Raw genomic sequence first — 115,343 nt, 5'->3', positions numbered from 1 at the left:
TTCATTTGCCTCTGTCACCTTATCCATATCTTGTTCCTCAAGAGCGGAAAGCATTAATGTAAAGCTATTATATTGAATATTGGCAGCATCAATATATAATTCATGGAGATCCCTTATTCGTGTATTCTTTGGCATGATGGATTCCAACTCTACAACAAATTCGCGGTAACTAGGTACAATCTCGTCAAAAAGCGTATTGTAGAGCTCCTCATCACTTGTATAGTTTGAGCCGGTAACACTTTCGTATAGTCCGATGATTCGATCTTCTTCTGGTGCCAACAATATAATTTCATCTACATAGAGCGTAAAATCCTGTGCTAAGTTTGCAGCTGGATCAGAGTCCGCTGTTGAAGTATCAGCTTTCGTGTCCGGTTTTATATCAGATGTAGAGGATTTCTCCTTAACGACCGACTCCTCAGTCGCTGTCTCTTCTTTTTTGGAATCTGTGTCACTACAACCGACTAAAAAGACAAAAGCAACAAGTGAAAGAGATAGTAATCGACTTTTCATGTTTCTCCTATCCTCCAACGAAACGTTTCAAACATGTTGGATTGTTTTTTAAAAATCGCATTCTTTATAGGATATTCAAAAACAAAATAAGTGTGACTCATATCCAAATGGATGGAAAGTGCCCAAATGCCTGAAACTCAGCATAAGCTTTTCAAAGATATAATCCTGCCAGGAAAATACCCAAGACTTCTTCATATATCTCGTCAAACTGACTTAAAGGAAGGGGGTTTTGACCTCGGCCCATCTCTACCGTAAATCCAGGTCTGCGCCAATCTTGAATAAACCAGTCCTTATAGCCCGCATAACTTTCAAGGGATTTGACAGGTAGGTACCCACTCACCCTGGCAAATTCATTCACGATTGTTTCCGATTCGGGCGGCTCCATATTTTCAAAGCCCCAGTAGATAACCTCTCCCTGTGTGTGGAAGGCGATAACACGGGCATAATCTCTTCTTCTGGTTAATTCGGCCAGAGCGATTGCTTCGGGTTGAGTTAGTGGGGCCTCTCCACCATAATCCCTCGGGCCAGGTGTTTTTGGGTTGCGTTCTCGTTCAGCCGCCCAATTTGCAGGAAATTGATCGTTTAAATCGACACCATTGATATTCGCTTTCCAGTTGGAGAAATCCGTATTTCCATTGTTCCATTCTACAACTTGATCCCGCCAAGAAGCATTTTCAGGAGCACCATTAATCACTAGATCAACTCCATCTGGATTGACCATAGGAACAACTGACAACATGGCTTGAAGATAGTAAGGGAAAGGAGATAAACCTCGTATAGAACTTTGATTAGTGAGTGCTAAGAGATAATCGTTCAGAAATGTCATCACAATGGGTGTGGTAATCCATTCATTTGCATGAAAGGCCGCATTATAGTGAACTCTTTTTGATCCATTGCCAATTAGCAGCTCAGGTATATTTTTACCTAATACCGTGTTGCCAATGTTTATCATCCGCATAAATGGATATACGGCAATCAGTGCCCATAAATCGTTCATCATCGTATTATAATCATAATTTTGTTTCCCATTGACTAAACGTGAAGTCACTCTGCGCGGAATCTGGATGACTTGCCCGATTTGTAGGAAACTCGGGTTCAGGTTAGGATTAACCAAGAAAAGGCTTTCTAAAGGTAGGTTGTTTCTTTGAGCAATTAACCATAAAGAATCGCCATTCCGTATTTGATAATTCGTAGTGAGATAGCCGGGTACTCTTAATCTTTGGCCTACAGACAAAAATTGGGCATTTGTATTTCGATTGGAATCTATTATTAATCGAAGCGGGATAGAAAACAATTGACTTAAGGACCAAAAAGAGGTCCCAGGCAATACATAAACGTCCAAATTACTCCTCCTTATTGATTCTCCACATTTTTCAGATAGTCAATTATATGAATAAAAGGGGTGATTATGTTGGTAGGTTTAGTTGATGAAGATGAAAGTTTGTTATTTGCTCTAATATTATTAGTAAAAAGTTAGATTTGAAGAATTTATAATTCTAGCTTTTTTCCTATTACAACAGTGTGGATATAATACTATAATGAGAGGAAGAAATAGGAAATGACAATCAGGTTTCTTTTATACATAGTAGAAAAGTGGTGTAAATTATGTGGTTTGTTGTACTAGGGATAGTCATAATGCTGTTAGCAACATGTATAAAACAATACTATCGGTTGGCTCAAATGAGACGGCAAATGGACTACTTAAACCCACTTATTGAGACAGTGGAAAATGTGAAAGATATTATCTACTATTGTGAAATACCGCAATTAAAATATAATTATTTAAGTCCTGCGGTTAATCAATTTGGACCCAATATTTACGAGCGACATATGAAAGATCCGTACAAAATCTATGAACTGGTCCACCCGGAGGATTATGAGAAACTGGAACATAAAGCAACAGGAAAGATGGATTTTAGCAAACCGCTAACCATACGGCTTCTCAATGACAAGGGGAATTATGTTTGGTTTGAGGAGTATGCTACCCCAGTCTATAAAGAAGGTCAGTTAGTGGCACTTCAAGGTATTCTCAGAAACATTGATGATAAAATGAAATTACAGAAGCAATTAGAATATGAAGTATCTCATGATGGCTTAACAAATGTCTATAATCGCACCTTCTTTCAAACGAAAATGGGGATTTTTAATAAGGTTGAAGATGTCCCAATAGGTGTTATTATTTGTGATTTAGACCAGCTGAAATATATAAATGATACCTATGGGCATCAAACGGGAGATCGTTTGATTATTGAAGCTGCCAATATTTTGACAAATTGCGCGAACGAAGAGACCATAATAGCCCGATTGGGTGGAGATGAATTCGCGATATTGTTACCTAAATCAACGGAAGAAGATGTTGTGGCATACATAAACAAAGTTATTCAAAGCTTAAATTACCACAATAGCTTTAATGAATCTCTTCAAATTCATATTTCCATGGGATATTCCTATATTCATTCCTCAATTCAAAATATGGATTGTTTATATAGTGAAGCTGATCACCAAATGTATACAGCGAAGAATGCGAAAAAAGTATTGGCGAGGTTAAGAAAATAAACTCTGCTCTAAATTGAATAGCTTAGAGCAGAGTTCTTTTTGTGCGCATTCCCAAATCTGTCCTTGCAAGGTTTCATATAATCTCAAAATTGGCATTTAATAGTGCCCAATTTTGGGGATAAGGATAGCCTAATGCCCAATAACTGATGCCTCTTAAATTGTACTGTTTGAACAAGTTGAATTTTGCTTGTGCGCTGCGGGCATCCTCAAACCATACCTCATGCCCTTGACCCTGTTCATCAACATAACGGAAATAAGGCGACTGTGCAACTTCATCGAATTGAATGGCCGCATTATATTTTGATGCACGACGAACAGCCTCTTGAGGACTAAAAGTATCTGCCGTTGCCCCATCAATGTGTGGGATCTTCCAATCTCTCGCATAAACTTGAAAGCCTAAATAAATTTTATTTGCGGGCATCACAGAGAGTGCATATTCTACTACCCGCCGCATTTGATTGATTGGTGAAATTGCTTGGGGGGATGCACCTCTCCATCCCCATTCGTAGGTCATAAGCACAACAAAATCAGCAATTCTGCCGTGAGCTTCATAATCGTGTGCAGTATATAATAGTCCTTCCTGTTCGCTACTTGTCTTGGGGGCTACTGCGGTAGAAACAAAAAATCCCTGGGGATGGAGTCGATTCACTGCGAGTTGAAGAAATTGGTTGTAATTGTCCCGGTCCCTAGGTTGGACATATTCAAAATCAATATTTAATCCTTTGTAGCCTTTTTCCTTCATAAGTTGAAGAACGTTGGTAAGTAATGTTTCTCTAATATCGGGGCTAGATAAAACAGCGTGTGCAAGGTTCGTTCCTGTTGAAGTAACAGATAGGTTCGTGATTGCCAACATGGAGGAAACATTTTTGGCTTGGGCAGCAGCAAGCATTAATTCATCAGCAAATGGTTTAAGGGAACCATCTTCTCTGATGAGATAGGCAAAGGGGGTTAGAAATGTTAGGAACTGTCCAATTTCGTTGACAGCCCCTTTAGCTTCATCATCTCTTTGGTAGGTATAAGCATTTACTTCTATTTTTGGTTTCCTTCTAGGTATGGCCAACGAAGAGCCTGCGAAGATAAGGTTTGGATTGGAGAGCTGATTTTCCGAGAGTATGGACTGAACCGTGGTTCCATAAAGAGATGCGATTTGCCATAAATTCTGCCCTGGTTGAACAACGTGCACAGTCGGTGGAATATAGAGTGTCGTACCAGGGAATATGAGGTTTGAGTGCGTAATTCTATTTAAATTCATAAGGGTATTGATGGGAATACCATAATTCCCTGCTATCGACCAAAGGTTTTCGCCAGCCTGTATCGTATGCATACTTCCCATGGATGGGATAATAAGGGCTTGCCCGGGTAATAAATGATCAGGGTCAGGTAATTGATTCAATTGTTGGATTACATTCATGTTCACATGATATCGGCTTGCAATTTGCCAAAGTGCCTCACCATGGTTGACGACATGTATTAGCAATACAGAAGCCCCCTTTTAATATGTTTGCTAAAGCACTCTATGAATTGCAGGGTTAGAAAATAATAAAAAGTTAAATAAAAACATGAACTCGAGTAAACGTCCGAATTCATGCTTGTTCATTTTATTGTTGTTTTCTCATAATAAAACTCAAATGTCTGCCGCTATTTTTGTCTTGTCGATATGAGAACCCTTCTTCGCTTTTGAAAGTACACATTTGTTCAATCAAGATATTTTCTGGTGGAATCCCCGCCGACTCGCATTGTTTCTTAACTGTAAGTTGATTATCGATGTGATATTTATTTGTCTCTTCATTAAAGTACATAAATTCACTTGCATACCCAAGTGAATCAAATTTTTCGTAAACATCTGCATCTACTTCGAATTTCTCTTGGCTAAGAGCAGGCCCCAGAATAACTTTAATATCTTTGGGGTCACTTTGGTTGTCATTTATAATTTGCTGGAATACCTTTAAGGTGATTTCCTTGACCGTACCTTGCCATCCTGAATGAATGACGCCACAAAGACCGTTTGCATCATTATAGAATATTACAGGTACACAATCCGCAGTAAACGTACAAAGTAATGTATCAGGTTCGAAGGTGTAAAGTGCATCTGTGTTAGCAATTGCATCAACAGTGCTTTGAGCTCCCCGCCCTTTATCGGCAAATGTCACCTGATGAACATTTGCACTATGTGTTTGGTTTGCGCAGACAAAATCTTGAATTCCACAATTTAATGTGGAGGCAAGTTTTAGACGGTTTTCAATGATGTGAAGTGGATCTTCACATACATGTAATGCCATATTATTCTGTTCAGGATTTCCATTGTCTTTCAATGTTGTTCCTGCGATAAACCGATCACTATCCAAATAAATTTTTAAGCTCATTCCATCACCCCTTATAATCATATTATACATATATCTTGTAAATCAAAAAAACAGAATACTATATTAAGAAAATGTTTCATGTGAAACGAAGGATTGCAAAACCTCATTATTTTCTTGGCTGGTCTAATCATTTCAATTAAGCCGAATATGAATTCAACGCAAAAAGGAAGGTGCTCATAGCAAGCACCTTCCGCATTTCTGTGTCCAGCTGCAGGTGCTAGCTCCTGGCGCAACTTCGAAATCGCCTGCAAGGACAAAGAGCGTCCTTTGGTCGATTTCTCCAGTTGCTGTCGGAGCTGGGCGAGCACCTTTCGCATTTCGTTTAGTCTTCTTCGATATCTTTACGATTTTTCTTTAACATTTTAGAAAGTAGTTCGTAAACGATCGGAACAATTACTAAAGTTAAAAGTGTTGAACTTAATAAACCGCCTATTACAGTAATTGCTAGATCAGCGGACATTAGACCGCCGCCGCCTCCAATGCCGAGAGCCATTGGCATCATTGCACCGATTGTTGCAATAGCTGTCATCAAGATTGGGCGCAAACGAGTGGCACCAGCTTCCAGAATCGCTTCACGCATTGACATACCATCGCGTTCCATGTGGATAATACGGTCAACTAATACAATGGCGTTTGTTACAACGATACCAATCAACATTAAAAGACCCATCATAACTTGGACGGATATTGTATGATTTGTTACGAATAAACCGATGAACGCCCCGATTACTGTAAACGGTAATGAGAATAGAATAGCAAATGGCGCTAATCCTTCACCGAATGTAACAACAAGGATGAAGTAAACGATTAGGATTGCTGCAATCATCGCAACGCCTAATTGAGTGAATGTCTCAGCCATATCTGCCGCAACACCCGCAACACCGCTAGTTACACCCTTTGGTAAATCAAGATCTTGAATTTTTTCATCTGCTTCTCCAGTTGCTGCAGAAATATCATCACCAATGATTGTTCCTGAAACTGTAGCATAATATTCGCCAGCAGAACGAGATAGAGTATTCAAGGTAGTGCCTTTTTCTACTTCAACTAATTCAGACAATGGCATCGTCGTGCCAACGGCTGTAGGAATTTGAGTGTTCAACAAATCATCCAAAGTTTCCGGTGCTGCTTTTGCTTCACGCTGGATGATCACTTCGATTTCATTTCCATCATTTTGAACAGTTGTTAATACTTCATCAGATCCCGTACTTGAAAGAGCTCCTACTATTTGGGCGGTTGTTAGGCCATATTGAAGGACGTGTTCTTGGGATACTGTGAAGACATTCTCAACATATGGATCTTCTGCATCCGATGTAATATCTTCCAGGCCTTCAACATCACCTAGAGCTCCTTCTACTTGGTCTACAGCTGTCATTAAATCATCTAAATCTTCACTGTATAGTGTGTAGCTTACTTCATTTGATGACATTGACATCGAAGTGAAGTTTTGTGATTTCCATTCGCCGGATTGACCGATGTTAAATACATATTCTTCAATTTCTTCTCTTACTTCTGGGAAGTTCTTCATATCTGGGTCAAAGATTAGGTACATTAACGCACCGCCTCCGCCACCCATCATCATTGCTGATGGATCAGTGTTAGATGAATCTGTGATCGATAATTGAAGGACATCGATATCTTTGCGTTTCATTAACTCTTGTTCTACTTCTTCAATATTTGCTTCAGTATCTTCTGCTAATTCGCCGGCTTTAGGCGTGTAAGTTAAATACATAACTTTCTCTTCTGCAGAACCCATGAAACTGAATCCGATCAATGGAGTCAGTGCGAGTGAACCAACTAGGATGACAATTGCAATAATTGAAGTAATCCATTTATGATTAAGTGATTTTTCTAGAACACCTTTATACCATAATGCAAGTTTACCCACTTCTTTATGGGCTTTCCCGGATTTCTCGCCATAAAGCTTTTTACGGAACAAGAAGTGAGAAAGTGCTGGTACGATTGTGATCGCAACAAGCAAGGATGCACCTAATGCAAAGGCCATAGTTAAAGCAAACGGCATGAATAGCTCGCCAACCATTCCGCCAACAAATAGAAGTGGTGCAAATACTGCAACCGTTACTAATGTGGAAGAAAGGATGGGTTTAAACATTTCAATTGTGGCTTCACGAATTAACGCACGGCCGCGAAGTTTTTCTTCTTTTAAGTGCATACGTCGGTAAATGTTTTCAACCACTACGATGGAATCATCGATAACACGGCCAATCGCAACTGTGATCGCACCTAAGGTCATGATGTTTAAAGTAATATCTAGCCAGTTCAATAACAATAGAGCCATAAAAATGGAAACCGGAATAGAAATTATCGAAATAATAGTAGATTTAAAGTCTCGTAAGAATAACAAGATAATTAATACAGCAATTAAACCACCAAATACTGCTTTTTCTACCATGGAGAAAACAGAATCTTCGATTGGTTTGCCTTGGTCTAGCGATATATCAACAACTAAGCCATTAATATTTGCTTCTTCTTCATCGATCAAGTCCTTCACTGCATTTACGACAGTTACAGTGTTGGCCTCTTGCCCTTTGACAATCTGGATGGCAATTGCATCCTTTCCGTTGGTACGTGAAACGGATTGAACTTTACCGACCGTTTCGATCGTCGCAAGATCACCAAGTTTAACAAACGGTGATGGGTTTTCAGCTGTTGGTGTTACAGGGATAAGCACTTCTTTCAACTGATCTACTGTTTGAATATCCCCATCAACAGAGATTGCTTCTTCCCCTTCAACAAACTCGTAAAGACCCAGTGATAAGGCCATATCACTAGCTTGAACCATTTGCTTCACTGTATCTTCTGTAAGTCCAAGTGAAGCCATTTTTTCATCATTAAATGTAAACTCTACTTCTTCAATGTGTTGCCCTGTAATCGTAGCAGAAGCAACACCGTCGATTTTTTCAATTTTAGGAAGTAAAATATCCTCAACTGTTGACGTTAGATCAACAATATCTTCTTTCGTACTACTAACTGATAGTGCAACAACCGGCATCATATTCATGCTGATTGCCATAATTGTAGGTGTTTCTACTTCTTCGGGTAAAGTTACGCCATCAAGCGCGGATTCTAGTTGACGCTTTTTCTCATCCATATCAACGCCATAATCATACTCCACCTGAATTTGAGAGACGTTTGATGATGAACTCGAGTAAACCGCTTTAACATCTTCTAACCCCTCAACTGCTTTTTCCATCGGTATGGATAATTCGTCCATAACCTGTTCTGGAGTGGCACCTGGATAAACGCCCATAACAATAAGATAAGGAATTGAAATGTCGGGGATGGATTCCATTTTCATTCTTGAAGCAGAATAAATCCCTGATACAGTAATGATTATTGTTAGTAACCATACAGCTAGTTTATTCTTCAGTACAAAATTTACTAGACCTTTCACTTTTACACCTGCCCTTAAAAATTTGACTCTTATTTTACATTTATTTATACTAATGACTAATTGGTCAGTTGTCAAATGAAAGAGTAGGGGTGTTTTAAATGGTTAAGAGGCAACTCATTATGGAAAAGTCATTAGAATTGTTTGCTGAGAATGGGTTTGAATCGACATCGGTGCAACAAATAACAGAGCGGTGTGGGATATCAAAAGGAGCCTTTTATTTATATTTCAAATCGAAAGAAGAACTTATTCATAGTTTGATTGACCAGTTTATGACTGGTATTCTCAAGGAACTTGAACAGGTGGTCAGTGATGACCAACCAAAAGATGAGCTGTTGTATAACTTTATCTATACTTCGTTGGGCGAACTGCAACAACAATCGAATTATGCTAAATTCTTTTTGACAGAACAAGTACTGACCTTTAATAAAGATCTCTTTCAAAGAATGCAGAATTACATGAATATGTTCAATAGCATTATCTTTTCCATAGTGAAAAGACAGTTTGATCAAGCCAATCCTAATATGTATCTCGACATAGTCTTTACCATTAACGGTTTAATCAAAAGTTACTCGGAATTATTGCTGATTGGCAACTATAAAGTTGATTTAAATCTGTTATGCAGATCGATTGTTGAAAAAGTGACGCTCATTGCTGAACAGGCAACGATTCAATTTGTTACGCCGGATTATTTGTCGCATATCAACCAAACTCCGACATATTCGAAAGAACAATTGAGTGAATTAATAACTACTATACAACAGGAGATCCAAGATGATGAACTTGTTGGAGAATCTTTACAATTATTAAAAGAACATTTACATGAGCCAAAGTTAAGTAGCGTTCTTATAGAAGGCTTGCTAAAAAATATTAAAGAAAACGAACAATGCAAGTGGTGTGCTTATCTTTATAAAAAATATTTGCACAAAGAAAAATAAAAAAAGTGAGTCCATTTTAAAAATGGCACTCACTTTTTTTAACGATTTAAATGACTATGTTTTCGTCCGTAGCTTAAGTAGAAAATTATTCCGACACAAATCCAAATACCACAAGCAATCCACGTTTGAATTGATAATTGTGTAATCAAAAATAAACAAGCGAAAAACGACATAATTGGCAGCACCGGGAATAACGGCACTTTAAATCCGCCAGAGGGGATTTCTTTGTGTCTTCTAAGGAAAATCACGCCGATGGAAACAATCATGAAGGCAAGTAATGTCCCCATATTAACCAATTCGGCAAGCTTACTTAGGGGAATCACACCGGCACAAATGGCTACAATGATTCCGAAAATCCAGGTATTTATAACTGGAGTTTGGTTTTTAGCATTAACTTTGAATAAAACCTTTGGAAGTAGTCCATCGCGCGCGATAGCAAAAATAAGTCGGGAACCTCCATATAACATGACAAGAATGACAGTCATCATCCCTGTCACTGCTCCTAATGAAATGACTCCTGCGATCCAATCTTGGCCTACTAGCTGGATGACATAGCTCACTGGATTACCAACATTCAAATCGGTATAAGGAGCAATGCCAGTCATAACAAGTGAAATTGTGATATAAAGTAACGAACAGAAAAGTAGTGAGCCGATAATGCCAATTGGCAGGTTTCTCTTGGGATTTTTCACTTCCTCAGCTGCGGAAGAGACCGCATCAAATCCAAGAAAAGCAAAGAATACCAAAGCGGCGCCAGCCAATACGCCATCAAAACCAAATGGCATGAATGGCTGCCAATTATCAGGCTTCACATAAAATACACCCACGACGATAAAGAGAAGAATGACTCCAACTTTAACAAAAACCATAATCTTATTAATTTTTGCGGACTCCTGCATGCCGCGTGAGAGTAAATATGATATAGCCAACACGATCAAGACAGCAGGTAAGTTAATATAGGTCCCGTTTGCAGGATTGAATGGTCCAGACAAACTTTGAGGAATCGTAATATTAAGTCCCTCTAATAATGAGATTAAATAAGATGACCAACCAGTCGCAACTGAAGCGGCAGCCAAACCATATTCCAATACGAGTGCCCAACCAACAAGCCATGCAATGAATTCGCCGAATACGATATAGCCGTATGTATATGCACTACCGGTAACGGGGATGGCAGTGGAGAACTCAGAATAACACATACCTGCTAGAGCACAGACAATTGCAGCGATGATGAAAGAAAAGACAATCGCGGGCCCGGAATGTGTTGCAGCAACTGTTCCCGGCAGAATGAAAATCCCGGTGCCAACAATCGCCCCTACGCCGAGCATGATTAAATCAAATGCCCCTAACGTTTGTTTAAGTTGAACGCTCCCTTTCCCTTTTAGTAAATCGCCAACTTGTTTTTTTCTAAATAAATTCGACAAAATTAACACCTATTCTTTTTGAATTATGAGAGAAATATTACTATGATTCCGTAGTTCGGTCAAATCTTTATTAAATATTTTGACGAAATCGCTCGAAATTATATATATATTATAACAATTTATTTGGGAATAACTTTTGAATTTCTGCAAACAATATAGAAAATATAAAAGGGCTTATTAGAAACTAGGGTGATAAATGTGAATCATGAGAATGAATTAACGCTCGTTGAACATTTGGAGGAATTAAGGAAAAGAGTAATTATTGTAGCTGTAACTTTAGTTGTGTCGCTCCTAATTGGATTTTGGTTTGCACCAAAAACATTGAATCTTATTAAGGATCAACCCTCAGCCCAAGGGGTTGACTGGAATCTATTCGGTTATACAGATGGGTTGATGATTTATGTGAAATGTGCACTAATTTTGGCAATTTTGATTACATTGCCCATCGCTCTTTGGCAGATCTGGTTATTTGTGAAACCGGGACTTAATGAGAGGGAAGCAAAAGGGACCATATTTTACATTCCTATATCATTTTTCTTGTTTTTATTAGGCATAAGCTTCAGCTATTTTATTCTATTCCCTTTAATGCTTAATTTTTTATCGAATGTGAATATCTCAATTGGTGCTGTCGAAACCTACGGAATTCAGCAATATTTCTCATTGCTTTTTAACTTGACGATTCCTGTGGGGCTTGTTTTTGAGCTGCCGGTAGTTATTCTATTTTTAACAAGCATCGGGGTTGTCACACCAGATCGATTACGTAAGATGCGTAAAGTTGCCTATTTTATTTTGATTGTTGTAGGGGTGTCAATTTCTCCACCTGATTTTATTTCTGATTTTGTCATCATTGTGCCGCTATTATTGCTATTTGAAATCAGTATCAGCGTATCCAGCTGGGGTGAAAAAAGGAGAAGAGAACAGCTTGCCCCCGATAGTAGTGGAGGGGAAGTAGTTTAGCATCTTTTCTTTATTGAGAGAATTAAAGGAGGCTATTTTTCATGGCAAGTATTGGTGTACCTGGGTTGATCATTATTCTAGTGTTGGCATTGATTATTTTTGGACCTTCAAAACTCCCGCAACTCGGCCGAGCGGTGGGGGATACGTTAAGAGAATTTAAAACCTCGACCAAAGGTGTAATGGATGATGCAACAGATGAGCTGAAAATCGAAGAAGGAACCGACGTAGAGAAAGTTAAAAAAGTGTAGATTTTTAATTAGGAAGAGAAGTCATTGCTCATGATTTCTCTTTTTTTATATCAATCAACCTCGAATTATTATCTTTGTATAATTTAAAGTTTTGTAAAGAAATCTTCTGTGAGCTGTATGCTTATCCCTCCTTTGATAAGATGTTAGGAAAAAGGGAAAAAGGAATATTAATAAATGAGTTTAAAATCTTTGATTGAAATCCTGAAAGTATCAACCCGCTTAGGCCTTACATCTTTTGGTGGACCAACAGCACATTTAGGCTACTTTCATGAAGAATATATTCTCCGGAAAAAGTGGCTGGACGAGAAAACCTATGCCGACCTGGTTGCTTTATGTCAGTTCTTACCTGGCCCTGCCAGTAGTCAAGTAGGAATAGGTATTGGTGTAATGAGAGGCGGTATTCTAGGTGGCATTATCTCGTTCCTGGGTTTTACCATGCCTTCTGTTATCGCATTGATCATATTCGCATTGCTAGTTCAAGGTTTGGACGTTGCCGATGCCGGTTGGATTCATGGACTAAAAATTGTGGCTGTTGCGGTAGTAGCACACGCCATTTTAGGAATGGCAAAGAATTTAACGCCGGATTTATCTCGAAAAGCGCTTGCTATCTTGGCAATAGCCGTCGTCCTTTTATGGAAAACCACTTTTGCTCAAGTAGGGATCATCTTATTGGCGGGTGTAGTGGGATACTTCCTTTTTAAGCAAAACAATGAGGAAGAAACTTCTGGTCTTTCCTTTCCCATTACGAAGAAGGTTGGTGTCTTCTGCATCACGCTATTTTTTGGACTATTAATTGTTCTTCCGGTGCTAAGGGAAATTACATCTTCTCGTTTAGTAGCGATGTTCGATAGTTTTTATCGTGCAGGATCTCTCGTATTTGGGGGCGGACATGTCGTGTTGCCGTTACTCGAGCGCGAGTTTGTAACGACAGGGTTGATTAGTGAAGAGTCCTTTTTGGCAGGATACGGAGCAACACAAGCAGTACCGGGTCCAATGTTTACCTTTGCTGCGTATATTGGAACCATTATGGATGGATGGCTAGGAGGTCTTCTAGCAACAGTTGCCATTTTTTTACCTGCATTTTTACTTGTATTTGGAACGTTGCCATTTTGGAACGCTTTACGTAAAAATGGAAAAATGAAAGGGGCCTTCATGGGAATGAATGCAGCTGTGGTAGGAATTTTGATTTCAGCTCTTTATGATCCCATTTTTACTTCCGCCGTTGTAAAACCGGTTGACTTTGTATTTGCCGTTGTTCTATTTAGTATGCTAGCGTACTGGAGGGTTGCCCCTTGGATTGTTGTCATTTTAGGTGTGGTCGGAGGAGTAATTTTATCGCTTTTATAAAAGATTCGTTTCAAAGGAAAGTCTTCCTTAGAAACGAATCTTTTTTTGCCCTAATGTTTCATACCAGCAATCCCCTTATATACTTCAACAACAGTTTCAATTATATCGTCCGGGAAATCGTATTCGAGTGTATGAATTCCAGGATGATTTTCTCCACTGCCAACATAGAAATAAGAGCCCTTTACTTGTTTTAAATACTCTCCAAAATCTTCGGAGGCTCGATAAGGCGTAGGGAGTTCCTGCCATGCCAAACCTTTTTCGCGGCAAACCTCTCTCACGACATCTGAACATTCTTTTGTGTTAACTGTCTCCGGGAATATATCGTTGTACTTGAAGCTTACGTGGATGCCGTATTGTTTACCGAGCTGCATGCTTAAGTTTTCAAGATTTTTTTGCAATTGATCTAGTTCCGCTTCTCTTTCTGCCCGAATAGTCATTTTCAAAGCACCCTTATGGGCAGCGATGCCATAGTTTTCAGAGCCAACATCGATTTGGATTACTGTGCAAAGGACGAGGCCATCATTCGTCTCTGGGGAAGTGAATGAAGGTATGGCGTCAATAACTTTTGCTATTGCATATGAAGGGTTGACACCTTTTTCCGGCTCACTTGCATGGGAAGGGTAGCCGACCATTTCAATGGACATACCACGAGATGCAAAGTGGGCAGTACCATCAATGACACTGACTGTTTTCATCGGAATACCGGGCATATTATGGAATCCGTATATTTCGTCGATCTTTTCCTTATAAAGAATCTCTTTTGCCTCAATTGCGCCCTGTGCAGTTTCTTCCGCGTGTTGGAAGAGGAAGAAGATATTATGATCCGCCCCCTTTTGGTCCACCTCCAGAGCAAAACCTGCTAATGAGGAGGAATGGCCATCATGCCCACATTTATGTGCAATGCCGGAAATAGTTGATCCCCAAGGAAGGCTGATTGTCTCCGGGATAGGAAGCGCATCAAAATCCGCGCGAAAAGCAATACCTTTTTTCCCTGCTCCAGCTCGGTAAGCTGCGTAAAAATATTTTTTTCCTTCATCTATTATTTCAAGATTGTTTGTATGTTCTTTCAGGAAGTTAATCAGCCGTTGTCTCGTCCAAACTTCTTCATAGGATAGTTCTGGATGTGTATGTAATTCGTGTCTTAAGGCGATTGCCAATTGTAGATTTTTCTTTTCCATTTAAATTCTCTCCTTTTTGGAAGGTTGAGGCGCTAAGAATGATTAGAGCAGTCAAAATTTCCGATTATTGGGCTTGAATTGCATTTGTGGAAAATTTAGAAAATTTAATCACCTAACATCTATTATAGTTCCATAGCAGTATAGTTTACATTAGTAAAAATAAAAAATAAGGGAGAAACGTGTAGCCAGGTCCCACTGGCTACGCGTTTTAAATTATCATCGCCCTTGATACGTATGGACCAAATCGTTGTTTTGCCCTCTAGCAAAGACATCTGTACGATTAGGGCCCCAAGAGACAGCTGCAGGAGCACTTGTCAAGTTGCCCCCTATGGACTCCCAACTGTCCCATCTCGATCCATTCCAGGAACGCTTATATAAACGGTTTCCAGTTCCTCTTACAAAGACATCAAGATGATTCGCACGACGTGATGAAACGGTTGGAGCACTTGTCAGTGTACCACCCAGGCTTTCCCAGCCGCTCCAATTGTTATTGCTCCACCATTTGTGTATTAAATCATTGTTTTGCCCTCTGGCAAAGACATCTATGCGATTAGGCCCCCACGAAATGGATGCAGGTTCGGAGTTTAGGTTTCCGCCAAGGTCTTCCCACTCTTCCCAGCTCGCCCCGTTCCATGTTTTTTTATAAAGTCGGTTGCCAGACCCTCTTACAAAGACATCCAATTGGTTAGCTCGCCGGGAAGAAACACCAGGTCCACTTGTTAATGTACCGCCAAGGTTTTCCCAATCATTCCAACGACTGCCGTCCCACCATTTATGATAAAGTGCATTATCCGTTCCCCAAACGAATACATCTATGCGATTAGGCCCCCATGAAACGGCAGCTGGAGGAGCAGTCAAAACACCGCCGAGGTTTTCCCAGTTGCTCCAGCGACTACCGTCCCACCAAATATGGTAAAGTGCATTATCCGTTCCTCTAGCAAAGACATCTAAGCGGTTAGGACTCCACGATGAAACAGTGGGCGCGCCAATGATTGTGCCGCCGAGACTTTCCCAGTCAGCCCACCTTTGACCAGGTCCCGGGCTTGGAGTTGGTCCGGGTCCTGGTTGATTGTCACTAAGAATATTTAAGGTAATCTCAATTACTCTTGTTAAGATGCGATCAATGGTGCTTAATGGGATATTTAACGAACGGACAAAGAGGTTAAACCAAGGTGTTTCCCTCTGGAATTGTGTATAGATTTGGCTAGCAGACTGATTAATATTTGCTTGATTCCTTGTAAAATTCACGACATGGAAAAAGAATGTTTCGATCAATTGTCGATTTACACCCGCTTGTTCAAGCTGAGTGTACAGATTGCCATGCTGACTGCGAATCGTTTGCATAATCGTCTGAACACTTGGCCTTTGTTGTTGATTTCGCTGTACGTATTGATAAGGGACTGGATTATAAGGGATGTTTGGATTCATTGGGACATATTGCACGTAATAATATGGATTTCCATTATACATGGTTTTTTAAATCCTCCGTTTTTCCAATAGTGTATGCACTAAAAGAAAAATTTGGGAACAGGGGATTTTTGGTTTATAGCGATTGTCCTGACGGGTAAACTTAGAATGCATTGGGAGAAGGCGGAATTACTAAAATACCGCATTTAGTCATTTTCTCTAAAAAACCGGGAACGTTTGGGTCTTTCCAGAGGCGTAATATTAATAATGAAATAACAAATGATTAAAATTAAAATAACGAGCGAAAAGAGTAATGTATCGAGGGGATGCTCATGGTCTACAATTATCAATCGCACCATGGCGGTAATACCGATATACAGAAAGTAACGTAGGGGGAAATGATAATCGTCTTTAAAATATTTTGCAATCATCGTTATAAATTCAAAATATAGGAAAAAGAGAAGTATATTGGCGAGAATAAGCGTATAATCGGTACTATTCCCTAATAATAGTATCTTGAAAAATTCCAATATTTCTTTAAGCAGGAGAAATGATAGAATGAGAGCCAACATAATTAGGCAACTATTCAAGAACCACTGTAGAACTATGGGGAATAACTTAATGGATACCTTCCATTCCTCTTTTCTCATCGTAACAGTCCTCCTTTAAGTTTTTCACTAATGAATTTCATGATATGTAGGATGAGTCTTCAAGATGAGAGGGAAAAGGCATTTGTAGAAAATATTGTTAGAAGGTACAATTAATTGGGAATTTGAGAGATAGTTAGAGTAAGGATAAAAGAAGGGTCAGAGTAGGAAACTTATGGAGAAAATTGTAACAAAGTTGTACGCACAAAGATATTACATGATTATCTATCTATTGATCGTCATTATGATTTCGGGATTATTCTACAAGAATGCATTGTATGGGGAAGGTTCGGTTGGTTATTACCTCCATCTTGTATTTGTAGTTTTATTTTCCGCTTGTTTATTAATCTATCCAAAACATCGGTCAGGTATTCTTCGGTGGTTGATTGTGTTGATGGCGATTTTACTTTTCTATACATTATTTTTGGTATACCCCGAAACAGGGTCAACTATATTATTGATTTACTTTATACCCGCCATACCCATTATATTTTTTGATAAAAAGCTGTTTTATACTTCTATTATTTTGAACCCCGTACTGGTAATTGGTTCAATCCTTTATATTATTAGTAGCGGACAAAAGAGTCTTTACCCCAATGTGACGAGTGATACAGTGGGGAATATTATAACTTTTATCGGAAGTCAGGTATTCTTATATTTTATTTTTTACTTTACATCCGAACGGATAGCGAGAATGAAGCTATATTATGAACAAGTAAAACATGCTGAAAGATTGAAAACAACAGGAGAGCTGGCGGCGGCAGTGGCACATGAAATCCGTAACCCTTTAACGGTTGTAAAGGGTTATCTACAGCTTTACGAACAAGAGCATTCAATAAATAATTCTATGAAGCAGAGCTTGCCACTATTAATAGAAGAACTAGATAGTGCGGAACAGGTAATTTCCGAGTTGTTATCTCTCTCCCAGCCAGCCAAAAATCTCAAAACAGAAAGAGTGGATATACAAAAAGCGATTAACAGTGTGGCAGAATTACTTCAATCTTATGGTCTACTAAATAAAAATAGAATTGAGGTAGCAATTGAAGCAGGTAGTTATATTAATATAAATAAGATGGAGCTACATCAACTTTTAGTGAATATAGTGAAAAATGCAATAGAAGCCTCGAGTCCTGGAGGGAAGATAATCATAACAGCACAAAAAGAAAAGGATAATTTTGTTGAAATAAGGGTGCAGGATAGTGGAATCGGGATGTCGAAAGAGGAACTGGAATTAATAGGCAAACCCTTTTATTCCCTTAAAAATAAGGGAACTGGTTTGGGTGTCATGATCTGTAATAATATAGTAGAAAAGTATAACGGATCTATTCAGTATATGAGCTCCAAAGGAAAAGGGACCACCGTCGCCATCCGCTTCCCATCCATTACTTCATCCGCGGTGCGTAGCCGGGAGAAAGAATAACGACATATAGGAGGGAAAAAGTTGTCAAGTATTGTAGATAAGCTTAAGTTACAAAAATATAAAAAAGTTGCCCTGCTTCATATTCCGGATGGTACAGCCTATTTTGAAGAACTATCTGCATATGATACAAATTTAGGTGATAAGAAAATTTATGATTTAATTTTTGCGTTTGTATTGGATATGGACTCTTTGCAATCAATCGTACATGAAATTGTAGAGGGCAATTACTTGGAAGAGAAGGGCTATATTTATCTAGCATATCCAAAAAAGGGGAATAAGGTATATCCCACGTATATTCATCGTGATGAATTGCTTGCAGGTTTAGGTGCGCAAGAGGACGGTTATATCGGCGGCAGTACAATAAAATTTGCTCGCATGGTTGCCCTGGATGATGTTTTTACTGTAGTAGGGTTAAAGGAAGAGGCTAAACCGAAAAATACGAAATCTGCAAAAGCCAGTCAATGTGTGGATGACTATTTGGACATGATTCCCCAAATTGAAAAAGATCTGCACGATGTTCCAGACATTCTGGCTTTTTATCAATCGTTAACTTCTGGATATCGAAAGGATTGGGCACGTTATGTTTATAGTGCCAAACAAGAAGCAACGAGAGAAAAACGTCGGGGTGAAATGAAAACAATCCTGGACCAAGGTTACAAAAGCCGCAATTTATACCTCCAAAAAAATAAGACTTCAAACTGACTAATGAACTACTCAAAGTCAGTTTTTTCTTTGCAAAAAGTCGTGTGCAATGAATGCTTTTTATTATTAAAAGGCTTAAAAGAGCGTATTTTTACAAAAAATCTAAATTTACTAAAAAATCACACTAGACTAAATATAAAGAATGTTTTACAATCATAAAGTCAATTAGTTAAAGATAGATATATTTATAGATTCTAATTTCAGAATATTTAGATTAGCTATTGAATTTAGTTATTCTGAATATTATAATTACTAAAACTTAAGATTCTATGCAACAAAACTCGGGGGGAAAGAACAATGACAGAGAAAAAAACATTAAAGAGATTCGCGTCGGTATTCTTGGCATCATCATTAATCGTAGGAGCTCTAGCAGGTTGCAGTTCCAGTGAAGGGACAAAAACTGAAGGCGGAAGTTCTTCATCTAGTGAAAGTAGCGATGTGATCAAAATTGGTGCAAACCTTGAACTTTCAGGTGCTGTTGCATCCTATGGTTCATCGATCGCAAATGGTGCGGAATTGGCAATTGAAGAAATAAACGCTGCTGGCGGAATCGATGGAAAACAAATTGAATTAGTTAAAGTTGACAATAAATCAGAGAACGCTGAAGCTACAAATGCTGCTATTAAGCTAGCAACCCAAGACAAGGTTACGGCAATGATCGCCCCAGCAACTTCTGGGAACGCAATCGCTACAGCCCAAATTGCAAATCAATATAAAATCCCAACTGTCACTGCATCGGGAACGGCTCCAAATGTTACAGAAAATGAAGATGGCTCAATCAATGATTATGTGTTCCGTACATGCTTCATCGATCCATTCCAAGGGATTGTAGCAGCAAACTTTGCATCAAACGAACTTAGTGCAAAAAATGTAGCTATCTATGCAGATAATGCTTCAGATTACGCAAAAGGATTAGCGGCTTCGTTTAAAGAACAAATTGAAGCAAATGGTGGAACAGTGGTAGCGGAAGAAGCTTATGTAGCAGACGATACAGACTTTAAATCGACACTAACTCGCATTAAATCGGCAAATCCAAATTTCATCTTCATTCCAGGATACTATGAAGAAGTAGGGTTAATTGTTAAACAAGCACGTGAGTTGGGCATTGATGCACCTCTAATGGGGGCTGATGGTTGGGACTCGCCAACGCTGGTAGAACTGGCAGGTGCAGAGGCTCTAAATAACACGTTCATTACAAATCACTATTCATCCCAAGATCCTGAAGAAACAATTCAAGGATTCGTTGAAGCATTCAATGAAAAGTTCAGTGAGTCGCCAAATGCTTTCCATGCGTTAGGGTATGACACAGTTTACTACATCAAGGATGCAATTGAGCGTGCAGGTTCGACAGATGGAGAAGCAATTCAAAAAGCTTTGGCTGAAACAGAAAATTTAAGTTTAATTACAGGTACATTCTCAGTTGATGAAAAACACAACCCAGTTAAATCCGCAACAGTTCTAGAGTACGTAGACGGTAATCAGAAGTTCAACTCTAAAGTTAATCCGTAAGTTTTACGTTTAAACGAATTGAACAAATGAGGGGGGGCGAGTCTAGCCTCCCTTTTTACAATTATAAATCTAGTTTATCCAACTAGAGAATTGAAGAAAAAAGGAGTGTGAACTCATGGAATGGATCCAACAATTAGTAAATGGTATATCGCTTGGAAGCATTTATGCATTGATTGCACTGGGATATACGATGGTGTATGGAATCATCAAGCTGATCAACTTTGCACATGGTGACGTTTTTATGCTAGGGGCATTTATTGGCTTTTATGCAATTTCACGATGGGAAATTGGTTTTTTCCCCGCCTTGATCATTTCCATGGTGCTTTGTGCCATTATCGGGGTAATAATTGAACGCGTTGCTTATAAAAGGTTAAGGAGTGCCACACGTATTGCAGCTTTAATTACAGCGATTGGTGTTTCGCTATTGATTGAGTATACGGTAATATTCTTCCGTGGGGCTTCGCCTGAAGCATATCCTGAAGTTTTGCCAAAAAGTTCAATTAATATTTTGGGCGTAAATATAAGCTCGATATCAATACTAATTTTGGCCGTAACGATTGTTCTCATGATCTTGCTGCAATTTATTGTTCATAAAACGAAAATCGGAAAGGCGATGCGTGCGGTTTCTTTAGATGCGGACGCAGCAAGATTGATGGGAATCAACGTGGATAATACAATTTCCGCAACATTTGCAATCGGTTCCGCATTGGCGGGAGCAGCCGGTGTCATTTTCGGTGTTTATTATACAAGGATAGAACCATTGATGGGGGTTTTACCTGGCTTAAAGGCATTCATCGCGGCGGTATTTGGTGGTATTGGAAGTATACCGGGAGCAATGGTCGGAGGATTGTCTTTAGGATTAGTTGAAACCGTTGTAAGCGCACTTGGTTTCTCCTTGTGGAGAGATGCCGCGGCATTCGTAATTTTAATTCTAATCTTAATCTTGAAACCATCGGGTATATTCGGTAAAAATACTCGAGAGAAAGTGTAGGTGAGGTGGTAAATGAAAAAGTCTAAAGCCTTTTGGGTATTTTCTGTTTTAGCGCTAGTAATCTATGCAGTCGTTCAAGGGTTAATATCAGGTGGAATACTAGATTTATATTATCAAAACATTTTAGTGCAAATGTGTATCAACATCATGCTGGCCGTGAGTTTACATATCATTATTGGTATAACAGGGCAATTTTCAATCGGACATGCTGGCTTTATGGCGGTGGGGGCTTATTTTAGTGCCATTGCCACTATGAAATTGGGATTGCCGCTTCCTGTCGGCCTATTATTAGGAGCGGTTGTTGCCGCATTGGCTGGTTTACTGGTAGGAATTCCAACATTGCGATTAAAAGGGGACTATCTAGCAATCGCAACTCTGGGTTTTGCTGAAATTATTCGGATTATTTTCTTAAATGTGGACTATGTCGGCGGAGCTGCTGGTATGGTGGTCATGAATATGACGACATGGACTTATGCTTTTGCAGGGGTAGTTATTACAATCATCGTTATTTCCAACTTTACAAAATCTAGACATGGCCGCGGGGCGATCTCCATCCGTGAAGATGAAATTGCAGCAGATGCAATGGGTATAAATACGACTTATTACAAAGTTGTGGCCTTTACAATCGGTTCATTATTCGCAGGTCTTGCAGGTGCTATTTATGCACATAACTTTTTCATTATTCAACCGACTACATTCAACTTCTTAAAATCCTTTGATATTTTAATCTATGTTGTTTTAGGTGGTTTAGGAAGTCTTTCAGGTTCGGTTATTGCAGCAATCTTTTTAACTGTCGTATCTGCCTATTTAGCAAATTTCCCGGAGACACGCATGATTATTTACTCCCTTGTACTGATACTTGTCATGCTTTATCGTCCAACGGGATTGATGGGGACAAAAGAAATTACTTCATTATTTAAATTTGGCAAAAAGGGAGGTACTAAAATATGACAAGTAACCTTCTTATCAAAGCAGAAAATGTCGGCATCCAATTTGGAGGTTTAAAGGCCGTCCAAAATGTAAACCTGTACTTAAACCAAGGGGAACTGGTCGGTTTAATTGGCCCGAATGGTGCTGGTAAAACAACGACGTTTAATATGATAACGGGTGTTTACCAGCCCACTTTTGGGACTATTGCTTTTGATGGCAAAAACTTAAAAGGACTAAAACCGTATCAGGTGACAAAGCTTGGAATGAGCCGTACATTCCAGAACATTCGCTTATTCAAGGATCTGTCGGTTCTCGATAATGTAAAAGTGGCCAACCATAACATAGCAAAGCATTCAATTATTTCGTCAATTCTCCGTTTGCCAAGCCATTTCAGCGGGGAAGCCAAAATGGAGCAGGAATCGATCGAGTTTTTGAAGATTTTTGGTTTGGACGTATATAAAGATGAACTAGCAAAAAATCTGCCATATGGAATGCAGAGACGTTTGGAAATTGCCCGTGCGTTAGCTGCCAAACCGAAGTTATTATTACTTGACGAACCAGCTGCCGGAATGAATCCTCAAGAAACGCATGATTTGATGGAGTTAATTGCATTTATTCGTAAGGAATTTAACTTAACGATACTATTAATCGAACATGATATGCATTTGGTTATGGGAATTTGTGAACGTATTTACGTACTCGACCATGGTCAACTGATTGCGGATGGAACGCCAGAAGAAATCCGAAACAATCCGAAGGTAATTGAAGCGTATCTTGGTGAGGAGGTTGATGATTAATGCTAAAGGTAAATAACATCGATGTGTTTTATGGAAACATTCATGCATTAAAAGAGGTCTCCTTGGAAGTGAATGAAGGTGAAATTGTTACGCTAATTGGAGCAAATGGAGCTGGAAAATCAACGCTTCTAAAAACTTTATCCGGTTTGTTAAAACCAAAAAAAGGCGAAGTTTTGTACCAAACCCAGCAAATCGGCGGAAAACCTGCACAGGCGATAGTGAAAGTTGGCATCTCACACGTTCCGGAAGGTAGACGTGTATTCTCGACCATGTCAGTTGAGGAAAACTTGGAGCTTGGAGCGTATTTACGCACAGATCGTGAGGAAATTAAAAAGGACATAGCAAATGTTTATGGATTGTTCCCGATTTTAGGGGAACGTCGTAAACAGCCATCTGGTACTTTGTCGGGTGGGGAACAGCAAATGTTAGCGATGGGTAGGGCCCTTATGGCAAAACCAAAGCTCTTGCTGCTAGATGAGCCATCCATGGGATTGGCGCCATTAATCGTAAAGCAAATCTTTGAAATTATCAAAATGGTCAATGAAAAAGGAACGACCGTATTGCTTGTAGAGCAAAATGCGAATATGGCACTTTCTATCGCAAATCGTGCTTATGTAATCGAAACGGGGAAAATTGTTCTTTCTGGAACAGCAAAAGAGCTACAGGAAAGCGAACAAGTCAAAGCAGCCTATCTTGGCGGCCTATAAAAAAGGGGAAGCTATCATGGCTTCCCTTTTTATGCGCCTTGAATTGTAGGAACTTTAATGATGCGATTTTGTGCATACCTAAAGAACATTGAAATGGTGGTTCCTAGTCGTAAGGATATAGCATAAAAGCCGCAGGGCCAGTATTGCATGTCCTTCGTGACTTTTCTTTGGAACCAATGAAGTTTGCTCGGAAGGAGATTGACTTTGCCATTATTTCGACGTGGTAATGAATATCATCACCCGGTAATCAGAATAGCTCTAGTTAATTTTTCGGGTGGTACTTTAACAGAGTAAACAGCTCGTCCTTCTCTTTTGCCGTTAAGTCGCGCCATTGGCCTACTTTCAGGTTTCCGAGATGAATATTCATAATACGAATTCGCTGCAGTCTTTTGACGGAATAACCAAGAGCTGAACACATACGTCGGATTTGACGGTTCAACCCTTGCTCCAAAATGATCTTAAAAACGTGAGATGACACTTTTTCAACCCTGCAAGGTAAAGTCTTCGTATCCAAAATCTCTACACCTAGAGCCATGTTCTTTAAAAACTCATCAGTAATAGGATGGTCTACTTGAACAACATATTCTTTTTCATGATGATTTTCTGCACGCAGGATTTCATTAACAATATCCCCATCGTTTGTCAATAATAGTAGACCCTCGGATTCTTTATCAAGGCGCCCGATATGAAAGATTCTTTTGGAATGCCCAACAAAATCAACAACATTCCCTTTTATATGCTGTTCAGTTGTACTTGTTATGCCTACCGGTTTATTTAAAGCAATATAGACAAGTTCTTCCTCTCTCATAACTGGTTTGCCATCTACACAGACCACATCCCCCTCGTTCACTTGACTGCCGATGGAAGCAAGTTCGCCATTAATCGTGATTCGTCCTGCTTCAATCCATTTATCTGCCCCACGGCGCGATGTAACACCCGTTTCGCTCAAAAATTTATTAATTCTCATAAACTCTCCTATAATTTGTAGTAAATCAAGTATACAATATTCATTTTCATTGGCTCTACTATTGTAGACCATATATACCAGAAACATTCCTTGTTGGTTCTCTTTTAAACACTATGTTCTTTCTACCAGTTTATCTGTTTGTCGAAAAGATTTCTTTTAAAAAATAGAAGTTTTAGATATATTTTCGCAGCTCAAACAATATATATTACTAAATACCTTTTAGATTGGGGTACTTCGGTGTAAAGGTATTGGAAGATTAATAGTTGAAAAGGGGAGACTATAATTATGTCAGTATTAACAATGGCTTATGCATTTCCTAACACAGAAGGCGCGATTATTAATTTCAAGGATCGATATGACAATTATATCGGGGGTAAATGGACACCACCTGTTAGAGGGCAATACTTCGAGAACGTGACACCAGTTACAGGGAAGGCTTTTACCGAAGTTGCTCGTTCAACTGAAGAAGATATTGAGTTGGCATTGGACGCAGCACATGAAGCGAAAGAGGCTTGGGGTAAAACATCTGTAGCAGAACGTGCCAATATTTTAAATAAGATTGCCGATCGAATCGAAGAGAATTTGGAATTGTTGGCTGTTGCCGAAACTTGGGAAAATGGGAAAGCTGTTCGCGAGACGTTAAATGCCGACTTGCCGCTTGCTGTTGATCATTTCCGATACTTTGCGGGAGCTATTCGTGCACAAGAAGGCGGACTGAGCCAAATTGATAACGATACGGTAGCATATCACTTCCATGAACCTATCGGTGTAGTAGGACAAATCATTCCATGGAATTTCCCTTTACTAATGGCTGTTTGGAAATTGGCACCTGCACTTGCAGCCGGAAACTGTGTAGTATTAAAACCTGCGGAGCAAACACCGACATCCATTATGGTGTTAATGGAGTTGATTGAAGATTTATTGCCACCGGGGGTTGTGAATATAGTGAATGGATTTGGATTAGAGGCTGGAAAACCACTTGCTTCCAACCCGCGCATCGGGAAAATTGCCTTCACTGGTGAAACAACGACAGGTCGTTTAATTATGCAATATGCCTCACAAAATATTATTCCGGTAACACTTGAATTGGGTGGGAAGTCACCAAATATCTTCTTTGAAGATGTAATGGATGCAGATGATGAATTTCTGGATAAGGCAATTGAAGGCTTTGTACTATTTGCACTAAATCAGGGCGAAGTATGTACTTGCCCATCCCGTGCATTAATCCAGGAATCTATTTACGATAAATTTATGGAACGAGCATTAAAGCGTGTGGAAGCTATTAAAACGGGAAATCCATTGGATCCAAGTACGATGATGGGTGCCCAAGCATCTTCCGAGCAAATGGAAAAAATCCTGTCTTATTTAGATATCGGCAAGCAAGAAGGAGCACAGGTGTTGGCGGGTGGCGACCGCAATGCTTTGGAAGGGGACCTGGCAGATGGCTATTATATCCAACCAACTGTCTTTAAAGGGGATAACAGCATGCGTATCTTCCAAGAAGAAATCTTCGGTCCAGTCGTTGCGGTGACGACGTTTAAAACAAAGGAAGAGGCGTTGGAAATCGCTAACGATACACTTTATGGACTAGGTGCAGGCGTTTGGACACGCGACATGAATACTGCTTACCGCTTTGGTCGTGGAATCGAAGCGGGTCGTGTATGGACGAATTGCTATCACGCTTACCCGGCACATGCTGCCTTTGGAGGCTATAAAATGTCCGGTGTAGGACGTGAAAACCATAAAATGATGCTGGAACACTACCAACAAACAAAAAACTTGCTTGTAAGCTATAGCCCTAACAAACTTGGCTTCTTCTAATTCATTTAAAAAAGGGGGGCTCATGTGGTTGAACGTGTAACTGCTACTGATGCCGCACTTGAATTGATTGAAAGGTTAAAAGAGAAACACGGCCCCATTATGTTCCATCAATCTGGCGGGTGCTGTGATGGTTCTTCGCCCATGTGTTATCCAGAGGGAGATCTAATTCTTGGGAATGCGGATATTCTGCTTGGTGAGATTGGCGGTGCCAAATTCTATATGCACAAAAGCCAGTTTGACTACTGGAAGCACACGCAGCTGATTATTGATGTTGTGGAAGGGCGGGGTGGAATGTTTTCATTGGAAGGTGTAGAGGGAAAACGCTTCCTTACACGTTCTAGGGCATTTACTCATGAGGAACTAATCACATTGCAATAATGGAAAAGCATTCTTCCCTTTTTCGGGAGGAGTGCTTTTTTTCGCGGAAAAGCCTGCTATGTTAAAGGGGTCAATAGAACGATTTTCATCCAAAAGGACCAAGTTTAAAAATACATATGATAGGATTATAAGTAAAAAAAGGAGTTCTTCAAAAGAAAAAATGAATTATATTAAAAAGTTCGGTATTATAACAATGCTAGTCGCTATGTCACTTTTTTTGTTCAGCCATGAGAAAGCATTAGCCAGCCAATATGCGGGCAATGGGATTTATCTAAAAAATAATGTGACGATTGTCGTTAATGGCAAGAAGGTCACTTTTAATGCGCCAATAGTAAACAAGTCTGGTTCACTGTTTTTACCCATGAGGGACTTTTATGAAATCATCGGTGCAACTGTAAATTGGGATAAGAAGACATTGACGGCCAGTGCCGTGAAAGATGGAAGCAAGGTGGATGTAACATTAAATTCAAAAAAGGCCAAAGTTAATGGGACTACGGTTTCTGTAAGTGTTGCCCCGTTCATATACAAAAATAGAACTTATGTACCGATTCGATTTTTGAGTGAAAACTTCGGTGGAGACGTAATATGGAATTCAAAGTCGCAAAGGGTAGATATTGCTTTTGATGACAAACCGCAAAACGATTCCGAAATGAGTGACCCATATTATTTACATATAAATAATAAACGAATCATAATGGGTGATCCCATACTTTCGAAACTGGGCAGATCTTATATTCCGGCACAGTATTTCCATGAAAATCTCGAAAATTCTTCAGGAAAGTGGATTTCAGATCAACAATTTGAATTACAGATTTCGGGATTGATTTTTGTTTTTACTAACGGAAGCAATAACGTTCTGGTCAATAATGAAACAGTTACAATAAACGAGAAACCATTTAAACAGTCCGGCAAAATGTATGTTCCTGTGCATTTCATCGTGAATGCATTCGGACCGGGCGGGAACTTGAGATATCTTGAAAAGCAGAAAGAAATGTACATATATTTGTACGAGTATATGTTCACAAGCGAGTTTCTAGAAAAATCCTTTGGTTCCACAAAGGTGCCACAGGCAACACCAAATGCCAGTTTAACGGGTAATCGTACATTATTGGTAAGTGATAATCCTGAGTCATTAACTCCTAATTTAATATCAAATTCAACTGCCACACTTTCACAACAAAAGGTACAATCTACCGAAGCGTTGAATGAGCATCGAGTTTTTGGATGGCACCACAATAACCTTGGAAGAGATATAGTTCTAGGAATTACTATAGAAAATACTTCGACAACAACAAGTTTGAAAGTAACAAAGTCGGAGGGAGTATTTAAAACAAGCGGGAACAGTTGGATTAATTATGATATAGGATTACCAATTGCTGATGGCGTTCTAAATGACAAGCTAAATCAATCCGAGAGCAATGGAGTCACGATCGGTCCAGGTGAAACGAAAATCATAGAATCATATGATTTGTATAATACGTATATTATCGGGTTCCTTCATGATTTGGATATTCAGCCAATCGGCAGCAGTGAAAGCAACTATATAATTCGAACAGTACTTTCTAAAAGTAACGAAGATTTGACTTCAATTCATTCGGAACCGGTGCCTGTGAATCCTCAAGCGCCGCATCCGAGAGGTGTTTGGTCAAGCTCAACGATACTTTCGGAGTTTCCAACTTACACAATTGGTACTTCCGAGGTAGGCTACAGCATTTCAAATGGAAAAACAGACCATTTACTCAATGAAGAAAGTTCCATGCAGCATCCTAATGGAATAATGGGGAATTCGGGTCATTTTGGCATCAACTATTTGGTGAATATCCCGATAGATAACCCAACTGGACAAGCCCAAAAGGTAAAACTGAAATTGTCTGGACGTGGTGGATTCTATAGTGGGGCCATTAAAATAAATGGACAAGTCTATTTGATTCCCACACTAAGACCGGGAACCGAGTATTTAGAGCTTCCTGGCCATTTGGTGCAAGGCAGTTCTGAAGTGATTCGTCTCGAAGTAATGCATGCCGGTGGAAGCAATTTGCCGCTAGCTATCTATGTAGAGACGGAATAATACAAAAAAAGAGATGAATCTAAAATAAAAGAAGCCTTTTGCTGGAATTTACTAGCGAAAGGCTTTTCTTTTTGAAACTATTTAACCCATTCGGCGTAGAAAAAGAAGGGAGTGATTTTTTTATGAAAGATGACCAATTTATAAAGGCGTTTATAGATAATTATAATCGTATTTTTAATTATACTGGTGGTCAAGATCTTCAGTTAATGCTTTCTCTTGCTAGCAAATACACACTCGCTAAAAGGCAATTTAGCGGGGTCGCATTGGAAAAGGTCTTGGAGAGGATTCGAAACAAGGGCAAAAACTCTTTGCCGGTACAGTTGGAATTAAGAACGGGTTATAAACTCGCCTACCATCTCCTTTGGCACGAGGATATGGAAAAGGAAGTTCAAAATATAATAGTGAAGGACGGAATGTTGAATCAGGCGAGATTTAAAAAATCGGCACATCGTATTATAGGGGCATTGTTTTTACAACAAAATCAGTTGGAACACGCACAAAGAGCGAAGAGATTGTTTGATGAAATGAACCGAAACCAACGTATCCTCACGTCCAAAGAAGATATTCCTTATGCGGTTTTTCTGACTACCGATTCGAATGAACAGCCAAAGAAACAGGCGGATACAATTCTGAAATATTACAATGATTTGAGGAGTAACCATTTTACGATGGGCAATCATCTTCAAGCGTTAGCCCAGATCATGACGGTCTATAGTTCGGACTACAATAAGTTGCTGCTGCAATACGTGGTGAAGCTAAGGGAGGAACTACTGGAACGTGGAGTAAAAGTAAGAAAGCTTCATTATCCTTATTTGGGTGTGCTGGCCTTGGCTGCAACGGAAGAATCGAAAATGGATGAAATTTCATCTCTATACCATCATTTGATTAAAGAAAAAATTTTCAATAACGGAAAAGACTATGCATTAATTGTTGCGATTCAAAAAATTGTAAAAGATGCCCTTGAAGTCCAAAATTTAATTGATATTACATCCTTAACGAACATAATTGAATTATTTGATCTCGTCGAATTTGTTTTAGATATTGGCCCGGTTTTCCCATCTGGAATTTCTGAGGTGATTGACTTTTTTAATTAATAGGATACTCTACATAAGAGTGAGTACTACATTATAGTGATACAATAGTTTTAAGTGCAAATATAATTTTGATATCACCGAAGAGGAGCAGTGGAGGGTCAATATGACAAATGAAGTGCCGATAAGTTATTCTCGTTCTTTTAAGACACACCTTGTATTACCGCCAGATACAAATCATCATCATTCCATATTCGGAGGAAAAGTATTGGCTTATATCGATGAGATTGCAGCCATCACCTCTATGAAGCATGCAAAATCCGAGGTAGTAACAGCTTCCTTTGACTCCGTTGACTTTATATCTCCCGCTTACGCTGGGGACATTCTAGAATTAGAAGCCATGGTTACATCGACAGGGCGTTCTTCGATGGAAGTTTACGTCCGTGTGATGGCACAAAACATTAAAACGGGTGAACTTAAACTTACTACAGAATCATTTGTCACAATGGTGGCAGTTGATGAATCCGGAAAGCCTATACAAGTCCCGAAAGTCTATCCTGAAACAGAACGGGAACGCCAGCTTTTTGAAACGGGAACGACTCGCAGGGAATTGCGGAAAGCCAAAAGGCAAAGTACGCTGGAACGTAGAAGATTATTGGAAAACCTTGAATAAAAGAGAGAACCTTCCCAATCCTCGTATCGGATTGGAGAAGGTTCATTTTATTAAACGATAGAGCCATTATTAATCGGTTAATTCATGTACAACGCTAAGCAAAGAGTCTGATGAAGAGGAGACTTGTGATGCGCTGTCTGTTAATCCGTTGATCAATTGTGAAATCTTCGTGATATCTGTTGTTGTATTTGTATATTGTTCTTTAATACCAGAGACTGCTTTTGCGATCGAGTTAAAAGATTCTTCCAAGCTTTGCTGGGTTTGCACACTTCTTTGTACTTGAACATCAACGTTATTGACTGAGGTAGTCATACTTTCAATGTTTGACTCTGTTTCATGGATTAAATGAGAAACGTTTGAAACTGCGCTTTTCGTTTCTTCCGCTAATTTTCTCACTTCCTCCGCCACTACCGCAAAGCCCTTCCCATGCTCTCCGGCACGTGCAGCTTCAATGGATGCATTTAATGCCAATAAATTTGTCTGGTCCGCAATCCCTGTTACAAGTGCGACAATTTCGGAGATTTTTTGAGATGAAATACGTAAATTGCTCATAGACTTTTCGAGCGTATCTACACTTTCCAAAATTACATGCATCAACTGGGTTTGTGTTTCTAACTGAGTTTTTCCGAGCTTCGATTTATCCTCCGTATCCGCAACGAAATCCAATCCTTGATTTGTAGCTGTTGCAATACTTCCTGATTGTGAAGAAATGCCATATAGAGAAGCTGTCGTTTCTTGACTGATCGCATTTAATTCGGCCGCAGTATTTTGAACTGTGGAGAGGATTGCATTTTTGATTGCCTCATCTTCCATACGGATCCTTTGCTGCTCGGCTTCATAGGCTTTGATAACTAGTTGCTGTTCAAAATTGATAATTTTAGAGAAAGCATTGATCGCCTTTAGAGAATCGTCTTTCGAAAGATCCAGCTCACTAATAAAATTTGTAAAAGCGGTCGTCAGGGATTGGAACGCGCTTAAATACCATTCCGACTCCAATCCAATGCGTACATGGGTGGCAGCGATCGTAGTTCTCCGTTTTATATAATCATCATCAATCTTGCTGTCGAAAATTTCAGATAAATGTTTTGATAATTTTACTTTCAGCCGTTCAATTTTCGAATGCTGATTAATAATACCCATGAGATGAGGGCTCTTCATCAGCACATCGTAAAATTGGTTGACCATTTCCGGAATAAATTGTTCTGTAAAAGGTTTCAGCTGTTTTAATATCGCTAAATCTTCCTTTGTTAGGTTGATCAGTTGAAGTTGATCCATTAAAACAGGGTGGGCAGAAAGATTTAATTGAACATCATTTATGTATTTATCTACTTCGAAGTAATGGGAATTACGTTTTTGTAGATTCTTTCTAAAGATAGACATTATATTCTCCGTTCTACTATTATATGTAATGATACTTTATATCCATGATACATTAAGTATGTTGACATATGCCACAAAGATTTGAGATTAATATATTGAATAATCATTTATTTGATTAATGAATGTACCTCAATTTGTATTTTAAATTTATCCCATGTAAAATACGAGGTGTTCGGATAACGAAGAAATGTCAAATGTAATATAGATTAAAAATAGTAAAGGAAGTTTGAGAATGGAGAAACGCCGGTTTAAATTTGTCATTCCATCGATGGTGATTGTTTGTGTTGGGGCGATAATGATGTTAAAAAATTACTTTCAAGAGGTTTCAACAAGGGATGGCGTTTTGCTCGTGGTCATTGCAACGCTTTTCTCTGGATTCATTGCTTATATTCTATTCCCGCACGACGATGAAAAAAAGCCAGATCCGAAGCCGGTGGGAACAAAGAAAAAAGACTTTAAATAACGATGCCCGTATTTTTATACAAGTCCCGAGAGTAGTAGGCGTAGTCGATATTTGACTTTGTCCATACGCTATTTAGGTATCCCTTTAATGAAGGTGCCCGGACTATCTTGAAAAACTAGGCAGACAACCAACGCAGGATGAAAGCGTTTGTCAACAGTCTGTGCCCGCATGTGTTTATGCGGGTTTTTTTGTTGGCCATCATAGATTCCTAAAAAAACAAAGTTAATTTGAAACCATTTTTAGATTTAGCCGTAAAAGTACTATATACAAAAATGACTATGTAAAAGAAAGGTTGATCGATAGATGGAAAGCAAATGGGGCAAGGTAATTATACATGCTAGTGCATTTTTCCTGCCGGTTCTGGTACCAATTTTGTTCTTCTTATTAAGCTCGGAAGAGGAAATAAAGCGACTTTCGATTCAGGCTTTATTATTCCAGGCGGTCATGTGGGTTTTAATTCTAATTTCAAGCTTCCTAAGTGTAATTTTAATTGGAATCCCGTTTTTAATTGTTTTTGGAATCATGACAATTATTGTTCCGATTATAGGAATTGTAAAAGCACTTATTGACGAGCGATGGAATTATCCGATTGTCGGTCGTTGGGTTTAAGTATAGGAATTGTAAATAGTAGGGTTTAGATTGAAGAAAGTAACATCATACTTAGAAGTGAACCAAAAGTAATTGTTAAATACTTTTTGGGCTATTTCTTAATCGCGATGTTCTTGGTGAGTATATATAAGAGGTGGTCTCGATTCAGTATGAGGCCGCCTTTTTGTTTTGAAAAAGCAGAGGCATTTGATTTGCATTTTAATATTGATGTTTATATAATATAGTCAAAGATAGTCAAAGTCAGTAAGCGATTGGGGTGAGGAATAAAAATGAGAAATATATCTGACATCATTGAAGGTTATTTGAAACAAGTTATCGAATTAGGTGGTCAAGATCATATCGAGATTAAACGAAGCGAGTTGGCAGATAAGTTCCAATGTGTGCCTTCCCAAATCAATTATGTGATCAATACAAGATTTACTGTTGAAAGAGGTTATCTTGTTGAAAGTAAACGAGGAGGCGGAGGCTATATTCGAATCCTTCGTGTTAAAGCCCACTCCAAAATGGATTTGCTGGAGGATATGATAAGCCAAATCCATCATGGTGCGACACAGGCAATGGCAGAAGATATTATTTATCGTTTAATCGATGAACAAGTTATTTCAAAACGTGAAGCGAAACTAATGCTTGCTGCAATCGATAGGTCCACACTTCGATTGCAATTACCGATCAGGGATGAGTTAAGGGCCTATATACTAAAATCGATGTTGACCACATTAAAGTATGATAAATAAATGAAGAGTGAACCTTTAAAACTCGTTATAAATTTCTCTAATAACATTTCAAAAAAGGGGTGAGGTCATGAATTGTGAACACTGTAAAGAGCGGCTTGCAACAGTAACAGTTACACAAGTAGTAAATGGCCAAAAAAGTGAAAAACATTATTGTGAAGTATGTGCACAAAGTTTTCATCCTTTTAATTTAGATTTTCACAAGGAAGAACAAATTCCGATTCATCAACTTGTTTCTAACTTATTTGGATTGCCGGTGTGGAATAGCGGAGCACAGGAAAAGGCGCCATCAACACCTAAGAAAAGTGATCAATGCCCGACTTGTGGATTTACGTTCCGTAAATTTTTGAATGAAGGAAAGCTTGGTTGTCCACAATGTTATGAAACCTTTGGAAAACAACTTCCGTTAGTTCTATCAAAAATACAGGCGGGGACAACACATAGTGGGAAGGCCCCCGGCAAACCGAATCATCACAACGAGTGGATCAAAAAGCAAATCGATTCCACCCGTGAACAGTTGCAACTTGCCATTCATGAGGAGCGTTTTGAAGATGCCGCCGAATTGCGTGATGAGATTAGGGAGCTGGAGAGAAAGTTGGAACGTGGGGGTGTGGATGCACCATGAATTTAGAACATTTTTTAAAAGGTGAGGCACCAGGTTGGATGGATGTAAAAGGACTTGATGCAGATATCGTATTAAGCACACGCATTCGATTGGCAAGAAATCTAGATGGATATCGTTTCCCTCTAAGTTTTACAGAAAATGAGGCACATCAGATTGATGTAATGATTAAAGAAGCGTTACAGTCAATCCAGAATGATGAACATCGATTTTCACATTTTACCGTTAAGGAAATGCCTGCCTTGCAACGGCAAGTCCTGGTTGAAAAACATCTGATTAGTCCGCTTCTAGCCAAAAAGGAAAAGTCCGCTTCCGTCCATCTATCAAATGATGAAACAATAAGCATTATGGTTAACGAAGAAGACCACTTACGGATTCAATGCTTGGCACCAGGGCTGCAGCTTGCAGAAACCTATGCGGATGCCTCTAAACTTGATAGTAAGTTGGAAGAACATTTGCCCTATGCATTTAATGAATCATTTGGTTACTTAACAAGCTGCCCAACGAATGTTGGAACAGGACTCAGGGCATCGGTCATGATGCATTTGCCGGCTTTAACCATGTCGAAGCAAATAAAAGTGGTTACCCAGATGCTTGCACGATTAGGAATGGTTGTTAGGGGTATATACGGAGAAGGCAGTGAAAATCTGGGGAATATATACCAAATATCCAATCAAATAACTTTAGGGAAGTCGGAAGAGGAAATCTTAAAGGACTTGCAAGAGGTCGCATTACAAATTATTAAAAATGAACGCGGGGCTCGGGAGGCATTATTGAAAAATTCTCGAATAATATTAGAAGACCGCTTTAATCGTTCGTTAGGAAACCTTAAGTATGCACGGATCATGACGAGCGAAGAAGCTGCTGCTTGTTTATCAAACGTTCGCCTCGGAGTGGATATGGGCATCATTAAAGAAGTGCATTTAAATGTATTGAATGAATGCATGATCCTTATACAACAAGGTTTTGTACAACAATATGCAGGTACAACTCTTCAAGCGGGCGAACGGGATATGTATAGAGCGAAACTGCTGCGTGAGAAGCTGAATTTAAATAATCAAATGATAAAGGAAAAAGGAGAGGAAAGATATGATGTTTAACCGTTTTACTCAACGTGCACAAAAAGTACTGCAATTAGCACAAGAAGAAGCTATTCGCTGGAAACACGAGTCCATTGGAACTGAACATATTTTACTTGGCCTTATTCGTGAAGGTGGGGGGATTGCAGCCAAAGCATTGGAAGCAATTGATGTAAGCCCGCAAATTATTGAATCAGGAATCGAAGAACTTGTTGGAAAAGGGGCAAAGGATGTTGGCCCGATTGTTCATTATACGCCGAGAGCGAAAAAAGTGATTGAACTATCGGTAGACGAGTCCAGAAAACTAGGCCACGCTTATATCGGGACAGAGCATATCTTGCTTGCTTTGATTCGTGAAGGAGAAGGAGTTGCGGCTCGAGTGCTGGCTAATGCTGGGGTGAGCCTAAACAAAGCGCGTCAACAAGTGCTTTTATTGCTTGGGAACAATGATGCAGCCCAAAATGCGAGTAACCCTACACAATCAGTGAACACACCGACATTGGACGGGTTGGCTCGAGACTTAACAGCGATTGCCCGTGAAGGTTCATTGGATCCTGTAATTGGACGCAGTAAAGAAATTACTCGTGTAATCGAAGTACTTTCACGCCGTACAAAAAACAACCCTGTCCTAATTGGTGAACCTGGGGTCGGAAAAACGGCAATAGCAGAAGGACTGGCGCAGCAAATCGTAAACAATGAAGTGCCTGAAACGCTTCGTGATAAACGAGTGATGACATTGGATATGGGTACGGTTGTAGCTGGAACGAAATATCGTGGTGAGTTTGAAGACCGCTTGAAAAAAGTGATGGATGAAATTCGTCAAGCAGGGAACGTGATTCTATTTATTGACGAGCTGCACACATTGATTGGTGCCGGTGGTGCTGAAGGGGCAATCGATGCTTCCAACATTCTAAAACCTTCTTTGGCACGGGGTGAACTACAATGTATCGGTGCAACAACATTGGATGAGTACCGAAAATATATCGAAAAAGATGCTGCCCTGGAGCGACGTTTCCAGCCAATCCAAGTAGATGAACCATCTGTGGATGAAACAATCCAAATCATTAAAGGCTTACGTGATCGATATGAAGCGCATCACCGTGTGAAAATTACAGATGAAGCGGTTGAGGCGGCAGCAAAATTATCCGATCGTTACATTTCAGATCGCTTCTTGCCGGATAAAGCGATTGACCTGATTGATGAGGCCGGCTCAAAAGTACGCTTACGTTCATTCACGGTCCCACCAAATTTAAAGGCTTTAGAAGATAAATTGGAAGGTGTTCGCTCTGAAAAAAATGCAGCTGTATCTAGCCAAGAGTTTGAAAAAGCTGCTGCTTTAAGAGATACGGAGCAAAAAATTAAAGATGAATTAGAGTCAACAAAGAAAACGTGGAAAGAGAAACAAGGTAAAGAAGAGTCTCAAGTTACTGTAGAAGACATCGCAATAGTGGTCTCGATGTGGACTGGGATTCCTGTTTCAAAAATTGCCCAAGAAGAGTCGGCAAAACTTCTTAACCTTGAAGAAGAATTACACAAACGCGTCGTTGGCCAAGGCGAAGCTGTGGAAGCAATCTCCCGTGCAATCCGCCGTGCTCGTGCAGGGCTTAAAGATCCGAAACGCCCGATCGGTTCATTCATCTTCCTTGGACCAACAGGGGTAGGGAAAACGGAACTTGCTCGTGCGCTTGCTGAGGTAATGTTTGGTGACGAGGACGCCATGATTCGAATTGATATGTCCGAGTACATGGAAAAACATTCAACTTCCCGTTTAGTTGGTTCACCTCCAGGTTATGTAGGGTTTGACGAAGGTGGCCAGTTAACGGAAAAAGTTCGCCGAAAACCTTATTCTGTTGTATTGCTTGATGAAATAGAAAAGGCACATCCGGATGTGTTCAATATTCTACTTCAAGTTTTGGATGATGGTCGTTTAACAGATTCCAAAGGCCGTACTGTGGATTTCCGTAATACAGTAGTCATTATGACATCCAACGTCGGTGCCGATGCACTTAAATATCAAAAGTCACTCGGCTTTGGTGTGGCCGCTAATGGGGCATCAACGAAATACAAAGATATGAAAGGTACAATGCTTGAAGAGTTGAAAAAAGCATTCCGTCCGGAGTTCTTAAACCGTATCGATGAAATGATTGTGTTCCACTCTCTGGAAAAAGATGAATTAAAACAAATCATCGCATTGATGGCCAAATCTCTTACTAACCGCCTAAGAGAGCAAAATATCGAGCTGGAGCTAACAGAAGCTGCGCTTGAGAAAATTGCGGAAGAAGGATACGATCCACAATATGGTGCACGCCCATTACGCCGCGCGCTGCAAAAACATGTTGAAGACCGTCTATCTGAGGAAGTGTTGAAAGGTACAATCAGCACAGGCCAAAGCGTCGTAATTGATTATGCTGATAATGAATTTATCGTGCTGCCGAAAAGTGCTGTGCTAACTAAATAATTTGAATTCAGAGCGGTTGACCGATGAAACGGTCAACCGCTTTTCTTTATAGTGTGGATAGTAGAGATTTGCTTTGCTTTTTTAAAATGACTCGATCGCTGCTTATATATTAGGAGGATACAAAGTTGTCATGTACAATTAACTAAAGAATTATTTCAAAGGAGGGTCAAGATGGCGAAAAAAAAATCAAAGTTTTGTTGCAATTCATGTGGCTATGAATCTCCAAAATGGATGGGCCGCTGCCCTGGCTGCGGCGCGTGGAATAGTATGGTGGAGGAAGTGGAAGTCGTTACAAAGGGGCCACGTGGTGCTTTCCAGCATTCAAATACCACTTCCCAAAAGGCGATGCCGATTGTAAATATCGAAACTACGGATGAACCACGCATTCCAACTGAGATGGAGGAGCTGAATCGAGTTCTGGGAGGAGGGATCGTTCCGGGTTCACTCGTTTTGATAGGGGGAGATCCCGGCATCGGCAAATCAACTTTATTAATGCAAGTATCGGCTCTTTTATCAAATAAAGGTCAACGTGTTTTGTACATATCCGGTGAAGAATCAATGCGTCAAACAAAGCTTCGTGCATCCAGGTTGGGAGTGCAATCGCCAGAGCTCTATATATACTCCGAAACTAACCTGGAATTGATTAACCAAACAATCGAAGAAGTCGGGCCGAAGTTTGTTATTATCGACTCCATACAAACAATCCACCACCCGGAAGTGACTAGTGCGCCCGGCAGTGTTTCTCAAGTTCGCGAATGTACTGCAGAGCTGATGCGTATCGCTAAAACAAAAGGAATCGCCATATTCTTGGTCGGTCATGTGACAAAAGAAGGGCAAATCGCCGGACCTAGATTGTTGGAACATATGGTGGATACCGTTTTGTATTTTGAAGGGGAACGACATCATACGTACCGTATTTTACGAAGTGTAAAAAATCGTTTTGGGTCAACAAATGAAATTGCCATTTTTGAGATGGTTCAGGCGGGATTGAAGGAAGTATCCAATCCTTCGGAACTGTTTTTAGAGGAACGTTCCTACGATGCAGCAGGTTCGACCATTGTGGCTTCCATGGAAGGGACAAGACCGATACTGGTTGAAATCCAGTCGCTTGTGACGCCAACGAGCTTTAATTATCCGAAACGCATGTCTACGGGAGTGGATCAAAATCGTGTCCAGCTGTTGATGGCTGTCTTGGAAAAACGAATGGGACTGTTGCTGCAAGCCCAGGATGCCTACATTAAAGTGGCCGGTGGTGTAAAGCTTGATGAACCAGCTATTGATCTAGCTGTGCTAACCTCCATTGTCTCCAGTTTTAAAGATCAGGCGGTCAAATCGACGGATTGCTTTATTGGAGAGGTCGGTTTAACAGGGGAAGTACGCCGTGTCTCCAGGATTGAGCAACGAGTGCAGGAGGCGGCAAGACTGGGATTTAAACGTGCGTTTATTCCTGCTTCGAACCAAGGGGGCTGGGACTATCCGAGCGATATTCAAGTAGTTGGCATCGAATCTATAAATGAAGCTTTAAGAGCCTGTTTTAACGATTTATAGTGAGGGATATTGCCTAAACAATATGCAAAATACATGCCTATACAATCAATTTTGGTGTATGGGCATTTTTCCTTTTAATTTTGGGTAGAAATAGAACATATCTTATCATATACACCAAACAATTATTTTCCAATATTTTAAAAATAGTGAAGTGTTTTTAGCGAAAATAGCAGGTGAACTATGTATAATTGATAATAAGAAAAGGAGGTGGGACTTATGTTGAAAAGAGTAATACAAATTGCTTTCTTATTTATCGGAGGAGCGTTAGGTTTTGTTTTCTTACCGCCATTATACGAGTTTATTAATTTATCATCTAATCCCTGGCTTAACAATCCATATGTATCGGTAGCATTGGGTGCAATTTTGTTATTCGTTTTATCTTTTGCTTTATCGGATTATTTTGTAAAGCTGGTTGTTTGGATGGAAGGGATTTTATTTAAAATACCGGCTGCAGACCTTTTATTTGGGTCCCTTGGGTTAATTGTAGGGTTAACGGTTGCTTTCCTGATTGGTTTTGCGATTGAGAGAATCCAAATACCAGTCATCACGGAGTTTTTACCAATCATACTATCTATTTTACTAGGTTATTTAGGATTCCGTGTTGGGTTTACAAAACGTGAGGAACTCGGCCAAATATTTACGAAATCCAATCCAGGGCAAAAGAAGAAGTCGGTTGATTCTCTGATCCAAACAGAAGAAAAGCAAGTATTTAAATTGTTGGATACGAGCGTTATTATTGATGGGCGAATAGCCGACATCTCCTCGACGGGGTTTATTGAAGGAATTCTTATTGTTCCACAATTTGTTCTGACGGAATTGCAGCATATTGCCGATTCATCGGATACACTGAAACGCACCCGTGGTCGAAGAGGGTTGGATATGTTGAAAAAACTACAAGACGAGCGTGTCACGACTGTGCAAATATCGGAAGAAGATTTTGAGGATGTGCAGGAAGTAGATTTAAAGTTAGTGCGGCTTGCAAAGAAAATCGGTGCCCAAATTTTAACAAATGATTTTAATTTGAATAAGGTTTGTGATCTGCATCATGTTCAAGTACTAAATATCAATGATCTGGCGAATGCCGTGAAGCCTGTTGTCATCCCAGGAGAAGATATGCAGGTGGTTGTTATTAAGGATGGAAAAGAACAAAATCAAGGCGTTGCCTATTTGGATGACGGAACGATGATTGTTGTGGAAGGTGGAAGAAGCTATATCGGTCAAGCGATTACCGTGACGGTGACGAGTGTTCTGCAAACATCGGCGGGACGGATGATATTTGCCAGACCAAAAGATGAACAAGTAGCTTAAAGAGACGTAAAAACAACGGTACATGTCCGTTGCTAAAAATATCGATAAAACGCGGTTTTTAAAAGAGTGGGAAGTGAATTTGTGCAATATGAAGTAGTGCTCCCGGCAGCGGGAAGCGGAAAACGGATGGGTGCGGGGCAAAATAAATTATTTTTACAGCTTAATAATAAGCCGATTTTAATCCATACATTAGAAGTGTTTGAAAGCGATGATGCTTGTACGGGTATTTGGCTTGCTGTTAAGCCGGAAGAGCGTGCGTATATTCAAGCCTTGCTGGAACGCTATCGCATCACGAAAGTGAAAGGTCTTCCGAATGGCGGGAAAGAACGGCAGCATTCGGTCCATTCATGTATTAAAGCAATGCAGCAAGTAGAAATTGTGTTAGTGCATGATGCAGCGAGACCATTTATAACAAAGCCAATCATTGCGCGTTTGGTGGAGGTTGCCCAAGAAAAGGGAGCGGTTATCGCCGGCGTTAAAGCAAAGGACACAATGAAAAAAGTGCGGGATGGTATCATCATGGAAACAGTTGATCGGGAGAGCTTGTGGATGATTCAGACACCACAAGCCTTCCGTTTCGATTTATTGCGGCATGCAGAAGACGTGGCAGAAAAACAAGGCTTTTTGGGGACGGATGAGGCAATGCTTGTTGAACGCTTGGGACATCAAGTACACATTGTTGAAAGTACCTATGAAAATGTAAAAATGACAACAGCCGAAGATTTAATATTTGGTGAAGCGATATTAAAGCAACGCAACAACTAGGAGGAGTATTATGTTTCGAGTAGGACAAGGTTTTGATGTACACGCATTCGCAGAGGGGCGCCCATTAATAATTGGGGGGATTGAAATCCCTCATGATAAAGGGCTTTTAGGACATTCCGATGCAGATGTGTTGTTGCATACGGTAACAGATGCGGCATTGGGAGCGATTGGTGAGGGGGATATCGGTCATCATTTCCCGGATACAGATCCCGCATTTAAGGATGCCGATAGTGCAAAACTGCTGGAGTATATCTGGGAAATTGTCGAGGATAAGGGCTACAAGCTAGGCAATGTGGACTGCACGATTATGGCGCAGCGCCCCAAAATGGCCCCGTATATTGAACCGATGCGCAATCGAATTGCAGAGCTCCTGAAAGCTGACCCATCTCAAGTAAATGTAAAAGCAACGACAACCGAAAAATTGGGTTTCACGGGCCGTGAAGAAGGAATTGCCGCTATGGCAACGATTCTACTCATCAAGAAATAAATATTTTGCAAAAGAGAGTAATGAACGATACTTAAGAGTAGAATGAATCCGGAGTTAAAGGTATGCCATTATTGGTTTTAATGTGTGTCGAGGACGGTTAGGTCTCGACAACTTCGCTGTTGCCTTCAAGGAAAAAGAGCTCATTTTCGCCCAAACCTTGCTATAACACCTTTGTGCAAGTGATACAAAGCTATATGGTCGGGTTGGTCCGCTCACTTTTCCGGACAAACTTTTCATTCTCATCTTTGAGTGTTAAAATGTACAAAGTTAACTTGAGAATTGATGCAGTTTCCGTTTTCTCAATATATATAACAAACTTATTGAACTATAGTAGGAGGCAATTATTATGACGAAGGAAGTTCGCGTTCGTTATGCACCGAGTCCAACTGGTTTTTTACACATTGGTGGCGCACGTACGGCGTTATTTAACTACTTATATGCAAAACATCACAACGGTAAATTTATCGTTCGTATTGAGGATACAGATATCGAACGTAATGTAGAGGGCGGAGAAGCGTCTCAGCTCGATAACTTACGCTGGTTAGGAATTACACCTGATGAATCGATTGATATTGGTGGGCCATATGCACCTTATCGCCAAATGGAACGTTTAGATGTTTATACAAAACATGCCGAGGATTTATTGGAGCGTGGAATTGCTTATAAATGTTTCTGTACTTCAGAAGAATTGGAAGCTTCCCGTGAAGCACAAAGAGCAAAAGGTGTAGCAGCCCCTACTTATGATGGGAAATGCCGTCATTTAACAAAAGAAGAAGTCGCTGAAAAAGAAGCGCAGGGTATTCCTCATACGATCCGTATGCGTGTGCCTGAAAACACAACTTACCGTTTCACAGACTTAGTACGTGGTGAAGTTACTTTTGAATCAAAAGATATCGGTGACTGGGTACTTGTAAAAGCGAACGGAATACCAACGTATAATTACGCTGTTGTATTGGATGACCATTTCATGGATATTACACATGTATTCCGTGGGGAAGAGCATCTATCAAATACACCAAAACAGATGATGATTTTTGATGCCTTTGATTGGGAATACCCACAATATGGCCATATGACATTAATCGTGAACGAAGACCATAAGAAATTATCGAAGCGCGATGAATCTATCATCCAATTCGTTACACAATATAAAGAGCTTGGTTATTTGCCGGAAGCTATGTTTAACTTCTTCGCCCTTCTAGGCTGGTCTCCAGAAGGAGAGGAAGAAATCTTTGATAAAGAACAATTCATCGAAATTTTTGATGAAAAACGACTTTCTAAGTCACCATCCATGTTCGATAAAAATAAACTAACATGGATGAACAATCAATATATTAAAAAATTGCCTTTGGAAAAAGTTGTTGAATTAGCTTTGCCGCATCTACAGAAGGCGGGCTTGCTTCCCGAGGAATTAAATGAAGAGCAGAAAGTGTGGGCGACAGCTTTAATAAGCCTTTATCATAATCAAATGAGTTTTGGTGCAGAAATTGTTGAGCTATCAGGACAGTTCTTTACTGAAGAAATCCAATATGATGAAGCGGCTGAAGAAGTGTTGGCTGGTGAACAAATTCCGGAAGTGATGGCTTCATTCAAAGGGCAGCTTGAGGCGCTTGATAGCTTTGATGCACCTTCCATTAAAGCCGCAATCAAAGCAGTACAAAAAGAGACTGGGCATAAAGGGAAAAACTTGTTCATGCCAATCCGTGTAGTAACAACGGGTCAAACGCATGGACCGGAATTAGCGGATGCCATCGCTTTAATCGGGAAAGAAAAAGCGATTGCCCGTATTGAGAAATACGTAAAGTAACAATTCCAATCAATTGACTTTTAGTGAACCTATTGTAAAATGAAATTACTTTAATTCGTAGTTATTTGAAATCGAAACTAGAAAAAAGCGTTGATAAGGAGAAGTACATAAAACATGCTTCAAAAGAGAGGGTCATCACCGGCTGAAAGTGACCTAGGCCGCTGTTTTATGGAAATGCACCTTAGAGCACTTAGCTGAAAATTTAGTAGGCGAGTCGATTCGTCCCCGTTATCGGACTTTCGAGTGGAAAGCATTTAGGTAAGGTTGCTAATGCTTTCAATCAGAGTGGAACCACGATCAAGATCGTCTCTGTCTTTTCATGCGAAAAGATAGGGGCGTTTTTTATTTGGAAGAAATCAAACTTTCATAGTGATCAGATTAATGATTCTAAAGGCTAAATTAGAAGAGGGAGAGAGTGAAATGACGATTCAAATTTTTAATACCTTAACGAGACAAAAAGAACCATTTATTCCCCTTGAAGAAGGAAAAGTGAAAATGTATGTATGCGGTCCGACTGTATATAACTTTATCCATATCGGGAATGCCCGTCCTGTCATTGTATATGACACGGTTCGCCGCTACTTCGAGTACAAGGGTTTTGATGTGAAATACGTTTCCAACTTTACAGACGTGGATGACAAAATCATCAAAGCGGCGAATGAATTGGGGGAGGATGTTTTCGAGTTAACGGAACGCTTTATCAATGCCTACTTTGAAGATATTACGGCTCTAGGCTGCAAAAAAGCAGATGTACATCCCCGTGTAACAAATCATATGCAGGATATTATTGACTTTATCGGAGTCTTGATTGAGAAGGGATTTGCTTACGAATCACAGGGAGATGTCTATTACCGTACACGAAAGTTTGACGGGTACGGAAAGCTATCCCACCAACCGATCGATGATTTAAAAGTAGGTGCCCGAATAGAAGCGGGTGAGAAGAAAGAGGATCCTTTGGATTTCGCCCTTTGGAAAGCCGCAAAGCCTGGTGAAATTAAATGGGAAAGTCCCTTTGGCGAGGGTCGTCCTGGATGGCATATTGAATGTTCAGTTATGGCCCGTGAACATTTGGGGGATACAATCGATATACATGCTGGAGGCCAAGACTTAACGTTCCCTCACCACGAAAACGAAATTGCTCAATCTGAAGCCTACACGGGAAAAGAATTTGCGCGTTACTGGATGCACAATGGGTATATTAATATAGACAATGAGAAGATGTCGAAATCTCTAGGGAACTTTGTATTAGTAAACGATATCCGTCAGCAGATTAACCCGCAGGTACTTAGGTTCTTTATGTTATCTGTTCATTATCGACACCCTATCAACTTTGCACAGGATTTAGTCGAGTCTGCCCAAGCAGGACTGGAAAGACTTCGTACTGCTTACTCTAATATACAATACCGATTAACTGCTTCAGCGAATCTTTCTAATAACGGTGAAGTATATTTGGATACAATCGATGATGTAAAAAAACAATTTGAAATTGCAATGGATGATGACTTCAATACGGCAAATGCTATTTCTGCGCTGTTTGAATTAGCAAGGATAGCGAATACTTACCTAAATGAAGCAAATACAGAGGAACGTGTGCTGAAAATGTTCATCGAAACATTCGATGCATTTGGCGAAGTCCTGGGCATAAAGTTCTTAGAGGAAGATGAACTGCTGGATGAGGAAATTGAAGCATTAATCGAAGAACGTAATATGGCACGAAAAAACCGTGATTTTGCCCGTTCAGATGAAATTCGCGACCAACTTTTGAAGATGGATATCGTTCTAGAAGATACACGTCAAGGTACACGCTGGAAACGGGGATTGTAATATGACACAACTTCGTGTGGAAGATGTAAAACAATTGAATGCACTTGCATTAGCCTATATGGGAGATGCTGTTCTCGAACAAAAAGTTCGGGAGCATCTCCTCATGAATGGACGAGCGAAGCCGAATCGACTCCATAAAGAGGCGACAAGTTATGTGTCGGCCAAAGCACAATCGATGATTATTCATCGATTGATGGACGAGAACTACTTAACAGAAGAAGAAATGGCAGTCTTTAAAAGAGGGCGCAATGCAAAATCAGGTTCGGTTCCTAAAAACACCGATGTGCAGACATATCGGAATAGTTCAGGGTTTGAAGCGATTTTAGGCAGCCTGTATTTAACAAAGCAATATGAACGAGTCTATGAAATAATCGAGTATGCAATAAAAATAGTTGAGCAATCAAAGGGGGCTTCGTAATGACTGAACATAATAATGAAATGATTGCTGGAAAAAACCCGGTACTTGAGGCACTGCGTTCTGGAAGGGAAATTAATAAGCTTTGGATTGCCGAAGGTGTAAAAAAAGCAGGTATTAACGAGTTGTTGGATTTCGCCCGTGAACGTGGGGTGCTCGTGCAGTTTGTCCCTAAAAAAAAGGTGGATCAATTGTCGAGTGAAAACCATCAAGGGATTGTCGCTTCTGTTGCTGCGTATAAGTATGCAGAATTAGCCGACCTGTTTGGGGCGGCGAAAGCAAAAAATGAGGATCCATTTTTCCTAATACTTGATGAGCTTGAAGATCCGCACAATCTGGGTTCCATTATGCGTACTGCAGACGCAATCGGTGTTCATGGCATCATTATCCCGAAAAGACGCGCAGTAGGGCTTACCGCGGTTGTAGCGAAGGCCTCTACGGGAGCAATTGAACATGTACCCGTTGTTCGGGTGACGAACCTGGCGCAAACGGTCGATGAATTAAAGGAGAATGGTGTGTGGATTGCCGGGACTGATGCTAAAGGATCTGCTGATTATCGGAAGATGGATGCAACCTTGCCGTTAGCGGTTATTATCGGCAGTGAAGGTCGTGGAATGAGTCGATTGTTAAAAGATAAATGCGACTTTTTATATCACTTGCCAATGATCGGTCATGTGAATTCCTTAAATGCTTCAGTAGCTGCCGCCCTTTTGATGTATGAAGTATACCGCAAGCGCCAAGAAAAGAATGGATAAGTTGTATCATGCAAACAATTTTAATTGTCGATGGCTACAATATGATTGGGGCATGGAAGGAATTGCGCCCTCTTCGTGATACAAATTTTGAGGAAGCGCGCAATCGCTTGCTTGAACTCATGGCTGAATATAAAGCGTCGCTTGGGGGACGGGTGATTGTCGTGTTTGATGCCCACCTAGTTCCCGGAGCGCAGCAAACCTACGTGCAAAGTGCGGTGGAAATCATCTATACTAGAAAGAACGAAACCGCAGATGAACGGATAGAAAAACTTACAAATGAGTTAAAGGGCCGTAAAATACAAATCTATGTAGCTACTTCCGATCTGACAGAGCAAAATGTCATTTTCGGAAATGGCGCCCTTCGTAAGTCGGCGAGGGAACTGGAAATCGAAATGGAAATTATTAAGTCGAATATTACGCAAAAAGTAAAATCAACACTTGAGGAAAAACCGAAATCTAGGATTCAATTATCGAAAGAAGTAGAGTTGGCTTTTGAAAAATGGAGAAGAGGTTTGAAATAACTAGGTTGACCTATATTTTCCAATTCCGTTATACTATTCCTAACACTATACGAACGTTCTGGGGTGATGCCGATGCTAAAAGAGAGTCAAACACAAGTGCTGCAACGATTTGAAGACCTTTCAGATGAACAACTTATTGAAGAAGTACATCACGGGAATACAGAGGCGTTAGATTACTTAATTACGAAATATCGACTGTTTGTCAAAGCGAAGGCGCGCTCCTATTTTTTGATTGGAGCAGATAAGGAAGATATCATTCAAGAAGGAATGATAGGTTTATATAAATCAATAAGAGACTTTAAAGGGGACAAGCTTTCCTCTTTCAGGGCGTTTGCGGAGCTGTGTATCACGCGCCAAATTATTACGGCCATTAAAACAGCGACGCGCCAAAAGCATATACCGTTAAATTCCTATGTTTCTCTCGATAAACCAATCTATGATGAGGAGTCTGATAGAACGTTGATGGATGTCATCATCAGTTCGGAGTCGGAGGACCCGGTCCATTTAATGATCAATCGGGAAGAGTATTCCCATCTTGAAGAAAAAATAGGCGAAATCCTTAGTGAGCTTGAGCAACAAGTTTTAGCATTATATTTAGATGGACAATCCTATAATGAGATTTCGGAAGAGTTAAATCGCCATGTCAAATCAATTGATAATGCACTCCAACGTGTAAAGCGCAAACTGGAGCGTCACCTGGAAATAGGTGAGCAAAGCTAGAGCGAAACTTTGCCCTTATTGACAGCAATAGGTTTAGGTGTTAGTCTTTAAAAGACAAAATGCAAAAAAATAGGTGAATTTTCAAAAATGCAAAAAAAAATTGGTTTATGTTGCGAAAAATGTGGTTCCAGAAACTATTCAGTTCCTGAAAGAGCAAGTGCAAGTGAGCGACTCGAATTGAAAAAGTTTTGTTCGCATTGCAATGAACATACAGTGCATAAGCAAACTCGATAATTATACTTCCCATGAATACGAATCGATCTACTCTATACGTATTCAAACTGCAAATTCAAGTTGAACGCGGATGTTGCGAAGTTTATCGAATGATATTCATAAATTTTCGGCGAACCAATACGCCAATGCGCATTTGATTTAGTAAATTAGATTGAAACATAGAATAGATGATTTGTTCGGAGGTTAAGCTAGAATGGGCAAGATTAAACAGTTTCTATCAGACGTAATGTCTGAAATGAGAAAGACAAGCTGGCCAAAAAGTAAAGAGCTTACAAAATATACGGTTGTCGTTGTTTCAACAGTAATTGTGATGGCTTTCTTTTTTGTGTTAGTTGACTTAGGTGTTTCAGAACTATTCCGCTGGTATATCGATCTTTAAAATGAATTGTTAATATTTTGAAAATGGCCCGTCTTTAAATGTTAACGGGTTTTTTTCATTTGTTTCAGGTTTTGATTAAATTAAAAATACGATTTACCGCCAAAAAGATAGGTGATGTATTTTATACTAATATTCGGCTAAAATTCCTTAGTATTCGTATAAAACCTCGCTAGGCGTATGTGATGAGTGAAGGAGGGACGGACATATAGTCCGGCAACAATATGGAAAAAAGATGGTATGTAGTGCATACTTATTCAGGCTATGAAAATCGTGTGAAAGCAAATCTTGAAAAACGTGTTGAAACAATGGGGATGCAAGATAACATTTTTCGTGTAGTTGTCCCAGAACACGAAGAGACGGATTTGAAAGATGGCAAAAAGCGTACAGTCATGCGCAAAGTTTTCCCTGGTTATGTAATGGTGGAAATGATTCTGACTGATGAGTCTTGGTATGTAGTGCGTAATACACCGGGTGTTACAGGATTTATTGGTTCTTCAGGCGGCGGGGCAAAACCCACACCACTATTGCCCGAAGAAGTGGATCGTTTATTGCGCCAGATGGGTATTACGAAAAAAACCGTTGGCGAACTGGATATAACAGTTGGGGAATTTGTGGAAGTATTAGAAGGGCCGTTTGCTCACTTCCAAGGTAAAGTGGAAGAAATTGATGTGGACAAAGGCAAAGTTAAAGTTAGTGTCGATATGTTCGGTCGCGAAACGAAGATGGAACTTGACTTTGAACAAATTCAGAAATTATAATGCTACAACACGCAAGTAATTTTCAGTAAGATAATACTTGCTTATATAAATTAAAAGTGTTATCATTTCATAGGTCAGACTGTCCTAGGATAGTTTGTCTATGAAAATTAATCTTTTAATGTTATCGGCAATTAGCTGACAGACAGATATTTGAGTGGGAGGGGCAACCCAATTACCACATCACGGACTTAAGGAGGTGTGTCTCGTGGCTAAAAAAGTTATTAAAATTGTAAAACTTCAAATCCCTGCTGGTAAAGCTAATCCAGCTCCACCGGTTGGTCCTGCATTAGGTCAAGCAGGTGTGAATATCATGGGATTCTGTAAGGAGTTCAATGCTCGTACTGCTGATCAAGCTGGTTTAATTATCCCAGTTGAAATCACTGTTTTCGAAGATCGTTCTTTCACTTTCATTACAAAAACTCCACCTGCAGCAGTGTTACTTAAAGTAGCAGCAGGTATCCAATCTGGATCAGGTGAACCAAACCGTAATAAAGTTGCAACGGTTAAACGTGATAAAGTGCGTGAAATCGCTGAACAAAAAATGCCAGACCTAAACGCTGCTTCAGTTGAATCAGCTATGGCGATGGTTGAAGGTACAGCACGCAGCATGGGTATTGTTATCGAAGACTAATTCGTTGGAAATACCTTGTTTACTTGATGATTAGAAGGCTTTTGTTTTTTGGAGGTTGCGGTAAGTTCTTTGGGAACAAGCGCAACCTCTATTCGTGGGAGGAATATCCGCTATAACCACAATCAAGGAGGAAATTATAATGGCAAAAAAAGGTAAAAGACTGCAAGATGCAGCTAAATTAGTTGACCGTTCAACTTTATATACTGCTGAAGAAGCGATTGCTTTAGCAAAACAAACAAGCACAGTAAAATTCGACGCAACAGTTGAAGTTGCTTTCAGACTTGGAATTGATACTCGTAAAAACGACCAACAAATCCGTGGTGCAGTAGTGCTTCCAAACGGTACTGGTAAAACTCAACGTGTATTAGTATTCGCTAAAGGCGAAAAACTTAAAGAAGCTGAAGCTGCTGGCGCTGACTATGTAGGCGATGCAGAATACATCAGCAAAATCCAACAAGGTTGGTTCGACTTTGATGTAATCGTTGCAACTCCTGACATGATGGGTGAAGTTGGTAAACTTGGTCGTGTATTAGGACCTAAAGGTTTAATGCCAAACCCTAAAACTGGTACAGTTACTTTCGACGTAACTAAAGCGATCAACGAAATTAAAGCTGGTAAAGTAGAATACCGTGCTGACAAAGCTGGTATCATCCACGCTCCTATCGGTAAAGTTTCATTCGAAACTGAAAAATTAGTTGAAAACTTCTTGGCTGTATTTGACGTAGTTCAAAAAGCAAAACCTGCAGCAGCTAAAGGTACTTACATGAAATCTGTAAATGTTACTTCTACAATGGGACCATCAGTGAAAATTGATTCTTCTAGCGTAGTTGTAAAATAATAATATAAAGTAATTTATTATAAATAATGTTGACAACGATTATCTTTCTTGATAAGATGAATGACGTTGTGAATATCCATTTGTACCGTAGACAGTAGGGGTGCCTAGCACTTAAATCTCCCTACCGAGGACACAGAAATCGGATTCTTTTAAGATGATGAATTTTCCGCCTCTAGTCTACTTAAGTATGGCTAGAGGCTTTCTTTTGTCGGTATAAATGACCCATTCTAATAGGAGGTGTCAATCATGAGCACTGTAATCGAAACAAAAAAAGCAGTTGTACAAGAAATCGCTGATAAATTCCAAGCTGCAGCTTCAGTAGTTGTAGTGGATTACCGTGGTTTAACTGTTGGTCAAGTTACAGAACTTCGTAAACAACTTCGCGAAGCTGGTGTTGAGTTCAAAGTATACAAAAACACTTTAACTCGTCGTGCATCTGAAATCGCTGGTGTTGAAGGAATTAACGAATTCTTAACTGGTCCAAACGCTGTAGCGTTCTCTAACGAAGACGTGGTAGCTCCAGCGAAAATCATCAATGATTTCGCTAAAAAGAACGAAGCTCTTGAAATTAAAGCAGGTATCATTGAAGGTAACGTATCTTCGGCTGATGATGTGAAAGCTCTTGCTGAACTTCCATCACGCGAAGGTTTACTATCTATGCTTTTATCTGTACTTCAAGCTCCAATGCGCAATTTCGCGCTTGCAACAAAAGCTGTTGCAGAACAAAAAGAAGAGCAAGGCGCTTAATAGTTGCCTAAACTTCAAAGTAACAACATTAAGGCAAATTGCCTAACAAAACTACAAACATCCATATAGGAGGAAAATATAATGAACAAAGATCAAATCTTAGAAGCTATCAAAGCTATGACAGTTCTTGAATTAAACGATTTAGTAAAAGCAATCGAAGAAGAATTCGGTGTAACAGCTGCTGCTCCTGTAGCAGTAGTAGGTGGCGCTGGTGCAGCTGCTGCTGAAGAAAAAACTGAGTTTGACGTAGTACTAGCATCTGCTGGTGACCAAAAAATCAAAGTAATCAAAGTGGTTCGTGAAATCACTGGTCTTGGCTTAAAAGAAGCTAAAGAAGTAGTAGATAACGCTCCTAAAGCATTAAAAGAAGGCGTATCTAAAGAAGAAGCAGAAGAAATGAAAGCTAAACTTGAAGAAGTTGGCGCTTCAATCGAAGTTAAGTAATTTCTGACTACCTTATTTTCAATAAATAAAGAAAGCTCGTCTTTTTGACGAGCTTTCTTCATTTTTCTTTGAGGAGGGCACGTTAAGATGTCTGAACACTATTATTCAAATAAGCCTCAAACTGAAAGTAAACCACGCCAATGGAAATTTACGTTGCTCGGAAATTCGTTTTTGTTTGAAACGGATTCAGGAGTATTTAGTAAAAGCGAAGTAGATTTTGGATCCCGTGTCTTGATTGAAACTTTTAGACTGCCAGAACTGGAAGGTGCAATCCTGGATGTTGGTTGCGGCTATGGCCCGATTGGGTTGTCAATCGCTAAACAATATAAGGACCGCCTCATCTGTATGATGGATATCAATGAAAGGGCAGTTGCGTTATCAAAGAAAAATGCGCAAACTAACGGAGTTCAAAATGTACGAATTTTTGAAAGTGATGGTCTTGCTTCCGTTGAAGAAGGATTACAAGTTGCCGCAATTTTAACAAATCCACCAATTCGTGCAGGTAAGGAAACTGTTTTTAAATTTTATGACGGTGCTTATGAAAAGTTATCTACGGGTGGAGAATTGTGGATTGTCATTCAGAAGAAACAAGGTGCGCCATCTACGATGAATTACTTGGATGAAAAATTTGCAGAAGTTGAAGTAGTCGAGAAGAAGAAGGGTTATTGGATTATACGAGCGAAAAAATAGTTTTATTTTCATTGCCGCAACAATTGTAGGTGGAAATAAAAGTTCGGAGAGTATAAAATATTGACTTGACAAAATGGCTATGATAACATAATAAAATGCAAAATTATTATTTTGTGGGAGTTTGCCCTTTTGTATGCAATGCATTTTATGTGGGTATACTTACCACGAATAAGTTTAGTTTAACCGAAAATGATTCTTGAGAAAAGACTCGTTTTCTTTTTGTCTTTCGAAATCATACACCATTTAGATGGTTTTGCAAAGACCTATTATCGCTTTAATGAGGGGTGAATGAGTTGACAGGTCAACTAGTTCAGTACGGACAACACCGCCAGCGTAGAAGCTTTGCGCGTATTAAAGAGGTGCTGGAGCTTCCGAATTTAATTGAGATTCAGACAGCATCTTACGAGTGGTTCCTTGAAGAAGGGTTGCGTGAGATGTTCCGCGACATTTCTCCAATCGAAGATTTTACAGGTAATCTTTCACTTGAATTCATCGATTATAGTTTAGGTGAACCTAAATATGATGTCGATGAATGTAAAGAACGCGACGTAACTTATGCAGCTCCATTGCGCGTAAAAGTGCGTCTCCACAACAAAGAAACAGATGAAGTGAAAGAGCAAGATGTTTTCATGGGGGATTTCCCATTAATGACCGAAACAGGCACGTTTGTAATTAACGGTGCCGAACGCGTAATTGTATCACAATTAGTTCGTTCTCCAAGCGTTTACTTCCATGATAAAACTGATAAGAACGGTAAAAAAGGCTTTGGTGCTACTGTAATTCCAAACCGTGGTGCATGGTTAGAGTATGAAACAGATGCGAAGGACGTAGTTTATGTACGAATTGATCGTACACGTAAATTACCTGTCACAGTATTATTGCGTGCATTAGGATTCGGTTCAGACCAAGAAATCATTGATATCCTTGGCGATAACGAGTACCTAAGAAATACGCTTGAAAAAGATAATACTGATAGCACTGAAAAAGCGCTTTTAGAAATCTACGAGCGTCTTCGTCCAGGTGAACCACCAACGGTTGAAAGTGCAAAAAGCTTATTATATTCACGTTTCTTCGATGCTAAACGCTATGATTTAGCAAACGTTGGACGCTATAAAATGAATAAAAAGCTTCACATTAAAAATCGTTTATTCAACCAAACGATTGCTGAAACTCTTGTGGATCCAGAAACAGGAGAGATCTTAGTCGAAGCGGGTACAACATTGGACCGCCGAAATTTGGATCGCATTATTCCATATTTGGAAAATGGCATCGGCTTCCGTACATTGTCGCAAGTCGGCGGTGTGTTAGAAGAAGATGTAACAATCCAATCGATTAAAATCTACGCGCCCAATGATGAAGCGCAAAAAGAAATCAACATTATTTCTAACGCCTATATTGACGAAGAAGTGAAGAATATTACGCCTGCGGATGTAATAGCTTCAATGTCTTATTTCTTCAACTTATTGTATGGCGTAGGAAATACGGATGATATCGACCATTTAGGTAACCGTCGCTTACGTTCTGTAGGTGAGCTGTTACAAAATCAATTCCGTATCGGGTTATCCCGTATGGAGCGTGTTGTACGTGAACGTATGTCTATCAATGACACGGCGTCAATCGTACCTCAACAATTAATCAACATCCGTCCTGTAATTGCATCAATTAAAGAGTTCTTTGGTAGCTCACAATTATCGCAATTCATGGACCAAACCAATCCATTGGCAGAGTTAACGCACAAACGTCGTCTTTCTGCTTTAGGGCCTGGTGGTTTAACTCGTGAACGTGCTGGTATGGAAGTACGTGACGTCCACTACTCCCACTATGGCCGTATGTGTCCGATCGAGACACCGGAGGGTCCGAACATTGGGTTAATTAACTCACTGTCATCATATGCAAAGGTCAATAAATTCGGTTTCATCGAAACACCGTACCGTCGTGTGGATCCTGAAACAGGCAAAGTAACAGAGCATATTGATTACTTAACAGCTGATGAAGAGGATAACTATATCGTTGGGCAAGCAAACTCACCATTAAATCCTGATGGATCCTTTGTTAACGAAGAAGTTTTAGGACGTTTCCGAGGGGATAACACGGTATTCAAAAGAGATCGTGTTGACTATATGGACGTATCGCCGAAACAAGTAGTTTCAGCTGCGACAGCTTGTATCCCGTTCTTGGAAAATGATGACTCAAACCGTGCCTTGATGGGTGCGAACATGCAACGTCAAGCGGTTCCTTTATTAAACCCGGAAGCTCCTTTCGTTGGTACTGGTATGGAACACGTAGACGCTCGTGACTCAGGTGCTGCTGTGGTCAACAAATTCCACGGAATCGTTGAACATGTAGAAGCTCGTTCAATTCACGTTCGTCGTATTGAAGAGATTGATGGCAAGGAAGTTAAAGGTGAATTAACGAAATATAAACTTCAAAAATTCACTCGTTCCAACCACGGTACTTCAATTAACCAACGCCCAATCGTTAAAGTCGGCGATCGCGTTAAACCAAAAGATATCCTCGCTGATGGTCCTTCAATGGAACTGGGTGAGCTGGCACTTGGTCGTAACGTTTTAGTTGCTTTCATGACTTGGGAAGGTTTCAACTATGAAGATGCTGTAATCATGAACGAACGTCTTGTAAAAGATGATGTATACACATCTGTTCATATTGAAGAATATGAATCAGAATCCCGTGATACAAAACTAGGGCCTGAAGAAATCACGCGTGATATTCCAAACGTAGGTGAAGATGCTCTTCGCAACTTGGATGACCGTGGAATTATCCGCATCGGTGCGGAAGTTCGTGATGGTGATATTCTTGTAGGTAAAGTAACTCCTAAAGGGGTAACAGAGTTAACTGCTGAAGAGCGCTTATTACACGCTATCTTCGGTGAAAAAGCTCGTGAAGTTCGTGATACATCTCTACGTGTACCTCATGGTGCAGGCGGAATTGTACTAGATGTTAAAGTCTTCAACCGTGAAGATGGCGATGAGCTGCCACCGGGCGTTAACCAATTGGTACGTGCTTACATTGTTCAAAAACGTAAAATCCGCGTTGGGGACAAAATGGCCGGACGTCATGGTAACAAAGGGGTAATCTCACGTATTCTTCCTGAAGAAGATATGCCGTTCATGCCGGATGGAACACCAGTTGATATCATGTTGAATCCACTTGGGGTACCTTCTCGTATGAACATCGGACAAGTATTGGAGCTTCATTTAGGTATGGCTGCTCGCTACTTGGGTCTTCATATGGCTACACCGGTATTTGATGGAGCTAATGAAGAAGATGTTTGGGAAACGATGGAAGAAGCTGGTATGAACCGTGATGGTAAAACCATTCTTTATGATGGCCGCTCAGGTGAACCATTAGACAACCGTGTATCTGTTGGAATCATGTATATGATTAAATTAGCCCACATGGTTGATGATAAACTTCACGCCCGTTCTACAGGTCCTTACTCACTTGTTACACAACAACCACTTGGTGGTAAAGCACAGTTTGGTGGACAACGTTTTGGTGAGATGGAGGTATGGGCACTTGAAGCATACGGTGCTGCATATACTCTTCAAGAAATCTTAACAATCAAATCAGACGATGTTGTTGGACGCGTAAAAACTTATGAAGCAATCGTTAAAGGTGAAAGTGTTCCGGAACCAGGCGTTCCAGAGTCTTTCAAAGTTTTAATCAAAGAGCTTCAATCACTAGGTTTGGATGTAAAAATGTTAACAATCAATGACGAAGAAGTTGAACTTCGCGATTTAGATGACGAAGATGAGCTTCAACCAACTGATGCACTAAATATTTTACCTGCTAGTGAAAAAGAAGATGCTGTAGAGTCTGTAGAGTAGTCTCATGCATCGGGCAGGAGGAAGTACATTCTGCCTGCCCGATTTTTAGCTATAAATAAATGAATTAATTGTTGAGCTTCGAAAAGTCGTTAGAGGACTTATACTAAAGGGAGGTAGGCTCCTTGATAGACGTTAATGAATTTGAATATATGAAAATTGGTTTAGCTTCACCCGATAAGATTCGTTCTTGGTCTTATGGAGAAGTAAAAAAACCTGAAACAATTAACTATCGTACGTTAAAACCAGAGAAAGATGGTCTGTTCTGCGAACGCATTTTCGGACCTACTAAAGACTGGGAATGCCACTGTGGCAAATACAAACGTGTCCGCTATAAAGGTGTCGTTTGTGACCGCTGTGGTGTTGAAGTAACTCGCGCAAAAGTTCGCCGTGAACGTATGGGCCATATTGAACTTGCAGCGCCTGTTTCACATATTTGGTATTTCAAAGGTATTCCAAGCCGTATGGGACTTATTCTTGATATGTCACCTCGTGCATTGGAAGAAGTAATCTACTTCGCTTCATATGTCGTAATCGAAGCTGGTGATACTAGTTTAGATAAAAAGCAACTTTTATCCGAAAAAGAGTATCGCGCATACCGTGAAAAATTCGGTGCAACTTTCGAAGCGGCAATGGGTGCGGAAGCTATTAAAAAACTTCTGGAACAAATCGATCTAGAAGATGAAACAAATACTTTAAAAGAAGAGTTGAAGTCTGCTCAAGGTCAACGCCGTACTCGTGCGATTAAACGTCTTGAAGTAATCGAGTCGTTCCGTAATTCTGGCAATAAACCAGAGTGGATGGTCCTGGATGTACTTCCTGTTATTCCACCGGAGCTTCGTCCTATGGTGCAATTGGACGGTGGTCGTTTTGCTACTTCAGACTTGAACGATTTATATCGCCGTGTAATTAACCGCAACAACCGTTTAAAACGTCTTCTTGACCTTGGTGCTCCTAGCATCATCGTACAAAACGAAAAACGTATGTTACAAGAAGCGGTGGATGCACTGATCGATAACGGCCGTCGTGGTCGTCCTGTAACAGGACCTGGTAATCGTCCGCTTAAATCCCTTTCACATATGCTAAAAGGGAAACAAGGACGTTTCCGTCAAAACTTGCTTGGTAAACGTGTAGACTATTCAGGTCGTTCAGTTATCGTAGTAGGTCCAAACTTGAAAATGTACCAATGTGGTCTTCCAAAAGAGATGGCAATTGAACTATTCAAGCCTTTCGTAATGAAAGAGCTTGTTGAACGTGGCCTTGCCCATAACATCAAGAGTGCAAAACGTAAAATCGAACGTATGCACAATGAGGTCTGGGATGTATTGGAAGATGTTATTCGTGAGCATCCAGTGTTGCTTAACCGTGCACCAACGCTTCACAGACTTGGTATCCAAGCGTTCGAACCTACATTGGTAGAAGGTCGTGCAATTCGTCTTCACCCATTAGTATGTACAGCATACAACGCTGACTTCGATGGTGACCAAATGGCGGTTCACGTTCCGTTATCAGCTGAAGCTCAAGCAGAAGCGCGCTTACTTATGTTAGCTGCTCAAAACATCTTGAACCCGAAAGACGGTAAACCAGTTGTTACTCCATCTCAAGATATGGTGTTAGGAAACTATTACTTAACTCTTGAGCGTGAAGGAGCACGTGGTGAAGGTTCCGTTTTCTATGGTCCGGATGAAGTGCTAATCGCATACCAAACGGGGAATGTGCATTTGCACACACGTATTGCACTTAAAGCAAGTTCATTAAACAACCCGACTTTTACTGAAGAACAAAATAAACAGTTCTTATTAACGACAGTTGGTAAGGTGATTTTCAATGAAATTCTTCCTGAATCTTTCCCTTACATTAATGAACCTACTGATGTGAACTTAGAGCAAAAAACACCAGAACAATACTTTGCATCTTTAACGATTGATGAGGAAACATTACAGCACCTACAAGCTACCGAAGGATACAATGAACTTTCGGAAGGTGAAAAAGTTGAGGCAGAACGTCGTGCGGTATTAGTGAAACATTTTGCTTCTGTTAAAACAATCAGCCCATTCCGCAAGAAATTCTTGGGTAATATCATTGCGGAAGTATTTAAACGATTCCATATTACAGAAACGTCTAAAATGCTTGACCGAATGAAAGACCTAGGATTTAAATATTCAACTAAAGCCGGTATTACCGTTGCGATTTCAGATATCGTGGTATTACCTGAAAAAGTTGAAATTCTGGAAGAAGCACAGAAAAAAGTTGACAAAGTAATGGTTCAATTCCGCCGTGGTTTAATAACGGAAGAAGAACGTTATGACCGTGTCATTTCGAGCTGGTCAGCAGCAAAAGATGAAATTCAATCCAAACTGATGGACTCTCTACCGGATACTAACCCGATCTTCATGATGAGTGACTCTGGTGCCCGTGGTAACGCATCTAACTTTACCCAGCTTGCTGGTATGCGTGGATTAATGGCCAACCCGGCCGGTCGTATTATCGAACTTCCGATCAAATCTTCATTCCGTGAAGGTTTAACCGTATTGGAATACTTCATCTCCACTCATGGTGCTCGTAAAGGTCTTGCAGATACAGCGTTAAAAACTGCCGATTCAGGTTACTTAACACGTCGACTAGTTGACGTTGCACAAGATGTTATCGTACGTGAAGATGACTGTGGAACTGACCGTGGTTTAACTATCGGTGCCTTAATGGAAGGCACGGAAGTTATTGAAACATTGGATGAACGTATCATCGGACGCCATACGAAGAAAACAATATTCCACCCAGAAACTGGCGCTGTCATTTTAGATCGTGACGAGTTGATCACTCAAGATATTGCTCGTGTTATTGAAGATGCGGGTATCACTGAAGTGACGATTCGCTCGGCATTCACATGTAATACAAAACATGGCGTATGTAAAAAATGTTATGGTATTAACCTGGCGACAGGGGAAGAGGTTGAAGTTGGGGAAGCGGTTGGTATCATCGCTGCTCAATCAATCGGTGAGCCTGGTACGCAATTAACAATGCGTACATTCCATACTGGTGGGGTAGCTGGAAACGATATTACACAAGGTCTTCCACGTATCCAGGAGATTTTTGAATCACGTAACCCTAAAGGGCAAGCGGTAATCTCCGAAATTACAGGTAAAGTATCTGAAATTGAAGAAATTCGTGAAGGCTTAAAAGAAATTACAATCCAAGGTGAAATTGAAACTCGTAAGTACCAAGCGCCATATAATGCCCGCTTAAAAGTACAGTTAGACGATGTGATTAAACCTGGTCAAATTCTGACAGAAGGTTCTATTGATCCAAAACAATTGCTAAAAGTTAAGGATGTAGCCACTGTTCAAGAATACTTGCTAAAAGAAGTGCAAAAAGTATACCGTATGCAAGGGGTAGAAATTGGGGATAAGCATATCGAAGTAATGGTTCGCCAAATGCTTCGTAAAGTGCGTGTAATTGAAGCGGGCGATACAGATCTATTACCTGGCTCATTATTGGATATCCACCAATTCGCCGAGGCAAACAGAGATGTAATTCTAAGTGGTAAAGTACCGGCAACTTGTCGTCCTGTTATCCTTGGTATTACGAAAGCTTCTCTTGAAACGGAATCATTCTTATCTGCCGCGTCATTCCAGGAAACAACTCGTGTGTTAACGGATGCTGCAATTAAAGGTAAGCGTGATGAACTACTAGGTCTGAAGGAGAACGTAATTATCGGTAAACTTGTTCCGGCTGGTACTGGTATGCAGCGTTACCGTCAAATTCGTATTGAAGAATCCGAAGAGCTAGAAGAACTTACTTCAGCAGAATAATTATTCATTTTTATGAATGATAGATAAAATTCCTTGGGAGATTACTTAGCTCCCAAGAGAATTTTAATAAAAATATTTGACAGTTTAAATTGATAATGTTAATATACTTAAGGTTGATAGTTAACTGTCTGTACTTTGGAGGATATGAAAATGTCTTATGAAAGAGTGAAACAGGCTAGTCAAACAATCATAGGTACAAAGCAAGCAGTGAAAGCAATCCGGGCTGGTCAAGTTACAGAACTCTTTGTCGCACTCGATGCAGACAATTGGGTAACCGATCCAGTGGTTATTCTTGCAAAAGAAGTCGGCGTACCAGTGAGTCTCGTTGAGTCGAAAAAAGAACTTGGCAAAGCTTGTGGTATTCACGTTGGAGCTGCGGTTGTTGCAATCGCTGCAAGTTAGTTTTTGTGTATAGAACACAAAGACTTTGTTTTTACCCTAAAAATGAACCACCTGGATGTGTGGTATTAAAAAGGAATAAATGAAGGGAGGAAAAACCGATGCCTACAATTAACCAATTGGTACGTAAGCCTCGTAAATCCAAAACTACGAAATCAAATTCACCAGCGTTAAATAAGGGATATAACAGCTTTAAAAAATCTTTAACAGATGTTAATTCTCCACAAAAACGTGGTGTTTGTACTCGTGTTGGTACTATGACACCTAAAAAACCAAACTCAGCGTTACGTAAATATGCGCGTGTACGCTTAACTAACCAAATTGAAGTTACAGCTTACATTCCTGGTGAAGGCCATAACTTACAAGAACACAGCGTAGTATTAATCCGCGGTGGTCGTGTAAAAGATTTACCAGGGGTACGTTACCATATCGTACGTGGTGCTCTTGATACTGCCGGTGTAAACGGTCGTATGCAATCACGTTCTCTATACGGTACAAAACGTCCAAAAGAGAAAAAATAATTTAGTTTCCCAATAACGTATAACCATTCTGTAGTTTGTATGAGAATCTGAATTCATATGAAACGTGCGCACGGTTCAAAATCTCAGTATTAAATACAAATGGCAACTTGATTATATAAATGAGATAATTATCGAAAGGAGGAAAACACATGCCTCGTAAAGGTCCTGTTTCCAAACGTGACGTGTTACCAGATCCAATTTACAATTCAAAACTAGTAACTCGTTTAATCAATAAAATGATGATTGATGGTAAAAGAGGTACTTCTGAAAAGATTTTATACGGTGCGTTCGAATTAGTTAAAGAACGTTCTGGTAACGATCCAATCGAAGTATTCGAAGCTGCTTTAAACAACATTATGCCAGTTCTTGAAGTACGTGCTCGCCGTGTTGGTGGTTCTAACTACCAAGTACCAGTAGAAGTACGTCCAGAACGCCGTGTTACTTTAGGTCTTCGTTATTTAGTTAACTACTCTCGTCTTCGTGGTGAGAAAACTATGGAAGAGCGTTTAGCTAACGAAATCCTTGATGCATCTAACAACACAGGTGCTTCAGTTAAGAAACGTGAAGATATGCACAAAATGGCAGAAGCAAACAAAGCATTCGCACACTATCGTTGGTAGTAGTTTAAACTACGTGCTAGCTGCTTGCTAGTACGTAGATTTAAATATATATTCAAACAATAGTAACACCCAATATGGAAGGAGAAATTTCCTATGAAACGCGAATTCTCACTTGAGAATACACGTAATATTGGGATCATGGCTCACATTGATGCTGGTAAAACAACAACAACTGAGCGTATCCTTTATTACACTGGTAAGATTCATAAAATCGGTGAAACTCACGAAGGTGCTTCTCAAATGGACTGGATGGAGCAAGAGCAAGAACGTGGTATTACAATCACTTCTGCTGCGACAACAGCTGCATGGAATGGTCACCGCGTTAACATTATCGATACACCAGGACACGTAGACTTCACTGTAGAAGTTGAACGTTCTTTACGTGTACTTGATGGTGCAGTTACAGTACTTGATGCTCAATCAGGTGTTGAGCCACAAACTGAAACTGTATGGCGTCAAGCGACAACTTATGGAGTTCCTCGTATCGTATTCGTTAACAAAATGGATAAAATCGGTGCAGACTTCCTTTACTCTGTAGGCACTCTTCATGACCGTCTACAAGCCAACGCTCACCCAATTCAACTACCAATCGGTGCTGAAGATGAATTCGAAGCAATTATCGATTTAGTTGAAATGAAAGCAATCTTCTATGGTAACGACCTTGGTACTGACATCCAAGTACGTGAAATCCCAGAAGAACACAAAGCACAAGCTGAAGAATACCGTGAAAAATTAGTAGAAGCTGTTGCAGAACTTGATGAAGATTTAATGGAGAAATACTTCGCTGGTGAAGAAATCACTCTTGAAGAGCTTAAAGCTGGTATCCGTAAAGCTACATTATCTGTACAATTCTACCCAGTTATTTGTGGTACAGCATTCAAAAACAAAGGTGTTCAATTAATGCTTGATGCTGTAATTGACTATCTACCAGCTCCAACTGACGTAGAAGCAATCAAAGGTATCGATCCTGACACTGGTGATGAAATGGTACGTCATTCTAACGATGAAGAGCCATTTGCAGCATTAGCGTTCAAAGTTATGACGGACCCTTATGTTGGTAAATTAACATTCTTCCGTGTGTACTCTGGTGTCTTAGAATCAGGTTCATACGTACAAAACTCTACAAAAGGTAAACGTGAACGTGTAGGTCGTATCCTGCAAATGCACGCTAACTCTCGTGAAGAAATTTCAAAAGTATTCTCTGGAGATATCGCTGCAGCTGTAGGTCTAAAAGATACTACTACTGGTGACACTCTTTGTGACGAGAAAAATCTTGTTATCTTAGAGTCTATGGAATTCCCTGAGCCAGTTATCTCTTTATCTGTAGAACCAAAATCTAAAGCTGACCAAGATAAAATGGGACAAGCTTTACAAAAACTTCAAGAAGAAGATCCAACTTTCCGTGCACATACAGACCAAGAAACTGGTCAAACAATCATCTCTGGTATGGGTGAGCTTCACCTTGATATCTTGGTTGACCGTATGAAACGTGAGTTCAAAGTAGAAGCTAACGTGGGTGCTCCACAAGTTTCTTACCGTGAAACTTTCCGTGGTTCAGCTCAAGTACAAGGTAAATTCACACGCCAATCTGGTGGTCGTGGGCAATACGGAGACGTTTGGATTGAATTCTCTCCAAATGAAGAAGGTAAAGGTTTTGAATTTGAAAACGCAGTAGTTGGTGGGGTTGTACCACGTGAATACATTCCAGCTGTTGAAGCGGGTCTTCGTGACTCTCTAGACCGCGGTGTTATCGCAGGATACCCATTAATCGACATTAAAGCAAAATTATACGATGGTTCTTACCATGATGTCGATTCAAACGAAATGGCCTTCAAAATCGCCGCTTCTATGGCTCTTAAAGCTGCAGCTTCAAAATGTAACCCAGTTCTATTAGAACCAGTTATGAAAGTAGAAGTTGTAATTCCAGAAGAATATCTTGGTGATATCATGGGTAACATCACTTCTCGTCGTGGACGTGTAGAAGGTATGGAAGCTCGCGGTAATGCTCAAGTTGTTCGTGCGATGGTTCCACTTGCTGAAATGTTTGGATATGCAACAACTTTACGTTCTGCAACGCAAGGGCGTGGTGTATTCTCAATGGTATTTGATCACTATGAAGAAGTACCAAAATCTATTTCAGAAGAGATCGTCAAAAAAAATAAAGGTGAATAATTGAAATTTCATCTTGTTTCAAGTATAAATAATTTGTAAGCTATGATTGACTGGCTGCTAAGGGCCCTTTTCAGCCAGCAGTTATAACATAAAAAATAATAAACTCATATTTAGGAGGCTAACTCTAATGGCTAAAGAAAAATTTGACCGTTCGAAAACGCATGCTAACATTGGTACAATCGGACACGTTGACCATGGTAAAACTACATTAACTGCTGCAATCGCTACAGTTCTTTCAAAAAAAATGGGTGGAGAAGCTAAATCATACGCTGATATCGATAACGCTCCAGAAGAAAAAGAACGTGGAATCACTATCAACACTTCTCACGTAGAATATGAAACTGAATCTCGTCACTATGCGCACGTTGACTGCCCAGGACATGCTGACTATGTTAAAAACATGATCACTGGTGCTGCTCAAATGGACGGCGGTATCTTAGTAGTATCTGCTGCTGATGGCCCAATGCCACAAACTCGTGAGCACATCCTTTTATCACGCCAAGTAGGTGTACCTTACTTAGTAGTATTCTTAAACAAATGTGATATGGTTGATGACGAAGAATTACTAGAATTAGTTGAAATGGAAGTACGTGATTTACTTTCTGAATACGATTTCCCAGGTGACGATCTTCCAGTAATCAAAGGTTCTGCTCTTAAAGCTCTTGAAGGCGAAGCAGAATGGGAAGAAAAAATCGTTGAATTAATGAACGCTGTTGACGAGTACATCCCAACTCCAGAACGTCAAACTGACAAACCATTCATGATGCCAGTAGAGGACGTATTCTCTATCACTGGTCGTGGTACTGTTGCTACAGGTCGTGTTGAACGTGGTCAAGTTAAAGTTGGTGACGTAATTGAAATCGTTGGTATCGACGAAGAAGCTAAATCTACAACTGTAACTGGTGTAGAAATGTTCCGTAAATTATTAGATTATGCTGAAGCTGGTGACAACATCGGTGCTTTACTTCGTGGGGTTGCTCGTGAAGACATCCAACGTGGTCAAGTATTAGCTAAACCAGGTTCAATCACTCCACATACAACTTTCAAAGCAGAAGTTTATGTATTATCAAAAGAAGAGGGTGGACGTCATACTCCATTCTTCTCAAACTACCGTCCTCAGTTCTACTTCCGTACAACTGATGTAACTGGTGTTATCAACTTACCAGAAGGCGTTGAAATGGTAATGCCTGGTGACAACATCGAAATGAACGTTGAATTAATCTCTCCAATCGCTCTTGAAGAAGGTACAAAATTCTCTATCCGTGAGGGTGGCCGTACTGTTGGAGCTGGAGTAGTAGCTTCAATCCAAAAATAATAAAGTTTATAACGACTTTGACCAATTCGTGGGGACGCTCGCGAATTGGTTTTTTATTTAATGAAATTCCTGCTTTTTGTAAAATTTTTACTTAGAAACTCCCACCAATGTTACAATAAACTTGAGGAGTGATGATATGGTAACAAAGGTGCTATTAATTGAAGATGATCAATCAATTTTTGAAATGATACAGGAGCGATTTATCAACTGGGACATGCATATCATTGGCCCCCCTGACTTTCAAAAAGTGATGGATTATTTTATCGCAGAAAGCCCCCAATTAGTAATTATAGATATTCAATTACCTGCATTTGATGGGTTCCATTGGTGCAGAGAAATACGAACAGTTTCAAAAGTGCCTATTATTTTTTTATCTTCCCGGGACCATCCAATGGATATGGTCATGGCCATGCAAATGGGGGCAGACGACTTTGTGCAGAAGCCTTTTCACATGGATGTCTTGTTGGCGAAGGTTCAAGCGATTTTGCGTCGCACCTATGACTATACAGATGAGCAAACTGAATTGGTGCGCTGGAATAATGCAACGGTCGATTATGCCAAAGGGACCGTCTTGTTTGACAATCATTCGTGTGAGCTGACAAAAAATGAACTATTTATATTAAGGTTGCTCTTGCAACAGTTGGATAAAGTAGTATCAAGGGATGAATTAATGCGTAAACTTTGGGATGATGAAAGATTCGTTAATGATAATACGTTAACTGTGAATATCAATCGGTTAAGAATGAAACTTGAAGAGATTGGTTTAAAAGACGTTATTGTCACTAAAAAGGGACTCGGTTATATGGCAATTACGGTAAAGAGGTGACGAATGGGTTTTTTATTGTTTTTAAAAGAGCGTTTGGCATGGATTGCCTTCATTTTCATACTCATATCTTTCATAAATATAATATTCTTTCTGGATGCAGGATTTTCTGGTATATCAACCAGCTATTTTAATATAGTCACAACTGTTTTGGTCGTATCCTTTCTATTTTGGCGCTGTATAAAGGAAACACAAGGGGTAAATCATTTCCTGGGAAATTTGTCGAATGCTAGAGAGTTCTTATATAGACAAGATACAGCCCTCTCTCCTTTCCAACGCAAATATTTTGAAGAATTTCAAAATGTCATCGAACAAAAAGAAGTTTTGCTCAATCAGTCGAACGTAAAGCTACTTGAAGATACGGAAGCCCTTCTTGCCTGGGTACACGAGATGAAAACGCCACTTACTGCTCTGAAGTTGATGATTGAACAGGTTGAGGATATCAGGCTCCGTCACAGGCTTGAAAATGAGTGGATGAGAATACATTTATTACTGGACCAACAACTTCACCATACAAGATTAGCATCAATAGAGAAGGACAACCGTTTGGAGAACATAGTATTAAAATCTGTAATCTTTAATGAAATAAGGGAGTTTCAGACATGGTGCATGGAGAAGGGGATAGGTTTTCAGACGGAGGGATTGGATCAAAAAGTAATTTCCGATAGAAAATGGTTATGTTTTATAGTACGTCAAATCTTATCAAATGCCATAAAATATAGTCATGGTAATAGTGAAATCTCCATATATACGGAAATGGATGATTCCTCTCACTTGCTGTTGCATTTTGAGGACCATGGAGTCGGTATTCGTCCTGAGGATTTACCGCGCATTTTTCAAAAATCGTATACCGGAACAATCGGCCGGGAATCGGTTCAATCGACAGGTATGGGATTATACTTAGCACAAAATGCAGCCGAGAGTCTCGGAATAGCTATATATGCACAATCAACTTTAAATGTGGGATCCAAATTCACTCTGAAATTCCCGCTTCAAAATGAGTATCAAAAAAGTTATGGTAGATGACAGAAATGTCACCTACCATTTCTTTTTGTCATGTAAATCGGAGGTAGGAATATATCCGGAACTGTAAAATGAAAATAGTAAAGGAAAGGGGCGAAACAAATTGTCAGTTTTGGTTGGTAGAAAAATTAGAAAAGTATTTGGGAAAAAATCAACAGCACAAGAAGTGTTGAAAGGTATTGATATAGAAGTTAGTAAAGGGGAATTTGTCGGAATCATGGGACCATCCGGTTCTGGTAAGACGACGCTGTTAAATGTCCTGTGCTCGATTGATCACCCAACAGAAGGGGTTGTTGAAATTAGTGGGCAGAGTTTAAGGGGCATGAAAGAAAAGGAGTTGGCCAAGTTTCGAAGGGAGCAGCTCGGATTTATCTTCCAGGATTATAATCTGCTCGATACACTTACAGTTAAAGAAAACATTCTACTTCCATTCTCGATTAGCAAGCTGCCAAGAGCGGTTGCGGATAGCCGATTAAAAGAGCTTGTTGCCTTGCTCGGCATTTCAGATATCTTGAATAAGTATCCAAACGAAATATCAGGAGGTCAAAAGCAAAGAACATCTGCCGCACGTGCGTTGATTACAAATCCGACATTAGTGTTTGCAGATGAACCAACAGGTGCGCTTGATTCGAAATCGGCAACTGCGTTACTAACCAATTTGGAAAAGATCAATCAACAAAAATCCGCAACCATTATGATGGTTACCCATGATTCAGTTGCAGCCAGCTTCTGCTCAAGAGTCTTATTCCTGAAGGATGGGGCTATCTATACAGAACTTTACAGAGGAGATAAAACAAGGCAGCAATTTTTCCAGCAAATTATGAGTACTCAAAGTGTACTAGGTGGTGATGGTTATGACGCTTAGTCGGTTGGTATTTCGAAGTATGCGGAAAAACCTCAAACAATACTATTTATATTTCTTTGCGCTTATTTTTAGTGTGACGCTTTGTTTTTCATTCACCACACTTCAGTATAATCCGAGTGTAGTTGAAGCGCTTAGGCTAAGTGGGACAGCTTCTGCAGGCTTCACTGTGGCAAGCTATATTTTATATGTAATTATCACCTTATTTGTACTTTATGCAAGCCAGCTGTTTATGAAAAGAAGAAGTAAAGAGATTGGTCTTTATCAACTGATCGGTATGACAAAAGGGTTAGTAGTGCGGTTGATTGCTTTAGAAAATATTGTACTTTTTATATTGGCTGTTTGTATTGGGATGATTCTAGGGTTTCTTAGCTCCCGTTTATTTGCCATGATCTTAATGAAATTGCTGGAGATCGATTTTGTAATCCAACTTTCGTTCTCCCAAGAAGCATTGAAGCAATCGGTTATTATTTTTGCTATTCTTTTAGTAGTCATCATATTGCAGCTGGTATGGATGGTGCGCCGAGTTTCGCTATTGTCTCTATTTAGTGCTGCAAAACAAGCCGATGAACGTGTGAAGCGGTTCAGTATCTTCCAGTCGGTAGTAGGATTGCTGGGATTGTTGCTTATAGCTTTTGGATATTATCAATCTACCTTATTATTTGATGTAGAGAAGCAAGGGATCTTTAATAATTTATTTCTGCACATGATTATCATACTTGGTTCCACAGTGCTCGGGACATTTTTATTTTTCCGGTACTCCGTTTCGCTCATCATGAATTTGATAAGAGCAAAGAAAAGTGGTCACTTAAAGGTAAGGGATGTAATGGCAGTTACGCCCATTATGCATAGGATGAAAGGGAACTCCAAGTCATTAACGCTCATCACGATATTAACAGGACTGGCAGTTGGAATTATGAGCTTATCCTATATTTCGTATTACTCTGCAGGAGAGAATGCAAGGCAGGTCTCGCCATATGACTATATTCTATTAAATAATCAAGGAACGGAATTTATCGATCAGCTGGAGCGTGAAGGTATTGAATTTGAACAGGACACATATCAAATTTCAAATGTCATGTTGGATATTAGTGAGCTAGTATCGAATCATTTAAAGGAAATCACTTTGGTCAGTGGAGATTCTGAAACTACTGTTGTCTCTTTAAGTGATTTTCAACAGGTAGCGCCTGATGTACAGTTGGAAAAGGGAGAGGCTTTGATAACGAGTTATGTGAGTGTTTTAGCAGAGGTTTTGCCGATCCATCCAGGGCGGGATATTAAAGTGAAAGCTGGGGAAAGTGAAATACCTCTATATATTACGGATGTCCGTGAAGACAATCTTGTATCCGGCAGAGTCACAATGGGCAGTCCAATTTTGGTGGTAACGGATGAGACCTTCGATAAGATACGACTGGATAACGCAGCAGAGGAGTTCAAGTTCACATCTCAAATTGGCATAAATCTTGCTGATAGCAAAGATACGGAAAAAGCAGAAGAGATTTATCAGAACTTGGCCGACAAAAGAGCAATCGCAAATGAAAGTAACGATGACAGTTTTATTCAGCAATCATATGAAGAGGTTAGGAAAAACAATATTACCTCTCTGGGATTAACGATTTTTGTAACAGCCTTCTTAGGACTTGCCTTTTTACTTACAACAGGCAGTATTCTTTACTTCAAGCAAATGGCTGAAGCAGAGGAGGAGAGAGAGTCCTATAAAATTCTTCGTAAGATTGGTTTCTCGACAAACGACCTTCTGAAGGGAATATATGCAAAACAAGCCTTTAACTTTGGGATGCCTTTGGCAATAGGTTTATTGCACAGCTACTTTGCTGTAAAATCCGGTTGGTTCTTATTTGGATCGGAGTTGGTTGCGCCATTAGTGATCACAATGACGCTGTATGTCATCATGTATACGATGTTTGCAATATTGTCCATCCAATATTATAAGAGAGTTGTAAAAGAATCATTATAATATAGAAGGAACTCGATATTGCATACAGAGGCATACAATATAAATATTCTATTAGTATAGGAGATCGCTTCCCATGGGTTGGGGAGCGATTTTACATTTTAAAGGAATAAGAACGCAAATTACCACTAAAGATTAATGAATAAATGTTTGATATAGTATAGAATTTCTTATATACTAGTAAAGGCTTTGAAACAATATGTAGATAAGCGAAGTATAAAAGACGACAATTGAAAAGAATTCAGCAAAAACACTTGCTTATTCTTTTTTTATTGTATATAATGTTGAATGTTGGTCTTTGACTGCGATGAAGCGGGAGGTTGCCGACACACCCGGCCGCTTTGCCATGGCGCGTGTGTGGGAAATTTCCGTGGAGAATGTCTAGTAATTAGGCGAAAAAAAGGAGGGAAAATAATGGCAAAACAAAAGATTCGTATCCGTTTAAAAGCGTATGATCACCGTGTTTTAGATCAATCTGCTGAGAAAATTGTGGAAACTGCTAAACGTTCAGGTGCTAGTGTATCAGGTCCGATTCCGTTACCAACTGAAAAATCTGTGTACACAATTCTTCGTGCGGTTCACAAGTACAAAGATTCTCGTGAACAATTCGAAATGCGTACGCATAAACGTTTAATCGACATCATTAACCCAACACCACAAACTGTTGATGCGTTAATGAAACTTGATTTACCATCTGGCGTTGATATTGAAATCAAACTTTAATGGTAAAAACAAATAGAACTTTTTAATAATCACAGGAGGTGTGACAAATGGCTAAAGGAATCTTAGGTAGAAAAGTTGGTATGACACAAGTTTTCGCTGAGAATGGTGATTTAATCCCTGTAACAGTTATCGAAGCTACTCCAAACGTAGTTCTTCAAAAGAAAACTGTTGAAACAGACGGTTACGAAGCAATTCAAGTTGGTTTCGAAGACAAGCGTATTAAGCTTTCAAACAAACCAGAACAAGGTCACGTAGCAAAAGCGAATACTGCTCCTAAGCGCTTCATTCGTGAATTCCGCAATGTAAACGTGGAAGAATACGAAGTTGGTCAAGAAGTCAAAGTAGAAATTTTCGCAGAAGGCGATGTAGTAGATGTAACAGGAGTTACTAAAGGTAAAGGTTTCCAAGGTGTTATTAAACGCCACGGACAATCTCGTGGTCCTATGGCCCATGGTTCTCGTTACCACCGTCGTCCTGGTTCAATGGGTCCAGTTGCTCCGAACCGCGTATTTAAACAAAAGAATTTACCTGGTCAAATGGGTGGCAATGTAGTTACAATTCAAAACATCGAAATCGTTAAGGTTGATGTTGAACGTAACTTGCTACTAGTTAAAGGTAATGTTCCTGGTTCTCGTAAAGCATTAGTTACAGTGAAAACTGCTGTAAAATCTAAATAATTTCTCGAAGAAAGGAGGAAACAGGAATGACAAAAGTATCTGTACTTAGTCAAACAGGCGCTTCTGTAGGTGAAATCGAGTTAAACGACTTAGTTTTCGGAATTGAGCCAAATGAAGCAGTATTATTCGACGCAGTAGTTGCTCAACGCGCTTCTCTACGTCAAGGTAATCATAAAGTTAAAAACCGTTCTGAAGTTGCTGGTGGTGGTCGTAAACCATGGCGTCAAAAAGGAACTGGTCGTGCTCGTCAAGGTTCTATCCGCTCTCCACAATGGCGTGGCGGTGGTACTGTATTCGGACCAACTCCACGTAGCTATAGCTACAAGTTGCCGAAAAAAGTTCGTCGCTTAGCTCTTAGATCTGCTCTTTCAGCTAAAGTTGGAGAACAAAATTTCTTAGTTCTTGATGCATTGCAATTAGCAGCACCAAAAACAAAAGATTTCAAAGCGATTTTAGGTAACCTTAAAATCGAAAAGAAAGCATTATTCGTTACTGCTGAATTAGATGAGAACGTGGCATTATCTGCTCGCAACATCCCTGGCGTAACGGTTGTATCAGCTACTGGAATCAATGTTCTTGATCTTTTAGGTCATGAAAAAGTTGTTTTCACAAAAGCTGCAGTAGAAAAAGTTGAGGAGGTGCTTGGATAATGGAAGCACGTGATATTCTAAAACGTCCGGTCATTACTGAGCGTTCTTCTGAGCTTATGGCTGAGAAAAAATACACTTTTGAAGTTGATGTGCGCGCTAATAAAACTCAAGTTAAAGATGCTGTGCAAGAAATCTTTGGCGTAACAGTTGATAAAGTAAACATCATGAACTACAAAGGTAAATTTAAACGTGTTGGTAAATTCGGCGGATACACAAACAAACGTCGTAAAGCAATCGTTAAATTAACTGCTGATAGCAAAGAAATCGAAATTTTTGATATCTAATTTCCGATAAGGAAAGAATCGAACATTCAAGAAGGAGGGAATACACATGGCGATTAAAAAGTATAAACCAACCTCAAATGGCCGTCGTAACATGACGTCATCTGATTTTGCGGAAATCACAACTAATAAGCCTGAAAAGTCTTTATTAGAACCAATTAAACGCAAAGCTGGTCGTAATAACCAGGGTAAAATTACTGTTCGTCATCATGGTGGTGGTCATAAGAAGCAATACCGCGTAATCGATTTCAAACGATTCAAAGATGGAATCCCAGGACGCGTTGCTACTATTGAATATGATCCAAACCGCTCTGCGAATATCGCATTAATCAATTATGCTGACGGTGAAAAACGTTACATCTTAGCTCCAAAAGGATTAGAAGTTGGTCAAACAATCGTATCTGGTCCAGATGTAGATATTAAAGTAGGTAACGCTTTACCATTAGCAAACATTCCAATGGGTACTACAATCCATAACATCGAGTTAAAACCTGGTAAAGGCGGACAATTAGTACGTTCAGCTGGTACTTCTGCGCAAGTACTTGGACGTGAAGGTAAATACGTAATCGTTCGTTTACAATCTGGTGAAGTTCGCTTAGTACTTGCAACTTGCCGTGCTACAATCGGTCAAGTAGGTAACGAGCAACACGAACTTATCCACATTGGTAAAGCAGGTCGTTCTCGTTGGTTAGGTAAACGCCCAACTGTACGTGGATCTGTAATGAACCCTAACGATCACCCACACGGTGGTGGTGAAGGACGTTCTCCAATCGGACGTAAATCACCAATGACACCATGGGGCAAACCAGCTCTTGGTTACAAAACTCGTAAAAAGAAAAACAAAACAAGTAAGTTCATCATTCGTTCTCGTAAAAAATAATGTGATTGTACTACGGTTCGAATACAGGGCCGTGGTGGAGTCACGGAGGGAGGTTCCTAAATGGGTCGCAGCTTGAAAAAAGGACCTTTTGTGGATGATCACTTAATGAAAAAAGTTGAAGCACAAGAGAGTTCAGAAAAAAAACAAGTTATTAAAACTTGGTCACGCCGTTCTACTATTTTCCCGAACTTCATCGGTTTAACTATCGCTGTATATGATGGACGCAAACATGTTCCTGTATACGTGACAGAAGATATGGTAGGTCACAAACTAGGCGAATTCGCACCGACACGTACTTACAAAGGTCACGGTGCAGATGACAAGAAAACAAGACGCTAATTTTGAGAGGAGGTAAATCCTAATGACACAAGCTAAAGCTATCGCTCGCACAGTGCGCATCGCTCCTCGTAAAGTACGTCTAGTAGTAGACTTAATCCGAGGCAAGCAAATTGGTGAAGCAGTTGCAATTTTACGTCATACTCCAAAAGCGGCGTCTCCAGTCGTTGAGAAAGTATTAAAATCTGCAGTTGCAAACGCTGAGCATAATTATGATTTAGATGTAAACAACCTAGTTGTTTCTGAAGTTTTTGTTGACGAAGGTCCAACATTAAAACGTTTCCGTCCACGTGCACAAGGACGTGCAAGCGCAATTAACAAACGCACAAGCCACATCACTCTAGTGGTATCTGAGAAGAAGGAGGGTTAATCCGTGGGTCAAAAAGTACATCCAATAGGACTGCGAGTTGGTATTATTCGTGATTGGGAGTCAAAATGGTACGCTGAGAAAGACTATGCGACTCTATTACACGAAGATATCAAAGTTCGTAAATATATCGAATCTGCATTAAAAGAAGCATCTGTTTCTAAAGTAGAAATCGAGCGCGCTGCAAATCGCGTAAATATTACAATTCATACTGCGAAACCAGGTATGGTAATCGGTAAAGGCGGTACGGAAGTTGAAAACTTACGTAAATACCTTAACGAACTAACTGGTAAACGTGTACACATTAACATCGTAGAAATCAAAAGAGCTGATCTTGATGCTCGTTTAGTAGCTGAAAACATCGCTCGTCAACTTGAGAACCGCGTATCATTCCGCCGTGCTCAAAAGCAAGCAATCCAACGCACAATCCGCGCTGTTGCAAAAGGAATTAAAACACAAGTATCTGGTCGTTTAGGTGGCGCTGATATCGCGCGTGCTGAGCATTACAGTGAAGGAACTGTTCCACTTCATACTCTTCGTGCTGACATCGACTATGCTCACGCAGAAGCTGACACTACTTATGGTAAATTAGGTGTTAAAGTATGGATTTATCGTGGTGAAGTCCTTCCAACGAAGAAGAGCTCTGTGGAAGGAGGCAAATAATAATGTTATTACCAAAACGCGTAAAATATCGTCGTGAACACCGTGGTAACATGCGTGGAGAAGCGAAAGGCGGCAAAGAAGTAGCTTTCGGTGAATGGGGCCTACAAGCAACAACTGCAAGCTGGATCACTAACCGTCAAATCGAATCTGCCCGTATTGCAATGACACGTTACATGAAACGTGGCGGTAAAGTTTGGATTAAAATTTTCCCACACAAGCCATACACTAAAAAGCCTCTTGAGGTTCGAATGGGTTCCGGTAAAGGTTCTCCGGAAGGCTGGGTAGCAGTAGTAAAACCAGGAAAAGTAATGTTTGAGGTTGCTGGTGTATCTGAAGAGATCGCACGTGAAGCACTTCGTTTAGCATCACACAAACTTCCTGTTAAATGTAAGATTGTTAAACGTCAAGAAACTGGTGGTGAATCTAATGAAAGCTAATGAAATCCGTGACCTTGCCACTTCTGAAATTGAATTACAAGTGAAATCACTGAAAGAAGAGCTTTTCAACCTTCGCTTCCAATTGGCGACTGGTCAATTAGAAAACACAGCTCGCATCCGCGAAGTTCGTAAAGCGATTGCGCGCATGAAAACTGTGATTCGTGAAAGAGAAATCAGTGCAAATAACTGATAAAGGAGGTTCTTTAGTATGACTGAGCGTAATCAACGCAAAGTTTACACAGGCCGTGTAGTTTCAGATAAAATGGACAAAACAGTTACTGTTCTTGTTGAAACTTATAAGAAACACAAATTATATGGTAAACGTGTAAAGTACTCTAAAAAATTCAAGGCTCATGATGAGCTAAACGAAGCGAAAATCGGTGATATCGTACGTATCATGGAAACTCGTCCGTTATCAGCTACAAAACGCTTCCGTCTAGTGGAAGTCGTAGAAAAGGCTGTTATTATTTAATAACATTTCGGAAACATTCGAATTCCGAAGGGAGGTAACCTAAGTGATCCAACAAGAAAGTCGTATGAAAGTTGCTGACAACTCAGGTGCACGCGAAGTGTTAACAATTAAAGTACTTGGTGGTTCTGGCCGTAAAACTGCTAACATCGGTGATATCGTTGTTGTAACAGTTAAGAAAGCAACACCAGGGGGCGTTGTCAAGAAAGGTGACGTTGTTAAGGCTGTTGTCGTTCGCACAAAATCTGGTGTACGCCGTAAAGATGGTACTTATATTAAATTTGACGAAAATGCTTGCGTAATCATCAAAGACGATAAGTCACCACGCGGAACTCGTATTTTCGGACCTGTTGCACGTGAATTACGTGATAGCAACTTCATGAAAATCGTTTCATTAGCTCCAGAAGTTCTTTAATTTCATGATAGTACCAATCAAGGAGGTGCGACACTAATGCATGTAAAAAAGGGCGACAAAGTTAAAGTTATCACTGGTAAAGATAAAGGTAAAGAAGGCGTTGTTTTAGCTGCTTTCCCTAAACAAGACCGAGTTCTTGTTGAAGGTATCAACATTGTTAAAAAACACGTTAAACCTAACCAGTTAAACCCACAAGGTGGTATTGTAAGCCAAGAAGCAGCAATCCACGTATCGAACGTAATGCTAATCGATCCGAAATCTGGCGAGCCGACTCGTGTAGGTTACAAAATCGAAGATGGCAAAAAAGTTCGTGTTGCAAAAAAATCAGGTGCAGTAATCGACTAATAAGAAATTTGAGAAGGGAGGTACGAACATGAGCCGCCTAAAAGAAAAATATTTAAATGAAGTTTCTCCTGCTCTTATGAGCAAGTTTGAATATAAATCAGTAATGCAAGTGCCTAAAGTAGACAAAATCGTTATCAACATGGGTGTTGGTGACGCTGTACAAAACTCCAAAGCATTAGATGCTGCTGTAGAAGAATTAACAATCATCACTGGACAAAAACCAGTTGTAACTAAAGCGAAAAAATCAATCGCTGGTTTCCGTCTACGTGAAGGAATGCCTATCGGTGCAAAAGTTACACTACGTGGTGAACGTATGTATGAATTCTTGGACAAATTAATCGCTATCGCACTTCCACGTGTACGCGACTTCCGCGGTGTTTCTAAAAAATCATTCGATGGTCGTGGAAACTACACTCTAGGTGTTAAAGAACAATTAATTTTCCCAGAGATCGATTACGATAAAGTTTCAAAAGTACGCGGTATGGACATCGTGATCGTAACAACTGCGAATTCTGATGAAGAAGCTCGCGAGTTATTGACACAATTCGGTATGCCGTTCCAAAAGTAATAAAATAAGGAGGGCGAAAACGTGGCTAAAAAATCAATGATCGTTAAACAACAACGTAAGCAAAAGTTTAAAGTTCAAGAATATACACGTTGTGAACGCTGTGGTCGTCCACATTCTGTATATCGTAAATTTAAACTTTGCCGTATTTGTTTCCGTGAACTTGCATATAAGGGACAAATTCCTGGCGTTAAAAAAGCTAGCTGGTAATCCCCTAAATTGGGAAGGAGGTAAAATTTATGACAATGACAGATCCGATCGCAGATTTGCTAACACGCATTCGTAATGCTAACATGGTTCGTCACGAGAAGTTAGAAGTACCAGCTTCAAACTTAAAGAAAGAAATCGCTGAAATTTTAAAACGCGAAGGTTTCGTTCGTGATGTAGAGTATGTTGAAGATAATAAGCAAGGTATCATCCGTATCTTCTTAAAATATGGAAAAGAAAACGAGCGTGTTATCACTGGCTTAAAACGTATTTCAAAACCTGGCTTACGTGTATATGCTAAAACTGACGAAGTACCTCGTGTACTTAACGGTTTAGGTATCGCTTTAGTATCAACTTCTCAAGGTTTATTAACTGATAAAGAAGCACGTGCTAAAAAAGTTGGCGGAGAAATCTTAGCTTACATTTGGTAATAAGCAATAAAAGAATGGAGGTGCAACTAAATGTCTCGTGTAGGTAAAAAACCAATCGAGGTGCCTGCTAACGTAACGTTGACTATCTCTGACGATAACACTGTTACTGTTAAAGGACCTAAAGGCGAATTAACTCGTCAATTCAACCAAGATATGAAAATTGAATTAGAAGGTAACATCATCAATGTTGTTCGCCCTTCTGATTCAAAACAACACCGTACTATTCATGGTACAACTCGTGCGCTACTAGCAAACATGGTTACTGGTGTTTCTGAAGGATTTTCTCGCTCTCTAGAACTTATCGGTGTAGGTTACCGTGCGCAATTACAAGGTCAAAAACTTGTACTTAACGTAGGTTACTCTCATCCAGTAGAGTTCACACCTGAAGAAGGTCTAGAAATCGAAGTTCCTTCAAACACAAAAGTAATCGTAAAAGGTATTAGCAAAGAACGTGTTGGTGCATTAGCATCAAACATTCGTGATGTTCGCCCACCAGAGCCTTACAAAGGTAAAGGTATTCGTTATGAAGGCGAATTTGTACGTCGTAAAGAAGGTAAAACAGGTAAATAATGCTGCCTAAGCATTAGAAAGGAGTGACCTCTGTGATTACGAAACAAGATAAAAATCAAGTTCGTAAAAAACGTCATGTGCGTGTTCGTACAAAAATTTCGGGTACTGCTGAGCGTCCACGTTTAAACGTATTCCGTTCAAACAAACACATTTATGCACAACTTATTGACGATGTTGCTGGTGTAACACTTGTTAGTGCATCTTCTCAAGAAAATGGTTTTGAGGGTGCAGGTAGCAATGTAGAAGCTGCGGCAAAAATCGGTGAAACAATCGCTAAACGCGCTGCGGAAAAAAATATTACTGCTGTTGTATTTGACCGCGGTGGTTACTTATATCATGGACGTGTGAAAGCTTTAGCTGAAGCTGCACGTGAAAACGGCTTAGAATTTTAATAAGAAGGAGGGACATACTTCATGAGTCGCATTGACGCAAACAAACTTGAACTTGAAGAACGCGTAGTTACAATTAACCGCGTTGCTAAAGTTGTTAAAGGTGGACGTCGCTTCCGCTTTACAGCACTAGTTGTTGTAGGTGATAAAAACGGTCATGTAGGTTTCGGTACTGGTAAAGCTCAAGAGGTTCCAGACGCGATCCGTAAAGCTGTTGAAGACGCGAAGAAAAACTTAATCGAAGTGCCACGTGTTGGTGGAACAACTCCACATGATGTTGTTGGTCGCTTCGGAGCAGGTCAAATCTTAATTAAACCTGCAGCTCCAGGTACTGGAGTTATCGCTGGTGGTCCTGTACGTGCCGTACTTGAACTTGCTGGTATTACTGATATTCTTTCAAAATCTTTAGGTTCTAACACACCAATCAACATGGTACGTGCTACTGTGTCTGGTCTGAATGAACTTAAACGCGCAGAGGACGTTGCAAAACTACGCGGTAAATCAGTGGAAGAATTATTAGGATAAGGGGGGGAATTATAATGGCAAACAAATTAGAAATTACCCTTACTAAATCTTTGATCGGTACTAAGCCTCAGCAACGTAAAATTGTTGAAGCTTTAGGTTTACGTAAAATGAACCAAACTGTCGAACAAGCTGACAACGCAGCTATTCGCGGTATGTTAGATAAAGTAGCTCACTTAGTTACTGTAAAAGGAAATTAGTTTTCAAACATTGAACAAGGAGGTGCCACCCATATGAAACTTCATGAGTTAAAACCAGCAGAAGGATCACGTAAAGAGCGTAACCGTGTTGGTCGTGGTATCGGTTCTGGTAACGGTAAAACTGCAGGTAGAGGTCATAAAGGTCAAAACGCTCGTTCTGGCGGCGGCGTTCGTCCTGGATTCGAGGGGGGTCAAAACCCACTTTTCCGTCGTTTACCAAAACGCGGCTTTACGAACATCAACCGTAAAGAATTCGCAATCGTTAACCTTGATGCATTAAACCGTTTTGAAGATGGTGCAGAAGTAACAGCTGCATTATTACTAGAAACTGGTATTGTGAGTAATGAAAAAGCTGGAATTAAGATCCTAGGTAATGGAACTCTTAACAAAAAGCTTACAGTAAAAGCTCACAAGTTCTCAGCTTCAGCTAAAGAAGCAATCGAGAACGCTGGCGGAACAACTGAGGTGATTTAATGTTTCAAATGATCTCTAACTTTATGCGCGTTCGAGATATACGAAATAAAATCATCTTTACATTATTAATGTTGATCGTCTTCCGTATTGGAACATTCATTCCAGTACCAAACGTCGACTCACAAGTATTAAAGGTTGCCGATGAGTTTAACTTAATTGGTTTCCTTAATACTTTCGGCGGTGGTGCTTTGTCAAATTTCTCGATCTTTGCATTGGGGATTATGCCTTACATTACTGCTTCGATTATTGTTCAGCTATTACAAATGGATGTTGTACCGAAGTTTGCGGAGTGGGCAAAACAAGGTGATGTTGGTCGACGTAAGTTGGCACAATTTACTCGTTACCTAACAATCATTTTAGCTTTCATTCAAGCATTTGCAATGTCATTTGGTTTCAACCAAATGTACGGTGGTTCTTTGATCACCGACACGAGCGTGTTATCATACTTGACTATTGCAATCGTTCTTACTGCGGGTACATCTTTCCTGTTGTGGTTAGGTGAGCAAATCACTTCTCACGGTGTTGGTAATGGTATTTCAATCATTATCTTTGCAGGGATTGTTGCTGCAATTCCAACAACTGTGAATCAAATCTATGCACAACAAATCGAGGATGCTGGAGATCAGCTATTCATTAAAATCGCTATCCTGGTATTACTTGCTTTAGTTATGCTTGCCGTTGTAGTTGGAGTTATTTATATACAACAAGCGTTGCGTAAAATTCCAATTCAATATGCAAAACGAGTTGCAGGACGTTCGCAACAAGCTGGTGCACAGCAAACACATTTACCGTTAAAAGTAAATGCCGCAGGGGTTATTCCGGTAATCTTCGCGATTGCGTTTCTTGTTACACCTCAAACTTTAGCTACGTTCTTCGGTCAAAATGGTTTCACTACATTCATCCTAAACACGTTTGACTATAATAAACCTGTCGGGATGATTATCTATATTGCATTGATTGTTGCGTTTACGTATTTCTATGCATTTATACAAGTGAATCCTGAAAACTTGTCCGACAACCTGAAAAAGCAAGGTGCGTATATTCCTGGCATACGTCCTGGTAACGATACGCAAAGTTATTTAACAAAAGTTCTATACCGTTTAACATTTGTGGGTGCACTATTCTTAATTGTTATCTCAGTATTGCCGATCCTATTTATTAATTTCATGAACCTACCTGCCTCGGCGCAAATTGGTGGTACTAGTGTCATTATCGTAGTCGGTGTTGCTTTGGAAACAATGAAGCAATTAGAAGCTCAACTTGTAAAACGTCATTATAAAGGCTTTATGAAATAAAATGCAGGTTTTAGGAAACGTCCATGTTTCCTAAGCCAGCTAGCTTTAGGGGGAGTGAAACGTATGAATATCGTTTTAATGGGTCTACCTGGTGCTGGTAAAGGTACACAGGCAGACAAAATTGTTGAGAAGTACGAAATCCCTCATATTTCTACAGGCGACATGTTCCGTGCCGCTATTAGCGCAGGCACAGAATTAGGTTTAGAAGCTAAATCGTATATGGATCAAGGTGCTTTAGTACCTGATGAAGTTACGATCGGCATCGTTCGTGAACGACTAGCACAAAAAGATTGTGAAAAAGGTTTCTTATTAGACGGGTTCCCACGTACAGTTCCACAAGCTGAGGCTTTAGATAGCATCCTAGATGAACTTGGGAAGAAAATTGATCACACAATCAATATCCAAGTTGAAAAAGATGAACTAGTAGCACGTCTTAGTGGTCGTCGAATTTGTAAAACTTGCGGTACATCTTATCATGTCATTTTCAACCCTCCAGCAGTGGAAGGTAAATGTGACAAGGATGGCGGCGAATTATACACGCGTGCGGACGATAATCCTGATACGGTAGCAAACCGTCTGGAAGTAAATATGAATCAAGCACAACCTTTACTTGATTTCTATGAATCTAAAGGTGTTTTAACAAATATCGATGGACAGCAAGATATCGTAAAAGTGTTTGCTGATCTTGACGCTCTATTACTACAGGGCAGCCGCAGCTGAAACCCGGCATTAGACGAAAGTCAAACTGCTTTATAGCGGGAGACTTTGCGGGTGCAACAGAATAAAAACTTTATTGAGAGTTGCAAAAGCATATTGTGCCCGGTATACACGAGACACAAATGTGATAAAATCTATTTTGTGGTAAGTGTTATGGGTTTCGTGGAAGCATCTTTGTAACGGGTATGAATCTCTCATCCAAGGCATTCCGGGATAACGAGTAAAGAAATGATTGCATTTCTTTTATCTGAAGTAGTCATTCCCTGGATTGTGTGAAGCGAAACCAGACGAGCGTCTTTCGAACATCTCTCATACAATCCAAGCATATGTTGGTGAAGTTGCTTCTATTGAATAAAAACAGTTGCATAGATTCTCTTTATCGTGTATGTTAGAGAATCGAAAAACGCATATAGAAGGGAGACAGGGTTGATGGCGAAAGACGATGTAATTGAAGTCGAAGGAACAGTTGTTGAGACTTTGCCAAACGCGATGTTTAAGGTAGAATTAGAAAATGGGCACACGGTGCTTGCACACGTTTCTGGAAAGATTCGTATGCACTTTATCCGTATTTTACCTGGAGATAAGGTTACTATTGAGTTATCTCCGTACGATTTAACTCGCGGTCGTATCACATACCGTTTTAAATAATCTTTTGCACTCCGGACTATTAAGGAGGTTGGGTTAGATGAAAGTGAGACCATCTGTGAAACCGATCTGCGAAAAATGTAAAGTAATTCGCCGACGCGGTAAAGTAATGGTAATCTGTGAAAATCCTAAACACAAACAAAAACAAGGATAATTAAAAGGAGGTGCTGTAGCGAATGGCACGTATTGCTGGAGTTGACATTCCTCGCGACAAACGCGTGGTAATTTCATTAACTTACATTTACGGAATTGGTAAAACTACATCTCAAAAAGTATTAGCTGCTGCTGGTGTCAATGGAGATACTCGTGTACGCGATCTTACTGAAGATGAGTTAAACAAAATCCGTGAACAATTAGATACTTATAAAGTGGAAGGTGACTTACGTCGCGAAATTTCACTTAACATTAAACGTTTGATGGAAATCGGTTCTAACCGTGGTATCCGTCACCGTCGTGGTTTACCTGTTCGTGGTCAAAATACGAAAAACAATGCGCGTACGCGTAAAGGTCCTCGTAAAACTGTAGCGAACAAGAAAAAATAATAAGTAAAGGGGGTTCCTTCTTAACATGGCTCGTAAACAACAAACTCGTAAACGTCGTGTGAAAAAGAATATCGAATCTGGTATTGCACACATCCGTTCTACATTTAACAATACAATCGTAACGATTACAGATATGCAAGGTAACGCAGTATCTTGGTCTAGTGCTGGTGCGCTTGGATTCAGAGGTTCACGTAAATCTACTCCTTATGCTGCTCAAATGGCTGCTGAAGCTGCTGCAAAAGCGTCCGTTGAACATGGTCTGAAGACGTTGGAAGTAACTGTTAAAGGTCCTGGTGCTGGTCGTGAAGCTGCAATTCGTGCACTTCAAGCTGCTGGTTTAGAAGTAACTGCAATCAAAGATGTTACTCCAGTACCACATAACGGTTGCCGTCCGCCAAAACGTCGTCGTGTGTAATGGGTGCATCTCAAACTTTTGAGTTCATCATTGCTTGTACAAAACAAAATCTTGTGCAAATCTTATAAAGTCAATACATTTTGACTATTATGATGTTATGAACCTATACATTCGATGTTTTGAAGGAGGGTAAATTGAATGATCGAAATTGAAAAACCAAAGATTGAAACTGTTGAGATCAGCGAAGATTCCAAATATGGCAAGTTTGTTGTAGAACCGCTTGAACGCGGATACGGAAACACTTTGGGTAATTCTTTACGTCGTATCCTTCTGTCTTCATTACCAGGAGCTGCTGTTACATCTATTCAAATTGATGGTGTATTACATGAATTCTCTACTGTCGAAGGCGTAGTAGAAGATGTTGCTTCAATCATTTTGAATATCAAAAAACTTGCACTTAAAATCTACTCTGACGAAGAAAAAGTTATTGAGATTGATGTGAAAGGTGATGGAACGGTTACAGCTGCTGATATCACACATGACAGTGACGTTGAAATATTAAATCCAGATTTGTATATTGCAACAATCGCTAAAAATGGTCATCTACGTATGCGCATGTATGCTCGTCGTGGCCGTGGATATACTCCTGCTGATCAAAACAAACGTGAGGATCTTCCTATTGGCGTGATCCCGATCGACTCTATTTACACTCCAGTTTCACGCGTTAATTTTCAAGTGGAGAACACTCGTGTTGGACAGAACTCTGATTTCGACAAGTTATCACTTGATGTGTGGACAGATGGTAGCATCGGTCCAAAAGAGGCGATATCGCTCGGAGCAAAAATTTTAACTGAGCACCTTAATATCTTCGTAGGCTTAACGAATGAAGCACAAACTGCTGAAATCATGGTCGAAAAAGAAGAGGATCAAAAAGAAAAAGTTTTAGAGATGACGATTGAGGAATTAGATCTTTCAGTTCGTTCGTATAACTGCTTAAAACGCGCTGGTATCAATACGGTACTAGAACTTGCGAATAAATCAGAAGACGACATGATGAAAGTACGTAATCTTGGTCGTAAATCACTAGAAGAAGTAAAAGCTAAATTAGAAGAGCTAGGTTTAGGATTACGTAAGGAAGACTAATCAAGTAAATCTACTTATAGCAGTCTAGATTAAAGGAGGGAACATCCATGGGTTACAGAAAACTTGGTCGTACAAGTTCTCAACGTAAAGCGTTATTACGTGATTTAGCTACTGACTTAATCATTAACGAACGCATCGAAACTACTGAAGCACGTGCGAAAGAATTACGTTCTGTAGTTGATAAAATGATTACTTTAGGTAAACGTGGAGATTTACATGCTCGTCGTCAAGCGGCTGCATTTATCCGTCGTGAACTAGTAACAACTACTGATGCAGAAGGTAACGAAACAACTTCATTTGCACTTCAAAAGTTATTTAATGATGTTGCGCCACGTTACACTGAGCGTCAAGGTGGTTACACTCGTATCCTTAAAGTAGGACCTCGCCGTGGTGACGGTGCACCTGTAGTAATTATTGAATTAGTTTAATACGGATTCTTAATTAACAGGTATGAGGGTGTCCGGTTCACCGGTTGAACCCGGACCCCTCTCTTTTTTCACTGATGGGTATTCGATTTCACCTTCATTAGTGGTAGAAAAACGTCGATTTTCGATATCGGGAATCGTGTTTTTCTAATAATCATAATGATTTATACGACAATAAAATGGCTTGAGCGTTATAATGAGCGGATCACTAGTTGATGGCGTCTCGTCTAGCTCTCCGCACCTCATTCATCAAGAGCACGGAAATGAGCAGCCGTGTTCTTGTAAACAAATGTAGTAGTAAAGCGCATTTCTTTCGAATGAGGTGCGCGCTTTTTTATTTCCAAAAAAGAGTCAGTGAGCAATAGACTGTTTTTCATTTAACCATACATATACAAAAATAATGTACGTTTCGATCGGTGTTTTTCTGATATGCAAACGTACCTTATTTTTATATATGACGACGCCTTATGAAAAGGTAGCATTGCGGTTTAAAACAGTGTAATTTAGTTAGTAGAGATAGAGAGGAGCTAAGATCAGTGACCGAGATTTTATCGTTTAGTAATGTAAGTTTTTCATATACACCAGATAGCCCGGAACACAGGAAAGCTGTTCAGAATGTTTCGTTTTCAATTAATGAAGGGGAATGGATAGCGATTGTAGGACATAACGGTTCTGGAAAATCAACGATGGTCAAGCTAGTAAGCGGACTACTCTTTCCACAAGAAGGAGAAGTGCGCGTGATGAGAAATATTTTAACGGAAGAAAATCTTTGGGAAGCTCGTTCAAATATCGGGATGGTTTTCCAAAACCCGGATAATCAATTTGTTGGCGCTACAGTACAGGATGATGTAGCATTCGCATTGGAAAATAGCGGTGTACCATATAAAGATATGGTTGAACGTGTTCACTCATCACTTGAACAAGTGAAGATGGACAAGTTCTTAAACCATGAACCTCACCACCTATCTGGTGGACAAAAACAACGTGTCGCTATTGCAGGTGCACTAGCTATGCGACCTAAGCTTTTAATTTTGGATGAAGCAACATCAATGCTTGATCCCCAGGGACGAGATGAGGTATTGAAAACCGTTCGTGCCCTTCGTGAAGAAATTGGCTTGACCGTTCTTTCCATTACGCACGATGTAGAAGAAGCAATATTTGCAGATCGAGTACTATTTATGAATGACGGAAAAAAATACGCTGAAGGAACACCTTCCGAAATTTTTGCTCTTGGTGATAAGCTTGTTGAATTTGGCTTGGAGCTCCCTTTTGCAATGCGTATGACAAAACTTTTTCAAGAAAATGGTGTGTTATTAGCAGGACAACATATGTCAGAAGAAGAGTTGGTGAATGATTTATGGACATCAAACTTCAACAAGTAAGTTATGCGTATTCAATGGGGACTCCTTTTGAAAAATATGCGTTATTCGATGTTGATTTAACAATTCCTCATGGAACCTATCAGGCGATTATCGGGCATACAGGATCGGGCAAGTCTACCATCCTTCAGCACTTTAATGGTCTTTTAAAGCCATCAAAAGGACAAGTACATATTGGAGACCGGGTTATAGTTGCCGGGAAAAAAGCCAAGGAACTAAAACCTGTTCGCCAAAAAGTTGGAATTGTCTTTCAGTTCCCTGAACATCAACTGTTCGAAGAGACCGTGCTGAAGGATATTATGTTTGGTCCGATGAACTTTGGTGTGTCGGAAGAAGTTGCGGAAGAAAGGGCACGCGAGCTGATACATCTAGTAGGCTTACCAGAGGATACTTTAAACAAATCACCCTTTGATTTGTCAGGAGGCCAAATGCGCCGTGTAGCGATTGCTGGGGTGCTTGCAATGGAACCCGAGGTAATTGTGTTGGATGAACCGACCGCGGGGCTTGATCCCCGTGGACAAAAAGAAATTATGGACATGTTTTATGCCCTTCATAAAGAACGCGGCCTAACAACGATCCTTGTTACACATAGTATGGAAGATGCTGCCCGTTACGCTGATGCCATTGCCATTATGCATGAAGGACGATGTGTATTGAATGGAACACCTCATGAAATATTTTCTGATGCGGAAACACTCGAAAAATACCGTTTGGAACTGCCGCATATAGTCCGCTTCCAAAGGAAGATAGAAAAATTAATCAATAGATCATTATCCAAAATTTGTTTAACGGAAGAAGAGCTGGCTTTAGAAGTTGCACATGCCTTACGAGAGGGGCGTGAAGCAAAATGATGGAGAAAATGATATTTGGCCGTTATATTCCTGGGGATTCATTTGTTCATCGATTGGACCCGCGTTCCAAGCTTGTCTTTGTATTTGCTTTTATCTTGGTTGTTTTCTTGGCGAATAATATAATCACTTATGCTTTACTATTGGCTTTTACATTACTGGTCATTCTAATGTCCCGTATTCGCGTGTACTTCTTGATCAATGGATTAAAGCCGGTGATGATTCTATTGGTATTTACGTTTTTAATTCATATTTTGTTTACTAGAGAAGGGGACATCCTCTTTGAGCTAGGGTTCTTAAAAGTCTATGAGGAAGGGTTGAGGCAAGGTATTTTTATCTCGATCCGCTTCTTGGTACTGGTACTCATGACATCCATATTGACGTTAACGACATCACCTATTTCCATAACGGACGGGATTGAAGTACTGTTAAACCCTTTAAAAAAGATGAAAATGCCTGTTCATGAATTAGCTTTAATGATGTCCATCGCCCTTCGTTTCATCCCAACATTAATGGATGAAACGGATAAAATCATGAAAGCGCAAATGGCACGCGGTTCGGATTTAAGTGCCGGACCTTTAAAAGAGCGTATAAAAGCGGTTGTCCCGCTATTGGTCCCTCTATTTGTCAGTGCGTTTAAACGCGCGGAGGATCTTGCTACGGCGATGGAAGTCCGTGGGTATCGCGGGGGCGAAGGACGGACGCGATATCGACAGTTAAAATGGGATTGGCGGGATACAACCAGCTTAGTTGTACTAGCCGTCATGACTGTATTATTAGTATTTTATCGTAATTAATCAATAGGCGAGGTGAAGTTCATTGAGACGTTTAAAGGCGACCATTAGTTACGATGGCACCCTTTTTGCCGGTTATCAAGTTCAGCCAGGGGAGCGCACTGTACAGCTTGAACTTGAAAATGTATTAACCAAAATGCATAAAGGGGAAAAAGTGAAAATTACGGCGAGTGGTCGTACGGATGCCCGTGTCCATGCAACAGGACAGGTCATTCATTTTGATACAACCCTTACAATTCCGGTAGATCGTTATAAAAAAGCGTTAAACGTCCAATTACCTCGGGATATTCGTGTACTGGCAGTGGAGGAAGTAGCTGCAGATTTTCATGCAAGATACAGTGTCTCAGGCAAACAGTATCGATATATTTGGAACTGTGAGGAACAACAAAGTCCCTTCCGCCGGCATTATTCCGTTGAAACCAATGGTCTGAAGCCAAATGTTGAAGACATGCAGGCTGCTGCAAACTATATTGTCGGAACACATGATTTCTCCTGCTTCTGCGCGGCCAATACAAGTGTAGTGGATAAAGTTCGAACTGTTCAATCCTTGAGCTTCTCTTGGCAAGGGGAAGAACTGCATATGGTAATAGAAGGCAATGGCTTTTTATATAACATGGTACGGATCATTGCGGGAACCTTGTGGGAAGTTGGCATAGGGAAGCGTGAGGTTAAGGACCTGGAGGGAATTGTTGCTTCCATGGATCGTGGAAGAGCTGGCAAAACCGCTCCTGCCCATGGTCTCTATCTGGAAAAAGTCTTCTATTAAATCTAAATTTTATAAGTCCAAAATCTGGGCGTGCACTTAAACGAAATGTGTGCTAAAATAAATAAGCAACACTACCAGGTGTGTTGCTTTTTTTCTTGACTTATGTATAAATATATTATAAGATGACATATGGTATTTTCATTACCACCACAAATAAGCCCCGAAACTTATAAGTGTATACTAATGAAAAATAACGGTAATTGAATCGATTAGGAGGATATATAAATGCGTACAACATTCATGGCTAAAGGTCACGAAGTAGATCGTAAATGGTTAGTAGTTGACGCAGAAGGCCAAACGCTTGGACGTTTAGCTTCTGAAGTAGCTGCTATCTTACGCGGTAAACATAAACCAACATTCACACCAAACGTAGACACAGGTGACTTTGTTATCGTAATCAACGCTGACAAAATTCATTTAACAGGTAACAAATTAGAAGGTAAAATTTATTACCGTCACACTCAATTCGCTGGTGGTTTAAAACAACGTACAGCTGGCGAAATGAAAGATAAATACCCAACACAAATGATCGAATTAGCAGTTAAAGGGATGCTTCCTAAAAACTCTTTAGGACGTAAAATGTTCGGTAAACTAAACGTTTACGCTGGAGCAGAACACCCACATGCAGCACAAAAACCAGAAAGCTATACGCTTCGCGGATAATTATTAAGAGGAGGATATACCCTTGGCACAAGTTCAATATATCGGCACAGGTCGCCGTAAAAGCTCAGTAGCTCGCGTACGTTTAGTACCAGGCGAAGGTAAAATTGTTATCAACAACCGTAGCATCGAAGAGTACTTACCATTCGAAACTTTACACTTAATCATCAACCAACCATTAGAAGCAACTCAAACTAAAGGTAGCTATGATGTATTCGTAAACGTAAACGGTGGTGGATTCACAGGTCAAGCCGGTGCAATCCGTCATGGTATCGCTCGTGCGTTACTATCAGTTGACCCAGATTTCCGTCCAGCACTAAAATCTGCAGGTTTACTAACTCGTGACCCACGTATGAAAGAACGTAAAAAATACGGTCTTAAAGGCGCGCGTCGTGCGCCTCAGTTCTCAAAACGTTAATTTTGCGTTTCAAGGCTCTTTCCACTTATGTGGGAAGGGCTTTTTTTCTTGCCTGTTTCCCAAATATTTTAAATTAGTGTAGATTAATTCTATATTTGATGTAATATAGACTATAGTTAAATGTTTTGCAGGGGGACACGATTGGTGTTGAGAAGGTTAAAACCTGACCCTTAGAACCTGATCCGTTAATACGGGCGTAGGGAGCAACGTACATATTATTCGTGTGCTTGTATGCTCTCCATATTTTGGAGGGCTTTTCTTTTGCAAAATTACTTTAATTGCGGGGGGACACAATCTGTGTTGAGAAGGTTAAAACCTGACCCTTAGAACCTGACAGTTAACACTGACGTAGGGAGCAATCAAGGGTGTAATTTACCTTTTTTGGCCTCTACTTTCTATAGTAGAGGCTTTTTTGCTCTCCAATAATAAGGAGGAAGAAACATGATATTGCTTATAGAAGTCGGAAACGGACTGCGAAACCCGGGGGTGAAGCGATATGCTGGCGAAAATTAATCAAACCAAACCATTGGTACACTGTATAACGAACTATGTCGTGGCCAATTTTACAGCAAATGGGCTACTGGCCATTGGTGCTTCACCAGTTATGGCGGACGAAGCAGAAGATGCGGCAGCCATGGTGGCGATAGCCAATGCATTGTTATTAAATATTGGGACGGTGAATGCCCGTACCCATGATGCAATGCTTGTTGCTGGGCGAAAGGCGAATGAGTGCGAGGTGCCGGTTGTATTGGACCCTGTGGGAGTAGGAGCAACACCCTATCGAAAAAGTGTTGTCATGCAACTGCTTGAACAGGTAAGTATTGATGTGCTGCGCTGTAATGAAGGAGAGCTTGCTTCAATCCATGGTGTTACATGGGAATCCCGTGGTGTCGATAGTGGCAATGGTGAAATGGACACCATCGCTGCAGCAAAAGAGGTTGCACGAAAGTATGAATGTATCGTGGTGGTCACAGGAGCAACCGACATTGTGACAGATGGACAAGAGATTATGCAAGTGCAGGGGGGCAATATCCATGCAACACACATAACAGGAACAGGTTGTCTATTGAGCGCGATCTGTGCGGCTGTACTGGCATGCAGCGAGAAACCGTTGCAGAATTTAGCATCTGCATTAAAAGAATACAAAATAGCGAGTGAACAAAGCGGCACAGAATTGGGGATGTTTCCGGCTCATTTTATCAACACTCTACAAAGGATAGCGGAGGGACGTTTATGATTGCTTTAACTATTGCCGGTTCCGATTCTGGTGGGGGCGCGGGAATTCAGGCGGATACTAAAACCTTCCAAGAACTTGGAGTTTTTGGTACAACGGCGATTACTTCTTTAACAGCCCAAAACACTCTTGGTGTACACGGTATTTTTGAGGTATCACCGGCATTTCTGAAACAACAAATTGACTCGGTACTGGCGGATTTCAATGTACGAGCCATTAAGACGGGGATGCTTTATTCGGCAGAAATTATTGAGGCGGTAGCGGATGTCATGAAAATGCAAGACATTCCCCTTGTTGTTGACCCGGTCATGATCGCTAAAGGCGGCGAAGGATTATTAAAGGAAGATGCAGTTACAGCATTAATAACTAAGCTGCTTCCTCTTACAACCATCTGCACACCAAATATTCCTGAAGCGGAAGTGATTACGGGAATGGCAATTAATAGTGAGAGTGATATCGAGGTAGCGGCGAAAAAAATTTTGGCCCTCGGTGTGCAGTATGTCGTGATAAAAGGTGGTCACTTACACGGTGAATTTTCGGTAGATGCAATTTATTGGGAAGATGGTTACTTCGCGATGAAAACTCCACGTGTGCAAACAAAGGATACGCATGGAACAGGTTGTACATTTTCAGCAGCAATCACGGCCCACTTAGCAAAAGGATTATCTGTGGAAGCAGCAATAATTGAGGCGAAGAGATTTATCCAATTAGCGATTTCAACCCCTTTATCGATTGGTAATGGTCATGGTCCGACAAACCATTTTGCGTATAAGCGTGCAGGCGGGAATTGTGAGGTAGCTATCCATGAATCGTAATGACTTGAGTGTGTATTTTATTATGGGGACATCAAATAGCAAGCAACCATTGGAAACCCTTGAAAAAGCACTACAGGCAGGCATTACTTGCTTCCAAATTCGTGAAAAAGGAGAAGGCTGTTTAAAGGGGGCAGCCTATGAGGCATTTGCGAAGGAATGTCAAAACCTTTGCAGGGCATATAATGTTCCGTTTATTGTAAATGATGATGTGGACTTGGCATTGAAGCTGGATGCTGATGGGATTCATGTTGGACAGGACGATTTGGCGATTACTGAATTTCGCGCCCAGGCGAATGGCAAAATCATCGGGGTTTCGGTGCATGATGAACAGGAGCTGCACCATGCTGTAAAAAGTGGGGCAGATTATGTTGGAATCGGTCCGATTTATCAGACGAAGTCAAAAAGCAATGCAAAACCACCTGCAGGGGTGAACTTTTTACAAAAAGCCAGAAGCCTGTACCCCCAATTTCCCATTGTCGGGATTGGTGGCATTAATGAAAAGAATGCAGCGGAAGTTCGATCAGCTGGCGCGGACGGAGTAGCTGTTATTTCCGTCATTTGTGAAAGTTCAGATATAAATAAAACAATACGAGCACTAAGTGGGGAGAAATGATGATGGAATTACGTGAACAAACGGTGTTAATAACAGGTGCTAGCAGAGGAGTCGGGGAAGAGCTGGCACGGGCATTTGCAAAAGAAGGGTCGAATGTCATCATTAATTACTATAAGAGTCAAGATAAAGCGGAAAACCTGTCAAATGAACTGGGTGATAAGGCGATAGCCTTGCAAGCGGATATTCGCAAATCACAGGAGGTTCATAAGATGGTTGAAGAGGCCAAACAATACTTTAAAACCCCTATTACCACAATTGTTAATAATGCGTTAATTGATTTTGAATTTAATCCAGTTACTCAAAAAAATGTAGCGGAACTAAGCTGGGCGGATTTTGCAAAACAATTTGAAGGGACGATCCAGGGCGCACTAAATAGTGTTCAAGCTTGCTTGGATGATATGAAAGAGCTTGGCTTTGGACGGATTATCAATATTGGGACCAACCTTTTTCAAAATCCTGTGGTGGCCTATCATGAATATACAACAGCCAAAGCGGCATTAGTAGGCTTAACGCGCAATATGGCAAAGGAGCTAGGTGCTTATGGGATAACGGTGAATATGATGTCTGGGGGGCTTTTAAGACAGACTGACGCAAGTAAAGTCACATCTGCCGAAGTATTCCAGATTATTGAATCCTCTACACCTCTGCAAAAAGTAACGACACCGCGGGAGCTGGCGGATGTAGCCCTATTTTTTGCATCGCCTTGGGGAAGAGCGATTACGGGGCAAAATCTAGTAGTTGACGGTGGACTCGTCATGGACTAAGTCATAATTTCCAATATGGGAAGGCAATCTTAAGTTTAAAGCCACAAAGTACACTAAGTTAGAGCACAATTTCTCAAGAAGTGTGCTCTAACTTAGATCTGAGTTTAATGAAATCTACTTGAACTAATGTTAAGAATGGGCCGCAGTCATCATCTCTTGAATTCTTTCAACTAGGTTAAGGTTCAGGAAACCATTCCCTTCGGAACTTTTACGATTTCCGATTGGTAAAGTCCGTTTAATAAGCTGGGCATAAATTTCTGCTTCGCTCAAAGTACGGCCAAACTCTTTTTCGCTCAAAACAATAAGAAGTGCCAGAGCACCGGCGATATGAGGAGTTGCCATAGAAGTGCCGGACAGGGAAGCATATTTATTGCCCAAGTACGTAGAGACAACTTCTACTCCGGGGGCAACCAAGTCTATCTCTTCATTTGTATTCGAAAACGGAGCGAGTGTTAAATTATTATCAACAGCTCCCACTTGGATCACTTCATTGTATTTTCCAGGATAAGAATACTCGAAAGTGTCTTCACTATTATCCCCTTCGTTTCCAGCAGCCACTACGACGGAAATACCTTGGCTAACTGCTTTTTGAATAGCTTTATGCATTTCTGGAACATCTTCAGGACCACCCAATGACATTGAAATTACGCGGACTCGTTCCTGGTCGGGACCACGCCACTCTGTCGCAAATTTAATGGCATTGATAATCCACTCGTAATTACCGGACCCCTCCCCGGTTAGTGCTTTTAAACTTAGGATTTTGGCTTTGGGGGCGACCCCAACAACCCCCGCGTTATTTAGGCTAGCAGCAATCGTTCCTGATACATGGGTACCATGTCCATTGTTATCCTCAAATATATTGGGATCGCCATCATAATCGGAAGTGAAGTTTCTTCCGTCGATAATTTGATCTTGGAGGTCGGGATGATCGGTTTCAATACCAGTATCAATAACTGCAATTACAATGCCTTCACCTTGATTACTATCTTCCCAAATATCGGGTGCCTGTATTAACTCAATCCCTTTTGGTATTTCGTTTGTGTTCTCTACAACCGACTGAATAGTGTAAGGAATCAATCTGACTTGTAACGGTTTTTGAATCATTTTTCATCCGCTCCTTTTATTGAATTCGGAAGTTATCAAAAAGTAATTTCTTCCTTGTTTTATTAATTCAACAAAAAAATTTTCTATTCCTTCTTCTAATAATGAATGAGAACAAAATGTATATTTTTTCCTATATTGAAGAGAGTGATTTTGGTCGGATACTTTTAATATTAAAACATGCTTATGCCTGCTTTGGGACATGATATATGTAAAGGAGGGGAATGATTATGGCAAGAAGAAAGAGAAATAAAATTTTGATTCCCGAAGCACGACAAGGACTGGATTTACTAAAAGCAAAAGTTGCCGGGACAACTGATCCCGAGCAAGCGAAATATGAAATTGCAGATGAAGTAGGCGTACCATTAAAAGAAGGCTATAATGGGAAGCTCACTTCGGAACAAGCCGGAAAAGTTGGGGGCCGACTGGGTGGCAGCATGGTAAAGGAACTTGTTAGAATGGCGCAAGAGGATTTAAAAAAGAATCAAAGTTTGTAGGAGTGGTTTGTTTATTAAGGAGGTGTTAACTTATTGGAAGGCTTTCCTGTTTTTATTGCGGAAAAAAGGAAGCTGCATTAGCCCTGGCTAGTGCATTAAGTATACATATCAAGGAACATGATGGGAATCTTGAAGATGAATCCAACAAGAACATTTGCTTAAAGAAGTGTTTGTTTGTTGTTTTAAGTAAAAAAAATTTGGAGTGTTTTTAATGGAATCAATCACACAAAGAAAATGTGAAAAATGTAATGGGCTAGAGAATAGATAAAAAATAAACATCCCCGAATTTGACTTTTATTATATAAGAAAAAACGGGGATGTTTTTGTTTAGCAATATTTATTACACCAAAACGGCTTTCACCCAGGAATCATGTTTTATAGGTTCTTTATATTGAACTAGTAATTTAATATCCTATAATATCCCAAGTTAAAGTTATTAAATCTGTTGGCACGGAAGTTTGTAAAAACATTATAAATTCTAGCATCTCTAAATACCCCCTTTCCTATCAGTTAAATATATTCCTATTATTTCAAATAAAAGGTAAAATACGGTAGAATGTTAATCATAGTTAACTCTTTATTTAGGAGGTATTTTGGTGCAAATCGGAACAGTGATAAAAGAGATACGAATGAGTAAAAATATCCCTTCCAATAAAGTTTATAGAAATATTTTAACTAGACCTGCGATAGCAAAATTTGAAAAAGGCCTAAGCGATACTTCTGTTGAAAAGTTCTTCTTAATTTTGGAGGCATTGAATATTACTTTAGAGGAATTTGAAGTGCTTTATTATAAAGCAGAAAATAAGGACTTTCAGTATACTAAACAATACGCTGAAGCGTATTATAATAAAAATATTGATGAATTGCGTAAAATAGCGCAAGGTGCTAAAAAAGATTTTGAATTCACAGGTAATGTTAAATACCGGCATTACCAAGCAATAGTTCTACTGCTTATAGACCAACTAAAGGACAATCATGAAAATGAAAATGAACAAGTTATAATTAGAGACTACCTTATGGGATGTAACACTTGGGGATATTATGAAATTACTTTATTTACAAATACTATCGCTTTTCATTCACTTGAATTGATAGACTCAGTTTATTCGCGTGCAATTAATACACTATTATTATTAAAAAATTTAAAAAGATACAGAAATGAAATTGCATTAATGTTATTTAATATTTTGGAAAAAACTATAATAGTTAAAGATACATTGCGAGCTAAATTTTACTTAGTGGAATTGAAGAAAATAAAAAATGATGTGCTGGACAATATGTATATACAAGCTATGATCAAATACTTCTCAGCGATAGTAGAAATGATAGACGGCCAAGATAGAAATGAAGTTATCATGAAGATTATTAGTACCTTTAACTTCTTGGAACTATCTTCAAAAGAAGATCAGTGCTATACCTTCTATCACAAGGTCAAAAAATTGTATCAGCTGTAACTAATACTTAAACATTTCGATATAGCAAAGAAAGATTATATTCTATCTTTTTCATAATAAAAAAAATCACCATAACTCAATTGAGTTGGTGATTTTTTAAATGGCCATTTGGCTTAATTTCCTTGTTGTTTCGTAGTTAATTGTTCAAGTGTTTTCCATTTAACGATTTTTTCTATTTCTTTGCTATTAATACTAAATTTGATTTTTACTCTGCGTTCATTGTCTGCCTGTACTTTTGAAGTTTTAAGTTTGAGCACTAACTTCCCTTCGCCATCGATTACTAAGTTTTTCAAATTTGTTAAATCTCCAATATCTGAATCACCATATATTCCTGTTGTTTTTAAAGGGTCGGCTCCAAAAAATTCATAGCTAATACCATCTTCTTCGAGAGTAATTGGCTCTTCTTCGCCTTTTATTAACTCTAATGACACTATGTTAACAGGCTCCTTACCTGTCCATTCAATTGGTACAACGATATGGTAAGTTTCATTTTCATTAGGGGTGAAGCCAAAATTTCCTAAAAGAAACTCACCAGCGACATCTTCTTCTTTGTCACTACATCCAACTAATACTAATAAACATATCAAGCTGCTTAAAAAAAATCCAATGGTTCTATTCATAGTATGCCCCCTCGTTTGGTATTTAAAGTAATATCTAAATAATATGAATTATTTTAGATTCTAAAGATAAAGTTAAAAGTAGTCCATGAAGAATTTAAAATAAATTAGAATACACTCTATATCTTAATTTAGAAATGCTTTTACCCCCCGAAAATTCCTAATGGAATCACCGAGGGGTGAAAAATTAAGCTTCCTGTATTTATTTTTATTAATATAGAGAATAAGTGTAAGAATGTGATACATTTTTACGCGCGTAATAAGTACCACTTGCACCACCAGATATGCTAAATCCAGCAGCTTCAAATCCAACTGTATAATCGTTACTAATCTCTGCAGTAAGTGTTGCAGCACCTGATACATTTATTTTTGTTGTTGGGTATTTCCCTGTAGTAGAGATAGCACTTGAGTTTTGTTGTTCTAAATAGGCCATTCCACTACTTGCTTCCCACCAAGTAGTATTTACTTCATTAATCTGACGGAAAGAACCAGAAGAGTATACATTTAATCTAGCCTTCAAAAAAGCTTTACCATAACTAGTACCTGTTGATTGAGTAACCGTCATTTGTGTATAACTATTTGTTGTAGCGTTAGTACTAAAACCATTTGTTTGTACTAGTGGCTCTTCTTCGACTTTGATTTCTGTAATCAATTCATTAGTTTCTTTGTCGTAGACATTAACTTGATCTACATTTGGGTCCGTAGAATTAATTTTTTCTAATTCAACTTTATTTTTGTCATAAGGAATTTCAACAAAGATACTTCCTACAGGGGCCTTAAAGGATTTAACTTCCGAAGCTTCTGTAGGTTGTGAAAACCCTAATAAAACTCCAACTAGCAACACAAGACTAAATGCAAATAACTTACCAAACTTGCTCATTCTTATCCCTCCTATAATTTGTAATTCTCTTAAATCGTAATTTATAGTAATTTCTAACAGGGAGAATGTTAACTATTATTTACTCTTTTTTTCAGGTTAAAGTAAGTTAATAGTCTATTTAATATAGTTCACCAGTTTTCTAATGAATATAGAAAGAGAAGAAATATTTAATACGCGTCTTTTAAAAACTGATATTCAGTGAAGTTCTTTTCTTTACTCTGATTCTCAGAAAGTAATCTACTATCATTTGTACTTAGTTGCTGTTTAATTTTTTTTTAGTTCTTCATGTAACTCTTTTGTTTTAGTATGTATCTATAATTGAAAAACACGTGAACTTTTTTAAGGTGAAATGTAGTTTAGATCGCGTTGTAAGGTTCTTATTGTTAAACAATGATTTTTTTATAGTTGTATAGTTGTAAATTAACGAAGTAGTAAATAAATCAATTGATTCAAAGTATCGTAGATCTAGAAAAAAATAGAGACTCCCTCAGTACATGAGTAGCCTCCGTTATAATTATAGGAGTTTAAAAGGATTCTTCCATTCCATTAAAACTCCGTAGTTTAATGATTCTTCGTCCTCTAAATAATTTTCCACAACCGCGATTGGCAAACGTCCACATTTCAATAAAAATGTAATGACCGGATCGTATAATTCACCAGCAACGACTTTATCCACATACCTTTGAGCGGACATATTTCCTGCCTGCTTATGGTAGCCTGGTATTCTCCCCCCACCAAGAAGGCGATCCAATTGCATCTCAACAACAACATGGTACATTGCCTGCATCATTATTTTGCCCAGCCCCAAAGAGCGAAATGTTGGTCGAACACTAATATCGACAATGTACAGTGTATTTCCATTCGGGTCATGATTTGTGATATATCCACTATCCGTTGCTTCTTCCCATGTGTGATTCGGATGAGCTGGATTGAAATTAGTGCAGACGCCAGTCAATGAACTTGCAACCTGTCCATCGATCTCAACACAAAGAGCTCCTCGCGGAAATAGGGAGACATGGTTCAATAATTGTTCGTTGTTCCACCATAATTCAGACGGGAAAGGGGGCGGAAAACATTCTTTCTGAATATCAATCAATTGTTCAAAATCATCTTTTGTATAATTGCGGACAATAACACGATGGGGTTTTTCCTTATCGAATACTATTTGTTCACTTCTGTACAATTGTTCCACCTCTTTCTCGCATGCAGTTCATATATAGACCTTATTTCCAATCCGTATATAAATCTGTCCGACGGTCCCTCCAAGTAGTGACAGAACCTTTCTCACGTACTTTTTCAAGTAGTTCAATATCAAGATCTGCAGTCACCAACATATCGTCGTTAATTTCTCCTTCAGCCAATAGCCCTTTGGGTGGGAATGGTACATCATTTGGAGTAATAATTGCAGCCTGGCCAAAATTTGCGCGCATGAAGTCTACGGTCGGCAATGCACCTACCGTACCTGTCAACACGACATAAATTTGGTTTTCAATTGCCCGGGCATGACTTGTGTAGCGAACACGATGGAACCCATGACGATCATCTGTACAAGAAGGACAGAAAATGATATCTGCCCCCTTGGCTTTCGCCATCCGGACAATTTCAGGGAACTCGATATCATAACAAGTCAGAATGGCAATCGTGCCTTTCTCTGTTTCGAACACCTCTAAACCTTCCCCGGCAGACATATTCCATTCATGAACTTCAGTTGGTGTAATGTGGAGCTTTGCCTGAGTACCCATTCGTCCATCCGGATAAAATAAATGGGCTGTGTTCCGTAGCTTCCCATCCACATTTACCACATGTGTTCCGGCAATAATGTGGATGTTGTATATTATTGCAAGTTGACTGAATAATTCACGGTACTGTTCAGTGAATGATGGAAGATCATTTATCGTCAATGATTTTCCATCGGCCCCTTTAATGGATAGTAATTGAGTTGTGAAAAACTCGGGGAATAATATAAATTCCGTTTCAAATTCAAGCGCAGCCTTAATATAGTGCTCGCATTGCTGGGCAAATTCCTCAAATGCATCAATTGTGTGGAGATGATATTGAACTGCGGAAACTCGTAACTTCATGGTCAACCCTCTTTCTAGTTTATTTAATAGCTCTATTATAGAGAATTTCTATCTGCTTGTATTTATAGACGCATCCGAAAAAGGTCGTTATTAAATGCAGTATTGTAAATTTGCGTTGTAAATTTGTATACTTATGTATACAATCGTATACAATAGGTGGTGTTTTTATGGGAAATGAAATAAATGAGCTGAACGATGAGATGAAGAGAGATAACCAAGTTGAACGCAAAAATCGACGTGGCGGAAGAGGCCATCAGGGTGCCAAAACGTTTAGGCGTGGAAGAGCACTGGCATTTTATGAAAAACTCATAGTAAAGAGGGAAACTTTAAAGCAACAATTGGAATCGCAGGAATTACAATCGATTCAGCAAGTGATCGCAGGAGAACTAAAAGCGACCGAATCGATCATGAATGATTTTAAAGCGGCCTTTGAGCTGGAAGAAATCACATTAATGCGGGATGAAGATAACTAGTTCTCTTATGAACAAATTTAAGTTAGTTTTTAAGTGGAAGAGAAAGAAGGTAGTTCATGCAAGCCGTAGTATCCTTGAAAAAATACATTAAACCTTATTTGGCGTTTGCCATTATCGCCCCTTTAATGATGGTGCTGGAAGTGGCAATGGATTTAGTGCAGCCGACGATTATGCAGCATATTATCGACAATGGGATCGCAAAAGAAGATACCTCGTATGTCATCCAGATGTTTGGACTTATGATTTTAAGTGCGGTCATCGGACTAATGGGAGGTGCAGGCTGTTCCATCTATGCATCCAAGACGGCCATAAATTTTGCTGCAGATATCCGCCAAGATTTATATGAAACGATTACATACTTTTCAAACAGCAACAAAGACCATTTTACGCTAGGGAAATTAATCACCAACATCACGAGCGATGTAGAGATGTTGCAAAGAGCGCTAACAATGCTATTAAAAATATTCGTACGTGGCCCTTTTACTTTTATCGGGGCAATTATTATTGTGTTTTTTACGGCCAGAGAATTGTTCCCTATTTTATTAGTGGTGGTTCCTATATTAGCGCTCTCGATTTTCTTTTTTACAAAACTATCCGGAAACCTTTTTTTAAAAGTGCAAGAGGCAGTGGATGCTGTAAATACGAAAGTGCAAGAAAATTTAGCGGGGATTCGTGTCATCAAGGCCTATAACCGTAAGGATCACCAAATAGAGCAATTTACGACTGTCAATGCAACATTGATGAAGCGCAATATCCAGGCAGATCAAATTATCGGTATTTTGATGCCGTTAACAGCCTTTGTGGTGAATATGGGGATTATTGCTGCTCTTTGGATGGGCGCGATTAAAATAGAAAGCAGCACAATAGACGTAGGGGTTATTTTAGCGTTCATAAACTACTTAATGATGATTATGGGGGGGCTGATGAGTTCTTCCAACGTTTTGATGCAAATTGCCCGTGCAGTACCAAGTGCCAAACGCATCGTTTCCGTTCTTGAGGAAAAATCCGAAATTACAAATATAGAAAATCCATTGAAGATAACAATAAAAGGTGAAGTCGAATTTGAAGATGTCAGTTTTGCATACAACAAAAACAACGAACCGGTCTTAAAAAATATTTCTTTTAGAGCGGAACCTGGGGAGACAATCGGAATTATCGGAATGACCGGGAGTGGGAAGTCTTCCATTGTCAAACTGATTCCCCGCATGTTTCAGGCGGACCAAGGAAGCATCAAGATTGATGGTCGGCCTATTGAAGACTACGATTTGCAAACTCTAAGAGCGGCAATCGGTTTTACTCCCCAAAAAGCCACTTTATTTTCAAGAACGATTGAAGAAAATGTAAAATACGGCAACGACGAAGCAAACTTGCCCCAATTAATAGAGGCATTAGAATCTTCTTGTGCATTGGAATTTGTTGAACAGCTGGAAAACAGGGAACAACATATGATCACCCAAGGTGCCACAAATTTATCAGGTGGCCAAAAACAGCGCCTGGCAATGGCCCGTGCCTTTATCCGCAAGCCGGCTATCTTAATCTTGGACGATACTACATCTGCCGTGGATAGCATCTCGGAGAAAAGAATCCAAAGAGCAATTGAAGAAAACTTCAAGGAAAGTACGAAGTTTATTGTCTCTTCCAAAATATCTTCGATTCGTCATGCAGACAGGATATTGGTTTTGGACGACGGGGTGATTGTAGGTCAAGGAACGCACGAAGAATTGCTGGGAGACAGTAAACATTACCAAGAAATCGTTTCGACACAGTTGGTAAGAGGAGGGACGCTAAATGAATAAAACGCAAGGAAGACCATCCGGCCCCCCACCAATTGGCAGGCATCCAGGACCAAGATTTAACGGCCCGGCAGAAAAAGCAAAAAATCAAAAAGCAACATTAAAACGTATTTGGTCGTATTTGAAAAATCAGCGAATTGGAATCATTAGTTCGATTCTCTTTGTAATTATTTCGACGATTTTAAGTTTATTAGGCCCTTTACTAATCGGGATCATTATCGATGACTATATACTAAAGTTTAATATTGACGGAGCCATTAGAATGGTTCTGCTGCTTGCTGGAACCTATATTATCTCCGCATTATTCATATGGTTGCAGATCTTTATGATGATTCGGGTTTCGCAAAAAACGATCCGGGAGCTTAGGCAGCATTTGTTTGAGAAGTTCCAATCTTTGCCGATAGCCGTTTATGATAAGCGGCAGCAAGGCGACCTAATGAGCAGGATGACAAATGATATCGAGAATCTGAATGCCGCTTTATCACAAAGTATCATTCAAATCGTTTCAACTGTGCTATCTGTCGTCGGGACAGGTATTGCGATGTTTTATTTGAATTGGGTTTTGGCAGTTGTCACGTTACTAGTTATTCCGATTATTATTTGGTCCACAAAGCAGATTATTAAACGCAGCAGTAAAAACTTCTCCCAAAGACAAAGGGACTTGGGGAGTTTAAATGGTTTTATTGAGGAGACAATATCCAATTCCCATATCACGGCGTTATTCGGGAAAGAAAAACAGGCGGTTTCCCAATTTAAAGAAGCGAATGAGAGATTGAGAGCATCTGCTCTAAAGGCCGATATAACATCGGGATTCCTCGGACCAATTAATAACTTTATCAACAACCTGGGGATTGGTTTGGTGATAGGAGTCGGAGCATTGCTGGCGATTGGAAATTTTGGTGTGAGTGTGGGGGTTATTGCTTCCTTTGTTACCTACACCAGACAATTTTTCCGGCCGATAAACCAGTTATCGAACCTTTTCAATACATTCCAGTCGGCTATTGCTGGTGCTGAACGTGTATTTGAAATACTTGATGAACAAGGTGAGGCAGCCGATGTTCCAGATGCCGTTGCTAAAAACCGTTATAACGGGGATGTGGAGTTCCGAAATGTCAATTTTTGTTATCAACCGAACAAGCCCGTACTGCGTAATGTGACATTCCGGGCAAAAGCCGGAGATACAATAGCCTTTGTAGGGCCTACGGGTTCAGGTAAAACATCAATAATTCAACTGCTTAACAGATTCTATGATGCAACAAGCGGCGAAATATTAATAGATGGCCATAACATCAAGCGCTATGCTATGGATAACTTAAGAAATCATATTGGGGTGGTCCTGCAAGATACGTATTTATTTTCGGGCACCGTTAGGGAAAACATTCGTTATGGTAAACTTTCCGCTACTGATGAAGAGGTGGAACATGCTGCGAAAACTGCGTATGCTCATAACTTCATTAAGTATTTACCTGAAGGTTATGAGACCATTCTTGTTTCAGGGGGGATGAATTTAAGCCAGGGCCAACGCCAACTAATCGCGATTGCTCGGGCTATTTTAGAAGACCCTGATATCCTTATTCTGGACGAAGCGACTTCGAGTGTCGATACCATGACAGAAGTGCATATCCAAAAAGGGTTAACGAATTTGATGCAGGGGCGTACAAGTTTTGTCATTGCACATCGTTTAAAAACCATCGAAAATGCTGATCAGATTCTTGTAATAAAGGATGGATCCATTTTGGAGCAAGGAGATCATGATGGTTTAATGAAGCAAAACGGTTTATATGCTTCCTTGCAGCATCAATTGCAAATGGGATAGTAGGAAGAATCGGATTTTTGAATCTTATCATAATAAGTAAATATTTAGGACACGCCGAACATATGATGTGTGGCGTGTCCTTTTTTATGCCTAAAACACTTTTTGGAAGTAAAAAAGTTCACGCATACTCGTCCTATTTTTTGCGTATAGTAGTGCTAAAGGTTGCAAAAGGTGGTGTCACAGTTGAAAAGATGGATTGCACTAGGTGTCATACTGTTAGGATGTTTAGGTCTGGTTGTTTATGAGACAAGCGCATCCGATCGAAGTTTCTTTTTACCAGAACCATTAGGTGGCGTTAAGATTGTTGTTGATGCCGGCCACGGTGGGATTGATGGTGGTGCTTCATCCGGGGAGATTGTAGAAAAAGATGTAACGCTTGCTGTCGCTCAAAAGGTTGAAAAGCAATTAAAGCGTTTAGGGGCAACGGTTGTCATGACACGTTCAACAGATGGCGATGTGTTGGAAGAACATGCTCCAAGTGAGGAATTTTCAACACTACGGGAGCGGAAAAAAGAAGATATTTTCTTGCGCTCAAACCTTGTACAAAAAAATGAACCAGATATTTTTGTCACGATTCATGCCAATGCTATTCCAGAAGAAAAATGGAGGGGTGCCCAAGTCTTTTACCATAAAGAGGGACATCCAAATAGTGAGCTTTTAGCAAAATCAATTCAATCGACAATAAAAGAATCGCTGCAAAATACAGAGCGTGAAGCATTAGCGATTAAACAAGTGTATCTTTTAAAGAAAGCGGAAGTTCCAGCAGTATTGGTAGAAACAGGTTTCCTAAGCAATAATGAAGAACGTGAACTGCTATCCAGTGAAGATTATCAAGAGAAGATGGCAGATGCAATTGTAAGTGGAATCGAAAGTTATGTAAATCTGGAGTTTGAGTAAGTATCACGATTGTTATGTATGTTGAAGTTGCAAATTGCAGCAATCAATCTGCAAAACTGTACATAATAATACGTTCTTATTGTCTTGATCATCATTTTAAAAGCAGGGGACTTAAACCATTCACATTATTTTGTGGATGGTTTTTTTAATTTTATTAAGAAGAGTACTGTTTAATGTAAATTTTATTGACCAAGTGATAATAAGTGTAAAAAGTTACCAAAACCGTCGTTTTGTTCAAGTGGATATGGTTGAATAAATATAGTTCTATGAAGGAGGTTTATGTATGGGTTACATCGAACTGATGGATATTTCAAAGTCATACAACAAGCAAAGAAACGTGTTGAATGGAATCGATTTGCAAATTGAAAAAGGTGAATTTTTCGTTCTAGTCGGTCCTTCCGGTTCTGGGAAAAGTACGTTGCTGCGTATGATAGCTGGGCTTGAGGAAATCTCTGGGGGCACCCTCAAAATAAGTGAAAAGATCGTGAACCATCTGCCTCCAAAGGATAGAAATTTATCGATGGTCTTCCAAAACTATGCGTTATATCCGCATTTAACAGTCGAACAAAATATATTATTTGGTCTAAATGCTCAAAAGGTAGATAGGGAAATACAACAGAAAAGGCTAGAAGAAACCGCCCAAATGATGGGGTTGAACGAACTGCTTAAACGTAAGCCTAGGGAGCTATCGGGTGGGCAAAGACAACGTGTGGCCCTGGCTCGCGCGGTGGTAAGTGAAGCCCCTCTCTGCTTAATGGACGAGCCGTTATCCAATTTGGATGCCAAACTCCGGGCAAATATGCGAATTGAAATCCGCCGTCTACAAAAAAGACTAGGGCTAACCATGGTATATGTTACGCATGATCAAGTGGAAGCGATGACGATGGGAGATCGCATTATGGTGCTGAATGATGGGATCATTCAACAAGTCGGTGAACCAATCGACCTTTACAACAAACCTTCAAATTTGTTTGTTGCCACATTTATCGGGTCTCCGAAAATGAATTTAGGTAAAGCGATTTTAGAGGACTCCAATCTTATTATTGAAAACGTATTGACTATTCCATTTGAGCATCTGGAAATGCCCAAGAATCTAAAAAGCCGTAATTTGGTCATCGGCATACGTGCAGAGCATATGCCTTACGGAGACGAAAACCAACAAGTTCAAAATGTGGAAATCGTCAATGTTGAGCATTTAGGAAACGAAACGTTGATTTCCTTTGAGGTCGGTACCGAATTGTGGACCGCAAAATGGCTTGGGCAATGGTTAATCCAAGTAGGGGATAAGGTTCCTGTACATATATCTGTAGAGAATATGTGCTTCTTTGATGAGGACACAGGAAATCTAATTCAAGAAGCAACATTTACCCATAAACAAGAGGTAGTGAGAAGATGAGTATGAGTAATCCTGGTATTCCGTCGTCAACAGAAATCACTGAGATTAGTTTTGAGAATGTCAAAAAGAAACAACGGGTGAAGAGCTTTACAAAAGGAATGCTGTTTCTATTACCTTCCATTGTGTTATTTGGAGCTTTCCTATTCTATCCTTTGTTCAAAACGATGTATTTGAGTTTCTTTTTAACAAATGCACGCGGAGAAACAACGGTGTTTGTCGGCCTGCAAAACTATATTGAAATGTTCACTTCGCCAATTTTCCATCAAAGCATGAAGTCGACATTCCTATTTGTTCTTTATACTGTGCCAACAACGATTATTATTGCTCTTTTACTAGCCGTATTGGCAAATGAAAAGCTGAAAGGGATTGGCTTTTTTAGAACCATCTTTTCATCAACGATGGGAATATCTGTAGCCGCTGCTTCGGTTTTTTGGTTATATATGTTCCACCCATCGATCGGTTTTTTAAATCAAATCTTGTCTCTGTTTGGCGTGGAATCAATTGGTTGGCTAACAGATCCCAAGTGGGCACTAATTGCTGTAGCGGTGACTACAATCTGGATGAATTTAGGTTTTACTTTTTTGGTATTACTGGGAGGCTTGCAATCCATAGATTCCTACTTATATGAAAGTGCAGATATTGATGGGGCGGGCTATTTCCATAAATTAAGAAGGATCACAATTCCGATGCTATCCCCTACATTATTTTTTGTTATTACAGTTACCATTATCAATGCTTTTCAAACATTTGGGCAAATCGATATTTTAACCCAAGGTGGGCCGCAAAATTCAACGAACCTGATTGTTTATTCGATATACCGAGAAGCATTTACAAATTACCAATTTGGTACAGCAAGTGCCCAAGCAATTGTCCTATTCATCATCATACTGATTATGACAATCATTCAATTCAAGCTTGGTGAAAGGAAGGTTCATTATCAATGACCATGCCACTCAGCAAAAAAATCGTATTTTACAGTTTACTTATCATCTCGGCACTTGCCGTGTTCGCCCCCGCGTTAATGGCATTTGTCATGAGTTTTATGGATAACAAGGATATTATGACGGGAAGTTTGCCGAAATCTTTATCTTTCGATAACTATCTTAAAGCTTTCGAGCAATTTCCATTATTAAAATATTTATTCAATAGTTTGATTGTTTCGGTTGTTATTACCATCGGCCAGTTGATTCTATCGAGTTTGGCTGCATATGCCTTTGTATTCTTGGAGTTCAAAGGAAGGGATATCCTGTTCTTTCTATTTATTGCGACAATGATGGTTCCCTTTGAGGCGTCGATTATCCCAAACTTCCATATTATCCGAGACTTGAATTGGATTGATCAATATCCGGGGTTGACGGTCCCGTTCTTTGCCACGGCATTTGGAACATTCTTGCTTCGTCAAAACTTTAAGCAAATACCGAAAGAGTTAAGGGAAGCAAGCCAAATTGTTGGAATGGGGGACTTTAAATTTTATTTGAAAGTTGTCTTGCCGGTCGCCAAAACTAGCTTAGTTACACTTGGCGCCTATGGGTTCCTAACTTCCTGGAATATGTATCTGTGGCCACTGCTCTCAACAACAAATGACACAGTCAGAACAGTGCAAATTGGCTTAAAACAACTACAAACCCAGGAGCAATTAAATGACTGGGGTGTCATAATGTCCGGTGCCATAATCGTCATCATCCCAACGTTGATTTTGTTGTTCCTCGGCCAGAAACAGTTACAGAAGGGCTTAACGGAAGGGGCCATAAAGTAAAGTTTTAAAGAGTAAAAGTTGAACTTGGTTTATTCCTTTTGAATTACAAAAGGATAAATATATAGAAAATAACTAAATGAACTTAAAAGGAGTAGGGAAATGAAAAAAAACTTTTTACTAACATCTTTAATGATGTTACTCGTAATCATTCTAGCTGCGTGTAGTTCAAGCGAAAGTTCATCAGGAACAGAAGCGGGAAATGCTTCTGGTAATGCAAATGAAAAAACGGAAAAAACGGATTCAAAAGAAAAACAAGTCGTAACGTTCTGGCACTCCATGGGTGGAGCAGGTCAGGAAGCATTAAATTCGATTGTTGAATCATACAATAGCTCTCAAGATGAAATTCAAGTTAATGCTGAGTATCAAGGTACTTATGACGAATCACTAACTAAATTCAATGCGGTTGCAGGTAGCGATAGTTCACCTACAATGATCCAAACTTTTGAAATTGGAACGAAAGCAATGATTAACAGTGGACAAATCGTACCAATTCAAGAGTTTATCGATTCAGATGGATACGACATGAGCGGACTGGAAGAAAATATTGTGAATTATTATTCGTTGGATGGTACGTTCTATTCGATGCCATTTAACTCCTCAACACCTGTAATGTATTACAATAAAGATGCATTTGAAGCGGCAGGACTTGATCCAGAAGCTGCACCAGAAACATTTGAAGAAATTATTGAAGCAAATAAAGCAATCACAAAAGCTAATCCAAAGATGAAAGGCTTTGCGTTACAAGCATATGGCTGGTTATGGGAACAACTTTTAGCTAACCAAGGAGCACTATTATTAAATAATGATAACGGCCGTTCGGATACACCGACTGAAATTGGTTGGTCTGAAGAAGAAGGAAAGTCAATTTTCAATTGGGTAAAACAAATGGTTGATGATGGAACATTTGCAAACTATGGCACAAATGGGGATAACATGGTTGCAGGATTTTTGGCAGGAGATGTGGCTATGTTCCTACAATCTTCCGCAAGTTCAAGAGATGTGATTGACAATGCTCCATTCGAGGTTGGGATTGCCTACCTGCCACATCCAGAGGCAAAGGAACGTCAAGGTGTTGTAATCGGAGGAGCTAGTCTTTGGATGGTTGATGGTAAATCGGAAGAAGAACAAAAAGCGGCTTGGGAATTCATGAAATACTTACAAACTCCAGAAGTACAAGCTCAGTGGCATGTTGGGACTGGTTACTTTGCAATCAACCCTGCTGCATATGAACAACAAGTTGTAAAAGATGCGCATGCAGAAAAACCACAATTACAAGTTACAGTCGACCAATTGCAAGATACAAAGCCATCATTTGCGACTCAAGGGGCACTAATGGATATGCTTCCTGAGGGACGTAAAATTATGGAAACTGCACTTGAATCGGTTTATAACGGTGGAGATGTAGATGAAGCTTATGGTACTGCGATCGAACAATTTAATGCAGCTATTGAGAAAGCCAATGCTGCCCGCGGTGAATAATACATTTAGTCCGTTTGTGCGAAAGCGTGAATAGATATTAGAGCCAGCCAACCCTGGTTTCATGGTGTAGACAAAGTCGAAAATCGGCTTTGTCTACCTATTTTTTTAGCAATAAACGGAATATTTGATTGCCACTCATTGTTTTTTTGGTTGAGATATTATGACCACATAGTATCAAATAAACATTCATCTAAGTGAGAAAGCGACCGGATAAAGGTTTCGTCAATAACTAGGAATCGTTAACTTCCCTTTAATGTGTAAAATAATATTAACCGGTGAAGTAAATTCCAGCCGTTGTATACATAGAATAAACGAGATGAATAAGGGAGTGTAAATTGCGAATGTTTAAAAAGAGAAAAATGATTGTGTTCGCCATTTTAGTCGTGTTGCTCCTTGGCATATTCGGATTTCTCGGAAAGAGTAAGCCCGCTGCGGAACCAGGGATTGTAGCATCACCGAAAATATTTGCTCATCGCGGAGCTATTGATCAATTCAACGAGAGCACGATTACGTCCTATAAAATCGCAAGCGAGCAAAATGTGGATGCCCTTGAATTGGACTTGCGTATGACAAAGGATAATGTATTGATCGTTATGCATGATGAAACCATTGATCGTACTACAAATGGAACAGGTAGAGTAAGTGATCTTACTCTTAGGGAAATTAAATCGAATGTAACTCTTGGCCAGTATCATGGGGAGATTACGATGGAGGAGATACCAACTTTAGCCGAGATTCTTCAAACCTTTGGTAATAAACAAAATTATTATATTGAAACAAGATTAGTCTATGGAGAAACCGTCATGGAAGAAGTATTGGTAAAGTTATTGTCGGAATACCACTTACTAGATAAAGAAAAAGTTGCAATACAGTCCTTTTCTGAAAGGAGTTTGGAAAAAATGGCGGTCCTAGCCCCGGATCTACCCTTAACACTACTTTTTAAGAAGGGGGAATTCGATTTAGAGAAAGCACTAACAGTAGATTTCCCTGCTATTGGAATGGAATCTACAGATGCCACTGTAGAGATTGTCAACGCCTTGCACAGGCAAGGAAAGGAAGTGCATGTATTTTTTAATGATTTAGAGACGATGGAACAACAACAGGAAAAAATGAAAGCATTGAATGTGGATGGATATTTTACTGACAACATCTCCTTTACTAAGCGACTGCTGGGCGAGTAGTTATAGTGGAGTGCAACTCGAATAAGTAGTAGAATTACACTATGATATACTAACATCAGAAGAAATAGGGGAGTGTTTCAAGTGATAAACGAACAACAGGTCCGTGAAGTACTAGGACAACTACAAGATCCTTTTTTACATAGAACGTTTGCTGAAACAAATGGCATCACAAACGTATCCATTAAAGAAGAAAAAAATCACGTAAGTGTTAAAGTGGCAATTGCAAAAACAAATACACCGGAACAAATGCAACTGCAAATGAAAATTGTGGACACATTAAAAGAAGCTGGGGCTAGCACTGTAGGGATTCGTTTCGAAGAACTATCAGCCGAAAATCTGGAGCAATTCCGAGGTAAAGCTACAGAATCGGAAGTCCATGACTTACTATCCCCATTATCGACTGTACAATTTCTTGCAATCGCTTCAGGTAAGGGCGGGGTCGGGAAATCAACCGTATCTGTCAACTTGGCTGTGGCACTAAGTAGACTCGGTAAAAAAGTTGGGTTGATTGATGCAGATATTTATGGGTTTAGTGTGCCTGATATGATGGGAATCCAAGATATGCCTGTTATCAAGGAAGATCGGATTTATCCTGTTGAACGCAAAGGGGTAAAAGTGATTTCCATGGGCTTCTTTGTGGAAAATAATGCACCAATCGTATGGCGCGGACCAATGCTGGGGAAAGTATTGGACCAATTCTTCCGTGATGTAGAATGGGGAGATATCGATTACTTATTGCTAGATCTGCCACCAGGAACGGGTGACGTTGCATTGGATATACATCAAATGTTACCTTCCTCAAAGGAAATTATTGTTACAACGCCACATCCAACTGCCGCTTTTGTGGCAGCACGTGCTGGTGCCATGGCATTACAAACAAACCATGATATTCTTGGTGTGATTGAAAATATGGCATGGTTCGAATCAAAATCTGGGGATCGTGAATACGTATTTGGCCAAGGCGGTGGACCAAAGCTTGCCGATGAATTACGAACAGAATTATTAGGTCAAATACCACTAGGACAACCGGATTGGACAAATGAAGATTTTGCACCGTCTGTTTATGAACAGGACCATCCAACAGGCAAAATCTATTTGGAAGCAGCTCAAAAAATCATCGATAAATTATCAAAATAGAGAAGCGAAAAATGGATTGTACCTTTAAGGGGTACAATCCTCAGACTGTTGACTAACGATTTCACCCGGCGTTGGTTGTCTCGTTCGTGCCCTCATGAACGTAATGTTCTATACGGGTCTTCACTCGATTGCCCGCCTTGTCTGCCAAGCGTTTTCAAGACAGTCTGGGTAATTTTTCATTGAAGGAAATAGCCTAAAAAAACGTGTAGACAAAGTCGAAAATCAACTTTGTCTACACTCTGCGGATTGTACCTCTAAGGGGTACAATTCTTTTTTTAATTATGATCCGCCGCCGCCCGACTCTTCTTCAGAGCCGCCACCGCCGCCTTCTTCTCCACCCGAGCCACCGCCGGATTCTTCAGATTTCCCTCCAGAAGAACCCTCGCCGCTTTCTTTAATCAGCTTTTGCCACTTTGCTTGTAAAAGTGGACTTTCAATCGTCTGGGTAACTACTTCTTCCATTTGTTTTCGCAGAGGAGCACTTTTTAAAACTGTTTCTAGCTCTTTTTGCATCTCAGCTTGCCCGAAAAATGAAATAAGATCTTCCTGGTATGTGGAATCCTTTATCAATTCCTTCATAATTTCTTTTTGCTGCTCTTTCATACTTTTGGCTATATTTTCTTGGAATGATGGGTTTTCAAACTGCTTTTTCCAAAATTCCTTTGATTCCTCAGATAATAAAGTTGTATTAATAGCTGTTTGTACTTCTTCGTGTTCAAGGACAATTAAGTCCCGGAAACTTGGATCTTGGAGCAATTGACGGATCGCTTTCTTGCCATCTTCCGTCTGTATGGAGTCCATCATCATTTTTTTAACTTCCTCATATGAAAGTGCTTGGTTATTTGGCTCGGAACAGCTAGCAAGTAGAAGAACGACGAATAGTACGGAAAGTACACGGTTGAACAATTTTTCTCAGTCCTTTCTTAAAGGCTCTCTCTTTCAATTATTGTTCACAATCCCTGCACATAATATGTATTGGATTGTGACTTCGATAGCTTTTTTAAGATTGCATTGTTAAAATGTAAATTGAAACTTCGAAATGGTGCTGGTTTTCGCAAAAACAGCGTGACAGTTTATTGTGGGTTACTCCTAAGGATTCGAGTAAAAGGAATAGTCGTTATAGGCTTGGACTAAGTAATCAACTATTTCCAGCCAATCTTTATCGGCTTTACGGCAGAATGAATTCGTTCGGAGACTTCGAGCATTTATGTCATAACTACCTATTTAACGGAAGTCTTCCGTGAATACGGATAAAAGTTATTAAAATGGAGGACGTTGAGTCGTGACAATACGAAATTGGGTAAAATTCTTCTTAATGTGTATGCTTATTGGCGGTGTCGTAACAGGTATAGCAGGGATCTTTGTGCGCTGGAACTTCTTCCAGCCATATTTGGCGGCAGGTGAAGTGGGAGAATTCCTCGCTGCTTTTGGATGGATGATATTATTGGGCTGTACAATGAGCGTTATTGCTCAAGCCGGATTCTTTGCTTATTTAACGCTACATCAAGTTGGTGTAGGTATATTTAAAACATTGACTTTATGGAATTGGGTACAAATGCTATTAGTGGTTATTCTGCTTGTCGATTTAGTTGTGTTTCGTTTTGCACCAGGTGCTGAAGGGGCAAAAGACTGGTTATTTTACATAGGGTTATTAGTATTCCTAATCTTTGCGGCTATTGCAACAGCGATAAAAAAAGTTCAGTTAACTGGGAAAAAACACGTATTGGTACCGGCGATTTTCTTCATGATCGTGATTACATCCCTTGAATGGATCATCGCGTTGATGGGGCGTCAGGGTAACATTGATACATATGTTGCTTTATTATTGTTCCCGTTAATTGCAGTTAATGCATATCAATTATTGTTATTACCGAAATATAATTCAAAATCTGATGCTGACCGCAAAAGACTCGAAGAACGCAGAAAAGAACGTAAACTAAAGCAAAAAGCTAAATCCACAAACAATGTAAATGTATAAATGAAAAAGGCTAGGCCATTGCTGGCACTAGCTTTTTTCATTTAAAATCTCATTACTCCGGAATTTTCTTTGTTTTAATGGTATAACCGAAGACATTTTCCTCTATAGAAACAAATTTTTCTGTTTCGATTAACTTTGTGTATTCTTCGAAGTTAGGTTTGCTTTTTTCATGTAGTTTGAGCGAGAGAATTGCTCCGTCAGTTTTTTGATAATTGTTTTTCGCGTAAATCATAGAAGGGGATAGTAAATTTATTTCTTGGTCGAATACGGCTTGCTGAAGGTTTGTTCCAAACTCGTAATCTGAAGTCATAAACCAAAGCGGCTTATTATTAAAATGTTTTTCATAAATTTTTAAATCCTTGTTAAATTGCTCAATACTATAACTATTTTCTGCGCCTTGCTTGCCAAGAAGACCTGTTGGCATATTTTGCTTTTTTATTTGTTCCACTATTTTAGGGGAACGGGCAATCCAATCTGCATCAAGCATTAATAATGGATATGGCTGTTTTAACGATTGTAACCACTCCTCCAGTCCTTCATGGGAAAAAGAAAGCTCAACAATTAAAGATTGTCCATAATTTCCTTTTGAAATTATTAGTGGTTCATCTGTCATACGAAAAACAGAAATAATTGATTCTCTTTGCGGATAAACAAATAAGGTTACAATCACCACTAATACAACTGTTGCCAAAAGTTTGCGAACCATGAATCTACCCCTTTTATTAGCTAATTTTAAAAACGAAAATAGAGCCTCATAAAAAACTTATGAAATAATGTTGACTTTCATGAATAAATCAGTGTATTATAGAAAAGTCGCCGATAGGTAATGCGGCAGTAGAAAGAAATGAACCTTGAAAACTGAACAACAAAACGTTAATGAAATCGTTTCTTCTATTTAAGTTAGAGAAACAAAATTTTGGACATCAAAATTGATGCCAGCAAATGTTTTATGTATCGAAAGCGAAAGCGGCAGATACAAAAATTTGAGCTTTATCAAATTTTCTCTTTTATGGAGAGTTTGATCCTGGCTCAGGACGAACGCTGGCGGCGTGCCTAATACATGCAAGTCGAGCGGACTTGATGGGAGCTTGCTCCTTATCAAGTTAGCGGCGGACGGGTGAGTAACACGTGGGCAACCTGCCCTATAGTTGGGGATAACTCCGGGAAACCGGGGCTAATACCGAATAATACATTTCTTCTCCTGATGAAATGTTGAAAGATGGTTTACGCTATCGCTATAG

General features: G+C 39.8%; 122 protein-coding genes, 1 rRNA gene, 2 riboswitches and 2 other annotated features (1 of these 127 running past the window's edge). Of the genes, 105 read left to right on the top strand and 18 right to left on the bottom strand.

The genetic code is table 11. The features are described 5' to 3' along the window. A protein-coding gene (locus CD33_RS19470; protein ID WP_052130180.1) for a hypothetical protein crosses the window boundary here: on the bottom strand, positions 1–510 show its 5' portion. Its footprint begins 87 nt before the window's first position; 510 of the gene's 597 nt are visible here — the first part of the coding sequence; its start codon is at positions 508–510; its stop codon lies off the left edge, out of view. Between the two features lie 151 nt (positions 511–661). After that, entirely contained in the window at positions 662–1,852 is a 1,191-nt protein-coding gene (locus CD33_RS11160) for a M14 family metallopeptidase (protein ID WP_036200848.1), read from the bottom strand. A gap of 263 nt (positions 1,853–2,115) precedes the next feature. Here CD33_RS11160 and CD33_RS11155 point away from each other — a divergent pair, with 263 nt between their 5' ends. Further along, the gene (locus CD33_RS11155; protein ID WP_036200847.1) at positions 2,116–3,066 is read left to right on the top strand and encodes a sensor domain-containing diguanylate cyclase; all 951 of its coding nucleotides are present in this window, start codon (positions 2,116–2,118) and stop codon (positions 3,064–3,066) included. Between the two features lie 73 nt (positions 3,067–3,139). Here the strand turns inward: CD33_RS11155 and CD33_RS11150 are convergent, their stop codons facing one another. The 3 genes from CD33_RS11150 to CD33_RS11135 all read right to left on the bottom strand — a co-directional run bounded on the left by CD33_RS11150 (position 3,140) and on the right by CD33_RS11135 (position 8,841). After that, positions 3,140–4,543 (bottom strand): LysM peptidoglycan-binding domain-containing protein, encoded by a 1,404-nt coding sequence (locus CD33_RS11150; RefSeq protein WP_036200846.1) that lies wholly within the window; start codon positions 4,541–4,543, stop codon positions 3,140–3,142. A 121-nt stretch (positions 4,544–4,664) separates the two neighbouring features. After that, complete coding sequence (pgeF, locus tag CD33_RS11145; RefSeq protein WP_036200845.1) at positions 4,665–5,429, bottom strand: peptidoglycan editing factor PgeF; 765 nt, start codon at positions 5,427–5,429, stop codon at positions 4,665–4,667. A gap of 322 nt (positions 5,430–5,751) precedes the next feature. Beyond that, the gene (locus tag CD33_RS11135) at positions 5,752–8,841 is read right to left on the bottom strand and encodes an efflux RND transporter permease subunit (protein WP_036200843.1); all 3,090 of its coding nucleotides are present in this window, start codon (positions 8,839–8,841) and stop codon (positions 5,752–5,754) included. A gap of 119 nt (positions 8,842–8,960) precedes the next feature. Between CD33_RS11135 and CD33_RS11130 the strand changes: the two genes are divergently transcribed. After that, positions 8,961–9,776 (top strand): TetR/AcrR family transcriptional regulator, encoded by an 816-nt coding sequence (locus tag CD33_RS11130; RefSeq protein WP_052130179.1) that lies wholly within the window; start codon positions 8,961–8,963, stop codon positions 9,774–9,776. A 38-nt stretch (positions 9,777–9,814) separates the two neighbouring features. On the opposite strand, the gene bcaP is transcribed toward CD33_RS11130, so the two are convergent. Continuing rightward, positions 9,815–11,200: a branched-chain amino acid transporter BcaP gene (gene bcaP / locus CD33_RS11125; RefSeq protein WP_036200841.1), complete on the bottom strand. Its 1,386-nt coding sequence runs from the start codon at positions 11,198–11,200 to the stop codon at positions 9,815–9,817. A 198-nt stretch (positions 11,201–11,398) separates the two neighbouring features. Here bcaP and tatC point away from each other — a divergent pair, with 198 nt between their 5' ends. The 3 genes from tatC to chrA all read left to right on the top strand — a co-directional run bounded on the left by tatC (position 11,399) and on the right by chrA (position 13,752). Next, positions 11,399–12,157: a twin-arginine translocase subunit TatC gene (gene tatC / locus CD33_RS11120; protein ID WP_036200840.1), complete on the top strand. Its 759-nt coding sequence runs from the start codon at positions 11,399–11,401 to the stop codon at positions 12,155–12,157. Positions 12,158–12,198: 41 nt separating this feature from the next. Further along, positions 12,199–12,405, top strand: coding sequence for a twin-arginine translocase TatA/TatE family subunit (gene tatA, locus CD33_RS11115; protein ID WP_036200839.1), 207 nt, complete (start codon positions 12,199–12,201; stop codon positions 12,403–12,405). Positions 12,406–12,579: 174 nt separating this feature from the next. Further along, positions 12,580–13,752, top strand: a complete 1,173-nt coding sequence (gene chrA / locus CD33_RS11110; RefSeq protein WP_036200838.1) for a chromate efflux transporter — start codon at positions 12,580–12,582, stop codon at positions 13,750–13,752. 50 nt (positions 13,753–13,802) lie between these two features. On the opposite strand, the gene CD33_RS11105 is transcribed toward chrA, so the two are convergent. From CD33_RS11105 to psiE, 3 genes are all read right to left on the bottom strand, one after another. Next, positions 13,803–14,930: a M20 metallopeptidase family protein gene (locus tag CD33_RS11105; RefSeq protein ID WP_036200836.1), complete on the bottom strand. Its 1,128-nt coding sequence runs from the start codon at positions 14,928–14,930 to the stop codon at positions 13,803–13,805. A 216-nt stretch (positions 14,931–15,146) separates the two neighbouring features. Continuing rightward, positions 15,147–16,400: a DUF8189 domain-containing protein gene (locus CD33_RS11100; RefSeq protein WP_036200835.1), complete on the bottom strand. Its 1,254-nt coding sequence runs from the start codon at positions 16,398–16,400 to the stop codon at positions 15,147–15,149. A 143-nt stretch (positions 16,401–16,543) separates the two neighbouring features. Further along, positions 16,544–16,987 (bottom strand): phosphate-starvation-inducible protein PsiE, encoded by a 444-nt coding sequence (gene psiE, locus CD33_RS11095; protein ID WP_036200834.1) that lies wholly within the window; start codon positions 16,985–16,987, stop codon positions 16,544–16,546. A gap of 172 nt (positions 16,988–17,159) precedes the next feature. Here psiE and CD33_RS11090 point away from each other — a divergent pair, with 172 nt between their 5' ends. The 7 genes from CD33_RS11090 (at position 17,160) to CD33_RS11060 (ending at position 24,040) form a co-directional block, all read left to right on the top strand. Then, on the top strand, positions 17,160–18,404 hold the full coding sequence (locus tag CD33_RS11090; RefSeq protein WP_036200833.1) for an ATP-binding protein: 1,245 nt from the start codon (positions 17,160–17,162) through the stop codon (positions 18,402–18,404). A 21-nt stretch (positions 18,405–18,425) separates the two neighbouring features. Beyond that, on the top strand, positions 18,426–19,106 hold the full coding sequence (locus CD33_RS11085; RefSeq protein ID WP_036200831.1) for a YdeI/OmpD-associated family protein: 681 nt from the start codon (positions 18,426–18,428) through the stop codon (positions 19,104–19,106). Between the two features lie 297 nt (positions 19,107–19,403). After that, the gene (locus CD33_RS11080; protein WP_036200829.1) at positions 19,404–20,615 is read left to right on the top strand and encodes an ABC transporter substrate-binding protein; all 1,212 of its coding nucleotides are present in this window, start codon (positions 19,404–19,406) and stop codon (positions 20,613–20,615) included. Positions 20,616–20,730: 115 nt separating this feature from the next. After that, positions 20,731–21,606: a branched-chain amino acid ABC transporter permease gene (locus CD33_RS11075; RefSeq protein ID WP_036200827.1), complete on the top strand. Its 876-nt coding sequence runs from the start codon at positions 20,731–20,733 to the stop codon at positions 21,604–21,606. A 12-nt stretch (positions 21,607–21,618) separates the two neighbouring features. Beyond that, a complete protein-coding gene (locus tag CD33_RS11070; RefSeq protein ID WP_036200825.1) occupies positions 21,619–22,557 on the top strand; it encodes a branched-chain amino acid ABC transporter permease in 939 nt (312 codons plus the stop codon). Further along, positions 22,554–23,333 (top strand): ABC transporter ATP-binding protein, encoded by a 780-nt coding sequence (locus CD33_RS11065; protein WP_036200822.1) that lies wholly within the window; start codon positions 22,554–22,556, stop codon positions 23,331–23,333. The genes CD33_RS11070 and CD33_RS11065 overlap by 4 nt, the downstream gene beginning before the upstream one ends. Further along, positions 23,333–24,040: an ABC transporter ATP-binding protein gene (locus CD33_RS11060; RefSeq protein WP_036200820.1), complete on the top strand. Its 708-nt coding sequence runs from the start codon at positions 23,333–23,335 to the stop codon at positions 24,038–24,040. Before CD33_RS11065 ends, CD33_RS11060 begins: the two co-directional genes overlap by 1 nt. A gap of 262 nt (positions 24,041–24,302) precedes the next feature. Here the strand turns inward: CD33_RS11060 and rluF are convergent, their stop codons facing one another. After that, positions 24,303–25,007, bottom strand: a complete 705-nt coding sequence (gene rluF, locus CD33_RS11055; RefSeq protein ID WP_036200817.1) for a 23S rRNA pseudouridine(2604) synthase RluF — start codon at positions 25,005–25,007, stop codon at positions 24,303–24,305. 300 nt (positions 25,008–25,307) lie between these two features. Here rluF and adh point away from each other — a divergent pair, with 300 nt between their 5' ends. The 5 genes from adh (at position 25,308) to CD33_RS11030 (ending at position 30,978) form a co-directional block, all read left to right on the top strand. Further along, positions 25,308–26,828: an aldehyde dehydrogenase gene (gene adh, locus CD33_RS11050; RefSeq protein ID WP_036200988.1), complete on the top strand. Its 1,521-nt coding sequence runs from the start codon at positions 25,308–25,310 to the stop codon at positions 26,826–26,828. Between the two features lie 24 nt (positions 26,829–26,852). After that, positions 26,853–27,206, top strand: a complete 354-nt coding sequence (locus CD33_RS11045; protein ID WP_036200815.1) for a DUF779 domain-containing protein — start codon at positions 26,853–26,855, stop codon at positions 27,204–27,206. A gap of 160 nt (positions 27,207–27,366) precedes the next feature. Further along, positions 27,367–29,274 carry a copper amine oxidase N-terminal domain-containing protein gene (locus tag CD33_RS11040; protein ID WP_036200987.1) on the top strand — a complete coding sequence of 636 codons (1,908 nt, stop codon included), beginning with the start codon at positions 27,367–27,369 and terminating at the stop codon, positions 29,272–29,274. A 122-nt stretch (positions 29,275–29,396) separates the two neighbouring features. Continuing rightward, positions 29,397–30,368, top strand: coding sequence for a DUF4003 family protein (locus tag CD33_RS11035; RefSeq protein WP_140422959.1), 972 nt, complete (start codon positions 29,397–29,399; stop codon positions 30,366–30,368). 103 nt (positions 30,369–30,471) lie between these two features. Further along, a complete protein-coding gene (locus tag CD33_RS11030; RefSeq protein ID WP_036200809.1) occupies positions 30,472–30,978 on the top strand; it encodes an acyl-CoA thioesterase in 507 nt (168 codons plus the stop codon). Positions 30,979–31,047: 69 nt separating this feature from the next. On the opposite strand, the gene CD33_RS11025 is transcribed toward CD33_RS11030, so the two are convergent. Further along, positions 31,048–32,358: a globin-coupled sensor protein gene (locus CD33_RS11025; RefSeq protein WP_036200807.1), complete on the bottom strand. Its 1,311-nt coding sequence runs from the start codon at positions 32,356–32,358 to the stop codon at positions 31,048–31,050. Positions 32,359–32,590: 232 nt separating this feature from the next. Here CD33_RS11025 and CD33_RS11020 point away from each other — a divergent pair, with 232 nt between their 5' ends. From CD33_RS11020 to CD33_RS10660, 74 genes are all read left to right on the top strand, one after another. Further along, complete coding sequence (locus CD33_RS11020; protein WP_036200805.1) at positions 32,591–32,821, top strand: hypothetical protein; 231 nt, start codon at positions 32,591–32,593, stop codon at positions 32,819–32,821. Positions 32,822–33,124: 303 nt separating this feature from the next. Continuing rightward, a complete protein-coding gene (locus CD33_RS11015) occupies positions 33,125–33,430 on the top strand; it encodes a DUF4870 domain-containing protein (RefSeq protein WP_036200803.1) in 306 nt (101 codons plus the stop codon). A 269-nt stretch (positions 33,431–33,699) separates the two neighbouring features. Continuing rightward, positions 33,700–34,164, top strand: a complete 465-nt coding sequence (locus tag CD33_RS11010) for a CtsR family transcriptional regulator (protein WP_036200802.1) — start codon at positions 33,700–33,702, stop codon at positions 34,162–34,164. A gap of 67 nt (positions 34,165–34,231) precedes the next feature. After that, positions 34,232–34,786, top strand: coding sequence for a UvrB/UvrC motif-containing protein (locus tag CD33_RS11005; protein ID WP_036200799.1), 555 nt, complete (start codon positions 34,232–34,234; stop codon positions 34,784–34,786). After that, positions 34,783–35,883 carry a protein-arginine kinase McsB gene (mcsB, locus tag CD33_RS11000; protein WP_036200797.1) on the top strand — a complete coding sequence of 367 codons (1,101 nt, stop codon included), beginning with the start codon at positions 34,783–34,785 and terminating at the stop codon, positions 35,881–35,883. The genes CD33_RS11005 and mcsB overlap by 4 nt, the downstream gene beginning before the upstream one ends. After that, positions 35,873–38,320 (top strand): ATP-dependent Clp protease ATP-binding subunit, encoded by a 2,448-nt coding sequence (locus CD33_RS10995; RefSeq protein WP_036200795.1) that lies wholly within the window; start codon positions 35,873–35,875, stop codon positions 38,318–38,320. Before mcsB ends, CD33_RS10995 begins: the two co-directional genes overlap by 11 nt. A 171-nt stretch (positions 38,321–38,491) precedes the next feature. After that, a complete protein-coding gene (radA, locus tag CD33_RS10990) occupies positions 38,492–39,868 on the top strand; it encodes a DNA repair protein RadA (RefSeq protein WP_036200793.1) in 1,377 nt (458 codons plus the stop codon). Positions 39,869–40,084: 216 nt separating this feature from the next. Continuing rightward, complete coding sequence (locus CD33_RS10985) at positions 40,085–41,176, top strand: PIN/TRAM domain-containing protein (protein WP_036200791.1); 1,092 nt, start codon at positions 40,085–40,087, stop codon at positions 41,174–41,176. An 81-nt stretch (positions 41,177–41,257) separates the two neighbouring features. Then, positions 41,258–41,941 carry a 2-C-methyl-D-erythritol 4-phosphate cytidylyltransferase gene (gene ispD / locus CD33_RS10980; RefSeq protein WP_036200789.1) on the top strand — a complete coding sequence of 228 codons (684 nt, stop codon included), beginning with the start codon at positions 41,258–41,260 and terminating at the stop codon, positions 41,939–41,941. 10 nt (positions 41,942–41,951) lie between these two features. Further along, the gene (gene ispF, locus CD33_RS10975; protein WP_036200788.1) at positions 41,952–42,428 is read left to right on the top strand and encodes a 2-C-methyl-D-erythritol 2,4-cyclodiphosphate synthase; all 477 of its coding nucleotides are present in this window, start codon (positions 41,952–41,954) and stop codon (positions 42,426–42,428) included. 346 nt (positions 42,429–42,774) lie between these two features. Further along, positions 42,775–44,235, top strand: coding sequence for a glutamate--tRNA ligase (gene gltX / locus CD33_RS10970; RefSeq protein WP_036200785.1), 1,461 nt, complete (start codon positions 42,775–42,777; stop codon positions 44,233–44,235). An 81-nt stretch (positions 44,236–44,316) separates the two neighbouring features. Further along, positions 44,317–44,549, top strand: a binding site (T-box leader). Between the two features lie 106 nt (positions 44,550–44,655). Then, the gene (gene cysS / locus CD33_RS10965; RefSeq protein WP_036200784.1) at positions 44,656–46,059 is read left to right on the top strand and encodes a cysteine--tRNA ligase; all 1,404 of its coding nucleotides are present in this window, start codon (positions 44,656–44,658) and stop codon (positions 46,057–46,059) included. Between the two features lies 1 nt (position 46,060). After that, a complete protein-coding gene (locus CD33_RS10960) occupies positions 46,061–46,477 on the top strand; it encodes a Mini-ribonuclease 3 (RefSeq protein WP_036200783.1) in 417 nt (138 codons plus the stop codon). Next, on the top strand, positions 46,477–47,229 hold the full coding sequence (gene rlmB, locus CD33_RS10955) for a 23S rRNA (guanosine(2251)-2'-O)-methyltransferase RlmB (RefSeq protein WP_036200782.1): 753 nt from the start codon (positions 46,477–46,479) through the stop codon (positions 47,227–47,229). Before CD33_RS10960 ends, rlmB begins: the two co-directional genes overlap by 1 nt. Positions 47,230–47,237: 8 nt before the next feature. Continuing rightward, the gene (locus CD33_RS10950) at positions 47,238–47,750 is read left to right on the top strand and encodes an NYN domain-containing protein (protein WP_036200781.1); all 513 of its coding nucleotides are present in this window, start codon (positions 47,238–47,240) and stop codon (positions 47,748–47,750) included. Positions 47,751–47,822: 72 nt separating this feature from the next. After that, on the top strand, positions 47,823–48,470 hold the full coding sequence (gene sigH, locus CD33_RS10945) for an RNA polymerase sporulation sigma factor SigH (RefSeq protein WP_036200780.1): 648 nt from the start codon (positions 47,823–47,825) through the stop codon (positions 48,468–48,470). Between the two features lie 87 nt (positions 48,471–48,557). Beyond that, positions 48,558–48,704, top strand: a complete 147-nt coding sequence (rpmG, locus tag CD33_RS19870; protein WP_084591326.1) for a 50S ribosomal protein L33 — start codon at positions 48,558–48,560, stop codon at positions 48,702–48,704. Positions 48,705–48,897: 193 nt separating this feature from the next. Then, positions 48,898–49,083 carry a preprotein translocase subunit SecE gene (secE, locus tag CD33_RS10940; RefSeq protein WP_036200779.1) on the top strand — a complete coding sequence of 62 codons (186 nt, stop codon included), beginning with the start codon at positions 48,898–48,900 and terminating at the stop codon, positions 49,081–49,083. A 221-nt stretch (positions 49,084–49,304) separates the two neighbouring features. Then, entirely contained in the window at positions 49,305–49,841 is a 537-nt protein-coding gene (gene nusG / locus CD33_RS10935) for a transcription termination/antitermination protein NusG (protein ID WP_036200778.1), read from the top strand. A 205-nt stretch (positions 49,842–50,046) separates the two neighbouring features. Then, entirely contained in the window at positions 50,047–50,472 is a 426-nt protein-coding gene (gene rplK / locus CD33_RS10930; RefSeq protein ID WP_036200776.1) for a 50S ribosomal protein L11, read from the top strand. Between the two features lie 139 nt (positions 50,473–50,611). Beyond that, positions 50,612–51,310 (top strand): 50S ribosomal protein L1, encoded by a 699-nt coding sequence (rplA, locus tag CD33_RS10925; RefSeq protein WP_036200775.1) that lies wholly within the window; start codon positions 50,612–50,614, stop codon positions 51,308–51,310. A 67-nt stretch (positions 51,311–51,377) separates the two neighbouring features. Beyond that, positions 51,378–51,524, top strand: a sequence feature (ribosomal protein L10 leader region). Positions 51,525–51,556: 32 nt separating this feature from the next. Further along, positions 51,557–52,057 carry a 50S ribosomal protein L10 gene (gene rplJ / locus CD33_RS10920; protein WP_036200772.1) on the top strand — a complete coding sequence of 167 codons (501 nt, stop codon included), beginning with the start codon at positions 51,557–51,559 and terminating at the stop codon, positions 52,055–52,057. A gap of 81 nt (positions 52,058–52,138) precedes the next feature. Beyond that, positions 52,139–52,501 carry a 50S ribosomal protein L7/L12 gene (rplL, locus tag CD33_RS10915; RefSeq protein WP_036200771.1) on the top strand — a complete coding sequence of 121 codons (363 nt, stop codon included), beginning with the start codon at positions 52,139–52,141 and terminating at the stop codon, positions 52,499–52,501. 87 nt (positions 52,502–52,588) lie between these two features. Beyond that, positions 52,589–53,191, top strand: coding sequence for a class I SAM-dependent methyltransferase (locus CD33_RS10910; RefSeq protein ID WP_036200770.1), 603 nt, complete (start codon positions 52,589–52,591; stop codon positions 53,189–53,191). Positions 53,192–53,475: 284 nt separating this feature from the next. Further along, on the top strand, positions 53,476–57,039 hold the full coding sequence (gene rpoB, locus CD33_RS10905) for a DNA-directed RNA polymerase subunit beta (RefSeq protein WP_176400077.1): 3,564 nt from the start codon (positions 53,476–53,478) through the stop codon (positions 57,037–57,039). A 122-nt stretch (positions 57,040–57,161) separates the two neighbouring features. After that, on the top strand, positions 57,162–60,845 hold the full coding sequence (gene rpoC / locus CD33_RS10900) for a DNA-directed RNA polymerase subunit beta' (protein ID WP_036200767.1): 3,684 nt from the start codon (positions 57,162–57,164) through the stop codon (positions 60,843–60,845). Between the two features lie 150 nt (positions 60,846–60,995). Continuing rightward, on the top strand, positions 60,996–61,247 hold the full coding sequence (locus tag CD33_RS10895) for a ribosomal L7Ae/L30e/S12e/Gadd45 family protein (protein WP_036200766.1): 252 nt from the start codon (positions 60,996–60,998) through the stop codon (positions 61,245–61,247). A 98-nt stretch (positions 61,248–61,345) separates the two neighbouring features. Further along, positions 61,346–61,765, top strand: coding sequence for a 30S ribosomal protein S12 (gene rpsL / locus CD33_RS10890; RefSeq protein ID WP_036200765.1), 420 nt, complete (start codon positions 61,346–61,348; stop codon positions 61,763–61,765). A gap of 149 nt (positions 61,766–61,914) precedes the next feature. After that, positions 61,915–62,385 (top strand): 30S ribosomal protein S7, encoded by a 471-nt coding sequence (gene rpsG / locus CD33_RS10885; protein WP_036200764.1) that lies wholly within the window; start codon positions 61,915–61,917, stop codon positions 62,383–62,385. 93 nt (positions 62,386–62,478) lie between these two features. Then, positions 62,479–64,557, top strand: a complete 2,079-nt coding sequence (fusA, locus tag CD33_RS10880; RefSeq protein WP_036200763.1) for an elongation factor G — start codon at positions 62,479–62,481, stop codon at positions 64,555–64,557. A gap of 127 nt (positions 64,558–64,684) precedes the next feature. Further along, the gene (gene tuf / locus CD33_RS10875; RefSeq protein ID WP_036200762.1) at positions 64,685–65,872 is read left to right on the top strand and encodes an elongation factor Tu; all 1,188 of its coding nucleotides are present in this window, start codon (positions 64,685–64,687) and stop codon (positions 65,870–65,872) included. Between the two features lie 136 nt (positions 65,873–66,008). Further along, positions 66,009–66,698 (top strand): response regulator transcription factor, encoded by a 690-nt coding sequence (locus CD33_RS10870; RefSeq protein WP_036200761.1) that lies wholly within the window; start codon positions 66,009–66,011, stop codon positions 66,696–66,698. Positions 66,699–66,701: 3 nt separating this feature from the next. Next, positions 66,702–67,721: a sensor histidine kinase gene (locus tag CD33_RS10865; protein ID WP_036200759.1), complete on the top strand. Its 1,020-nt coding sequence runs from the start codon at positions 66,702–66,704 to the stop codon at positions 67,719–67,721. A gap of 100 nt (positions 67,722–67,821) precedes the next feature. Next, positions 67,822–68,583 (top strand): ABC transporter ATP-binding protein, encoded by a 762-nt coding sequence (locus CD33_RS10860; protein WP_036200758.1) that lies wholly within the window; start codon positions 67,822–67,824, stop codon positions 68,581–68,583. Beyond that, entirely contained in the window at positions 68,573–70,555 is a 1,983-nt protein-coding gene (locus tag CD33_RS10855; RefSeq protein WP_036200757.1) for an FtsX-like permease family protein, read from the top strand. The genes CD33_RS10860 and CD33_RS10855 overlap by 11 nt, the downstream gene beginning before the upstream one ends. Positions 70,556–70,966: 411 nt before the next feature. Further along, positions 70,967–71,275 (top strand): 30S ribosomal protein S10, encoded by a 309-nt coding sequence (rpsJ, locus tag CD33_RS10850; protein ID WP_036172433.1) that lies wholly within the window; start codon positions 70,967–70,969, stop codon positions 71,273–71,275. A 47-nt stretch (positions 71,276–71,322) separates the two neighbouring features. Then, positions 71,323–71,952, top strand: coding sequence for a 50S ribosomal protein L3 (gene rplC / locus CD33_RS10845; RefSeq protein ID WP_036200756.1), 630 nt, complete (start codon positions 71,323–71,325; stop codon positions 71,950–71,952). 26 nt (positions 71,953–71,978) lie between these two features. Beyond that, positions 71,979–72,602, top strand: coding sequence for a 50S ribosomal protein L4 (gene rplD, locus CD33_RS10840; protein ID WP_036200755.1), 624 nt, complete (start codon positions 71,979–71,981; stop codon positions 72,600–72,602). After that, a complete protein-coding gene (rplW, locus tag CD33_RS10835) occupies positions 72,602–72,886 on the top strand; it encodes a 50S ribosomal protein L23 (protein ID WP_036200753.1) in 285 nt (94 codons plus the stop codon). Before rplD ends, rplW begins: the two co-directional genes overlap by 1 nt. A 46-nt stretch (positions 72,887–72,932) precedes the next feature. Next, positions 72,933–73,763, top strand: coding sequence for a 50S ribosomal protein L2 (gene rplB / locus CD33_RS10830; protein WP_036200751.1), 831 nt, complete (start codon positions 72,933–72,935; stop codon positions 73,761–73,763). Positions 73,764–73,823: 60 nt separating this feature from the next. Beyond that, the gene (rpsS, locus tag CD33_RS10825) at positions 73,824–74,102 is read left to right on the top strand and encodes a 30S ribosomal protein S19 (protein WP_036200750.1); all 279 of its coding nucleotides are present in this window, start codon (positions 73,824–73,826) and stop codon (positions 74,100–74,102) included. A gap of 22 nt (positions 74,103–74,124) precedes the next feature. Further along, complete coding sequence (gene rplV / locus CD33_RS10820) at positions 74,125–74,469, top strand: 50S ribosomal protein L22 (protein WP_036200749.1); 345 nt, start codon at positions 74,125–74,127, stop codon at positions 74,467–74,469. A 3-nt stretch (positions 74,470–74,472) separates the two neighbouring features. Next, complete coding sequence (rpsC, locus tag CD33_RS10815) at positions 74,473–75,129, top strand: 30S ribosomal protein S3 (RefSeq protein ID WP_036200747.1); 657 nt, start codon at positions 74,473–74,475, stop codon at positions 75,127–75,129. 2 nt (positions 75,130–75,131) lie between these two features. Beyond that, positions 75,132–75,566, top strand: coding sequence for a 50S ribosomal protein L16 (gene rplP, locus CD33_RS10810; RefSeq protein WP_036200745.1), 435 nt, complete (start codon positions 75,132–75,134; stop codon positions 75,564–75,566). Next, positions 75,556–75,756, top strand: a complete 201-nt coding sequence (gene rpmC, locus CD33_RS10805) for a 50S ribosomal protein L29 (RefSeq protein ID WP_036200742.1) — start codon at positions 75,556–75,558, stop codon at positions 75,754–75,756. The genes rplP and rpmC overlap by 11 nt, the downstream gene beginning before the upstream one ends. Before the next feature lie 18 nt (positions 75,757–75,774). After that, positions 75,775–76,038, top strand: a complete 264-nt coding sequence (gene rpsQ / locus CD33_RS10800; protein ID WP_036200740.1) for a 30S ribosomal protein S17 — start codon at positions 75,775–75,777, stop codon at positions 76,036–76,038. Positions 76,039–76,081: 43 nt separating this feature from the next. Beyond that, positions 76,082–76,450: a 50S ribosomal protein L14 gene (rplN, locus tag CD33_RS10795; RefSeq protein WP_036200739.1), complete on the top strand. Its 369-nt coding sequence runs from the start codon at positions 76,082–76,084 to the stop codon at positions 76,448–76,450. Positions 76,451–76,486: 36 nt separating this feature from the next. Then, the gene (rplX, locus tag CD33_RS10790) at positions 76,487–76,795 is read left to right on the top strand and encodes a 50S ribosomal protein L24 (protein WP_036200735.1); all 309 of its coding nucleotides are present in this window, start codon (positions 76,487–76,489) and stop codon (positions 76,793–76,795) included. Positions 76,796–76,823: 28 nt separating this feature from the next. Further along, a complete protein-coding gene (rplE, locus tag CD33_RS10785; protein ID WP_036200734.1) occupies positions 76,824–77,363 on the top strand; it encodes a 50S ribosomal protein L5 in 540 nt (179 codons plus the stop codon). Positions 77,364–77,384: 21 nt separating this feature from the next. Continuing rightward, positions 77,385–77,570: a type Z 30S ribosomal protein S14 gene (locus tag CD33_RS10780; RefSeq protein ID WP_004233656.1), complete on the top strand. Its 186-nt coding sequence runs from the start codon at positions 77,385–77,387 to the stop codon at positions 77,568–77,570. A gap of 29 nt (positions 77,571–77,599) precedes the next feature. Beyond that, positions 77,600–77,998: a 30S ribosomal protein S8 gene (gene rpsH / locus CD33_RS10775; RefSeq protein WP_036200733.1), complete on the top strand. Its 399-nt coding sequence runs from the start codon at positions 77,600–77,602 to the stop codon at positions 77,996–77,998. A gap of 30 nt (positions 77,999–78,028) precedes the next feature. Further along, the gene (gene rplF, locus CD33_RS10770; RefSeq protein WP_036200732.1) at positions 78,029–78,568 is read left to right on the top strand and encodes a 50S ribosomal protein L6; all 540 of its coding nucleotides are present in this window, start codon (positions 78,029–78,031) and stop codon (positions 78,566–78,568) included. Positions 78,569–78,600: 32 nt separating this feature from the next. Next, positions 78,601–78,960 (top strand): 50S ribosomal protein L18, encoded by a 360-nt coding sequence (rplR, locus tag CD33_RS10765; protein WP_036200731.1) that lies wholly within the window; start codon positions 78,601–78,603, stop codon positions 78,958–78,960. 21 nt (positions 78,961–78,981) lie between these two features. After that, on the top strand, positions 78,982–79,482 hold the full coding sequence (rpsE, locus tag CD33_RS10760) for a 30S ribosomal protein S5 (protein ID WP_036200730.1): 501 nt from the start codon (positions 78,982–78,984) through the stop codon (positions 79,480–79,482). Between the two features lie 14 nt (positions 79,483–79,496). After that, positions 79,497–79,679 (top strand): 50S ribosomal protein L30, encoded by a 183-nt coding sequence (gene rpmD, locus CD33_RS10755; protein WP_036200729.1) that lies wholly within the window; start codon positions 79,497–79,499, stop codon positions 79,677–79,679. A gap of 33 nt (positions 79,680–79,712) precedes the next feature. After that, a complete protein-coding gene (gene rplO / locus CD33_RS10750; RefSeq protein ID WP_036200728.1) occupies positions 79,713–80,153 on the top strand; it encodes a 50S ribosomal protein L15 in 441 nt (146 codons plus the stop codon). Continuing rightward, a complete protein-coding gene (secY, locus tag CD33_RS10745) occupies positions 80,153–81,448 on the top strand; it encodes a preprotein translocase subunit SecY (protein ID WP_036200727.1) in 1,296 nt (431 codons plus the stop codon). The genes rplO and secY overlap by 1 nt, the downstream gene beginning before the upstream one ends. Before the next feature lie 63 nt (positions 81,449–81,511). Continuing rightward, positions 81,512–82,168: an adenylate kinase gene (locus CD33_RS10740; RefSeq protein WP_036200725.1), complete on the top strand. Its 657-nt coding sequence runs from the start codon at positions 81,512–81,514 to the stop codon at positions 82,166–82,168. A gap of 426 nt (positions 82,169–82,594) precedes the next feature. Then, positions 82,595–82,813, top strand: a complete 219-nt coding sequence (gene infA / locus CD33_RS10735; RefSeq protein WP_016839390.1) for a translation initiation factor IF-1 — start codon at positions 82,595–82,597, stop codon at positions 82,811–82,813. Positions 82,814–82,850: 37 nt separating this feature from the next. Next, positions 82,851–82,964, top strand: coding sequence for a 50S ribosomal protein L36 (rpmJ, locus tag CD33_RS10730; RefSeq protein ID WP_000868344.1), 114 nt, complete (start codon positions 82,851–82,853; stop codon positions 82,962–82,964). Between the two features lie 22 nt (positions 82,965–82,986). Beyond that, the gene (rpsM, locus tag CD33_RS10725; RefSeq protein WP_036200723.1) at positions 82,987–83,352 is read left to right on the top strand and encodes a 30S ribosomal protein S13; all 366 of its coding nucleotides are present in this window, start codon (positions 82,987–82,989) and stop codon (positions 83,350–83,352) included. 25 nt (positions 83,353–83,377) lie between these two features. Next, positions 83,378–83,767, top strand: a complete 390-nt coding sequence (rpsK, locus tag CD33_RS10720; protein ID WP_036200722.1) for a 30S ribosomal protein S11 — start codon at positions 83,378–83,380, stop codon at positions 83,765–83,767. Between the two features lie 138 nt (positions 83,768–83,905). Then, complete coding sequence (locus CD33_RS10715; RefSeq protein ID WP_036200721.1) at positions 83,906–84,850, top strand: DNA-directed RNA polymerase subunit alpha; 945 nt, start codon at positions 83,906–83,908, stop codon at positions 84,848–84,850. 47 nt (positions 84,851–84,897) lie between these two features. Beyond that, complete coding sequence (rplQ, locus tag CD33_RS10710; RefSeq protein WP_036200720.1) at positions 84,898–85,278, top strand: 50S ribosomal protein L17; 381 nt, start codon at positions 84,898–84,900, stop codon at positions 85,276–85,278. A 533-nt stretch (positions 85,279–85,811) separates the two neighbouring features. Beyond that, a complete protein-coding gene (locus CD33_RS10705) occupies positions 85,812–86,657 on the top strand; it encodes an energy-coupling factor ABC transporter ATP-binding protein (RefSeq protein WP_036200719.1) in 846 nt (281 codons plus the stop codon). Beyond that, positions 86,633–87,505, top strand: a complete 873-nt coding sequence (locus tag CD33_RS10700) for an energy-coupling factor ABC transporter ATP-binding protein (RefSeq protein ID WP_036200718.1) — start codon at positions 86,633–86,635, stop codon at positions 87,503–87,505. The genes CD33_RS10705 and CD33_RS10700 overlap by 25 nt, the downstream gene beginning before the upstream one ends. Further along, complete coding sequence (locus CD33_RS10695) at positions 87,502–88,299, top strand: energy-coupling factor transporter transmembrane component T family protein (RefSeq protein ID WP_036200716.1); 798 nt, start codon at positions 87,502–87,504, stop codon at positions 88,297–88,299. The genes CD33_RS10700 and CD33_RS10695 overlap by 4 nt, the downstream gene beginning before the upstream one ends. A 22-nt stretch (positions 88,300–88,321) precedes the next feature. Next, positions 88,322–89,062, top strand: a complete 741-nt coding sequence (gene truA / locus CD33_RS10690; RefSeq protein WP_036200713.1) for a tRNA pseudouridine(38-40) synthase TruA — start codon at positions 88,322–88,324, stop codon at positions 89,060–89,062. A gap of 225 nt (positions 89,063–89,287) precedes the next feature. Beyond that, complete coding sequence (rplM, locus tag CD33_RS10685; protein ID WP_036200711.1) at positions 89,288–89,725, top strand: 50S ribosomal protein L13; 438 nt, start codon at positions 89,288–89,290, stop codon at positions 89,723–89,725. A 22-nt stretch (positions 89,726–89,747) separates the two neighbouring features. Further along, positions 89,748–90,140 carry a 30S ribosomal protein S9 gene (gene rpsI, locus CD33_RS10680; RefSeq protein WP_036200707.1) on the top strand — a complete coding sequence of 131 codons (393 nt, stop codon included), beginning with the start codon at positions 89,748–89,750 and terminating at the stop codon, positions 90,138–90,140. Between the two features lie 119 nt (positions 90,141–90,259). Continuing rightward, positions 90,260–90,360: riboswitch (TPP riboswitch) on the top strand. Between the two features lie 52 nt (positions 90,361–90,412). Further along, a riboswitch (TPP riboswitch) is annotated at positions 90,413–90,512 on the top strand. A 124-nt stretch (positions 90,513–90,636) separates the two neighbouring features. After that, positions 90,637–91,377, top strand: coding sequence for a hydroxyethylthiazole kinase (gene thiM / locus CD33_RS10675; protein WP_036200706.1), 741 nt, complete (start codon positions 90,637–90,639; stop codon positions 91,375–91,377). Next, entirely contained in the window at positions 91,374–92,189 is an 816-nt protein-coding gene (gene thiD, locus CD33_RS10670) for a bifunctional hydroxymethylpyrimidine kinase/phosphomethylpyrimidine kinase (RefSeq protein WP_036200705.1), read from the top strand. Before thiM ends, thiD begins: the two co-directional genes overlap by 4 nt. Beyond that, on the top strand, positions 92,179–92,802 hold the full coding sequence (thiE, locus tag CD33_RS10665) for a thiamine phosphate synthase (protein WP_036200703.1): 624 nt from the start codon (positions 92,179–92,181) through the stop codon (positions 92,800–92,802). The genes thiD and thiE overlap by 11 nt, the downstream gene beginning before the upstream one ends. 2 nt (positions 92,803–92,804) lie before the next feature. After that, positions 92,805–93,566, top strand: coding sequence for a 3-oxoacyl-ACP reductase (locus tag CD33_RS10660; RefSeq protein ID WP_036200701.1), 762 nt, complete (start codon positions 92,805–92,807; stop codon positions 93,564–93,566). Between the two features lie 129 nt (positions 93,567–93,695). On the opposite strand, the gene CD33_RS10655 is transcribed toward CD33_RS10660, so the two are convergent. Beyond that, positions 93,696–94,670: a S8 family peptidase gene (locus tag CD33_RS10655; protein WP_036200700.1), complete on the bottom strand. Its 975-nt coding sequence runs from the start codon at positions 94,668–94,670 to the stop codon at positions 93,696–93,698. Between the two features lie 227 nt (positions 94,671–94,897). Here CD33_RS10655 and CD33_RS10650 point away from each other — a divergent pair, with 227 nt between their 5' ends. After that, positions 94,898–95,164, top strand: coding sequence for an alpha/beta-type small acid-soluble spore protein (locus CD33_RS10650; RefSeq protein WP_036200698.1), 267 nt, complete (start codon positions 94,898–94,900; stop codon positions 95,162–95,164). A 596-nt stretch (positions 95,165–95,760) separates the two neighbouring features. Further along, positions 95,761–96,618 (top strand): helix-turn-helix domain-containing protein, encoded by an 858-nt coding sequence (locus CD33_RS10645; protein WP_036200697.1) that lies wholly within the window; start codon positions 95,761–95,763, stop codon positions 96,616–96,618. Between the two features lie 113 nt (positions 96,619–96,731). Here the strand turns inward: CD33_RS10645 and CD33_RS10640 are convergent, their stop codons facing one another. The 4 genes from CD33_RS10640 to CD33_RS10625 all read right to left on the bottom strand — a co-directional run bounded on the left by CD33_RS10640 (position 96,732) and on the right by CD33_RS10625 (position 100,196). Then, positions 96,732–97,238 carry a hypothetical protein gene (locus CD33_RS10640; protein WP_052130177.1) on the bottom strand — a complete coding sequence of 169 codons (507 nt, stop codon included), beginning with the start codon at positions 97,236–97,238 and terminating at the stop codon, positions 96,732–96,734. A gap of 208 nt (positions 97,239–97,446) precedes the next feature. Next, positions 97,447–98,115 carry a hypothetical protein gene (locus CD33_RS19465; RefSeq protein ID WP_052130175.1) on the bottom strand — a complete coding sequence of 223 codons (669 nt, stop codon included), beginning with the start codon at positions 98,113–98,115 and terminating at the stop codon, positions 97,447–97,449. 514 nt (positions 98,116–98,629) lie between these two features. Further along, complete coding sequence (locus CD33_RS10630; RefSeq protein WP_036200696.1) at positions 98,630–99,298, bottom strand: GNAT family N-acetyltransferase; 669 nt, start codon at positions 99,296–99,298, stop codon at positions 98,630–98,632. A 40-nt stretch (positions 99,299–99,338) separates the two neighbouring features. Beyond that, positions 99,339–100,196, bottom strand: coding sequence for a carbon-nitrogen hydrolase family protein (locus CD33_RS10625; protein ID WP_036200695.1), 858 nt, complete (start codon positions 100,194–100,196; stop codon positions 99,339–99,341). 167 nt (positions 100,197–100,363) lie between these two features. On the opposite strand from CD33_RS10625, the gene CD33_RS10620 reads away from it, so the two are divergent. The 10 genes from CD33_RS10620 to salA all read left to right on the top strand — a co-directional run bounded on the left by CD33_RS10620 (position 100,364) and on the right by salA (position 112,124). Then, the gene (locus CD33_RS10620) at positions 100,364–100,669 is read left to right on the top strand and encodes a 2-keto-3-deoxygluconate kinase (protein WP_235863296.1); all 306 of its coding nucleotides are present in this window, start codon (positions 100,364–100,366) and stop codon (positions 100,667–100,669) included. Positions 100,670–100,725: 56 nt separating this feature from the next. Continuing rightward, a complete protein-coding gene (locus CD33_RS10615; RefSeq protein WP_036200693.1) occupies positions 100,726–102,465 on the top strand; it encodes an ABC transporter ATP-binding protein in 1,740 nt (579 codons plus the stop codon). Further along, entirely contained in the window at positions 102,458–104,278 is a 1,821-nt protein-coding gene (locus CD33_RS10610) for an ABC transporter ATP-binding protein (RefSeq protein ID WP_036200692.1), read from the top strand. Before CD33_RS10615 ends, CD33_RS10610 begins: the two co-directional genes overlap by 8 nt. 183 nt (positions 104,279–104,461) lie before the next feature. Further along, on the top strand, positions 104,462–105,175 hold the full coding sequence (cwlD, locus tag CD33_RS10605) for an N-acetylmuramoyl-L-alanine amidase CwlD (RefSeq protein WP_036200691.1): 714 nt from the start codon (positions 104,462–104,464) through the stop codon (positions 105,173–105,175). Positions 105,176–105,458: 283 nt separating this feature from the next. Beyond that, entirely contained in the window at positions 105,459–106,571 is a 1,113-nt protein-coding gene (locus tag CD33_RS10600; protein ID WP_036200690.1) for an ABC transporter ATP-binding protein, read from the top strand. 2 nt (positions 106,572–106,573) lie between these two features. Then, positions 106,574–107,515 carry a carbohydrate ABC transporter permease gene (locus CD33_RS10595; RefSeq protein WP_052130186.1) on the top strand — a complete coding sequence of 314 codons (942 nt, stop codon included), beginning with the start codon at positions 106,574–106,576 and terminating at the stop codon, positions 107,513–107,515. Further along, positions 107,512–108,327 (top strand): carbohydrate ABC transporter permease, encoded by an 816-nt coding sequence (locus tag CD33_RS10590; RefSeq protein ID WP_036200689.1) that lies wholly within the window; start codon positions 107,512–107,514, stop codon positions 108,325–108,327. Before CD33_RS10595 ends, CD33_RS10590 begins: the two co-directional genes overlap by 4 nt. 99 nt (positions 108,328–108,426) lie before the next feature. After that, positions 108,427–109,806, top strand: coding sequence for an ABC transporter substrate-binding protein (locus CD33_RS10585; RefSeq protein WP_036200687.1), 1,380 nt, complete (start codon positions 108,427–108,429; stop codon positions 109,804–109,806). Between the two features lie 341 nt (positions 109,807–110,147). Continuing rightward, positions 110,148–110,987 (top strand): glycerophosphodiester phosphodiesterase, encoded by an 840-nt coding sequence (locus tag CD33_RS10580; protein WP_052130172.1) that lies wholly within the window; start codon positions 110,148–110,150, stop codon positions 110,985–110,987. 81 nt (positions 110,988–111,068) lie between these two features. Continuing rightward, positions 111,069–112,124, top strand: coding sequence for an iron-sulfur carrier protein/transcriptional regulator SalA (gene salA / locus CD33_RS10575; RefSeq protein ID WP_036200685.1), 1,056 nt, complete (start codon positions 111,069–111,071; stop codon positions 112,122–112,124). A gap of 279 nt (positions 112,125–112,403) precedes the next feature. Here salA and gerD read toward each other — a convergent pair whose 3' ends face one another. Further along, the gene (gene gerD, locus CD33_RS10570; protein WP_036200684.1) at positions 112,404–113,030 is read right to left on the bottom strand and encodes a spore germination lipoprotein GerD; all 627 of its coding nucleotides are present in this window, start codon (positions 113,028–113,030) and stop codon (positions 112,404–112,406) included. A gap of 376 nt (positions 113,031–113,406) precedes the next feature. On the opposite strand from gerD, the gene CD33_RS10565 reads away from it, so the two are divergent. Then, a complete protein-coding gene (locus tag CD33_RS10565) occupies positions 113,407–114,102 on the top strand; it encodes a KinB-signaling pathway activation protein (RefSeq protein ID WP_036200682.1) in 696 nt (231 codons plus the stop codon). Positions 114,103–114,154: 52 nt separating this feature from the next. Here CD33_RS10565 and CD33_RS10560 read toward each other — a convergent pair whose 3' ends face one another. Next, positions 114,155–114,793 (bottom strand): hypothetical protein, encoded by a 639-nt coding sequence (locus tag CD33_RS10560; protein WP_140422958.1) that lies wholly within the window; start codon positions 114,791–114,793, stop codon positions 114,155–114,157. A 315-nt stretch (positions 114,794–115,108) separates the two neighbouring features. Between CD33_RS10560 and CD33_RS10555 the strand changes: the two genes are divergently transcribed. Beyond that, positions 115,109–115,343 (top strand): 16S ribosomal RNA (locus tag CD33_RS10555); the annotation flags it as partial.

It is taken from the genome of Ureibacillus sinduriensis BLB-1 = JCM 15800 (genome assembly GCF_000772955.1).
In the GTDB taxonomy this organism is placed as follows: Bacteria; Bacillota; Bacilli; order Bacillales_A; family Planococcaceae; genus Ureibacillus; species Ureibacillus sinduriensis.
Note: the sequence above shows the minus strand (reverse complement) of the source record. Positions and strands in the feature narration are given on the sequence as shown.

Excerpts from the sequence above, each read along its gene's own strand:
- CD33_RS11155 (WP_036200847.1), top strand. The coding sequence starts at position 2,116 with ATGTGGTTTGTTGTACTAGGGATAGTCATAATGCTGTTAGCAACATGT.
- pgeF (WP_036200845.1), bottom strand. The coding sequence starts at position 5,429 with ATGAGCTTAAAAATTTATTTGGATAGTGATCGGTTTATCGCAGGAACA.
- CD33_RS11130 (WP_052130179.1), top strand. The coding sequence starts at position 8,961 with ATGGAAAAGTCATTAGAATTGTTTGCTGAGAATGGGTTTGAATCGACA.
- tatA (WP_036200839.1), top strand. The coding sequence starts at position 12,199 with ATGGCAAGTATTGGTGTACCTGGGTTGATCATTATTCTAGTGTTGGCA.
- chrA (WP_036200838.1), top strand. The coding sequence starts at position 12,580 with ATGAGTTTAAAATCTTTGATTGAAATCCTGAAAGTATCAACCCGCTTA.
- CD33_RS11105 (WP_036200836.1), bottom strand. The coding sequence starts at position 14,930 with ATGGAAAAGAAAAATCTACAATTGGCAATCGCCTTAAGACACGAATTA.
- CD33_RS11100 (WP_036200835.1), bottom strand. The coding sequence starts at position 16,400 with ATGTATAATGGAAATCCATATTATTACGTGCAATATGTCCCAATGAAT.
- psiE (WP_036200834.1), bottom strand. The coding sequence starts at position 16,987 with ATGAGAAAAGAGGAATGGAAGGTATCCATTAAGTTATTCCCCATAGTT.
- CD33_RS11090 (WP_036200833.1), top strand. The coding sequence starts at position 17,160 with ATGGAGAAAATTGTAACAAAGTTGTACGCACAAAGATATTACATGATT.
- CD33_RS11080 (WP_036200829.1), top strand. The coding sequence starts at position 19,404 with ATGACAGAGAAAAAAACATTAAAGAGATTCGCGTCGGTATTCTTGGCA.
- CD33_RS11075 (WP_036200827.1), top strand. The coding sequence starts at position 20,731 with ATGGAATGGATCCAACAATTAGTAAATGGTATATCGCTTGGAAGCATT.
- CD33_RS11070 (WP_036200825.1), top strand. The coding sequence starts at position 21,619 with ATGAAAAAGTCTAAAGCCTTTTGGGTATTTTCTGTTTTAGCGCTAGTA.
- CD33_RS11065 (WP_036200822.1), top strand. The coding sequence starts at position 22,554 with ATGACAAGTAACCTTCTTATCAAAGCAGAAAATGTCGGCATCCAATTT.
- CD33_RS11060 (WP_036200820.1), top strand. The coding sequence starts at position 23,333 with ATGCTAAAGGTAAATAACATCGATGTGTTTTATGGAAACATTCATGCA.
- rluF (WP_036200817.1), bottom strand. The coding sequence starts at position 25,007 with ATGAGAATTAATAAATTTTTGAGCGAAACGGGTGTTACATCGCGCCGT.
- adh (WP_036200988.1), top strand. The coding sequence starts at position 25,308 with ATGGCTTATGCATTTCCTAACACAGAAGGCGCGATTATTAATTTCAAG.
- CD33_RS11040 (WP_036200987.1), top strand. The coding sequence starts at position 27,367 with ATGAATTATATTAAAAAGTTCGGTATTATAACAATGCTAGTCGCTATG.
- CD33_RS11035 (WP_140422959.1), top strand. The coding sequence starts at position 29,397 with ATGAAAGATGACCAATTTATAAAGGCGTTTATAGATAATTATAATCGT.
- CD33_RS11030 (WP_036200809.1), top strand. The coding sequence starts at position 30,472 with ATGACAAATGAAGTGCCGATAAGTTATTCTCGTTCTTTTAAGACACAC.
- CD33_RS11025 (WP_036200807.1), bottom strand. The coding sequence starts at position 32,358 with ATGTCTATCTTTAGAAAGAATCTACAAAAACGTAATTCCCATTACTTC.
- CD33_RS11020 (WP_036200805.1), top strand. The coding sequence starts at position 32,591 with ATGGAGAAACGCCGGTTTAAATTTGTCATTCCATCGATGGTGATTGTT.
- CD33_RS11015 (WP_036200803.1), top strand. The coding sequence starts at position 33,125 with ATGGAAAGCAAATGGGGCAAGGTAATTATACATGCTAGTGCATTTTTC.
- CD33_RS11010 (WP_036200802.1), top strand. The coding sequence starts at position 33,700 with ATGAGAAATATATCTGACATCATTGAAGGTTATTTGAAACAAGTTATC.
- CD33_RS11005 (WP_036200799.1), top strand. The coding sequence starts at position 34,232 with ATGAATTGTGAACACTGTAAAGAGCGGCTTGCAACAGTAACAGTTACA.
- mcsB (WP_036200797.1), top strand. The coding sequence starts at position 34,783 with ATGAATTTAGAACATTTTTTAAAAGGTGAGGCACCAGGTTGGATGGAT.
- CD33_RS10995 (WP_036200795.1), top strand. The coding sequence starts at position 35,873 with ATGATGTTTAACCGTTTTACTCAACGTGCACAAAAAGTACTGCAATTA.
- radA (WP_036200793.1), top strand. The coding sequence starts at position 38,492 with ATGGCGAAAAAAAAATCAAAGTTTTGTTGCAATTCATGTGGCTATGAA.
- CD33_RS10985 (WP_036200791.1), top strand. The coding sequence starts at position 40,085 with ATGTTGAAAAGAGTAATACAAATTGCTTTCTTATTTATCGGAGGAGCG.
- ispF (WP_036200788.1), top strand. The coding sequence starts at position 41,952 with ATGTTTCGAGTAGGACAAGGTTTTGATGTACACGCATTCGCAGAGGGG.
- gltX (WP_036200785.1), top strand. The coding sequence starts at position 42,775 with ATGACGAAGGAAGTTCGCGTTCGTTATGCACCGAGTCCAACTGGTTTT.
- cysS (WP_036200784.1), top strand. The coding sequence starts at position 44,656 with ATGACGATTCAAATTTTTAATACCTTAACGAGACAAAAAGAACCATTT.
- CD33_RS10960 (WP_036200783.1), top strand. The coding sequence starts at position 46,061 with ATGACACAACTTCGTGTGGAAGATGTAAAACAATTGAATGCACTTGCA.
- rlmB (WP_036200782.1), top strand. The coding sequence starts at position 46,477 with ATGACTGAACATAATAATGAAATGATTGCTGGAAAAAACCCGGTACTT.
- CD33_RS10950 (WP_036200781.1), top strand. The coding sequence starts at position 47,238 with ATGCAAACAATTTTAATTGTCGATGGCTACAATATGATTGGGGCATGG.
- sigH (WP_036200780.1), top strand. The coding sequence starts at position 47,823 with ATGCTAAAAGAGAGTCAAACACAAGTGCTGCAACGATTTGAAGACCTT.
- rpmG (WP_084591326.1), top strand. The coding sequence starts at position 48,558 with ATGCAAAAAAAAATTGGTTTATGTTGCGAAAAATGTGGTTCCAGAAAC.
- secE (WP_036200779.1), top strand. The coding sequence starts at position 48,898 with ATGGGCAAGATTAAACAGTTTCTATCAGACGTAATGTCTGAAATGAGA.
- nusG (WP_036200778.1), top strand. The coding sequence starts at position 49,305 with ATGGAAAAAAGATGGTATGTAGTGCATACTTATTCAGGCTATGAAAAT.
- rplA (WP_036200775.1), top strand. The coding sequence starts at position 50,612 with ATGGCAAAAAAAGGTAAAAGACTGCAAGATGCAGCTAAATTAGTTGAC.
- rplJ (WP_036200772.1), top strand. The coding sequence starts at position 51,557 with ATGAGCACTGTAATCGAAACAAAAAAAGCAGTTGTACAAGAAATCGCT.
- rplL (WP_036200771.1), top strand. The coding sequence starts at position 52,139 with ATGAACAAAGATCAAATCTTAGAAGCTATCAAAGCTATGACAGTTCTT.
- CD33_RS10910 (WP_036200770.1), top strand. The coding sequence starts at position 52,589 with ATGTCTGAACACTATTATTCAAATAAGCCTCAAACTGAAAGTAAACCA.
- CD33_RS10895 (WP_036200766.1), top strand. The coding sequence starts at position 60,996 with ATGTCTTATGAAAGAGTGAAACAGGCTAGTCAAACAATCATAGGTACA.
- rpsL (WP_036200765.1), top strand. The coding sequence starts at position 61,346 with ATGCCTACAATTAACCAATTGGTACGTAAGCCTCGTAAATCCAAAACT.
- rpsG (WP_036200764.1), top strand. The coding sequence starts at position 61,915 with ATGCCTCGTAAAGGTCCTGTTTCCAAACGTGACGTGTTACCAGATCCA.
- fusA (WP_036200763.1), top strand. The coding sequence starts at position 62,479 with ATGAAACGCGAATTCTCACTTGAGAATACACGTAATATTGGGATCATG.
- tuf (WP_036200762.1), top strand. The coding sequence starts at position 64,685 with ATGGCTAAAGAAAAATTTGACCGTTCGAAAACGCATGCTAACATTGGT.
- CD33_RS10870 (WP_036200761.1), top strand. The coding sequence starts at position 66,009 with ATGGTAACAAAGGTGCTATTAATTGAAGATGATCAATCAATTTTTGAA.
- CD33_RS10865 (WP_036200759.1), top strand. The coding sequence starts at position 66,702 with ATGGGTTTTTTATTGTTTTTAAAAGAGCGTTTGGCATGGATTGCCTTC.
- CD33_RS10855 (WP_036200757.1), top strand. The coding sequence starts at position 68,573 with ATGACGCTTAGTCGGTTGGTATTTCGAAGTATGCGGAAAAACCTCAAA.
- rpsJ (WP_036172433.1), top strand. The coding sequence starts at position 70,967 with ATGGCAAAACAAAAGATTCGTATCCGTTTAAAAGCGTATGATCACCGT.
- rplC (WP_036200756.1), top strand. The coding sequence starts at position 71,323 with ATGGCTAAAGGAATCTTAGGTAGAAAAGTTGGTATGACACAAGTTTTC.
- rplD (WP_036200755.1), top strand. The coding sequence starts at position 71,979 with ATGACAAAAGTATCTGTACTTAGTCAAACAGGCGCTTCTGTAGGTGAA.
- rplW (WP_036200753.1), top strand. The coding sequence starts at position 72,602 with ATGGAAGCACGTGATATTCTAAAACGTCCGGTCATTACTGAGCGTTCT.
- rplB (WP_036200751.1), top strand. The coding sequence starts at position 72,933 with ATGGCGATTAAAAAGTATAAACCAACCTCAAATGGCCGTCGTAACATG.
- rpsS (WP_036200750.1), top strand. The coding sequence starts at position 73,824 with ATGGGTCGCAGCTTGAAAAAAGGACCTTTTGTGGATGATCACTTAATG.
- rplV (WP_036200749.1), top strand. The coding sequence starts at position 74,125 with ATGACACAAGCTAAAGCTATCGCTCGCACAGTGCGCATCGCTCCTCGT.
- rplP (WP_036200745.1), top strand. The coding sequence starts at position 75,132 with ATGTTATTACCAAAACGCGTAAAATATCGTCGTGAACACCGTGGTAAC.
- rpmC (WP_036200742.1), top strand. The coding sequence starts at position 75,556 with ATGAAAGCTAATGAAATCCGTGACCTTGCCACTTCTGAAATTGAATTA.
- rpsQ (WP_036200740.1), top strand. The coding sequence starts at position 75,775 with ATGACTGAGCGTAATCAACGCAAAGTTTACACAGGCCGTGTAGTTTCA.
- rplX (WP_036200735.1), top strand. The coding sequence starts at position 76,487 with ATGCATGTAAAAAAGGGCGACAAAGTTAAAGTTATCACTGGTAAAGAT.
- rplE (WP_036200734.1), top strand. The coding sequence starts at position 76,824 with ATGAGCCGCCTAAAAGAAAAATATTTAAATGAAGTTTCTCCTGCTCTT.
- rpsH (WP_036200733.1), top strand. The coding sequence starts at position 77,600 with ATGACAATGACAGATCCGATCGCAGATTTGCTAACACGCATTCGTAAT.
- rplF (WP_036200732.1), top strand. The coding sequence starts at position 78,029 with ATGTCTCGTGTAGGTAAAAAACCAATCGAGGTGCCTGCTAACGTAACG.
- rpsE (WP_036200730.1), top strand. The coding sequence starts at position 78,982 with ATGAGTCGCATTGACGCAAACAAACTTGAACTTGAAGAACGCGTAGTT.
- rpmD (WP_036200729.1), top strand. The coding sequence starts at position 79,497 with ATGGCAAACAAATTAGAAATTACCCTTACTAAATCTTTGATCGGTACT.
- rplO (WP_036200728.1), top strand. The coding sequence starts at position 79,713 with ATGAAACTTCATGAGTTAAAACCAGCAGAAGGATCACGTAAAGAGCGT.
- secY (WP_036200727.1), top strand. The coding sequence starts at position 80,153 with ATGTTTCAAATGATCTCTAACTTTATGCGCGTTCGAGATATACGAAAT.
- CD33_RS10740 (WP_036200725.1), top strand. The coding sequence starts at position 81,512 with ATGAATATCGTTTTAATGGGTCTACCTGGTGCTGGTAAAGGTACACAG.
- infA (WP_016839390.1), top strand. The coding sequence starts at position 82,595 with ATGGCGAAAGACGATGTAATTGAAGTCGAAGGAACAGTTGTTGAGACT.
- rpmJ (WP_000868344.1), top strand. The coding sequence starts at position 82,851 with ATGAAAGTGAGACCATCTGTGAAACCGATCTGCGAAAAATGTAAAGTA.
- rpsM (WP_036200723.1), top strand. The coding sequence starts at position 82,987 with ATGGCACGTATTGCTGGAGTTGACATTCCTCGCGACAAACGCGTGGTA.
- rpsK (WP_036200722.1), top strand. The coding sequence starts at position 83,378 with ATGGCTCGTAAACAACAAACTCGTAAACGTCGTGTGAAAAAGAATATC.
- CD33_RS10715 (WP_036200721.1), top strand. The coding sequence starts at position 83,906 with ATGATCGAAATTGAAAAACCAAAGATTGAAACTGTTGAGATCAGCGAA.
- rplQ (WP_036200720.1), top strand. The coding sequence starts at position 84,898 with ATGGGTTACAGAAAACTTGGTCGTACAAGTTCTCAACGTAAAGCGTTA.
- CD33_RS10700 (WP_036200718.1), top strand. The coding sequence starts at position 86,633 with ATGGACATCAAACTTCAACAAGTAAGTTATGCGTATTCAATGGGGACT.
- CD33_RS10695 (WP_036200716.1), top strand. The coding sequence starts at position 87,502 with ATGATGGAGAAAATGATATTTGGCCGTTATATTCCTGGGGATTCATTT.
- rplM (WP_036200711.1), top strand. The coding sequence starts at position 89,288 with ATGCGTACAACATTCATGGCTAAAGGTCACGAAGTAGATCGTAAATGG.
- thiM (WP_036200706.1), top strand. The coding sequence starts at position 90,637 with ATGCTGGCGAAAATTAATCAAACCAAACCATTGGTACACTGTATAACG.
- thiD (WP_036200705.1), top strand. The coding sequence starts at position 91,374 with ATGATTGCTTTAACTATTGCCGGTTCCGATTCTGGTGGGGGCGCGGGA.
- thiE (WP_036200703.1), top strand. The coding sequence starts at position 92,179 with ATGAATCGTAATGACTTGAGTGTGTATTTTATTATGGGGACATCAAAT.
- CD33_RS10660 (WP_036200701.1), top strand. The coding sequence starts at position 92,805 with ATGGAATTACGTGAACAAACGGTGTTAATAACAGGTGCTAGCAGAGGA.
- CD33_RS10655 (WP_036200700.1), bottom strand. The coding sequence starts at position 94,670 with ATGATTCAAAAACCGTTACAAGTCAGATTGATTCCTTACACTATTCAG.
- CD33_RS10650 (WP_036200698.1), top strand. The coding sequence starts at position 94,898 with ATGGCAAGAAGAAAGAGAAATAAAATTTTGATTCCCGAAGCACGACAA.
- CD33_RS10640 (WP_052130177.1), bottom strand. The coding sequence starts at position 97,238 with ATGAATAGAACCATTGGATTTTTTTTAAGCAGCTTGATATGTTTATTA.
- CD33_RS19465 (WP_052130175.1), bottom strand. The coding sequence starts at position 98,115 with ATGAGCAAGTTTGGTAAGTTATTTGCATTTAGTCTTGTGTTGCTAGTT.
- CD33_RS10625 (WP_036200695.1), bottom strand. The coding sequence starts at position 100,196 with ATGAAGTTACGAGTTTCCGCAGTTCAATATCATCTCCACACAATTGAT.
- CD33_RS10620 (WP_235863296.1), top strand. The coding sequence starts at position 100,364 with ATGGGAAATGAAATAAATGAGCTGAACGATGAGATGAAGAGAGATAAC.
- CD33_RS10615 (WP_036200693.1), top strand. The coding sequence starts at position 100,726 with ATGCAAGCCGTAGTATCCTTGAAAAAATACATTAAACCTTATTTGGCG.
- CD33_RS10610 (WP_036200692.1), top strand. The coding sequence starts at position 102,458 with ATGAATAAAACGCAAGGAAGACCATCCGGCCCCCCACCAATTGGCAGG.
- CD33_RS10600 (WP_036200690.1), top strand. The coding sequence starts at position 105,459 with ATGGGTTACATCGAACTGATGGATATTTCAAAGTCATACAACAAGCAA.
- CD33_RS10595 (WP_052130186.1), top strand. The coding sequence starts at position 106,574 with ATGAGTAATCCTGGTATTCCGTCGTCAACAGAAATCACTGAGATTAGT.
- CD33_RS10590 (WP_036200689.1), top strand. The coding sequence starts at position 107,512 with ATGACCATGCCACTCAGCAAAAAAATCGTATTTTACAGTTTACTTATC.
- CD33_RS10585 (WP_036200687.1), top strand. The coding sequence starts at position 108,427 with ATGAAAAAAAACTTTTTACTAACATCTTTAATGATGTTACTCGTAATC.
- CD33_RS10580 (WP_052130172.1), top strand. The coding sequence starts at position 110,148 with ATGTTTAAAAAGAGAAAAATGATTGTGTTCGCCATTTTAGTCGTGTTG.